This window comes from Klebsiella oxytoca (assembly GCF_009707385.1).
Lineage (GTDB): Bacteria > Pseudomonadota > Gammaproteobacteria > Enterobacterales > Enterobacteriaceae > Klebsiella > Klebsiella oxytoca_C.
This window is the reverse complement of the sequence record NZ_CP046115.1, coordinates 3,504,445-3,619,787: the sequence shown is the minus strand read 5'-3', so window position 1 is coordinate 3,619,787 and position 115,343 is coordinate 3,504,445. Positions and strand designations below refer to the sequence as shown.

Genomic DNA, 115,343 nt, shown 5'->3' with positions numbered 1-115,343 from the left:
CCGATCATCGGACCGATGTGTTTAAGGACCCGGTGGACATTGCGTTCCGCTACGGCGACAACGATGACGCTTCGTTTATTTCCCTGCCGGTGGCGCCGGAGAACCGTCGGGTCTTGGTGGCTTCTCCCGCCTGGATAGCGGAACATGGCGAACCGCAGACGCTGGAAGATTTATCCCGGCACAATGCGCTAATTTACCTGCTGCGCGGCAGGGCGTTCGATCGCTGGCCGCTGAGCCTTGAGGGTAAAGTGCATTACGCGCAGGTTTCCGGCCCTGTTGTCAGCGATGATGCTGAGGTGATTCGCCGTCTGGCTGTTGCCGGGGAGGGGATTGCGTTCAAGTCTGAGCTTGATGTCGGCGATGATCTTCGCGAAGGCAGGCTGCAGATACTGTTGCCGCAGTATCAGGGAGATGTGGTGCCGCTGAATATGATTTGTCCGCACCGCAAACAGCTTTCGCCTGCGGTGCGGCTGCTGTATGAGGCGGTGAAAGAAGCGTGCGAAGCGGTCAGTTCACGGATGGCGCTGCGCTGAGCAGGTTTGCTAGCCCAGGGAATACCCCTGCTCGCGCTGCGCTTAGCAGGGCTACGGATTCAGTCCGGTAGCCCGGCTAAGGCGTTTACGCCGCGAGCCGGGACTTTCCCGACACGACTCTTAATGTTTCACCAGCGTGGCAAAGTAGTACACCAGCGGAATCGCAAGGATCCACAGGCCGATGGGGATTTCCCGCCACTTCCCGGCAATGGTCTTAATGACCACATAAAACAGCAGGCCACCTGCGATCCCGGTACCGAAGCTGTTGGCAATCAGGGTAATCATTACCATCATCAGCACCGGCAGGCCGTCGGTAAAGTTTGCCAGATCCACTTTGCGCAGGCCGCTGAACATGTTCAGGCCAATCAGGATCAGCGCAGGCGCGGTAGCTTCTTTTGGAATCATCAGCGCTATCGGAGTAAACAGCAGCATCAGGAGGAACATCACCGCCGCCGACAGCGCGGTTAACCCGGTTTTTCCGCCAGCCTCCGCTGCCGCCGAAGATTCAATCAGCGCGGTTGCCGCAGGGATACCCAGCCAGGGGCCAACGGCTGCGGCGATCGAGTCGACCATAAACGGACGATTGATATGCGGCATATTGCCTTCTTCATCCAGCAGGCCCGCTTCGCCGCCCACCGCCAGGGTAGTCCCCATGGTGGAAAAGAACTCTGAAGCGAAGAACACAAACAGGAACGGCAGAAAGGCGATATTCAGCGCGCCCAGCATGTCTATCTGCCCCAGCACCGGCGTCAGCGAATGCGGCATATCGATAAAGCTACCCGGCAGCTTAGTGACTCCCATTGGAATACCAACCAGGGTGGCAAAGAGAATAGCCCACAGAATCGAACCGGGGATTTTTCTTGCCTGCAGGGCAATTGCCAGAAACAGCCCGCAGAGCGCCACCAGCGCTCCTGGAGAGAGAAAATCGCCGAGCATCAGGGCGTTGGTTTTGGCGTTAGCCAATACCAGACCGGCGTTACGGAAGCCCAGCACCGCGACAAACAGCCCGATGGACGCCGTCAGCCCGAGCTTGATGGACTGCGGAACCGAACGGGTAACCACTTCGCGCAGGCCGAATTTGGTCAGCAGGAAAAACAGAATCCCCGACCAGCAGGCGATACCCAGGCCCACCTGCCAGCCAATGCCTTCGCTACCCGCCAGCGTCACGCCAACCAGCACCGAGCCGCCAATGCCGGGGCCGACGATAAACGGCAGGTTAGCGTAAAACGCCATCAGCAGCGTGCCGCCGACGAATACCAGAATTGTGCCGGTGGTTGCCGCGCCTTTATCCATCCCGCCAACCGCCAGCAGACCGGGGATAACCACCAGCAGATAGGCGGCGGCGAGAAAGCCGGTAACGCCCGCGAGGCATTCGGTGCGCAGCGTGCTGCCGCGGGAATACAAGGCAAAACGGCGCTCCAGCCAGCTTCCCTGCGCGGATGAGTTAAGGGTATTGTCGGCCATGCTCAGGCTCCCTGATGTTTATTGTTGTGTTCTGTGTGTTCTGTGTGTTCCGGGATTTCCCGGCAGTCTATCAGCGGCTCGACTATCTGGCGGGTGCTGCCATCGGTCAAACCTAAATCAGTCAAATGCGGACCGGCGTTACAGGCGAGGCAGGTGCCTTCGATCGCCTTAAATACGCGATACGGCGGCTCCCAGTCGGCGACTTCCGCGCTCAGGTCGCGAAGCTGACGAAACTGTCTGGCCAGCTCCGGGGCGGGTAGGTCGGAGAGCATTCCGGCAATCGGCATCGCCACATGAGCGAGAATTTTTCCCTGTTGGGATAACGCCATGCCGCCGCCGGAATCGAGCAGTCGGTTCGCCGCCAGCGCCATATCTTCGGCATCGCGGCCGAGCACCACCAGGTTATGAGAATCGTGAGAGTAGCTGGTGGCAATCGCGCCGCGCAGTTCACCCCAGCCCTCTAACAGCGCAATTTGCGGCTTAGCTTCGTGGCGACCGTGGCGATGCTTAACCCAAATCAGGCTGAATCCGTCCGGAACCTGTACTTTGCCATCGCGAACCTGTACTTCGACTTCGCCCCATTGGGTAAAGCGCGCGCCGCGAATATGCCGCAGGCGGGCGAGGCCGTGGCGAATAGCGCCGACGCGAAGGATAAAATCATCGGGGCTAAGCCGACCCATCTGTAGGGTATCGCGCGGCGGGATAACGCCCGTCGCTGCCGGAACAGGCTGAAGCAGCGTACCGTCGCGGGCAATCAGTTTCCCGGCGACGAAGACTTCCCGCGCGTTGAGCTTTTCTAATGAGTCGAAAACCACCAGATCGGCGCGACGTCCGGCGGCAATCAGCCCCAGATCGTTTCGCTGCAGGCGGATCGCCGCGTTCAGGGTAGCGAAGCGCAGTACGTCGGTTGCCGGCAGCCCGTGCTCAATCAGCTGGTTGAGCAGGGCGATAATGCCGCCTTTTTCCAGCAGCATATCTGGCGGCACATCGTCGGTGCAGACGGTGATTTGCGAGGAGAGATGCGGCAGCGTTTTCAGGGCGTTAACGATATCCGGCAGCAGATAAGGATGCGAGCCGCGAATTTCGATCGTCAGTCCGGCGCGCAGTTTTTCCAGCGCATCCTCCGCCGAAGTGAGTTCGTGATCGGAGGTGACCCCGGCGGCAAGATAGGCCTGCAGATCCGCGCCGCTTAAACCGCGCGCATGGCCTTCAATCAGCTTGCCGCTGTCCAGACCGGCCTGGATGATCTCCTGCATCCGCTCGCTACCGTGCAACACGCCATGCATGTCCATCACTTCGGCGACGCCGCAGACTTCCGGCCAGGCCAGCATGGTTGCCATCTCCGCGCCGGCGAAATCCGCGCCGGACATCTCCAGCCCCGGCGTTGAGGGCACGCTTGAGGGAGCGGCTACCATCACCTGGAGAGGCAGGTTGCGGCTGGCGGCGACGGCGTAGCGGACGCCTTCAACGCCCAGCACGTTGGCCAGTTCGTGCGGGTCCCAGAACACCGCCGTGGTGCCCTGAGCCAGCACGATTTCGGCATAGCGTTCAGGCGGCAGGTGCGAGCTTTCAAGATGCACGTGAGTATCCATCAGCCCGGGTGACAGGAAACAGCCCGCCAGCGAGCGGCGTTCATGGGCATCGGAGCGGCTGCCGCGCGGGTGCACGCTGGCGATCGTTTCGCCGACGATGCCGACATCGGCCGCGCGGATTTCTCCGGTAGCCATATCGACAATCTGCGCGTCGGTTAATAATAAATCGAACGGGGATTCACCGCGTGCGGCCTGAACGGCGCGACGGCGGGTTTCAGCACTGCTGGACATAACAACTCCGGCACAAGGATAATGTGGATACTCTAGGGGCAGTGCAAACGTTTGCCCAGATGAATAAATTTATCGCCCGATAACCTCGGGTTATTCTGCAAGCTGACCGTTGATGAAAACATGATGACCGAACCCTGGCAGCGTCTGCCCGCACTCTCTCTGAAGCAGATTCAGTATTTTGTGACCCTGGCCCAGCTGCGTCACTTTACCGATACCGCAAATCGACTGGCTATTAGTCAGCCGGCGCTTAGCAGCGCGCTGCGGCAAATCGAGACGGTGCTGGGCGGCAAGCTGGTCAACCGCACCGCCTCGGCGGTCACTTTAACCGAGCTGGGAGCAGCTATTTTGCCCCATGCCCAACGGGTGTTGAGCGTGGCGCAGCTGGCGTTTCAGGATATGCAGCAGATAGTTGAGGCTGGCGGCGATGGTACGGTGCGTATCGGTCTGGTGCCCTCGGTGAGCTCGTTGCTGTTTCCGCTGCTGCCGCAAACGCTGGCCCAGGCTTTTCCGCGCCTGAGGGTGGAGTTTCACGATCAGACTAACGATGCTCTGTTTTGCGAGCTGCAGTCGGGAAAGATAGATTTCGCCGTTGGCGCAATTGATAACTCATTGCCCCCGGAGCTGCAGGTTTATCCTTTGCGCGAAGATCCGTTTGTCGCGGTGCTGCACTGCGACGATCCGCTGGCCGGACAGCCGCATCTGCCGTGGAAGCTGCTGGCGGGGCGCGATATTGCGGTGTTCTCGAAAGGCAACATTCAGCGTCTGGTTGGTGCGCTGGCGGAGAGCCATCGTCTTACGCTCAAGACGCGTTATCAGGTCGACTATATTGAAACGCTTTACGGCCTGGTGCGCTCCCGACTGGCGGTGGCAATTCTGCCTGAGCTTTATACCACCCATCTTCAGGATCCGGCATTGAAGATTGCGCAGCTTCAGCAGCCCGCGCTGACGCGAACCGTGGCGCTGATGCGCGGACCGCAGCCATTGCCGCCGCTGATCGAAGCGTGTTTTGCGTTATTGTTGGGCGCGCTGCGGGAAGTGAATCTGTAGAAGCCGTTGCTATCGCTGCTTGTTTTGGTGAAATGGAAGAGAGATAGCGGATTACTTTATAGTGTTCTTTAAAATCAAAAGGTTATGGATTTTTAATATAATCGTTTTGTTGCCAGGATATCGGTAGATTGTTTTGTGTGAGTAAAAATTTTATAAAACAAAAGGATATGATTAGGGTGTTCCCCGCGTGAGCGGGGATAAACCGGTCGATGCGCATGTTCTGGATAGTTATTTCCAGTGTTCCCCGCGTGAGCGGGGATAAACCGAGTACCGGGCGAACTTAGAAACCTATGCAGAAGTGTTCCCCGCGTGAGCGGGGATAAACCGCGCTCAGATCTGGAAACGTTCGTATTCCAGGAGTGTTCCCCGCGTGAGCGGGGATAAACCGATTCAAAACTGCAGGCACGGTTAGCCCACGGCGTGTTCCCCGCGTGAGCGGGGATAAACCGGTCCCCGATTCGATCAGATTAGCGCTGTATCCGTGTTCCCCGCGCGAGCGGGGATAAACCGCGTTTCTGGATATGCTCGCCTGGTCTGAAGACGTGTTCCCCGCGTAAGCGGGGAGAACCTAATAAAGTCGCGCGGCTGCGGGTCCTGATAACGTTGCCGTGTTCACCCGTGAGCACATCCGTGGGCAGCGCGGCGATAAAGCCTTTATAGGCGTTGCTAAAGTTGATGTTATCGGAGAGGCGAAGCTGTTTGTACAGCCCGGCGTTTGCCCGTCTGGCTGCCGCTGCGGCTTCTGTGGGGCGGTTCTGGCCCTGCGGGTCAGAGGGTGAGTCGAGAATATTTCCGCCTGAGTTAAACGCCTGGCATGAATCGCCGCAGGCTTGTAGAACCGCGCCGGGCCGGCTTGCGTTGTCCGGCGACTTACCGTAACCTGCCCGCTGAGAACGTTTTTATCTCTCAATGACTCGGGGTGCCCTTCCTTGTGAAGGCTGAGAAAAACCCGTACCACCTGATCTGGATAATGCCAGCGTAGGGAAGTCAGAGACCGCAGGGTCGTCGCTTCTTCATCGCCTGGCGGGAGCAAACGATGTCTGACCTGCTGAACCCCGCGCATATTGCCCATCTGCGGCACCTTTTTCACCGCCATTCTCCCCTTGTTCACTGCATGACGAACGACGTGGTGCAGACCTTTACCGCGAACGTGCTGCTAGCGCTTGGCGCATCGCCGGCGATGGTTATCGATGCGGACGAAGCCAAACAGTTTGCCGCCGTGGCCGATGCGCTGCTGATTAACGTTGGCACGCTGACCGTCGAACGGGCGGCGGCGATGCGTGCGGCTGTGCAAAGCGCTCAAGAGGCGGGCAAACCGTGGGCGCTGGACCCGGTGGCGATCGGCGCGTTGTCTTTACGTACAGAATTTTGCCGGGAGCTGCTGGCGCTACAGCCCGCCGCTATTCGCGGTAATGCCTCGGAAATTATGGCCCTTGCCGGGATGAGCGGCGGCGGACGCGGCGTCGATACCACTGATACCGCCGTTGCAGCGCTGCCCGCAGCGCAGGCGCTGGCCCGCCAGCTAAACACCGTCGTGGCGGTAACCGGCGAGGTCGACTACGTCACCGACGGTCAGCGGACGCGCATGGTGACCGGCGGCGACCTGCTGATGACCCGCGTGGTTGGCACCGGATGCGCGCTGTCGGCGGTGGTTGCCGCCGCTGCGGCGATGCCCGGCGATCGGCTGGAAAACATCGCCGCGGCCTGCGGTCTGATGAAGCTCGCGGGAGGAAAAGCGGCGCAGCGGGGCGGTCCGGGCAGTTTTATTCCCGCCTTTCTTGATGCGCTTTATGCGGGAGGCGATCTGTGAAACGAATTAATGCGTTAACTATCGCCGGTACCGACCCGAGCGGCGGCGCGGGGATCCAGGCGGATCTCAAAACCTTCTCGGCGCTGGGCGCTTACGGCTGCTCGGTCATCACCGCGCTGGTGGCGCAAAATACCCGTGGCGTGCAGTCGGTTTACCGCATTGAGCCCGATTTTGTCGCCGCGCAGCTCGATTCGGTATTCAGCGATGTGCGCATTGATACCACTAAAATTGGCATGCTGGCGGAAACCGATATTGTCGAGGCGGTAGCGGAGCGGCTGGCGCGTTATCAGATTAAAAACGTAGTTCTGGATACCGTGATGCTGGCAAAAAGCGGTGACCCGCTGCTATCCGTTTCGGCGATACAAACGCTGCGTCAGCGCCTGTTGCCGCAGGTGTCGCTGATTACTCCAAATCTGCCCGAAGCGGCGGCGCTGCTGGATGCACCGCATGCCAGAACGGAACAGGAGATGCTGGAGCAGGGCAGAGCGCTGCTGGGAATGGGCTGCGGAGCGGTATTAATGAAAGGCGGCCATCTCGATGATGCGGAAAGCCCGGACTGGCTTTTTACCCGCGAAGAGGAGCTGCGCTTTACCGCGCCGAGGGTGCAGACCAAAAATACTCATGGTACCGGTTGTACGCTGTCGGCGGCGCTGGCGGCCCTGCGTCCGCGCTACGATGGCTGGGGACAAACCGTAGCGGAAGCCAAAGGCTGGCTGTCGGCAGCGCTGGCGCAGGCGGATTCGCTGGAGGTGGGGCACGGTATCGGCCCGGTCCATCATTTCCACGCCTGGTGGTAAACGGCACGACAACGTGTCAGCAGACTATGCTGAAAAAATAGCCCCCCGGCTGGAAAATCTGCTGAGTCGGTACCAGGCTTAACCTGCCCAAAATAATTGGGTTGGGAAAACGCATGCCGGTTTCGGCCGGCACTTACGGGAGATAGCTATGACTGATATTACGCAGTTGCTTGGCAAAGATGCCGACACGCTTTTACAGCACCGCTGTATGACTATTCCAGCCGACCAGCTCTATTTGCCGGGATCGGACTACGTCGATCGAGTGATGGTGGATAACAATCGTCCACCGGCGGTGCTGCGTAATATGCAAACCCTGTATAACACCGGGCGTCTGGCGGGAACCGGATATCTGTCCATTCTGCCGGTCGACCAGGGCGTAGAACATTCCGCCGGCGCCTCTTTTGCCGCCAACCCGCTGTACTTTGACCCGAAAAATATCGTTGAGCTGGCTATTGAAGCCGGTTGTAACTGCGTGGCCTCTACCTATGGCGTACTGGCCTCGGTATCTCGCCGCTATGCGCACCGCATCCCCTTCCTGGTCAAGCTGAACCACAACGAAACGCTGAGCTATCCGACCGAATACGATCAGACGCTGTACGCCAGCGTTGAGCAGGCGTTCAATATGGGCGCCGTGGCGGTAGGGGCGACGATCTATTTCGGGTCCGAACAGTCCCGTCGTCAGATTGAAGAAATTTCCGCCGCTTTTGAACGCGCGCACGAGCTTGGTCTGGTGACCGTGCTGTGGGCCTATCTGCGTAATCCGGCGTTTAAGAAAGATGGCGTCGATTATCATGTTTCCGCTGACTTAACCGGTCAGGCCAACCACCTGGCGGCGACCATTGGCGCGGATATCGTGAAGCAGAAAATGGCGGAAAATAACGGCGGCTATAAAGCGGTGAATTTCGGCTATACCGATGACCGGGTTTACAGCAAATTGACCAGCGATAACCCGATTGATCTGGTGCGCTATCAGCTGGCCAACTGCTATATGGGTCGTGCCGGGCTGATTAACTCCGGCGGTGCGGCGGGCGGCGAAACCGATCTGTCCGACGCCGTACGTACGGCTGTTATCAATAAACGCGCGGGCGGCATGGGGCTGATTCTGGGCCGTAAGGCGTTTAAAAAATCGATGGCCGACGGCGTGAAGCTGATTAACGCCGTACAGGATGTTTATCTGGACGGCAAAGTCACTATCGCATAACGCAAAAAATCCGGGCATAAGAGCCCGGATTGTCCTTTTTCACACCCCGGACTCCGGGTTTTTTTAAGACTCTGCCACGTTGGCGGTGAGCGGTTCTGCGTCCTGAGCGGTTGTAAAACCTGGCTGTTCGACGCGGATAAGCGGGCACAGGAAGAAGGCCAGAATATACAGGGCGGTATAGGCAATCACCACGCCGATGGTGCTGAAATAGGGCAGCAGTACCACCGCAATAGCAGGGGCGAGGAAGTTTGATAGTCCCGCCGACAGGTTATAGACCGAAATCGCCGCGCCTTTATGGTTCGGTTCCAGCGCCGGGAATACCGCCGCCATTGGCACGAACGCGGCGACGAATATACCCAATGCAATAGCCGGTACCAGCGCCATGGCAAAGTTATGGCCGAAGTGCTGCGGCAGGTAATAGAACGCCAGGCTGGAGAGCGCCATACCGATGCAGCCGAACCAGCGAATCACCTTCATCCAGCCCATTTTCTCCGCCACGATCCCCCAGAAAACGTTAGAAAAGATGGTGGTGAAGAAGAATGCCGCCCAGACCTGTAGCCATTCCGACGTGGTAAAACCGAGTTCATCAACGAACATCATCGGCATAATTACCGCAAAACCAAACAGCGACAGGGTATTAATAATACGTACGATGCTGGAAAACAGGATGCTGCGGTTGGTATAGATAAGCGTCACCGCGCGACCCAGCTCGGAGAATTTTTCGCGGGTGGTGAGATTCTGCATATGGCGCGGCGTTTCGGTATTACGCATCGACACCAGCGCAATGATGCCGCCGGTGGCGCAGAAGACCAGCGCCAGCCACAGGGTACCCATTTCGCCAATGTGCGGAATGGTGAAGCTCGGAATATAGCTGCCGAACACGCCGATGCCCACTGAGTAGACCGCCCAGAACCAGCCCAGCGCAGAGCTGGAGCTGTCGCTGCGGACGTTGTGGATAATGGCGACGATAAACGAGTAGAGGAACAGCGGGTAGGCCAGGCCGCGGATACCGTAAAACAGCAGGATCAGCGCATAGTTCGCACGACCGAGGCCGAAGACGAGGAACAGCACGTGGAACACGCACCACAGCACGAAGCCGATCATCATGGTTTTACGTGGAGTGATGATTTCTGCTACCACGCCGGAGACCCACGCCGACAGCGCGGCGGCCAGGCCGTAGAGGGTGAAGGCAAATGAAGCCTGCGCCGGGGTGAACCCCAGTTCTTTGATGTAGTGCGACAGAAAAGCCAGCTCAAAGCCGTCGCCGGTCATAAACACGGCGATGGCGACGTATCCCCAGATAAGATTTAGCGGTAAACCGAACCACTGTTTGTTATTAATGGACATGTTGACCTCGATTTCAGAGTGCAGATGAATGCCTCCGCTGCACAGCAGCGGAGCATTATTGTTATTAAAATAAAGAGGTATGTTATTCGCGAATCAGCCTGCCGGCCTGTTGTAGCGCCTTGTAGGCCTCATACCTGCGCTGATGTAGCGGGCTAAACGCAGTCTCGCTGTGATAGGTGGTATCCACCTTAGTGAACTGCTTCATGGCCTCCGGCAGCGAGGCGGCGACTTTGCCCGCAACGGCGCCAAGGATGGCAGAGCCTAACAGCACAGGTTCGCTGCTGGCGGTGCTAACTACCGTAACGCCGCAGGCATCGGCCAGCAGTTGGCGCACCAGCGGATGCTGTCCCGCACCGCCGCTGATGACGATATTTTCACTCTCAATCCCGCAGGCGCGCTGGGCGTCAAGGATCTGCCGCAGGCCGTAGCCAATACCGCATAATCCGGCGACGTACAGCGCGGTCAGATTATCAAGATCCCGTTCCATCCCCAGTCCGGCAATCAGCGCCTTAGCGTGTGGGTCGGCAAGCGGCGCGCGGTTACCGAGAAACTCGGGCACGACGTGCAGACCGGCGGCCAGCGTTACCGCCTCGGAAGGAGAAGCAACCTGCGCCAGCACGCGATCCGCCAGCCATACCGGCAGGGGAAGCCCTGCGGCCTTCGCCTGTTCCCGAGCCTCCGCCGCTGCCGGATGGAAGCTCAGCAGCTGGTCGATAGCCGCACCGGCGGCGCTTTGCCCGCCTTCATTCAGCCAGTAGCCCGGCACCATCGCCGAATAGTAAGGCCCCCAGACGCCGGGTACGAAAACCGCCTCCTGAGTGGTGGTCATGGTGCAGGAAGAGGTGCCGAAGACGTAGGCCATATTGTTGACCGCGCCGTTAAGTACGCCGACGGTGCCAATGCCGCCCGCGTGGGCATCAATCATACCGACCGCTACCGGCGTACCGACCGGCAGGCCCATTTCAGCCGCCGCCGCCGCACAAAGACCGTCTCCGCATGGCGTTCCCGGATCGACAATTCGCTGGCCGATGCGGACAAAATCTTCCTCCGCCAGCTCTTCAAGGCCAATCTGGCGGAAATACCCGGCATCCCAGCGTTTTTCATGTGCCAGATAGGTCCATTTACAGGTCACGGTGCACACCGAGCGGGCTAAATCGCCGGTTGAGCGCCAGGTGAGATAATCAGCGAGATCGAAGAAATGATGCGCCTGCTGATAGATGTGCGGGCGATTTTCCTTTAACCACAGAATTTTCGGCGTCTCCATTTCCGGAGAAATTTTACCGCCGACGTATTGCAGTACCGGGTGGCCCGTAGCGTTGATCTTTTCCGCCTGTCCGGTCGCACGATGATCCATCCAGACAATAATATTGCGATCCGGGTCTTCCGAAGGCCCCACCGCCAGCGGCGCGTTGTTTTCGCCAACCACGACCAGCGAGCAGGTGGCATCGAAGCCGATACCGGCAATCGACGACGGCTCAACGCTGGCGTTAGCCACCGCCGTTTTAATGCAGTAGCACACCGCCTGCCAGATCTCGCGGCTCGATTGTTCAACCACGCTTCCGGCGCTGCGGAAAAGGGTGATCTCACGGGTAGCATGGGCGAGGAGCTCGCCTTGCAGATTGAATACACCCGCGCGAACGCTGCCCGAACCGACATCTACCCCAATAATGTTTTGATTATCGCTTTGCATAAAATTCTCTCCAGCTGTCTGGTTGAGCGGTCAGAGATCTACGCTGTTAGGCAGGATAACAATGTCGCGTACGGTGACGTTTTTCGAACGCGTCACCATAAACAGCACCGACTCGGCGACTTCAATCGGCTGCATCAGGCTGCCGTTGGCCAGCGCTTCGTCCATTTTGGCTTTCGGCCAGTCGTCCAGCAGAGCGGTAACCACCGGGCCAGGCAGGACGGCACCCACGCGTACGCCGTACTGCGAAACCTGGCGGCGGGTGGTATGAACAAACGCCTGGACGGCAAATTTCGACGCGGTATAGATGGGCTCCCAGATAACCGGCACCACGCCTGCGATAGAGCTGGTGAAAATAATATCCCCGGATTTTTGCGCGATCAGATGCGGCAGGACGCTGCGCACGCAGCGGAAGGCGGCGTTGGTGTTGAGATGCAGTACGCGGTCCCAGACGTCCGGGTCGCCTTCGGCCACCGGTCCGCCGATGTAGGCACCGGCGTTAGCGTGGAAAATATCGAGACGTCCGGTAAGGTTCAAAATACCTTGCAGAATGTTATCAACCTGGTCCGCCTGCATCAGATCGACCTGCAGGGCGAAGGCGTTTTCGCCGAGTTCGGCGACGATTTTGTTGAGCTTTTCGCCTTCGCGGTCGATAAGCACCACTTTTGCGCCAGCCCCCAGCAGGGTTTTCGCGCACTCGAGGCCGATCCCGGATGCCGCGCCGGTGATCGCGGCGACTTTGCCGTTAAGGGAAGTATTCATAGAGGAGACAGAGTGGTTCATTTTATAATCCTTTGCAGAGTCTGGTTGAAACTATCGAACGCGAGGGCATCACGTTCGGGGCTATGGACTAAAATCGTGTAATATGTTGAATATCAGCATCATTTATTCAGGCTTGCTGGAATGTTAACGCTGTATGCGCTAATGCTTCGTGGCGTGAAATGGATGCTCAATCGATGAAGCTCATGTTGCTCCAGCTTCATCGATTGAGCAAGTGGGGAAATTAACAGCGAAATGAATTTGTGACGCAAGTTGGAAAAATGAAGAAAATAACGATTTACGACCTGGCTGAATTATCCGGCGTTTCGGCGAGCGCGGTGAGCGCCATTCTTAACGGCAACTGGAAAAAGCGCCGCATCAGCGCAAAGCTTGCCGAAAAGGTAACGCGGATTGCCGAAGAGCAGGGATATGCAATCAACCGCCAGGCCAGCATGCTGCGCAGTAAAAAATCGCACGTCATTGGCATGATTGTCCCCAAATACGATAACCGCTATTTTGGCTCGGTTGCCGAGCGCTTTGAGGAGATGGCCCGCGAGCGGGGCCTGCTGCCGATTATCACCTGTACACGCCGTAGCCCGGAGCTGGAAATTGAAGCGGTAAAGGCAATGCTCTCCTGGCAGGTCGACTGGGTGGTGGCTACCGGCGCCACCAACCCGGACAAAATTACCGCCTTATGCCAGCAGGCGGGGGTTCCGGTAGTCAATCTCGACCTGCCGGGTTCTATTGCGCCATCGGTGATTTCGGATAACTACGGCGGCGCGAAGGCGCTGACCCTGAAGATCCTCGCGAATAGCGCCGGGCGCCGGGGGAAGCTGGCACCGCTGACTTTTATCGGCGGGCGCAGCAGCGACCATAACACCGCCGAACGTTTACGCGGCTTTCACGATGCCCACCGTGAACAAGGGCTGAGCGTACCGCAGGAAAACATCCTGGCCCCCGGTTATTCGAAAGGTAAAGTGGAAGCCTGTCTGCAGGAGCGCTTTGGCACCGCGCAGACCCAGCTACAGGGGGTATTTGTTAATTCGACAATCTCGCTGGAAGGGGTGGTGAGGTGGCTATCGCAGGCGGGACTCACCGGCAGCGAGCAGCCGCCGATGGGCTGCTTTGACTGGGACCCGTTTGTCTATCTACTGGGACACGATATCGACATGGTCCAGCAGGACGTTCCGGCAATGCTGGAAGCGGTGTTTCAGATTATCGATTCCGGCGATGCCAGCCCGCAGCGGATTGAAATCCCGCCGCTGTTGATGAGCAGCCGCTGATCCGCGTTCTGGCTTTTGGCGTTAACGCGTCAGCAGCCAGCGGGCGGTGTGTTCATCGGTGACCAGACCGTTGATCCAGCCGCCCTTAAGCGCCGCCAGAATCGCCGGGCGTTTGTATTCTCCGCACGCTACCGCGATACGCGGACACGCGTTCTGGCGAATGTCGTAGCTGGTGATCATTCGGTTGATTTCGCTATCAACCACGCCGCCTTCGGCATCGATAAAGCGCCCCATGATCTCGCCGATGCCGCCGCGGGCGGTTAGCTCATCCATCTGCGCCTGATTAATAAAGCCATCTTTGAAGATAGGGCTTTGCGTGCCTAATGGCCCAATGCCGACAAAAATAACGTCCGCCCGGCGGGCGACGGCGGAGACGCTGCGGAACAGTCGGCTGGTACACCACATGTTGTGCTCATCCTGGGTCTGCGCGTAGCGCGGCGCGGGCCACTGATAGTACTTTGCTTTGATTTTGCTGGTCAGCAACAGCGGGACATCATCGTAATAGTTACACTGACCGTCGGCGTCCATGGCGCTGATCAGCGCCACGCAGCGGGTATTCAGGCTATCGAAGTCGATGCGCTGCAGCGCTTTTTTCAGGGTCAGACCGGAGCCCAGACCGATGATTTTCTCGTTATCATCCTGCAGATAGCGGGCCATCAGCTGATAGCAGCCGAACGATACGCTATCGAGGGTGCTTTCATCGCTAAAGGCGGGCACGATATTGCATTCGATAAGCTGATATTTTTCCTGCAACAACTGCGCATAATCGAGGCAGTTCGCCACCGGATGATGCAAACTTATCGACACAATCCCTTCTTCTTTTGCGGCGGCGATCAGCCGCTGCACCACGGGCCGCGACGTACCGAGCTGGCTGGCGATTTCGCTCTGATTCTGCCCGGCGATGTAGTACATCCACGCGGCGCGGACCTTCTGATCCATACGGATATCATCTTCTTTGCTCATGGTTTCCTGCCCTAAGTTGCTGGCCGTGGCGAGAGTTTCGCACGGCGAATACCCGCATTCTGGCGGTGGCCGGTAAAACTGGCAAGCTTTTGCTCTTTATTGGTCATTTGTAATTTAATTGGGTAATTGTTCTTTTGTGATCTATGGCTCTTAATTGGGTCAAATGATCAATTACAGTGTGACCATCAATTCAAGGAGAGCAGAACATGAACAATCAATTCACATGGCTTCACATTGGTCTGGGTTCTTTTCATCGCGCGCATCAGGCGTGGTATCTGCATCGTCTGATTGCTTCCGGAGATCGGCGCTGGCACATCGCGGCGGGGAATATCCGTAACGACGCCGAGCAGGTGGTGCAGGCGCTGGCGGCGCAGGGTGGGCGCTACGTACTGGAAACCGTCAGCCCGGAAGGGGAGCGCGAATATGAAGAAATTACCTCTATCCAGAAACTGCTGCCGTGGCAGGCGGGGCTGCAGCCGCTGATTAACGAAGGGGCAAACCCGCAGACCAAAGTTATCGCTTTCACCGTAACGGAAGGGGGTTACTACCTGAATACCAGCCATAAGCTGGAAACCAGTAACCCCGATTTGCAGGCCGACCTGCAAGGAGAGTGCAAAACCATTTACGGCACCATCGCGCGAATTCTGGAAAAACGCATGGCGGACAACGCAGGGCCGCTGACCCTGCTGAACTGCGATAACGTGCGGCATAACGGCGAGCGCTTCCACGACGGTATGGTTGAGTTCCTGCAGCTAACCGGCAAACAGGCGGTGATTGACTGGATGGCCGCCAATACCACCTGTCCGAACACCATGGTGGACCGCATCACTCCGCGTCCGGCGGCCGATCTGCCGGCACGTATCAAAGCGCAAACCGGCATTGATGATAAAGCGCCGGTGATGGGTGAGACCTTTATCCAGTGGGTGGTGGAAAATAAGTTCCGCGACGAACGGCCGAATCTGGAAGCGGTTGGCGTGGAGATGGTTGAGTCGGTTATCCCTTATGAAGAGGCCAAAATCCGCATCCTGAACTCTTCGCATAGCTGCATTGCGTGGGCGGGGACGTTAATTGGCCAGCAGTATATTCATGAAAGTACGCTGACCGATTTTATCTACGCCATTGCCGACCGCTACGTTACGGAAGACGTTATTCCGTGCCTCGGCGATAACGGCATTGATCTGCCGACCTATCGCGACGTGGTGCTCAAGCGCTTTACCAACCCGTATATCCAGGACACCAACCAGCGCGTTGCCGCCGATGGTTTCTCAAAGATTCCGGCAATGATCGCGCCAACCCTGCAGGAGTGCTACCAGCGCGGCGTCCGCCCGCAAGCGACCGCCATGCTGCCCGCGCTGTTCTTCGTCTTTATGGAGCAGTGGCACAAGGGAACCCTGCCGTATCAGTATCAGGACGGCATCCTCGACGCTCAGGCGGTACATGAAATGTTTGAATCCAGCGATCCGGTGGCGCTTTACGCCCGCGATAAAGCCCTGTTTGGCACACTTGCCGACAACGCTGACTTCCTGGCGCTGATGCGCGAGAAGGTCGCCGCAGTTTACGCGCTGATTAAATAAGAGGTGGCTATGTATCTGGGTATCGATCTCGGCACATCGGAAGTAAAAGCGCTGGTCATTGATGAGAACAATGAGGTTATCGCCAGCCATAGCGCGCCGCTCAGTATTCAGCGGCCCCATCCGCACTGGTCAGAACAATCACCGCAATCGTGGTGGGAGGCGACGGAGTATCTGATGACCACGCTGCGGGAAAAATGCGCGCAGCACTGGCCGGCAATCAAAGCCATTGGCCTTTCCGGGCAGATGCACGGCGCGGTTCTGCTGGATGCGGCCGGGGAGGTGATTCGTCCGGCAATCCTGTGGAATGACACCCGCTGCGCCGGGGAGTGCGACGAGCTGGAGGATATGGCGCCGGAGCTGCATCAGGTGGCAGGAAATCTGGCGATGCCGGGCTTTACCGCACCGAAGCTGCTGTGGGTGCGCCGTCACGAGCCGCAAAACTTTCAGCGCACCGCTACGGTGCTGCTGCCGAAGGATTATCTGCGCTACCGGATGACCGGGAAGAAAGTCTCCGATATGTCGGATGCCGCCGGAACGCTGTGGCTGGACGTGGCGAAGCGCGACTGGTCTGATTCGCTGCTGGATAAATGCGGTCTGTCGCGCAGCCATATGCCGTCGCTGGTTGAGGGCTGCGAAGTTTCCGCAACGCTCGATCCGCAGGTGGCCGAGCGCTGGGGGCTTAACGCTTCGGTGGTAGTCGCCGGCGGCGGTGGTGATAACGCGGTCAGCGCTATCGGCGTCGGCGCGGTCTCGCCGGGGGATGCGTTTATTTCGCTCGGTACCTCCGGCGTGCTGTTTGTGGTGACCGACGCCTATCGTCCGGCTCCGCAGTCGGCGGTGCACGCGTTTTGCCACGTGCTGCCAAATCTGTGGCATCAGATGAGCGTGATGCTCAGCGCCGCCAGCTGTTTACAGTGGTTCTGCCGCCTGACCGGCACTACCGAAGTGGCGCTGCTGGAGGAGATTGCTGAGCTTAGCGAGGAAGAGAAAGCCCATGCGCCGTTTTTCTTGCCCTATCTCTCCGGTGAACGTACCCCGCATAACGATCCTGACGCGCGCGGTATGTTCTGGGGAATGACCCACTCCAGCCTGCGCGCTCAGCTCGGCTATGCGGTACTGGAAGGGGTGAGCTTCGGTATCAACGATGGCCTGCGGGTATTGAAAGAGACCGGCACGCAGATCGAGCAATGCTCGCTGGTTGGCGGCGGCGCCCGCAGTCCGTTCTGGGCGCAGCTGCTGGCCGATATTCTCGACATGCCGGTGGTGACCCACAAAGGCGGAGAGACGGGCGGCGCGCTGGGCGCGGCGCGGCTGGCCTGCCTGGCGGCAGGTAAACCGGTTGCGGCAGTGTGTGAAAAACCGGAGGTATGGCAGACCTGGCGCGCGGATCCGCTACGCCATCAAACCCTGATGCAACGCTACGCGCAGTTTAATGCCTTGTATTTAAACGATCTGAACTATCGGCAGCATTAATTTTAATAACGATAGCCGCTTCGATGAAAACCGCGGAGCGGCCACCCTGTACCCTGAAAACGAGGTCATTATGTCCATCAATAATAAACAGTGGCTCGGTTTACCCCTGAACCTGCTCTGGGGATACATCGCCATCGCCGTGTTTATGACCGGCGACGGTTTTGAACTGGCGTTTCTGTCGCACTATATCAAAGAGCTGGGGTTCTCTCCGGCGCAGGCGTCGTTTGCCTTCACCCTGTACGGTCTGGCCGCCGCGCTGTCGGCATGGATTTCGGGCGTGGTGGCGGAAATTATTACTCCGCTTAAAACCATGATGATCGGCTTCGTACTGTGGTGTGTGTTCCACGTGCTGTTCCTTGTCTTCGGCCTCGGCCATGCCAACTATGCGCTGATCTTAATTTTCTACGGTATCCGCGGCTTCGCGTATCCGCTGTTCCTCTACTCGTTTATCGTCGCCATTATCCACAACGTGAAAAGCGATAACGCCAGCTCCGCGCTGGGCTGGTTCTGGGCGGTTTACTCAGTGGGTATCGGCGTGTTCGGCAGCTATATTCCGAGCTTCACCATCCCGCACATTGGTGAAATGGGTACCCTGTGGCTGGCGCTGGCTTTCTGCGTGACCGGCGGTATTATTGCGCTGGCCTCTCTGCGTCATATTCAAACTCCACGCCATATGCAGAATCTCACCACCCGTGAAAAATTCTCCGAGCTGGGACGCGCGGCGACGCTGCTCTACAGCAATCGCAATATTCTGCTGTCGAGCATGGTAAGGATTATCAATACCCTGTCGCTGTTTGGTTTTGCGGTAATCATGCCGATGATGTTTGTCGATGAGCTGGGCTTTACCACGTCGGAATGGCTACAGGTGTGGGCGGTCTTCTTCTTCACCACCATTTTCTCTAACGTGCTGTGGGGCATTTTGGGCGAGAAACTGGGCTGGATGAAGGTCGTGCGCTGGTTCGGCTGCATCGGTATGGCGCTCTCCAGCCTGGCGTTTTACTACATTCCTCAGCATTTCGGCCATAACTTTGCCATGGCGCTTATCCCGGCGATTGCATTGGGTATTTTTGTTGCCGCGTTCGTTCCGCTGGCGGCCGTTTTCCCGGCGCTGGAGCCGAAGCATAAAGGTGCGGCGATTTCGGTCTATAACCTGTCGGCGGGGATGTCGAACTTTCTTGCGCCGGCGATTGCGGTGATTTTGCTACCGTTCTTCAGCACCATCGGCGTGGTCATCGCCTATACCGCGCTGTACGTGGCGGCCTTTTTCCTCTGCGCGTATATCCGCGTTGAGCAGCCGGGGTTTAGCCACACGGAAACGCCCGCCAACGAGCAGGTTGAGTTCTCTTAAGGTGATGCGGCTGGTATGGATGATGCATGCCAGCCTTAATGAGGTGGATGATGAGTATTCAGGCAGTTATTTTTGACATGGATGGCGTAATTATTGACTCCGAAACCCTGTGGCGGCAGGCGCAAATCGCAGCTCTTGCGCAGTGGGGAGCTACGGTGAGCGTCGATGAGTGTGAAGCCCTGACCAAAGGCAAACGCCTCGATGAAATAGCCCGAACCTGGCGTCACTATTGCCGGCTCGATCTTGCTCCGCAGAGTCTGGAAGACGCCATATTACAGCGCATCACCGGCCTGATTACCGCTCAAGGTGAACCGATGCGCGGCGTACATGAGGCGTTAGGCTATTTTCGTCATGCAGGCTATAAGATTGCCCTTGCCACTTCATCGTCCCACCAGGTTATCTCCGCCGTACTGAATAAGCTCTCGCTTTGGCACTACTTTGACGTTATCTCCAGCGCGGATGACGAGGCGCATGGCAAGCCGCATCCGGCAGTGTATTTGACGACGTTACGTAAGCTGCGTCTCGACGCCAGCCAGTGCCTGGTTATTGAGGACAGTTACAACGGTTTTAGCGCGGCGCAGGCGGCGGGTATTCCCACGATGGTTATTGCCGAAGATAGCCAGAATGGGCGCTTTCAGGCTGCTGCGGGACGCTATCGGACTCTGCCTGAACTGCTGGAAGCCCTCTCTGCCGAGGCCGAAGCGGTCGAATAAGTCACTATTTCGTGGGCGCAGGAAATTCTGGGATGTACACGGTCGGTTAATCTCTTCTCTGCGCCCACGCTCCTTTTTTCACCATCCCGATACTGCTTTCAGGAGCCATGCTGCTCTTGCTATCTGCTCCAGCTTCCCACCCTAAGCTTTCTCAGCGTGGGGTGAGGCGAGATCCCGAGTTGCCCCCATCTTTATCGCGTATCCATTATCGGAAAAGGCGCTTTTTTTATATAAGATATTGAAATGAAATGTATTTATAGTTAGAAATATCGTCTATTAATGTAAAAGTGGTGTTTGGGTCTAATATGAAAATATGTGTTGTGTTTATTGTTTTAACTGAAAGTATAATCCATTCTTATCATTTAAATTGATATAATCGACTGTTTTTTAGTTGATTTTCGACGTAATCAATTTTATAAACTCGCTTAAACCTTGCTAATCGCAAGGAAAAATGGTGTCTCAAACCTCCAGTTCCTGTCAGTAATAGAGTAAACTCGCCTGCGAATAATCCTAAGATGCTGTCGACTTTATAGAGGATTTTCATATCCATTGTATGGTACCCATGCCGCTAATCTACATGATTACTATTCTCAGGAAACAGGATGGAAAAAATATATTCGATTAATGGAACTATTGCATTTATCCCCCAACGTAACGTTTTAATCCTTATTGCAAATGATACGAAGAGTGTTTCGTTAAATATACCGGCAAGCCGTTGTTTATTGCTACTTATTCAGCAAGATGGCAATACTGTACCCCGAGATACGTTTTTTCAGGAAGTGTGGATAAAGCATGGCTCTCAGGTTACCAGCAATGGTTTTTACCAGAATATTTCCTTATTGCGCCGGGCTTTTAAGGAGCTGGGCGTTGAGGAAGATATTGTTGTTACGGTACCGAGAGTTGGCGTCAGGTTAAATGCAGCATTGACGGTCACAGAGGCACCTTCAGCTGCGGAAGAAAAAACGTCGGTTGCCGAGTCTGCGACCGCTGTGCCCGCCGTGGTCGCTACGGGGAGTGTGCCGGCAAAAAAGTGGTTAAGGCCGCGATGCCCTCTTCTCTGGGGGCTTGCGGTTATACTGAGCTGTCTGGTTGGCGGAATTGTTGCATGGCAAGCAGAATTCGACTCTTATTTGCAAACTTATTCTCCAATTAACGCTAAATTTTCGCAACAATGTCATTTCTTTGTCAATAATGATGTGGTTGATCATGCTCGTCATGTAAGTTTTATTAAGCGCAATAACATTGAATGTGGAGAATACTCGTGGATTTATTTGACGCTTTATCCTGGGCAAGCCCGAGTCTCCGTGATTAGCTGCCTTCAGCAATTTAGTCAATGGCGTGATAATCAATGCCTCACCAAATATTACATAAAGGAGGCACCCAATGCGCCGGTTTGAAATTAAATGGATAATCGCTATCGTATTTATCGGCGTATTAACTGCGGCAGTAATAAAGTCCCGGCAGTACTGGCAGCGCAATCATTTTCAGTGCAGCGGGGAGATGCGCCTGCTGAACGCAGGTTTCCAGGGCGATCTTTCATTCAGCTACATATTTGATGGCAATCGCGGGCTGGTGATTGTGCGGGGGGAGATCACGCCGCCGCGGGGGGAACCCTTCACCATCAACCAAAATGTCTGGTTTAGCTTTACCCGTGATGGTCAGAACTACTTCCTGCGCTCGGAAACCGTCTCTGCCAGCATTGGTGAGACAGAGCAGGAGGGCTATGTAAAAAGCATCCTGCCGAAGTTTTTCCTTCAGCCGCAGGTGCCGTTTTATCTTAATATTCAGCGGCTCAACGAACATACCCGGCTGTTGTATACCAGCCGGGCACCGTCTTTATTTTGCGAAGCTTAATCAGCGCAATAGCGGGCAGTCGGGCGGAAGCCGGCAGCGCAGAGCGGCCGGTAAGAGCTCCATCCGGAAGGTTTTGCCGGTTAGCGGTTCTCCGTCGAGGTTAAAGGTCATCTCGTGGGGAGCGGTTATCTCAAACCACGATGAGACACCGTCGATAATGTTCGGCGAGTTTTCCGGATTGGCGAGCGTGCTGAACAGCGCAGGAATCAGCTCTTCGCCGGTGAAAATGCGCAGATGCAGCAAACCGTCATTAATTAACGCCTCCGGGCACAGCTGTTGGCCGCCCCCGGCCTGACGTCCGTTGCCGATTCCAATGACCAGCGCATCTCCCTGCCAGTGAAAGTTCTCGCCGCGGATTTCGCAGCGGTCCGGCTTGAGCGTATCCATACGCATCAGGCCGTGGATCAAATATGAGACGCCGCCGAGCGCGGCCTTCAGTTTTTCCGGCGTTTCGGTGGTAATTCGGGTACCGAAACCGCCGGTAGCCATATTAATAAAACCGGTCTTATCATTAACTCGCGCAATATCTATCGCCACGTCGCGGCCAACGATGGCCAGCTTCAGCGCGCTGGCTAAATCTTGCGGGATTCCGACGCTGGTCGCGAAGTCGTTTGCCGTGCCCAGCGGTAAAATCCCCAGCGCCATTTTGCCGTCGCGCTCGACCAGCGCCGTAGCCACTTCATTAATGGTGCCATCGCCGCCGCCGGCAATCACCGTTTCAACGTTCAGCGCCATGGCTTCATCGATAAACCGAGCGGCATCGCCCTTTTCCCAGGTGACGCGGACGTGAATAGCGATACCTTCGTCGCGTAGCAGTTTAACCGCCTCTCGTAGCTGCGGTTCATTGGCGCCTTTGCCATTAAGAATCAGTAAGCTGGCTGGAAACGTGGACATTATCAGGGGGACCTTTATTGCACAATGATGCATAAAGTGTACCGCATGAAGAAAGTAAAGGCCGGGAGATAGATAAAAAATAAGCCCGCGTAAGGGAGATTACGCAGGCTAAGGAGGTGGTTCCTGGTACAGCTAGCATTTATGGGTTATGTTTTTCAGCGAAATGGATGATATCTGCTTTGAACGAAACGGTATGTGATCCGTTTCTAATATCTTTACATTGTGAAAAAATAACCCAAATTAACTAGTTACTATGCGGGTTTCTGGTCGTCTGACCAGTAAAATTACGCATTAGCAGAGCATACTGCAGCCCCATATCCTCCGGGACAGGCAACCATACTGTGTGACCGTCTCCCGGCGCGACTGGCATGATTTCGCCTTTGCCGTTTTCCATATGTTCGAGGATGAAGTTAACGTTGCCCTGTGGGGTCATCAGTTCGAGGCTGTCGCCGACGGAGAATTTGTTCTTCACCGCTACCGCGGCCAGCTGGCCATTGCGCTCGCCGGTAAATTCGCCGACGAACTGCTGGCGTTCAGAGACGGAGTAGCCGTGCTCGTAGTTCTGGTAGTCATCGTGCGTATGGCGACGCAGAAATCCTTCGGTGTAGCCGCGGTGCGCGAGGTTTTCCAGGGTATCCAGCAGGGTGGCGTCGAACGGTTTGCCTGCGGCCGCATCGTCAATGGCCTTACGGTAGACCTGCGCGGTTCGCGCACAGTAGTAGTGGGATTTAGTGCGGCCTTCGATTTTCAGCGAGTGAACGCCCATGTGGGTCAGACGCTCAACGTGGGCAACGGCGCGCAGATCCTTTGAGTTCATGATATAGGTGCCGTGCTCGTCTTCGAAAGCGGTCATGTATTCGCCCGGACGTTTGGCTTCTTCAATCATAAATACCTGGTCAGTCGGCGCGCCGATACCCAGCGTCGGTTCCACGTTCTGCACCGGGATCGGCTCGTGTTTATGCACAATATTGCCGACGTCATCTTCTTTGCCTTCCTGGACGTTGTACTCCCAGCGGCAGGCGTTGGTGCAGGTACCCTGGTTCGGGTCGCGCTTGTTGATATAGCCTGAGAGCAGGCAGCGGCCGGAGTAGGCCATGCACAGCGCGCCGTGAACGAAAATTTCGATCTCCATTTCCGGCACCTGGCTGCGAATTTCGGCGATTTCATCCAGCGACAGCTCGCGGGAGAGAATGACGCGGGTCAGCCCCATTTGCTGCCAGAATTTAACCGTAGCCCAGTTCACGGCGTTTGCCTGCACCGACAGGTGAATATCCATATGCGGGAAGTGTTCGCGCACCAGCATGATTAAACCCGGATCGGACATGATTAAGGCGTCCGGGCCCATTTCCACCACCGGCTTCAGATCGCGAATAAAGGTTTTCAGCTTGGCGTTATGCGGGGCGATGTTGACCACGACATAAAACTTTTTACCCAACGCGTGGGCTTCGTTGATGCCGAGCTGCAGATTTTCGTGATTGAATTCGTTGTTACGCACGCGCAGTGAATAGCGAGGCTGGCCCGCATATACGGCATCGGCGCCATAAGCGAAAGCGTAACGCATATTTTTCAGCGTTCCCGCCGGGGAGAGGAGTTCCGGTTTAAACATGATTTTCTCGTTCTGATGACAGGTCAGATTCGCCGCACCCGGTGCGACGAGTTGGGGAGTGCCCCCACATTAAGGGCGGGCATTGTAGCGCTGTGGAAGAGGGGAGTAAACCGTCCGGCTTAATCAACGCGCAGATAGCGCCCGTCGGCGTTGACGTTCATGCCAAAACCGCAGTTCGCAGGCGTATCGGTTTCCGCCTCGATGGCTTCAGAGGAGAACGCCAGCGAGATATCGCAGTGAATATAGTCTCCTTCCCGAAGCGCCACGACGGCGTTATTGTTTGCCAGCGTGATCGCTTCAGAGAACTCCCCCATGTTGGGGCCAGCGTAAAGCCCCATCAGGCCGAAATAATAGCCCTGGAAATCAACCTGATACCGCGATGGCTTCGGCAGCTCTTTAACGATAAGTACGTTCCACGAGGCGCGTCCGGCATAGCGCCAGTACTCTCCCGCGGCTGAAGCAGGCAGCGGCATGGCGGCAAGCTTATCTTTGATAAGTCCGAGATTGTAAACCGACTTACTGTCGTTTGGCCTTATCATCAGCCAGGCGCGGGCTTTGCGCCATTCACCTTCACGTATCCAGGTTAACGCCACGTTGTTGTAGGCCGTGGCGATGGCGCTGTCGTCAAGGGCACAGCTTTCGCTCCATGCGGCCTGCTGTTCAAAAGCAGCGCGCGCTTTGGCGTAGTTTTTCGCTTTATAGAACTGCTCGCCCTGGCTGGCCCAGGTTGAGATTTTTGCGCAATCAGCTTCGATTTGCTGTTCCGTAATTTCTGCTCTGGCGGTGGCGCAGAGCAGAAGCAAAGAGTAAAGAGGTAAATATTTTGTTTGTATTTTCATTTCATTACACCATTGAGTTGACCTGACCCGGCAGTTCTGAATCCGGGATGCGGACGGTATACCAGGCGAAACGAAAGCGTTTCCAGAAACGGGAAAAATGCAGGTGGTCCAGGCAGTCGATAACGATTTCATTATCCGGATAAAGCGTTAAGGCAAAGTGCGCCCAGCGTGCGCTTAACTTCATGTTAAACAGTAATTTATCGTGTTTATTACCGTGCAGGCGTGACAGCGTTACCATTGCTTGTAGCGTGCCTTTATTGGCTTCTTGTTGCACCAGCGCCAGATGCTTATGCGCTAGCGTGATATCCGTTACTTCAAAAATATTCAGCAGGAACAAGCCCCAGGCCTCTTCATGGCCAAACTCATGCGCCAGCCAGAGATTGTCGAGCATCTCTTTTTCGTAAGCAGAGCGTTTTTCGGCACTGGCTTCTTGTCTGCTCAGGCGCTGGTGGCAGATAGCGATGTCGAAATGAATATTTTGCAGGTCATTTTCATATTCGGTATAGCCCCCGTTATCTCTTAGTCTGTACGGGGTACTCGCGCGCAGCGCTAGCTGCTGGTGCAAAATCTCTGCTGCGCGTTGAAAATACCCTAACGCGATGGCGGGATCGTAAGGCAGCAGGCCGTCGTCATTTTTATAGTTGGATTCAACCCCCAATTGATTAAGCGCGCTGGGGATGTTTCTCTGCGCGCCCAGCTCCGCCAGCGGCAGGAGATATTCTGGATGCCCGAGCCAGTGGAAATCCTTAATCGCTGCACCCCAGTCGTGGTTACAGCTCAGAGTTGCAACGCTATCCAGCCAGGCTTTTCCCTGGAACTCATCCTTTTCAAAACCCAGTATCCCCGCGTACTGGAAGTAGCCGCGATAAATTTTTGGCACGCAATACTCCGTTTGCTGCGCATTCTGACAGAGGAAATTATAAATCCACCAGGTGTCGGGGAAATCGCGCAGCGCGAACTTTATCGTGTAAGCGGTGTAGTAATTGTTGAGCTTAACCTTTTCCATAATCGAGCGCTGAAGGGTTCGCCAGAGCGCGTCGTTGTCCTCCAGATCGCTATAGCAAACCCGCAGCCACTCCAGCGCGTAAAGACGAGATGCCCGGGTATGCGCCCGCTGTGCAATCTCTTCGGCTTTAGCGATCATACGTTCACGTTCAGTGGGTGAGTTAACCTCTTTGATACCCACATCGCGGTAATCATCCCACCAGATTAATAGTTCCAGGTATTCACGCTCTGCGGCGGAAAGATAATCGCATACCGGTGATGCCAGAAACTCACGGATCTCCTCATGCGATCCCCTCCAGCGCGGCATACGAAACGGAATATATTCATCCAGCACATAAAATGCTGTCGGGAAAATAGCCAGGCAGGCGGTGAGCCAGTATGTTTGCCCGGCATCGTTATCGCACTCCGGTAATCCTGCCGGGCGCGGCAGATTTGGGCAAACCGCATCAGTAAACGACAGCCCGGAATATGCCATCAGCGCCTCTACCTCCTGCGGTGAGTGGCGATGATATTCAGCCAGCTCCTCCATCAGCGGTTGTCCGGCGATCTCTGCTCCCGAGAGGAACTCAACCAGCCAGTTTGGCTGGCCGAATACCTTTGAGTTGGTGCTGGTCAACGCGGCAGCCATCCACTGGCGCGGGTCGCAGTCGATAGCATTCAGCGTGGCAATCACCATCCGCTCGTTGCAAGCGGCGGCGCAGATCCACATTGCGCGGGTGGTTTCTCGCGCCCAGCCATAGCTGCGGTAGAGCCACGCGCGGTGGTTCCAGTACTGGGCTTCGGCGAGCCAGGCATGAGTTGAGCGGGGACGGGCGCGCTGCCAGCTTTTGATGAGAGCTAACCCTTCAGGCCCGGCCTCAACCAGCGTGTCCATATCGTAAAAATGGTTGCACATCTGCGTCCAGGCGAAAAAATAGCGCTTTTCCGCTTCGCGGCTGGTAAAGCTCTCCGTCAACGCCTGGTTGTAACGTTCGTCCAGCTCGTCATAGCGGGCTTTGCGCAGCAGGCCGGCAATATCGGCGATATACCACTCGCGTTGCCCGTCATTGAGGGGGGACTTGTGGTTACACATCTCACGCATGGCGTTGAGCAGTTGGTCATCCTGTTCCATAAAGAGTCCTTTTAAATCGGGTCGAAAATTTTAAATTCTTTCCATGGCAGCTTTCGCCAGCGGCTAAAGGGGGCTTGCAAATAGTGGGTGACTTCCTGCAAATCACGTCCGGCGACGGTTGCAGGTGTATCGTGCAGTGTTAGCCATATCCGGCGAGCGCGGACATAAGCGGTGGCGTAATCTTCCCAGGAATCAAAGCAGTCCTGAGCGCGTTGGGCATTAAGTAACAGCACCAGCCAGGCCTCGTTTTCATCACACCAGCCGAGCCCGGCGATACAGCGGGTAAGGAATGCGGTGCGCATGCAGTCGAACGCCAGCGCATCGCGGACCTGACCCTCGACCGCCAGATGGTGGTAAAAAGTGCGCGGCGAGTTACCTATGCCCGCAGGCCACCGACGCAACATTTCGCTAATTTGCTGGCGTAACGCCGCATCGTTAAGATTTTCCTGCAAGCCCAGTTCTTTTCTCACCTGTTGTGCCAGATAGCGGCGTTTGTCATCGTCGAACTTAAATACCAGCTCAACGCCTTTGGTCGATAGCCCGTTACGCCGGGAAAGGATATCGGCTAACGCCAGCGCCCATTGCCTGCGTCGGGTATCGCGCCGCAGGTCCTTCAGGCGATCTTTTTCTTTTTCCCCGGCAATGCGGGCGGCAACCAGCGGTTTATTTTTTTGTAATTACGCCAGCCGAGGAGGAAGGCACCGATGAAGAGAGTTATCCAGAACATGACAGGCTCTCCGCGTCATCGGGAAGGTAGCGTGTGGTTTGCAGCGTCAGGCTCTCAATTTCAAATGGCTTAGTGCTGGTATTTTTGCCAGCCAGCGTCGGGTGCCACTCATGCTGCGGGAACAGCATTTCCGCCGCCGTCGCTACGTTGGGGTCGATAACCTGAAGATAGCGTAGCGCGTCAGGAGCGCTGTGCAGTAGCAGCCACTGTAATGCGACCGGGGGAGTAGGAAAGTGCTCCATTAAATGAAAATTGTCATGCAGGACGTTGAGCAGAAAATTGAAATCATGAATATCGGTAATAAATTTCCAGCCCGCAAATTCTGGAGTTTCCTCATAAACAATACCCATACCTTCGCAGTCTGCATGGCGCTCTGGGCATGGCTGAAGATGGCGTAACAGGGCTAAAACGTCGGGAGCATATTTCTTGATGGGGTGTCGGTTCTGCTTGCCCTTAATATGTTCAATGCTCAGAACGCCATTATTAACCACCAGACTTATCGTGACGTGAGGAATATGATTGTTGTCGCGCAGGCTAAACAGGCGCATTTTCCCTTGCTCAATTTGCCGGGCGTAGTAATCGCCATAGCCGCCTGTAAGCGCGCCTTGATTGTCGAATTGCCCGACGCAGTGTTGCATATGCCAGGATTCATAGGCCATTTCGCTGCGCAGGTCTGGATGGGCAGCATCGAGTTCAACCAGTACACCGTTATTGACCGCCATCACCGGCTTTAGCACATCGCTGTTGGAAGGATACCAGCCTCGATCGCGCAGACGCTGCATTTTCAGATGCTCCGCCTCGCGCATCTCCAGTACGGTAAAAAAGTTGATGCGCTGTAGTTTGCTTCCCAGCCGCGTTCCTTCCTGACGAGAGAGAAATTCGAGGATATCTCTTTCGGCTGCCAGCAATTGCGGATGCTGGGGGTTGAGGTAGTAAAAGCGCTCATCGCCGCCCAGTTTTGGCGTTAGCCAGGCGGGAATTTCCATATGGTCACCAAAATACACAGCGTAATCAGAAACTGAGCGCACGGGGTAAACATGGGTAAAGTCCCCGATAACCCAACGGTAAAAATGGTTGCTTAACCAGCGCTGGATATTTTCGTTATCACCACGTTGTTGGCTACGGGAAACAATCGACGACTTGATATTTGGTGCGTTTATTATATTTCGGGGTTTGTATTTTTTATCAATATCGCTCATGGCATTCCTTGCGCAGTTGAGTCTTGGGCCGCTTGTCGGTGAATATATCATGATGAGCAGCGGTTGCTGATGGTGGTTCCTGGTATGGTGAGATTCTCAGATTATGAGGCGTGGGATGAGGAGATTTCCCGGGTCGCGGTGTAAACGCCTTACCCGGCTACTGGCTCAGGGACTTCTCCCGGAGGCGATGCTGCGCATCTGTCCGGGCTACCTGTCCGCACGCAGCGGTGAACCTGTAGCCCGGCTAAGCGCAGCGCGAGCTGGTGAAATGTCGGGCTGGCGGCTAACTACGCCAGACGGCAGGCGTCGGCCTCCCAGCGATAGCCTACGCCGTACACCGCGCGGATAAACGACTGCTCGGCGTCAAGCGACTCCAGCTTACGGCGCAGATTTTTGATATGGCTATCAATTGTCCGGTCGGTCACCACCCGGTAATCATCGTACAGATGATTCAGCAGCTGCTCGCGTGAAAAGACTTTACCCGGCTCCTGGGAGAGGGTTTTCAGCAGGCGGAACTCGGCGGGGGTCAGGTCCAGCAGCTTGTCGCGCCAGGAGGCCTGGAATCGGCCTTCGTCGACAATCAGCGGGCTTTCCGCATCCAGCGCCTGCAGATCGCGCTGCGGCTTGCAGCGGCGAAGAATAGTTTTCACCCGGGCCACCACTTCACGCGGGCTGTAGGGTTTACAGATATAGTCATCGGCGCCGATTTCTAATCCCAGAAGGCGGTCGATCTCTTCGATTTTCGCGGTCACCATGACCACCGGCACTTCGGAAAAACGGCGGATTTCACGGCATAGGGTGAGCCCGTCGGTACCGGGGAGCATTAAATCCAGCAGAATTAGATGCGGTGGCGTCTGGCGAACGTACGGCAGAACCCGATCGCCGTGATTAATCAGCGTCGGCGCATAGCCCGCCGCCTGAAGATAGTCGATCAGCAGTTGGCCCAGCTTGGGTTCATCTTCCACGATAAGAATACGTGGTGTGTTTTCATCAATGGGTAATTCAGTCATACGTCCCTCGATAAATTACGTTCCAGAGGTAGTGCTACTTTAATGCTAACCCCGCCTAAAGGCGAATGGCCTGCACGTAAAGTGCCGCAGTGGGCCGCGACAATGTTAAGGCAGATAGCCAGCCCTAAACCCGAACCGCCGCTGGCACGATTGCGCGATCCTTCGGTGCGGTAAAAGCGCTCGACCAGCCGCTCCAGCTGTTCATCAGTGACGCCAGGAGCGCTATCGGCAAAATCAAGAACCAGCATTTCGCCGCTTTGGCTGGCGCTAATCTGCAGTTTGCCGCCGCTATCGGTATAACGCAGGCTGTTTTCCAGCAGGTTATTGAAAAGCTGCATCAGGCGGTCCCGGTCGCCGAAAATCGTCGCGTTTTCCGGCAGTGAAACGCCAATCGACAGGCCGCGGCTGGCGAAGCGTTCGCGAAACGCGCCGGCGGCGACTTCCAGCAGGTTGATGATATCCACCGGAGTTTTCTGGTAGGAGAGCGCACCCTCATCGGACATGGATAGCTGGTGCAAATCATCGACCAGCTTGGTCAGGGTCGCGACTTCCGCTTGTAAGGAAGCGATCGAATCCGGGGTGAATTTCCTGATCCCATCCTGAATCGCCTCCAGCTCGCCGCGCAGCACCGCCAGCGGCGTGCGCAGTTCATGGGAGATATCGGCCATCAGGTCCTGGCGCATTTTCTGGTTGCGTTCAAGCGTGCTGGCTAACTGATTAAAATCTTTTGCCAGGCGTCCCAGTTCATCGCTGCTGGTGGCGGTGACGCGGGTAGTAAAATCCCCGGCCGCCAGACGGTGGGTGCCTTCCACCAGCCGTTTGACCGGCGCGAGCAGGCCGCGCGCCAGCGGGAAAGTCGCCAGCGCCGCCAGCAGCGTGGCAAGGGCGACAATCAGCCAGCTGGTGCGTTTCTGCTGGCGGTCGAAGTTGATATCGGTGTTGCGCGTCAGGCGCTCGACCGGCGAGGCTATTACTGCGCCCACCTCCACCCCGTTGACCATAATGCTGCGTCGGGTGCCGTCTTTTGGCACGCGCTCGCGCGGGCCCACCAGCACGCGCCCTTTTTGATCGACCACCCAGAACATGGTACGCCAGCCGTGCGGAGGAATATCCGGACCGGGTCCGCGATCGCCGCGTGGGCCGTTAAGCGGTCGGTCAGGCGCGGCATTCGGCGGCATCTCTTCGGGGCCTCCCCGCGGTTCATCCCTCTGACCGGGCTTCATCTCCCGGCCGTGCGGCGAGCGATCGTCGTTATCGCGTTCAAACGTTTTGAGCAGCTGGAAAATAAAGCGGTCGTTATTACGCAGGAACGTCCAGCTGCCGTGCTGAGCGTACTGCTCGCTCAGGGCATCGCCGAGCATGGTCAGCCGCTGTTCATTGCCGCGCTTGATATAGTCGATAAACCCGCGTTCAAAGCTGATACGCACCGCCCAGTGCATGCTAATTAACAGCACGATGCAGGTAGCGAGAATCGCGATAAACAGCTTACCGGTAATGCCGGGGCGCCAGAACTTCAAGATTCACTCCTTTTACGGCGACGAATCACGGTATTGGTCGTGGTATCGTCGGGGACGCGGGAAAAAATGAGCGCAGGCAGCGCGATAACCACCGCCATGCTTAAGTAGGTATAGAGAAAGACCTGATGTGTGGTCGCCGCATCGGCGCCGATATGCAGCTGGCCGTAGAGACCCAGCAGCATTCCGGCGACGGTAACGCCGATACTCATCGCGAGCTGCATGACCATCGACAGCAGGCTGTTGCCGCTGCTAGCCTGGTCATCGGGCAGATCTTTCAGGGTAAGCGTATTCATTGACGAAAAGCGGCTGGCGTTGATCATCCCCTGCATGAACAGCACCACCGGCAGCAGCCAGTACCAGCCGGCAAGAGCTACCGCCATAAACAGCAGGCTGACCAGCGCCAGGCCAATAGTCGAGGCGACCAGCACCCGGCGATAGCCGAAGCGGTTGACGACCTGGACTACGATACGCTTCATCCCCATACTGCCAAGCACCATCGGGATCATCATCAGACCGGCGTGGAACGGCGTAAAGCCGAGGCCAATCTGCAAAAAAACCGGGGTCATAAACGGCAGCATGCCGCTGCCGATGCGTCCGGCAAAGCTGCCGCCCAGCCCCAGCGAGAAGGTACGGTTGCTGAACAGCTTCAGGCTGAACAGCGCGTTGCGGTTGCCGCGCGCGTGCCATAGGTAGAACAGCATTGACCCCACGCCGACGGCCGTCAGAGCCAGTGGGGAGATACCGAGCCCTTCTTTACCGTCAAGCGCGAGGGTCAGCGTCGCCATACCGGCAGCCAGCAGAATAAAGCCGAAGATATCAAAGCGCCGGGTTTGCAGAGTGTAGTTAGGCATCAGGCACAGCGTGGCGATCGCCCCGACGATGCCGACCGGAATATTAATCAGGAAGATCCAGTGCCAGGAGGCGTACTCCACCAGCATCCCGCCGAGCGCCGGGCCGAGCAGCGGACCCACCTGGCCGGGCAGGGTGACGAAGGTCATCGCCGCCATATACTGGCTGCGCGGGACGATTTTCATCACCGTCAGACGCCCGACTGGCACCATCATCGCGCCGCCCACCCCCTGCAGCACGCGGGCGAGTATTAGCCGATCGAGCGTCGCGGCCTGGGCGCAGAACAGGGAGCCGGCGGTAAATAAAACGATGGCGCTGAAAAAGATATTGCGTACTCCAACGCGGTCCGCCAGCCAGCCGCTGGCGGGCAGCATGACCGCCACCGTCAGCACATAGGAGACGATAACCATGTGCATATGCAGCGGGCTCTCCCCGAGGCTTTGCGCCATTGAGGGGAGGGCGGTGTTGACTATAGTGGTATCCAGCGTCTGCATAAAGAAGCCAAAGGCCACTATCCATAGCTGCCAGCGCACGCTGGAAGGAAGGTCTGTCATGTTATTCGCTTACCGGTTGGTGGACTTTTCGCGAAAAACGCAGCCGCAGACGGTCAAAGAACAGATAGACCACCGGCGTGGTGTACAGGGTTAACAGCTGACTCATCACCAGACCGCCGACAATCGTAATCCCCAGCGGCTGGCGCAGCTCGGAGCCATCGCCGCCAGAGATAACCAGCGGCAGCGCGCCGAACAGCGCCGCCAGCGTGGTCATCATTATCGGGCGGAAACGCAGCAGGCAGGCCTGGAAGATAGCTTCTTCCGGGGACAGGTTGCCGTTGCGCTGCGCTTCAAGGGCGAAATCGACCATCATGATGGCGTTTTTCTTCACGATGCCAATTAATAGCATAATCCCGATGAGCGCGATTAGGCTGAACGGGGCATCGAAAAGCTCCAGCGCCAGCAGCGCGCCGACGCCGGCGGAAGGAATAGTCGACAGAATGGTCAGCGGATGAACGTAGCTCTCATAAAGGATCCCCAGCACGATATAGACCGTGGCGATGGCCGCCAGAATCAGGATCACCTGGGAATTCATCGTTTCCTGGAATACCTGCGCGGTACCGGCGAAAGAGCCGCGCACGCTGGACGGTACGCCAAGCTGAGTCATCGCCCGATTAATAGCGTCGCTGGCTTCTGACAGCGACTTGCCGGTGGGCAGGTTAAACGAGACGGTCGAGGCTGCCGACAGGCCCTGGTGGTTCACCGACAGCGGAGCGTTAGCCGGCTGCCATTTGGCGAAGTACGACAGCGGAATGGGCTTATCTTCGCTGTTGATCACAAACATCTTGTCCAGGGCGCTGACGTCCTGGGTATAGACCGGGTCAACCTGCATCACCACTTTATACTGGTTCAGCGGCTGGTAGATGGTTGAGACCTGACGCTGGCCGAAGGCGTTGTTCAGCAGATTGTTGGCATCCTGCACGCTGATGCCGAGCCGCGACATGGTATCGCGATCGTAGATCAGGTCCATTTCCGCGCCGTTATTCTGGCTGTCAGAGTTCACGTCCGCCAGCTCCGGCAGCGATGCCAGCGTTTTGCGGATTTTCGGTTCCCATTCCCGCAGCGCCGCGAGGTCGTCCGACAGCAGCGTGTACTGATAGCTGGCGTTGGCCTGGCGGCCGCCGACGCGGATATCCTGCACCGCCATCAGGAACAGGTTGGCTCCCGGCTCCTTCACCAGTTTCTTACGCAGGCGGTCGATAATTTGCTGCGCCGTTTCATGGCGTTCATCGCGAGACTTCAGGGTGATAAACATCATCCCGCTGTTGACCCGCGAGCCGCCGGTAAAACCGGTGACGTTGTCCACCGCCGGATCTTCACGAATGATCTTCATAAAGTCCTGCAGCTTGCCGCGCATCGCCTGGAAAGAAATGCTCTGGTCGGCCTGAATACCGCCCATCAGCACCCCGGTATCCTGCTCGGGGAAGAAGGTTTTTGGAATCGAGATATAGAGCCAGACGCTCAGCGCGATGGTGCCGAGCAGCACCAGGCCGGTCAGGCGGCTGTGCTTCAGCACCCACTTCAGCGATTTCCCGTAGCCGCCCTGAATCGCTATCAGCAGGCGGCCAAAACCGCGCTTGCGCGTCGGCTCGTTGGGCTTGTCGCTTTTCAGCAGCCAGCCGCACATCATCGGCGTCAGGGTCAACGATACCGCCAGCGAAATACCGATCGCTACCGATAGCGTGACGGCAAATTCGCGCAGCAGCCTCCCCGGCAGACCGTCCATCAGCAGTAGCGGCAGGAAGACCGCCACCAGCGACAGGCTCATCGACAGCACCGTAAAGCCGACCTCCCGGCTTCCCTGCAGCGCCGCCTGCAGCGGCTTCATGCCAGCCTCAAGATGGCGGGAAATATTCTCCAGCACCACGATGGCGTCATCGACCACGAAGCCGGTGGCGATGGTCAGCGCCATTAGCGACAGGTTGTTAAGGCTAAAGCCGCACAGGTACATTGCCGCGAAGGTACCAATCAGCGATACCGGAACGGCCACCGCCGGGATCAGCGTCGCGCGTCCTGAGCGCAGGAACAGGAAAACCACGAGGATCACCAGCGCCACCGAAATCACCAGCGTCTGCTCAACTTCTTCCAGAGACGCGCGGATGGTTGGCGAGCGATCCTGAGCGATTTGCAGGTCGATGGACGCCGGGATGGTGCGCTGGAGATCCGGCAGGCGGGCGCGAATGCTGTCCACCGTCTCAATGATATTGGCTTCCGGCAGCTTGCGGATCATCAGCAAAATGGCCGGTTTGGCGTTGGTCATCCCGGCGTTGCGCACGTCCTGCACCGAGTCGGTGACTTTGGCGACGTCGCCCAGACGCACCGCTGCGCCGTTGTTGTAGTGGACGATAAGCGGCTGATATTCGGCAGCGGTTTTTAGTTCGTCGTTGGTCTCAACCTGCCAGCGTTGGCTTTGGTCTTCCAGCGCCCCCTGCGGTTTCCGCACGTTGGCGCTGCTGATGGCGGTTCGCACCGCGTCCAGCGACACGCCCTGGTTAAACAGCGCCTGCGGGTTCAGGTCGACGCGCACTGCGGGCAACGAGCTGCCGCCGACGGAAACGTCGCCGACGCCGTCAATCTGGGCAATGGTCTGCGCCAGCTGAGTGGAGGCGAAGTCGTACAGCTCACCCTGGGAGTAAGTATCCGACGTGAGGGTGAGGATCATGATCGGCGCGTCGGACGGGTTAGCTTTGCGATAGGTTGGGCGGCTCGGCATACCGCTCGGCAGCAGGCTTTGCGCGGCGTTAATCGCCGCCTGCACGTCGCGCGCCGCGCCGTTGATATCGCGGTCAAAGTTAAACTCAAGAATGATTCGCGTACTGCCCAGCGAGCTGGAGGAGGTCATCTCATTGACCCCGGCAATCCGCCCCAGCGAACGTTCCAGCGGCGTCGCTACCGAAGAGGCCATGGTTTCCGGCGACGCGCCGGGCAGCGAGGCGCTGATCATGATGACCGGAAAATCCACCTGCGGCAGCGGCGCAACCGGCAGCAGGCGGAAGCCAAGGACGCCGCACAGGGTAATCGCGAGCGATATCAGTATCGTCGCCACCGGACGGTAAATGAAGAGGGCGAAAAACTTCACTTACGCCTCCTCCTCATGCCGCGGGAATCGGCTTTTCATATACAGCGACAGACGGTCAAACAGCAGATAGATAACCGGAGTCGTGAACAGGGTCAGCACCTGGCTTAGCATCAGGCCGCCGACCATGCCAATCCCCAGCGGACGACGCAGCTCCGCGCCGACGCCGGTACTGAGCATCAGCGGCAGCGCGCCGAACAGCGCCGCCAGCGTGGTCATCAGGATCGGGCGAAAACGCAGCAGGCAGGCCTGATAAATCGCCTCGCGCGGCGGCATACCCTGCTCGCGTTCGGCGGCCAGCGCGAAGTCGATCATCATGATGGCGTTTTTCTTGACGATGCCGATAAGCAGGATGATGCCGATAATGGCGATAACGTCCAGTTCGCTCCCGGCCAGCCACAGCGCCAGCAGCGCGCCGACGCCCGCCGTTGGCAGAGTAGAGAGAATGGTGATCGGATGAATAAAGCTTTCATACAGCACGCCGAGGACGATATACATCGCTACCACCGCGGCCACCACCAGCCAGACGGTACTGCCGAGCGCCGACTGGAAGGCCAGCGAGCTGCCCTGGAACTGGGTGCGGATATCGCTCGGGAACTCCAGCGCCTGCTCGGCGCCCAATATGGCTTCGACCGCATCGCCCAACGAATAGTTACCCGGCACGTTAAACGAGATGGTAGCGACCGGGAACTGATCGAGGTGGTTAATCGACAGCGGGGTAAAGCGCTGCTCGACTTTAGCAATCGCGGTGAGCGGAACGATCCCGCCGTCGCTGCTGGTCAGGCGGATATTATCCAGCGCCGCCAGCCCCGGCGTGGCCTGGGTATCATGCTCCAGCACCACCCGGTACTGATTCGCCTGGGTATAGATAGTGGAAATCAGACGCTGCCCGAAGGCGTTGTACAGCGCGTTATCAATGTCGGACATGCTGATACCGAGACGGCTGGCGCTATCGCGATCAACGTTGATGTACGCCGCCAGGCCCTTATCCTGCCAGTCGCTGCTGACGTCGGAGAGCTGCGGCAGCGCCTGCAGCCGGTCCAGCAGCTGCGGTACCCAGGTGCTCAGCGCATCCAGCGAGTTGGCCTGCAGGGTAAACTGATACTGGGTACGGCTGACGGTGGTGTCAATGGTCAGATCCTGAGTCGGCTGGAGATAGAGTTCAATGCCGGGAATACTGCTCACCGCGTTTTGCAGGCGGGCGATCACCGTCTGTACGCGATCGTCGCGCTCGTCCAGCGGCTTAAGGTTGATCTGCAGGCGAGCGCTGTTCAGCGCCGGGTTGGTCCCGTCGACGCCGACGTAGGAGGTCAGGCTTTCTACGGCCGGATCCTTGAGTATCGCCGTTGATACCTGCTGCTGGCGCTCGGCCATGCTGGCGAACGACGCCGACTGCGGCGCCTGTAGCGTGCCCTGAATAATGCCGTTGTCCTGAATCGGGAAGAAGCCTTTTGGAATAAACACCCACAGCATAATCGACAGTACCAGGGTGCTGATGGCCACGCCCAGCGTCAGCCACGGATGGTTCAACACCCGGCTCAGCCAGCGGCCATAGACGGCGATCACCCGCTCAAAGAAACGCTCGCTGGCGCGCGAGAAGCGGTTCTGCTTGCGCAGCGACTCGTGGCTCAGCATGCGGGCGCACATCATCGGCGTCAGAGTCAGCGACACCACCGCGGAAATCAGGATCGCCACCGCGAGGGTAATGGCGAACTCGCGGAACAGGCGGCCCACGATATCGCCCATAAACAGCAGCGGGATCAGCACTGCAATCAGCGAGAAGGTCAATGAGATAATGGTAAAGCCAATCTCTCCGGCCCCTTTCAGGGCGGCGGCCAGCGGCTTTTCGCCTTTCTCGATGTAGCGCGAGATGTTTTCAATCACTACGATGGCGTCATCGACCACAAAGCCGGTGGCGATGGTCAGGGCCATCAGCGTCAGGTTGTTAATAGAGAAATCGAGAAACACCATCACCGCAAAGGTGCCGACCAGAGATAGCGGTACGGCGATGCCGGGAATAATGGTCGCCGGGACGTTGCGCAGAAACACGTAGATAATCATCACCACCAGGGCGATGGCCAGCATCAGCTCAAACTGAGTATCGCTGACCGAGGCGCGGATATTGGTGGTGCGGTCGGAAAGCACCTGCACTTTGACCGATTTCGGCAGGCTGTCGGTCAGCTGCGGCAGCATCTCGCGGATGCTATCAGCGGTGGCGATGATATTGGCTCCCGGCTGGCGCTGAACGTTCATCACGATCGCCTGCTGCTTGTTGGCCCATGCCCCAAGCCAGCTGTTTTCCGCGCCTTGTTCAACGGTGGCGACGTCGCCGAGGCGAATCGGCGCGCCGTTCTGATATGCGATAATCAGGCGGCGGTAATCCTCTGCCGACTGCATCTGATCGTTGGCGGAGAGCGTGATCGCCCGCGATGGGCCGTCCAGGCTACCCTTCGCCGAGTTAACGTTGGCACTGGTAATGGCGGTGCGGATCGTTTCGCTGGTCAGACCGAGGGCGGCGATCGCCTGGGCGTTGAGCTTAACGCGTACGGCCGGGCGCTGACCGCCCGCCAGGGTGACCAGTCCAACGCCGGAAACCTGAGAGATTTTCTGCGCCACGCGGGTTTCCACCATATCCTCGACCTGAGTCATAGGAACCGCAGAAGAGGTGACCGCGAGGGTCATAATCGGCGGATCGGCGGGGTTAACTTTGCTGTAAACCGGCGGATTAGGCAGATCCGAGGGCAGCAGGTTAGTCGCGGCGTTAATGGCTGCCTGTACTTCCTGCTCGGCAACGTCCAGCGGCAGCGTAAGCTGGAACTGGAGCGTGACTACCGACGCGCCGCCTGAGCTCTGGGAGGACATCTGCTTGAGGCCGGACATCTGGCCAAACTGCCGCTCCAGAGGAGCTGTGATGGAGGAAGTCATAACGTCCGGGCTGGCGCCGGGATAGAGCGTCACCACCTGAATCGTCGGGTAGTCCACTTCCGGCAGCGCCGAAACCGGTAAGAAACGGTAGCCGATAATACCGGCCAGCATAATGGCCACCATTAACAGCGTCGTCGCCACCGGGCGCAGGATAAACAGACGGGAAGGGCCACCCGTACTGCTCGGCGGTAGAACTTGCATCAGGAGCGCGCTCCTTTATTTCCGTATTCGCGGCTGGTGGCTTTCGCCGGTTCGGCGGCGGTGGTCGCATCGTGGGGTTCTACCACTTCAACCTTCGCGCCCTCGGTCAGGCGGTCGATCCCGTCGGTCACCACGCGGTCTCCGGCGGAAAGCCCGGCGTCAATCACGACTTTCAGGCTGTCCTGAATACCCGGCGTGACGGTATGCTTGCTGACTTTGTTCTCGTCGTTCAGTACCCAGACGAAATGCCCCTCATTGCCCATTTGCAGAGCAGCTGTTGGGATCACCACCGCGTTTTGTTCGGTATCGACCAGCATACGAGCGTTGACGAACTGATTCGGGAACAGCGCGTCGTCCTGGTTATTAAAGCGTGCTTTCAGCTTGATGGTACCGGTGGTGGCATCAATCTGGTTATCAAGGCTCAGTAGAGAACCCTCGCTGATTTTCTGCTTGTTAGTGCGATCCCAGGCTTCGACGACCAGGTTTTTTCCGGCCTTTTGCGCCTGGACGACCGTGGCGATTTGGTTTTCCGGTAGCGTAAAGACCAGGTCAATGGGATGAGTTTGCGTCAGCACCACAATTCCGCCGGTATCGCCGCTGGAGATCTGGTTGCCAATATCGACCTGTTTTAGGCCAACCCGGCCATCGATCGGCGCGGTGATACGGCTCCAGTTCAGCTGCAGCTGGGCGCTGGCGACCGCAGCTTCATCGGCTTTAATAGTTCCCTGGATTTCGCTGACCAGAGATTGCTGGGTATCCAGCTCCTGACGTGAAACCAGATTAGTTTTCACCAGCTGCTGGTAGCGTGCCAGATCGCGGCGGGCGTTAGCGAGAGTCGCCCGATCTTTCGCCAGCTGACCCTGGGCCTGGGCGAGGGCGACTTTAAACTGGCTGGGGTCGATTTCGGCGAGCAGATCGCCGGTTTTCACCTGCTGACCTTCGGTGAAATGGATGGCTAAAAGCTGGCCGTCGACGCGGCTGCGGACGGTAACGGTGTTTGCCGCTGTAACCGTACCGAGACCGGAAAGATAGCGGGGAACCGATTCGCTGGTCGCCGTTGCCGCCTGCACCGGCGCAAGGGCTGCGCCAAAACGACCTCCGCGGCCACCGCCTGGCCCCTGTTTGCCCGGGCCTGCCGCCGTTGCTGACGGCGTATTAGCCGCTTCGCGGTCCTGCCAAAACCAGTAGGCGGAGCCTGCGACGATCGCCACCACCAGAACGGCTGCCCAACGACTTTTATTGCTACCTTTCATTAATTTGTTATCTCATCCTGAAACGTTTCACGGAATGATACTAGTTTAGTCAGCCTACGCCGCTTAAAAATGGAGGAATTATGAAAAGACTGTCCAGATATGTCTGGAAAAAACGCTTTTCGTTGAGCTGGTTACGGTGAACATTTACGCTTATCGATTTTCAGTCATCAAGCCGGCGAACGCCAATGGGGTAAAGAGAGGACGATTGCGGTGCTGTCAATAAACGAAGGTTGAGTACCAAAAGCCGGGCCCAGGCTGGTTGAAGCCTGATGATTGAGTGCCCTGTTTAACGGGGTATGCTCTGCAGAGAAAAAAAGCCCCTAACAGGCACGCAAGGGGCAATGTGACGAAGTAACAGCTTCCTCGATACACACGTTTTTTCTTATTGACTGAAAATACGCCACACTATTTTTATATCAAGGAACAGAACAATGTTACCTGCAGCCGGTAACACCAGAGTAGATGTTTTTCATCTTACTGATATTTTTCGGAATCGTATCCCTTACAAGCCGTCAAAATCCTAATGTTGCTGTTTATCACGCGATTGTTGAGAAACGCTATCGGCAGGTTTATCTGCGCTCTTGTAACAAATTAATAAACCGGAAAGAGTCATCGCCGTTATTAAGGCGGTATGTTGCCATGATTTTATTTTTATACCAGGTGGCGGTCCTGTGGGAAATTTCTCGAAAAAGGAAATGTCAATTTCCGCACGTTGGTAACGGTTGTGGCTGTGCGGGATAATTACCGAGCCGTTATTTTTGCGATTTTTTATGCTGGTCATCTACAGATAGATTCCTCGGGGGAAATCCCGGCGAAATATCTTTATCCAAAAATGAGTCTTCTTATCCGCGGACCGCGGTCGGTTTTGCGGTCATTATCAACGCCAGCATCTTTCGTCACGTCGGCGTCGGCCCAAACCGCAGGTAGGGGGAGTGGCTGGATGAAGTAAACATAAGAATCTTTCCGGCAGACAGGAAAGATTATCGTGGGCAAAGCGCATTTGGCAGGGAAAGTACCCTATATCATTGCTATCTCGCGCTATTTTTATCGGTAATTATCCACGTTCAGCCAACGTAAAACCGCTAATAATAGCGCTGTTTTGTGAATGTTTTGGTTATTCATATCAAAGAATCGCCGGACGACTCTGGTTATGTTGGCCATTGCGCCTGGTAACACCTCCAGGTTAATTATTCATTGGTTGTGGAAGGGGACCTGACAGGATGACGACGAAATCGCTAACGCTTTCTTTGGATGAACAGCAGTCAATTCCTTTGAGTACGGTCTCGGGGACGCTGGGCTACGTCGGCATGGATATTCGTCCGCTGGCATCCACAGGGCTATGCAGCTTTGACCCTGGTTTTAGCAATACCGCCGGCTGTACTTCAGCCATTTCTTATATTGATACTGAAAAAAGCATTCTGCTGCACCGCGGTTATCCGGTTGATCAGCTGGCTCGGCAGTGTGATTTCCTTGAGGTCGCGTGGATTCTACTGCGCGGCGATGCGCCTGATGAAGCCAGCTATCAGACCTTCAAAAACACCATTACTCGTCATAGCCTGGTGCATGAGCAGATTGCCCGCATGTGCAGCAGTTTCCGTCGTGACTCTCATCCGATGGCCTTAATGTGTGCACTGGTCGGCACGCTGGCGGCGTTTTATCACGATGTACTGGATGTTGAAAATCCTGAGCACCGCGCGCTGGCCGCCACCCGTCTGCTGTCAAAAATGCCAACGCTTGCGGCGATGAGCTATAAGTTTTCTATTGAGCAACCGGCGCAGTATCCCCGTAACGATCTTTCGTATGCGGGGAATTTCCTGCATATGCTGTTTGCTATTCCAGCGGAACAATTTCAGCTGAACCCGGTGATTGAGCAGGCGATGAACCAGATTCTGGTGCTTCACGCCGACCACGGTCAGTGCGCATCGACCACGACCGTCCGGGCGGCAGGCTCCTCCGGGGCGAATCTCTTTGCCTGCGTCGCCGCGGGGCTGGCTTCACTGTGGGGGCCAACCCACGGCGGAGCCAACGAAGCCAGTATGCGGATGCTGGAAGAGATTAAGACCGTTGACCAAATCCCGGCTTTCCTGAGCAAAGCGAAACGCGATCCGCAGGCGTTCCGTCGGCTTGGATTCGGCAATTCTCGCTATCGTAATCTTGACCCTAGAGCCGCCATTTTGCGCGAGACCTGCCATCGCGTACTAAAGGAGCTGGGAATGTCCGACATGCTGCTTCAGGTGGCGATGGCTCTGGAAGAGATGGCGCTGACCGACCCGTACTTTGTTGAGAATGGTCTGTCGCCAAGCGTTGATTTCTATACCGCCGTGATCCTCAAAGCGATGGGGCTACCCTCCTCGATGTTTGTGGTGATTACCGCCGTAGGCAGAACGCTTGGCTGGGTGGCGCACTGGAATGAAATGCACGAGGCACCGCTGAATATTTATCGTCCACGGCAGATTTATACCGGTGAAGAGCGCCGGGATTACGTTTCGCGCCGCGAAGTGAGATGAGAGATAGCTTGTTGCCACAGGATTTAACCCGGCTCGCGCTGCGCTAAGCCGGGCTACAAATTCCCTGTGCGCCGATAATCCCGGATAAGGCGCCTGCGCCGCAATCCGGGATTTTAGGGGCGGATTAACGAAACACCACTTGCGCCCAGCGGTTACTGAGCCAAAATCGTCGTCACAGCGGCGAGCGGGCGCTGCCGTCGGGCTACAAATTCCGAGTGTTCCGGTAGCCCGGATAAGGCGCCTGCGCCGCAATCCGGGATTTTAGGAGCGGATTAACGAAACACAACTTGCGCCCAGTGGGCCAGCCCGGCGGTTACCGAGCCAAAATCATCGTCACAGCGGCGAGCGGGCGCTGCCGTCGGGCTACAAATTCCGAGTATTCCGGTAGCCCGGATAAGGCGCCTGCGCCGCAATCCGGGATTTTAGGGGTGATTAACGAAACACTACTTGCGCCCAGCGGGCCAGCCCGGCGGTTACCGAGCCAAAATCATCGCCACCAGCAATCGGAATCCCCGGCAGATGGTCTGTCAGCGCTTTTTTAATCAGCGGCGAGCGGGCGCTGCCGCCGGTCAGGTAAATGACATCAGGTCGGACATTGCTGTTATCCAGCGCCAGCTGAACCTGCTCCATTATGCGGGCCAACGGCTGATCCAGCGCGGCTTCCAGCCCCTGCTGACTAATGGCTGTCGCCAGCCCGTCGCTAATAAACGGCAGTGCGGCGGTAACGCTCTCCTGCGCGGAAAGAGCGATTTTACTCTCTTCAGCGCTCCGCACCAGACGATAACTCAGCCGCTGACGCCAGACCTTTAACAGCAGAGCCACTTTCTCGCTATCACGCGCGCTGCGCAGTAATTCGTTAAGCAGTCGACCGTTAGCGGCGCTGTAAAAATCGGTTTGCGCGGGGACGTCGTTAATCGCCACGGCATTCCACCACGGCAGAATTGGCAGCGCGATACCTTTTTCGGTATCGCCGCCCATGCCCAGCAGCGGCATCAGGCATTTAAAGGCAAGAGCGATATCCAAATCGTTACCGCCGACTCGACAACCGCTGTGGCCGAGCAGGCTTTGCTGGCGATCGGTTTTTTCTCGCCACTGCGGCCCCATCAACAGCAGTGAACAGTCGGTGGTACCGCCACCGATATCGACCACCAGCACGCGTTTTTCTTCACTCAGGGTCGCTTCGAAATCCAGACCGGCAGCGACTGGTTCAAACTGAAACACGACGTCGCGGAAGCCCGCACGCTTTGCGGCACGTTCGAGAATGCCCTGCGCCTGGACGTTGGCATCATCGCCGCCCAGTCCCTGGAAGTTAATCGGCCGACCGATAACCGCCTGGTCGATGGTTTCCGGCAGCTGGGTTTGCGCCTGGAGTTTGATATGCAGCATCATGGCGCAGACTAAATCTTCAAACAGCGCAACCTGCTGAGGTTTAAGTCCATTAGCGCCGAGGAATGATTTCGGCGACTTCACGAAGTAGACTTCTTGCGGATCTTCAACGTACTGATGCAGCGAAGCGAGACCAAACTGCACGCTGTTGCTGAGCACGTCGATATCTTCCTCGCGATTGAAGCTAATAGCACGACGCAGCAGCGCCTGGTTTTCATCACCGTCAGGCGGGACATTATGATGGCGGTAGAGCCACTCGCTGACCGCTTCGCGGGTAGGTGCGCAAAGCATAGACGGCAGTAGTGAACTGCCGTTTTCCAGCGTCAACAGCTGCGGCGTATTGTCGCGCATCACCGCCACCGAACAGTTAGCGGTACCGTAGTCAAAACCAATAAACATAGCCTGCAAAATCCCCATGCCGGTGAAGAAGGGGGGCGACTTTAGCGGATTGACGGCAGTGCGACAACTGGAATTTAAAAGCAAGGCACGTCCGGCGCGGAGCCGCTATGATTGAAGCGCTAAAAAAGGAGAAATGATGACGCTGCTACCCTGGCATTCCCCCTACGACTGGCAATGGATATTTAATTTTCTCGTCGCTCGTGCGGTACAAGGTATTGAAACCTTTAGCAACGGCAGCTACAGCCGCAGCTTTGCGCTGAATGGCCACGCGGGGCTGATTACGGTCACGCCGGATGACGCCGCTCAGGGCATGCAGGTGACGCTTTCCGCCGGGCTGCAGCCTGTCGCGGATGAGTGTCTGGCGCGGGTAGCGAGATTATTTGATTTATCCTGCGACCCGCAGCAGATAGCCCTGACGCTGGGTGACCTTGCGCGATCAAGACCGGGGCTTCGTCTGCCGGGCTCCCTCGACGCGTTTGAGCAAGCGGTGCGCGCGGTGTTAGGTCAGCTGGTGAGCGTGGCCATGGCGGCAAAGCTTACCGGCAAAGTAGTGGCGGCCTTCGGGAAGCCGTTGGCCGACGTTCCGGGCTTTTATGTGTTTCCAGGTGCGCAACGGCTGGCGCAGGCAGATCCGCTGGCGCTGAAAGCGCTGGGCATGCCGCTACGCCGGGCGGAGGCGCTGATTCATCTGGCGCAGGCGGCTATCAGCGGCGAGCTGCCCCTCGCGGCGCCGGATAATATTCAGGCTGGTATAAAGCAGCTGCAGACTCTGCCCGGCATTGGCCGCTGGACGGCGAACTATTTCGCGCTGCGCGGCTGGCAGGCGCCGGATATCTTCCTGGCGGATGACTATCTGATTAAGCAGCGTTTCCCAGGCATGACGCCGGCGCGTATTGCGCGCTATGCCGACCGCTGGCAACCCTGGCGATCGTACGCTTTATTGCATATATGGTATACAGAAGGGTGGTTGCCGGAGGAGGAATAGGCCCGAGAGGCGCTTAGCACTAGTATCGACGCGCTGAAATCCCTATAATTGCGGCGTTTGGCGGTCAACCGCCACCCTTCCTACATTCCCAGGTTAATCAGGTCGCAAAAATTTATGACTGATACGTCTCATCAGTGCGTCATTATAGGCATCGCCGGCGCATCGGCTTCGGGCAAAAGCCTTATCGCCAGTACGCTTTACCGTGAATTACGTGAACAGGTCGGCGATGAACATATCGGCGTTATTCCGGAAGACAGTTATTACAAGGATCAAGGTCACCTGTCGATGGAAGAGCGTGTAAAAACCAACTATGACCACCCGAGCTCTATGGATCATAGTTTGCTGTATCAGCATTTGCAGATGCTGAGAAGCGGCCAGCCGATAGAGCTGCCGGTGTATAGCTATGTTGAGCACACCCGCATGCCGGAAACCATCCATATTGAACCGAAAAAAGTGATCATTCTTGAAGGGATCCTGCTGCTGACCGATGCCCGCCTGCGTAGCGAACTTAGCTTTTCTATTTTTGTCGACACCCCGCTTGATATCTGCCTGATGCGCCGCATCAAACGCGACGTTAATGAGCGCGGGCGTTCGATGGATTCAGTGATGGCGCAGTATCAGAAAACGGTGCGCCCGATGTTCCTGCAGTTTATCGACCCTTCCAAACAGTATGCCGATATTATTGTGCCTCGCGGCGGTAAGAACCGAATCGCCATCGATATTCTGAAGGCCAAAATCAGTCAGTTCTTTGAATAACACGAACGAATTGTGTAACGTGCAAAGAGAAGCCAATTTGCCCTTATTCCCGGAAGGCGTAGGGGCGCAATGCCTTAAAGGAGAACTTTCATGCGTCTGTGCGACCGAGATATAGAAGCCTGGTTGGATGAAGGACGGCTGGCCATTAATCCGCGCCCGCCCATTGAGCGCATTAATGGCGCGACGGTCGATGTTCGGTTGGGGAATAAGTTTCGGACATTCCGCGGGCACACTGCGGGCTTTATTGACCTGAGCGGGCCTAAGGCGGAAGTCAGCGCGGCGCTGGATCGCGTGATGAGCGAAGAGATTGTCCTGCCGGATGGTGAAGCGTTCTTCCTGCATCCGGGTGAGTTAGCGCTGGCGGTGACCTTTGAATCGGTCACCCTGCCGCCGGACCTGGTCGGTTGGCTCGACGGACGCTCATCGCTGGCGCGTCTGGGCTTGATGGTACACGTCACCGCACACCGTATCGATCCGGGCTGGTCCGGCTGTATCGTACTGGAGTTCTATAATTCAGGTAAGCTGCCGCTGGCGCTGCGTCCAGGGATGCTTATCGGCGCGTTAAGTTTTGAGCCTTTATCCGGGCCGGCCATGCGTCCGTATAATCGTCGCGAAGACGCGAAATATCGCGACCAGCAGGGCGCGGTAGCGAGTCGAATCGACAAGGATTGATAATTTTAGCGGTTTGCTGAGGATGCCATGAGACGAATTCTGACCACGCTGATGATCTTACTGGCGGTTGTTATCGCCGGTCTTACCGCGCTGGTATTGCTGGTCAACCCGAACGATTTTCGCGCCTATATGGTTAAAGAGGTAGCGAGTCGTAGCGGCTATCAGCTCGAACTCGATGGCCCGCTGCGCTGGCACGTCTGGCCGCAGCTCAGCATTCTGTCTGGTCGTATGACCCTGACTGCGCCGGGCGCTGAGGAACCGGTGATTCGCGCGGATAATATGCGTCTTGATGTCGGGCTGGTGCCGCTGCTCTCCCATCAGCTGCAGGTCAAGCAGGTGATGTTGAAAGGGGCGGTTATCCAGCTGACATCAAAAACCGAAGCCGTGCGTAGCCAGAATGCGCCGGTTGTCCCGCACGATAATACGTTACCTAAGGTGCCGGAAGATCGCGGCTGGTCATATGATGTCGAAAAGCTGCAGATTGCCGATAGCGTGCTTTTTTTCCAGCACGAAGATGGCGAACAGGTTACGGTGCGTGATATTCGTCTGCAGATGGAACAGGACGACAGCCACCGTGCGACGGTCGACTTTTCTGGACGGGTGAATCGCGATCAACGGGATTTAGCGCTCTCGTTTTCCGCGCTGGTGCAGGGCGGTGATTATCCTCACTCTTTAAAGGCGGACTTTTCACAACTGAACTGGCAGCTTCGCGGGGCGGAACTCCCCCCGGAAGGGATCAGCGGCCAGGGCAGCATGCAGGCCAGCTGGCTTGAGGATGGCAAAAAGCTCAGTTTTGAAAAGCTGAATTTAATGGCGAACGGCAGCAGCATTGCCGGTAGCGGTAGCGTCGTACTGGGCGCGCAGCCCAACTGGACGCTAAATCTTCAGGCGGGCACGCTAAACCTCGATAGCCTGCTTTCGCATAGTTCTGCGTCTACCAGTAATGGCGATAACCAGCAAAATTCTCCCAGGCAGCTACGGCCGGTCATTGCGAATAATGACATTCAGCAAGACTACACCTCATTGCGCGGTTTTAACGCTCGGGTGACTCTGACCGCTGACCAGCTACAGTGGCGGGGTATGAATTTTACTCAGGTCAAAAGCGATATCAGCAATCAGCAGGGTCTGCTGACGGTCAATCAGATGCAGGGTAATCTGGACGGTGGACAGCTGTCGCTGCCCGGCTCGCTGGACGCGCGTGGCGAGGTACCGTTCGCCTCGTTTCAGCCTGCACTCGACAAGGTTGAGATTAGTTCAATTCTGAAAGCGTTTGATTATTCGATAAATCTCACCGGCAAGCTATCGCTGACCGGCGAATTCTCCGGGGCAAAGATTGATGCCGACGATTTCCGCCGCAGCTGGCAGGGTCGGGCGCAAATCCAGATGACGGATACGCGTACCGAAGGGCTTAACTTTCAGCAGCTAGTACAGCAGGCCGTAGAGCGCAGCACCAATGTACAGGCGCAGGAAAACTACGACAATGCGACCAGGCTGGACTCTTTTAATACCGAGCTGGGGTTGGATAATGGGCTGGTTACCCTGAAAAGTATGCAGGGGCAATCTGAACTGATGGCATTGACCGGTCAGGGTCAACTTAACTTGCAGAAAGAAGACTGCGATATGCGCTTCAACGTGCGGGTTCTGGGCGGCTGGAAGGGTGAGAGCAGACTCATTGACCGTCTCAAACAGACCGCGATCCCTCTGCGTATTTATGGCAACTGGCAGACGCTGAGCTACAGCCTGCAGGTTGACCAGATACTGCGTAAACAGCTACAGGATGAAGCTAAAAAGCGGCTTAGCGAATGGGCAGAGCGTAACAAAAATACCCAGGACGGAAAGGATGTGAAGAAGCTGCTTGATAAGCTGTGAGTCTGGCAGCGGTCGCAGAGCGATTAAGGATCCGCGTCAAAGTCAGGGTTGAAACCAAATCATTGGCAGTAAACAGGCATGTCTGCGACAGTCAGGACACCGAAAGCCCAGGCCGGGTAAGGCGCCAGCCAGCACCCGGCATAAGTCTGGGTACCATATCAAACCATCAGCAGCCTTATGAAATAGCCCGGCGGTACTTTACTTGCGTGAGACTGCAAAAGCTGATGGCCCTTCAGCCGCTGCCACCCGGTAAAACCTCAGCGGCCTATCAACTGCCGCTTTGTACCTCTCATCTGGATTTTAAACTTCACATATGAAGGCGCTAAACTTCATAGTCCAGTTCATCTTCTGTGTGCGCCGGCGGCACAATTAATACTTTTTGTACCCGATGGCTTTCCACCTGTAACGTACGCAGCACATAGCCATCAACTTTCACCTCTTCACCTACCTGCGGAACATGCTGCAGATACTCCATCAGCAGGCCGGCAACCGTATGGTATTCACGCTTCTCATCCAGCGGGAGAGGGACGTACTGAACTAAATCTTCCAACGGCATGTGGCCATTAACCGTCCAGCCACCATCGCTTTCTTTATGAATATCGTGACGTGCGTCGATCTCTTCCACTTCATTAGGCAGATTACCGGCGATGGTTTCCATCACGTCGCTGAGTGTCACTACCCCCTCTACGGAACCAAACTCATCGACCACGAAGGCGAAGTGGGTTCTGGCTTTGCGGAACTGCTCCAGCGCAGGAAGCAGCGGCAGCGTTTCCGGGAACACCAGCGGCTGGCGAATCAGGACTTTCAGGTTGAGCGGTTCATGGCGTAGTGATTGTTGAAGAAGATCGATTACATGTACGACGCCAAGCATATCTTCGTCATTATTACCGCCGGTAACCACCAGGCGAGTGTGCTGATTTTTGTCGAGTAAGGCACGGATCTCCCCTTCCGGGGCGCTGAGGTCAATATGCTCAATATCATGACGCGAGGTCATTATGCTGCTGACGGTGCGCTGATTGAGATTCAGCACCCGCTCGATCATGCGCCTTTCCTGTGGGTTAAACAGCGGGCTCTCACCGTCATCTGCGACCAGTGAAGCGGTCTCGCTATCCAGTTCGCTATTATCTTTCTGACCGCTCAACAGATTCATCACAGCTTCAGTCGTTCTCTGGCGCAGCGTGAGGTTGGCAGAAAGAAAGCGGTGACGGTTAAATATTGCCAGCTGATTGAAGGACTCTATCATTATTGAGAAGCCGATAGCGGCATACAGATAGCCTTTAGGAATGGGGAAGCCAAACCCTTCGGCAATCAGGCTAAAGCCAATCATCAGCAGGAAGCTCAGACAGAGAATCACTATTGTTGGATGGCTGTTAACAAAGCGGGTCAGAACTTTACTGGCCATCAGCATCAGGCTAATAGCGATAATCACCGCAGCCATCATCACTGCCAGATGGTCAACCATGCCGACAGCGGTAATCACCGAATCAAGGGAGAAGATTGCATCAAGCATGACGATTTGTGCGACAACGCCCCAGAACTTTGCGCCTTTACGCTGGGTCGGGTTATCGCTGTCTTTCCCTTCCAGCCGTTCATTGAGCTCAACAGTGGCTTTAAAGAGCAGAAATAACCCACCAAACAGCATGATCAGATCGCGGGCGCTAAAGCTCAGATCGTGCCAGGTAAACAGCGGCTTGGTCAGAGTGACCATCCAGGAGATAGAGGCCAACAGCAGCAGACGCATTACCATTGCCAACAGCAGACCGGTGACGCGCGCACGGTCTCGCTGAGCGGGAGGAAGTTTTTCTGCGAGAATTGCGATAAAGACAAGGTTATCAATACCGAGTACCAGCTCAATAACGATAAGAGTTATGAGTCCGGCCCAGATAGAGGGGTCGGCAATCCATTCCATATTCAGTTAAAACCTTACAACCTGAGCGTGCCATGTAACGATCATGGATAAGCTATAGATAAAATGCAATATTTTTGCTTTGGACAGCCTGTGGTCTATAGCAATATGCGCAACCATAATGATCGGTTATGCAGGATATCAGCCTTTACTAGCCTGAATTGATGGGATTTTACTTATGTGTAGTTGTACGTATTTTAATCGATTTACGCGGCAGGTACCTGCTTGATTTTATGCTAAATATGGGTATAAACGGGTCTGGCAGGTACGAAGGCAGGAAAAATAACGCAGAATTCTGGTAAGAATCGAGTTAATCAATAGATTTGATGCATATAACAATGTATTGAAGATATTTGGGTTTTTATACTGCCTTATTCGTTTTTTATCAGTGGAAAGGTTTTTTAGTTATTGCTTACCTGGCGTTAAATGTGGTTTTTGGGAATTTTATCAATATGGATGACTATTGGTGTTGGTCATAAGGGCTTTAAATTCTGTCGCAGTGATCACAACTAAGGCTGAAAATCAACTTTGAGGGGTATTTAGCTGTAATTTAGTCGAATTTGTACGTTAAATAATTTTATTCTCAATATAACCGATTTTTTGGACTGAATTTCTATTTTTTAGCAGTCACTTGCTCTGTATCAACTCTTGTTGAAAGATAACCGGCTATCAAGTGTTAAGAGATGGCCATCCTTGCTGTATCATTAAGTTCCAATTAAATGGATAGCTGAGATAAGTTATTGTAAACGTTGGTCTGATTAATTGAATGAAAGCGTATGAGAATTTTCTTAAATTCTTCTGTTGATATGTAAACTTACGTGTATTCTTAAATTTTAGGTGTAATTTCAGAATTTGACGGACACTATAGCAGGCGGCAACAGTGTATCATCATGGATAAATGCCAGTGATACATGCAATCTGACAGGAACAAAAGATTTATAACCATACGGGTGGATATGAAAATGGTAAGTTTGAAAGCGGTTATACCGGTAGCAGGATTAGGAATGCATATGTTGCCCGCCACCAAGGCCATTCCTAAAGAGATGCTGCCAATCGTCGACAAACCTATGGTGCAATACATTGTCGATGAAATTGTAGCTGCTGGCATTAAGGAGATCGTACTGGTCACTCATTCTTCTAAGAATGCGGTGGAAAACCATTTCGATACCTCTTACGAACTGGAAGCATTGTTAGAACAGCGTGTAAAACGTCAGCTTCTGGCGGAGGTTCAGGCCATCTGCCCGCCCGGAGTAACTATTATGAACGTGCGTCAGGGGCAGCAACTGGGATTAGGTCACTCCATTCTTTGCGCCCGGCCGTTGATTGGTGATAATCCGTTTGTCGTGGTGCTTCCTGATATCATACTGGACGACGCTAGCGCCGATCCTTTGCGTTATAACCTCGCCGCTATGGTGGCGCGTTTTAATGAAACTGGTCGTAGCCAGGTTCTGGCAAAACGTATGGAAGGCGATCTCTCAGAGTATTCGGTTATCCAGACCAAAGACCCGCTGGAATCGGCAGGACAAGTCGCTCGAATCGTTGAGTTCATCGAAAAACCGGATGAGCCGCAGACGCTGGATTCCGATCTGATGGCGGTGGGGCGTTATGTGCTATCGGCTGACATTTGGCCGGAGCTGGAACGTACCGAGCCAGGTGCCTGGGGGCGTATACAGTTAACGGACGCCATCGCCGAACTGGCGAAAAAACAGTCTGTTGATGCAATGTTAATGACCGGCGACAGCTATGATTGCGGTAAAAAAATGGGCTATATGCAGGCCTTTGTTAACTACGGGCTGCGTAACCATAAAGAAGGGGCAAAATTCCGCGAGAGTATTAAGAAACTATTAGCATAATTTTAGTTGCGGAATTTATAGCCTGCAAAAGTGAACGGTTTGAATAATCAGTTACGGAAAGAATTACGTTGAAACCGTTCACTATTATAGACGTCGTGTGTACTGACATATTAATTTATTTAAAATTCAAGTAGTTACCTGTTTTTTTGTGTCATTGATTGTTACTGGACAGGTTCGGAGACTTCTGCTGGCAGGGCTGGCTGCAAAATGTTTGAATAGCTGGATTAGCAAACTTTAACCTTTATCGAGAATCACTTGCCAGGATTTTTCTAAAGCGGGTAAGCCTTAGCCAGGTGGTAACATAAAAATAAAACTTGACTGAGATCATGTTTGCGCATTAAACAACAGTCACTCATGCATAAGAATGTGAAGTTGCTGACTATGTATACCCATAACATCGCTGCGGTAAAGATGGAACAGATTAGAGAGCTCGTTAAAGGATGAAAGGTAAATGAACTGGCAGGTTGTCACTTTTTTTGGCGATAGCACCGTGCTGTTACCCAGTGCGGCAGTGTTATTTATCGTGCTTGTTCTGCGCAAGGATTCAAAGCAATTAGCCTGGCAATGGGCGCTGCTGTTTGGGATCATTGGTGCGATTGTTTGCGCATCAAAACTGGCGTTTATGGGTTGGGGCTATGGTTTCCGCGAATTGGATTTTACTGGCTTCAGTGGACATACCGCATTATCTGCTGTTTTTTGGCCAATTCTCTTATGGCTACTGTGCGCACGAGCTACCTCTGTTGTTCGATTTGCGTCAGTCTCACTTGGTTATGTATTAGCCGGAGTAGTGGGTTATTCACGATTGATGATTCACGCCCATTCAACCTCCGAAGTTATCGCTGGTTTACTTCTTGGCGCTGTTGGCAGCATCTTGTTCCTCGCGTTTCAATCCCGGGTTAGTGGTAATTATAAAGCACAGTTATCATGGGAAGGTTTAGCGAGCATGGTGATTATTCCTGCTCTTCTGCTAAACACCGGCGCTAAGGCACCCACACAATCTCTCCTGAGCGAGATTGCGGTGACGCTGGGGCCACTGGAAAAACCTTTTACCAGGGCCGATCTGCATAAGCGGTTCTACTGACTAAGATGAAGCAGGGACAGGTAGTGTTTGTAGCCAGATTCATGCGGTATTCATACTTGAAGCAATGTGAAGGACGATGCGAGGTTGTCGGCAATTGAGCTATTTCATATTCATGTAATAAATTTATAATGCGCTATTCTGCACAATAATTAACATACTGATAATTACCCAGGATGTATCCTAAATAATTTTAAAGCTATAGATGGAAATTATTAACGATAACAATGTACTGAATAATTCTTCTTGCTATTAATTTTTGTAGTTGACTAATCGTTATTAATTTGAAAGTGAAAAAAAATACATCTATCTTGCTAAAAAACCATTAAAATCAGTGTGTTGTGAGGGGTGGGGTGTTTTGCTTAAATGTTTTTTTACGTGGTAACCTGCAGCTAATAACATTAGTCGCTATGTGTTAAACATTTAGAATAGCATAGCTAATAATTCAAGATTGTACTCCCAATTGAGGTCAGAATCTCGTAAAATCGTTGCCGCGAAATTGATTGCTTTGATGGATAAATCACCGATTCACTCAAATTGGTGATTGAGTTTACATGGATGGAAAGAAGTACAGTGCATTGGTAGCTGTTAAGCCAGGGGCGGTAGCGTACCTGGTGGTTGGGTTTTCTGCATATCACATCTCATTTCATGCGACCGAAATTCCTAAAGTGTCCTTCATGCAGGTGATTATCTTCGCATCCTGTATATACTAGCGGGTTTGTTAGTCAATCAGAGAAAGTCTTCTCTATAAGACTGGCAAAAGAAAACTGCTGGTAGAATGCGCGATGAAATAGCCTTCAATAACAATTTCGCATACATTGTGTACTACAGGTAGTGCATTAGTTGAAAGCGGCGATAGCATGTCACGTTTTCATGCGCAAGCAACTTGTAGATAGAATATACAAAATGTTGGCGTCAGATGGCGCTGCATCTATCAGTGTCCCTTTACCGCGCTAGCTAGCTGAACGGGGCTTAAAATGGATCTTGTACAATGATAAAAATTGCGCGAATCGCACTCACATTAGGGCTGCTAACTTCTGCCTGCTCGCTTGCCTATGCCTCCGGGTTGGTAATGAATGATAACGAACTGCGAAACGATCTGGCGTGGCTCTCTGACCGCGGCGTTATCCATCTCAGCCTGTCAACCTGGCCACTGAGTCAGGAGGAGATTAATCGGGCACTGAAGAAAGCAAAGCCATCTTACTCTTCAGAACAGGTTGTTCTGGCGAGAATCAACCAGCGTCTTGATTCATTAAAAGCTGATTTCCGTGTGAGCGGTTATACCTCAACGGATAAGCCGGGCACCCCGCAGGGATTTGGTCAGAATCAGCCAGCTGATAGCTCTTTATCATTAGCTTTTAATAATAGCGGCGAGTGGTGGGATGTTCATCTGCAGGGGAACGTTGAGGGTGACGAGCGTATCAGTAATGGTTCACGGTTTAATGCAAATGGCGCTTATGGTGCTGTGAAATTCTGGAACCAATGGCTCTCTTTTGGCCAGATGCCACAGTGGTGGGGGCCGGGATATGAGGGAAGCTTGATTCGCGGTGACGCCGCTCGCCCAATGACTGGCGTTTTGATGCAGCGTGCCGAGCAGGCCGCACCTGAGACCTGGTGGCTGCGTTGGATTGGCCCGTGGCAGTATCAGGTTTCAGCTAGTCAGATGAATCAGTATACCGTCGTACCGCATACCAAGATTATCGGTGGTCGTCTGACGTTTACACCCTTCCAGTCACTTGAGCTTGGTGCATCGCGTATTATGCAGTGGGGAGGGGAGGGGAGACCTGAATCGTTTAGTAGTTTTTGGGATGGCGTTACAGGTAAAGATAATACCGGTACAGCGAATGAACCGGGCAACCAGCTTGCTGGCTTTGATTTCAAATTTAAGTTAGAGCCTACGCTAGGCTGGCCGATTAGTTTTTATGGGCAAATGATTGGTGAAGACGAATCTGGTTATCTACCTTCAGCTAATATGTTCCTTGGAGGGGTCGAGGGGCACCATGGCTGGGGTAAGAATGCTATTAACTGGTATCTTGAGGGTCATGATACTCGTACGAATATGAACCGCACAGGGTATAGTTATTGGCACCATATCTACACTGAGGGTTATTATCAGCAAGGAAACTCTTTGGGCGATGCAATGGGGGGAGATGGCCAATTGTTTGCAGGTAAAGTTGAACTGGTCACTGAAGATAACCAACGTTGGAGTGCGCGCTTGGCTTACGTAAAGGTAAACCCAGAAAACCAGTCAATAAATAGAGCTTTCCCGCATTCAGATACCCTAAAAGGGATCCAGCTGGGTTGGAGTGGTGATGTATATAAATCAGTCCGTTTAAGTACTTCACTATGGTACACCGATGCTCGTGACAGCGATAGTGACGATGTTGGTGTCAGCGCTGGGATTGAAATACCATTTAATTTATAACCTCGGATGCTGCGATTTCATAAAATCAGCAGACCAGTAAGTGACTGTTGATTATTATTCTAGCCATCAAGAGGGCTGGAAAATGCGCGTAGTTTGGGAATTAGAAACTTTTGGTTTACTGATGATGTGACATTATGAAGAAAAAAATTGTTAAAATTTCGGCATTGGCAATAGCAATAGGATTCTTATCTGGTTGTACTATCATGCCTGGTCAGGGGCTAAATAGCCTTCGTAAGAATGTAGTTGAATTACCTGATAGCGATTACGATCTGGATAAATTGGTTAATGTATATCCTATGACACCAGGATTAATCGATCAACTTCGTCCAGAAACTGTGCTTGCTCGCCCCAACCCGCAATTGGATAATTTGCTTCGTAGTTATGAATATCGTATTGGGGTAGGTGATGTACTTATGGTTACCGTATGGGATCACCCTGAACTGACTACTCCGGCAGGGCAGTACCGGAGCGCAAGTGATACTGGCAATTGGGTCAACTCTGATGGCACAATTTTCTATCCGTATATAGGAAGAGTGCAAGTTGCAGGTAAAACGCTTAGTCAAATACGTCAAGATATTGCTGGTCGTTTGACCACATATATAGAAAGTCCGCAGGTAGATGTCAGTGTCGCAGCATTCAGATCTCAGAAAACGTATGTTACAGGCGAAGTGATAAAGTCTGGGCAACAACCTATTACGAACATTCCGCTTACTGTTATGGATGCAATTAATGCTGCTGGTGGACTTGCACCTGATGCTGACTGGCGAAATGTGGTATTAACCCATAATGGAAAAGATACAAAAATATCATTATATGCATTGATGCAGAAAGGCGATTTGACACAGAATCATCTTCTTTATCCTGGGGATATTCTCTTTGTTCCAAGAAATGATGACTTGAAAATTTTTGTGATGGGAGAGGTGAGTAAACAAACAACCATGAAAATGGATAGAAGTGGTATGACCTTGGCAGAAGCGATAGGAAACGCGGAAGGCATATCGCAGGCATTTAGTGATGCAACCGGTGTGTTTGTAATTCGCCAATTAAAAGGTGACAAGAATGGGAAAATTGCCAATATTTACCAGCTAAATGCACAGGATGCTTCAGCTATGGTATTAGGAACAGAATTCCAGTTGCAACCTTATGATATTGTCTATGTAACGACCGCTCCACTGGTTCGTTGGAATCGTGTTATTTCTCAACTTGTACCGACCATTACTGGGGTTCATGATATGACGGAAACGGCAAAATTTATTAAGGATTGGCCATAAAATGTTTGATTCAATTTTAGTCGTTTGTACCGGGAATATATGTCGCTCTCCAATAGGAGAGCGGATATTACAGCAAATTTTCCCTTCTAAACATGTCTCATCAGCAGGCACGTTTGCATTAGTTGGAAAAAAAGCTGATAGTTCTGCAGAATTAATTGCAAGTAAATATGGTATATCTCTAGATGGTCATCAGGGTCGGCAGTTTACATCAACGATTGGCCATAAATATGATTTAATTCTCGTAATGGAAAAATCTCACCTCGAGTATATAAGTGATAAGGCTCCGGAGGTAAGAGGTAAAACAATGTTATTGGGACATTGGTTAAATAGAAAAGAAATTCCTGATCCATATAGGAAAAGTGATGAAGCCTTTGAGCTAGTATATAAGTTGATCGATGATTCTTGTAAGTTGTGGGGGGAGAAAATTAGATAATAAGTAAATTATAACATGCTGGATGTTTGGCAGCACATATAATTTCACGAGATTCCCGCAATTTAAGAGTTAGAGGTGACAATGATAAATGATATTAATAAAAATGATAGAACAACAAACGAAGACGATGCAATTCAGTTAGGTACTATCATAGGGCATTTGATTGACCATAAAAAGTTAATTCTATCATCGATGGCAATATTTGCTTTAATCGGTGGCCTATACTCATGGGTGGCAACACCTATATATAAGGCTGATGCTTTAATTCAGGTAGAGCAGAATACTGGGAATTCGATTCTTACAAACTTATCGAGCATTCTTCCGGATAATCAGCCCGCATCAGCTCCTGAAATAGAGTTACTGAAATCGAGAATGGTCTTGGGGGGGGCGGTCGAAGAGTTAAATCTTGATATAGAAGTTAAACCTAAATATTTTCCTATTATAGGGCGATTATACAATAAATTGACAGATAATCAGATACCTAATTTACCGATCCTTTCATTTAATGTACCATCAAAATACTATGGAGATGAGTTCGAATTAGAAGCACTTTCGACCAAGGAATATGAGTTATCTTTAGATGGCAATAAACTCTTTACTGCAAAAGTTGGTGAAAGAAAAGAAGTGAATGGAATATCAATATATGTTTCTGACACCATTTTAACGCAGGGTAACTCATATACAATAAAAAAAATAGCTGAAATAACAGCAATAAGTAATCTCCTTGAACAACTAAATATCTCCGAAAAAGGTAAAGATACAGGTATTATCTCCTTGAGTATTAATGGTGCTGATTCTACAAAAATAAGGAATATTTTATCGGTTATTAGTAGGATTTACTTAAGTCAAAATATTGAGCGCAAATCAGCTGAGGCTGCAAAAAGTTTAGATTTTTTAGATAAGCAACTTCCGGAAATTAGAACCGCCTTAGATGAATCTGAAAATAAACTAAATTTATATAGACAACAGAAAGATTCAGTTGATCTATCTTTGGAGGCTAAATCGGTCTTGGATACAGTTGTACAATTGGATTCACAGTTAAATGAATTAACATTCCGTGAGGCTGAAATATCAAAGCTGTATACAAAAGAGCATCCTTCATATAAGGCACTTTTAGAAAAAAGAAGAACGTTAGAAGATGAGAAAAAGAGATTAAGCGGAAAAATTACGGCATTGCCGCAGACACAACAACAAATTTTAAAGTTAACAAGAGATGTTCAAGTTAACCAAGAAATCTACATGCAACTTTTAAATAAAAAACAAGAGTTAAGTATATCAAAAGCAAGTACTGTCGGAAATATACGAATAATCGATTCAGCAGTAACTAATCCAGAACCAATAGCACCGCAAAGTATTTTAATTATTCTAATGATGACGATATTTGGTGCTGTTGTTTCAGTTATTTATATAATCATACATACTATCTTGCATAAGGGTATACAGAGTGCGGAGCAATTAGAAGAGGCAGGGATGAATGTTTATGCCTCAGTTCCATTGTCAGAGATGCAATATGATAAAACAAATAAAAATGGGAGAATAAAAGCAAAACGTGGAATCCTCTCTGAGGATAATCCTGCAGATATTACCGTTGAAGCCATCCGCAGCTTGAGAACAAGTTTACATTTTGCAACGATGGAAGCTATAAATAATATAATTATGATTTCAGGTCCTAATCCAGGTATCGGTAAAAGTTTTATTAGTGCAAATTTGGCTGCAGTTATTGCGCAGGCGAATTTAAGAGTACTCCTTATTGATGCGGATATGAGAAGAGGGGAGTTACATAAAGATTTTTCAATCGAGATGAAATATGGCTTATCAGACTTGCTGGCTAATTCTGTTGAATATGATAAAGCTATAATTAAAAATAAGATTGCAAATCTTGATTTCTTGCCGCGAGGCCAGGTACCACCGAATCCATCTGAATTATTGATGAGGAAACAGTTCAGCGATTTATTGGGCTGGGCAAGTAGTAATTATGATTTGGTAATTATAGATACTCCACCTGTTTTTGCTGTTACAGATCCAGTCATTATTGGAAAGCATGCTGGAACAAGCTTTTTAGTAGCATTATTTGAAGGAAATACAGTCAAAGAAGTAGATGCAGCTAAACGGCGTTTCGATAATAATGGCATTAATATTAATGGCATAATACTTAATGGAGTTGTCAAGCGGGCAACAAATAAATATGGGAATTATGCTTATTATCAGTACTCTTATAATAGTGATAAAAAATAAGTAGAGATTTGACTATGAACAAAGGAATTTATAATGTATAAACGAATCCTTAAGATGCTTATGTCTCAGGGTTTCGGCCTTTTAATGAATATTATTGAAAAGCTGTTAATGGTTCCTTTGTTCATTCATGCTTGGGGATTGGTAAAATTCGGTGAATGGATTCTTGTCAGAACAATACCGAATATTCTGCTAACAAGCGATATCGGCATATCTTCACATACCGGAAACGAGGTTAACACTTATTCAGAAAGGAAAGATTACTCCCAAGTAGCTAAGACCATATATCTTTCAATTATAATGATGGTAATCATACTAGTCATTTTAATGATTATCGGTGTATTGCAATTCTTAATTGATACAAGAGCATTATTTGGTGTATCGTTGATTTCGAAAGGGCAATTTTCATTAGCAGTTTTTTTAATGATTATCCATGCATCCTTAATACTAATTTCACAACTTATTTGTGGAATTGGTAGGGTGAAGGATAACTATACCTTCTATGCCTTAATGGCGCAAATTGCTAGATTTTTAGAAATAACAAGTGTATCTGTTTCACTGTTTATGTTTCGAGCTGATATCATAGTCGTTTCATTATGTTATGTATTAACGCGCATACTAATAAACAGTATAATGATGTTTGTTCTTACGAGAGAGCTTAGAAGTATAAATTGTCTGGGGTCATATAAAGGCATAGCCTTAAATGAATATGTATCCTTTATAAAAAAAAGTGTCTCATATGCTTCTGTCTCTATAACACAAACAATATTTATGCAAGGTAGTTCAATTATAGTAGCGAATTTATTCGGTCCTGCCATGTTGGCAATTATTACAATTTCAAGGAATGTGTCTCGATTTTTAGTGATGTTTTCATCATTGTTATCCAAGAGTATATGGACTGAACTCACAAAATTATGGGCCAAGGGTGAGGTTGCTAAATTTAAAAAAATATTTAATAAATTTGCGATAATTAATAGCATCATTATTACATCTGGCTTATTATTGATGGTTCTATTTTATCCTTGGCTACTAAAATGGTTTAATATAAATTCAAACATTGTGCCGAATACTTTTTGGGTTTTTTTAGCGGTAGCACTACATTCTTTTCTTTTAGCGATTAGCTATTATTCTAATATTGCTTTAATCGCTTCATCTAATCATGTTGGATATGCAAAATTAATAACAGTATTATCTTTAGTTTCATTAATGCTTTTTGTTTTTATTTCTTATTTTATGCGTGAGATAGTAATTGCATATTTAATATCATTTTGTAGTGTAGAGTTTTTAACAATAATAATGATTCATTTTATTTTTATGAAAAAATTGGATAATAGGTAAATAAATGATATTTTTATATAGGCCGCAAACTCAGTATGAGAACCTTGGGGATGCTTTGATTGCTAAAAATTTGTTAAATATATTATCAAATTATGGGCAGATATATATCGATGATAAAAACGTCCCAAGTAATTACATGGATATAATTAAAAATCAAGCCTGCATTGGGCATGAAGAATACAAATGCCATTTTGCCTTTTTGCCTTTTAAACTTAGACTCAAGGGTAACCCTGTTTGTTTTGTTTTTAAACCGGGGCATTTTTTTGGTGATACAAATTCATTAGGTGGCTGGAAACGTATTTTAATAATGACTACTTATCTAACATTGTTAAAGTTAGGTGGAATTAAATTCATAAGAACAGGTGTGTCGATTGGGCCACTAAAATCAGGTTATATGTTTTATGAGCGCTTCCTAAACAGGGTAGTTAGTTTTACAGGCGTTAGAGAAAACAAAAGCATAAAGTATCTTTCAGAGAATGGTATTAATTTAAATGTAAAAAAAGTCAAAGATCTTGCTTTTTGGTCTTTAAAAAAAGAGCAGTTAAAACTTAATGAAAAACAAAAATATATAGCTTACTCATTTAGAAGTTTTGATCCAAGTATTGATGCCAAAATGGCTAGACGAATTGCTACAATATTAGTGAATATTCATAATAAATCTAAACGAAATGGGGTTGATTGTAAAATTATCTCGGTTACTCAAGTTCAAAGAGATGCCAAATTTAATAGCGAGATAAAAAAGGAGATTATTAATATAAATCCAAGTATTGAGATTGATGATTATTATTACGATATTAGTAAAGAAAGCTATTGCAAATTAAAAGAGATCTATAGCAAAACAAATATAATTTTTTCAAATCGTTTACATGCTTTGCTGTATGCGTTTGAATCGGGGGTGTACCCCGTTGCCATGGGTAATGCGGAGCAAAATTTCAAGGTTAAATATGTTCTTGAAGATACGTTATTAGAAGATAACTTTATTGATATTACAGGAATAAATTTTTCTGACGAAGACATAACTAATGATATAGTTAAATCGCGAGATAGAAATCAATTAAAGGATATAAATTATAATACGACAAAAATAACTGATTTTATTATGGTGGAATAATGACAATAGAATGGTTGCTTACATTTACATCAACTTTGTTTATAGTATTCCTATATGTATTTATTATTAAATCCTTATTATCAGCGAACAGTAACTTATTTTTGTTAGGGAGTTGTTTCGGCGTCTTGTTTTTTTATGTAACACCTCTGATAATATTGTCATTAACTGGGAAATTCGAAAAAGGTATATTTCTTTCTGTTGCTGATCTTAAGGATATTGATATTACACAAGATGTAGTTCCTGTATTATTAATGCATGGATTACTAGTGGTTTTGGGTTTTACTATATATCTAATAGGAATGCTAACAAGAAGTTCATCACAAATAAGAAATGAAATCTATAATAAAAGTGATAAAAAAAGGATCGTTAATCTAATTATTGTACTGGGAGTGTTTTATATTTTATTCGTAATAAGAGACCTTGTTTCAAATGACATTTTTTCAGGAGATGCACACTGGTATGAAAGTAGGCACGATTCAATGTCTGTTGAAAATGGGTCAATTGTTAATGTTATTTTTACCTATCTGAGAAATAATAGTAGACTGGTTTTTTTTGCTGCTCTAATTTATGGGTGGTATAAGCGGATTTATAAAAATGACTATATATTTCTAATGATATATTTAACCTCCATTGGTATTGATATATATGTAAGTGGAAATCGTTTTATTTTAGCTGCTACCGGGATATTGATAGCATATATTTTAATTGTCAAAAAAAAATACATGTTCATAGTTATCTGTTCTTTTTTAGCATATCCTATCGCTTGGCTCGGAACTGTATTTATGAGTGTCCGAGGCGTAATGTATTCACAAGCTTCTAGCTTAGGCGAGCTTATTACTCTTTTTAAAGAGAAAGGCACTGAGGCAAATGATCAATTTATTTTTGTACTTATAAATATGGTGGAAGGAATTAATTTTAATACATATGTATCATTATATTATAATGCACCTAAAAAAATACCGTTTCTTTTAGGGGAAACATTCATTACACCTCTGGTTTTCTGGATACCACGTAGCTTATGGGAAAATAAACCACCAAGGGTTGGACAGATTATTGGAGAAGCTTATGTCGGAAATCCGGACTTAAGCTTAGTTGCGACCTTTCTGGGCGAATCTTGGCTGAACTTTGGCTATGTCTCATTCCTTGTAATACCTGTATTATTTTTTATCGCTTATAAATTCATAAATGCAGCAGTGAAGCACATGGAACCTGGTATACGCACTTTCATATTATTTTTGCTTGGGTTCACTTTAATGCGTGCATCATACGGATCTGTTTTTGTTGATGTGTTTGTTATGTCTATCTATATTTCATTGGTCTTGTTAATACTTTATAAAAAAATATCTTTCTTTGGACGAATGGTTAATTTTAAATGATTTTAGATGTAGCGTAATAATTAACGAGGGAAATATGCTATTTATACAACCACATTTGACAAAATATAGATTGGAATTTTTTAAAGATTTGTCGCTATTACTGCAAAAAAATTATAATCATCAGTTTAAGGTTATATGTGGGCAAGCTCCAGAAAGTTTTGGAGTTATTGAAGGTGTTCCATTTAAGGTAGAGATAGTTAAAGTTAAGTCATTATCAATATTTAGTTATTTTGTGGGCGCTTTTTCTCAACTTAAAAAAGAAAAAGATATCATTATACATTTCGGGGATTTTAAATATTTTACTCTTTATCAATCAATATACATGAAATTTTCGGGGGGGGGGGCCTTATATTTACATGGTCAAGGTGGTTATAAAAGAACAGGTTTGGCAAGTAAATTGTTGTACAATCTAACATTATGTCTTACAGATGGATATATTTGCTATAATGAATTTTGTTCGAATGAGTTAAAGAAAAAAACTTATCGGTTTTTGCATAATAAAATACATCATATTGACAATAGTTTATATGTGGAACCCGTGTCTGAAAAAGACATTGTCATGAATGAAAAAGAGAATTCCGTTGTTTTTATTGGTAGGGTGCGAGAAAGAAGTGGTCTTGAGCTCTTGCTTGAAGCTGGTAAAATTGTTTCAAGACACGTTCCTGATTTTAAAATTCACATAATAGGAGGGGGGGAGTATATTAATGCATTAAAAAGCAGATATAGTGAGGCCATATTTCATGGAGAATTATTCTCTCAAGAAGAAATAAGGAAGGTTTGTAGGAAAAGTAGGGCTGGTATATATGGGGGAGACGCTGGGCTTTCTGTTGTGCATTATATGTCGTTAGGTCTTCCTGTAGTCATTCATAGTGATTTACATAGACACATGGGGCCCGAACCGGCATATATAATTGACGGTTATAACGGACTTCTGTTTGAACGAGATAATATTAGAAGTATTGCTGAAAAAATATTGATTCTATGCAGAGAAAACAGTCTTGTTGAACAATTATCTAGAAAATCACTCGAGACTTTTACAAATTTATCTCGACCAAGCATGGCTGAAAAGTTAATAGATATTGTTAGGAAAGATTTGTAATGATTTTTTTAATTAATCTACCTCCACCTTTACATGGAATGTCATTTATTAATGCAAAATTACTAAAATTGGCTAATGATAAAGGATTAAACGTTTGTGTTGTCAATACAACCCCATCAAAAGAAATTAAAGTAAACATATTGCGTAAGTTTGTGAAACATTCTTATATATTCATTAGCTTTGTAAGGACCCTCATAAGAGTTAAAGAAGATAAAATATTATATAGGCCGATTAACGGTGGGAAGGGACAGCTAATAGACGTTGCTTATATGTTAATGGCTAATTTCTTTAAATATAAAATTTATATACATCATCATTCATATAATTATTTAAATAAAAAAAGTAAAATATTTACAGTTCTTTCAATACTGTTGAGAAGTAACACAACGCATATTGTTTTGAGTGTGGATATGCAAAAGAAACTGAATGAAATATATAATATCAAAGAGAATGAAATAATAGTGTTGTCTAATATTGGGTTTATTGAAGATGGTCCTTCAGTTAATAATAAAAAAAATATTGAGGTTGAAAGAATTGTTATTAGTTATATGGCAAATGTTACAGTTGAAAAGGGGATTGATATTTTCATTAAAACGTGCAAGTTAATCGATAAGCATAACCCCGGTGAATATGAATATAGAATAGCAGGGCCAATTAGTGACGTTAACACTCAGATATTGGTTGATGAATTTATTTCATCTTGTATAAATGCATTTTATGTTGGTCCTGTTTATGGAGAAGAAAAAGAAAAATTTCTTAGTACAAGTGATATTTTCTATTTTCCTTCGAAGTATAAAAATGAAGCAGAACCTTTAGTTTTGTATGAGGCAGCTTCCTGCGGATGTTTAGTTATTGGGAGTCAGGTTGGTTCAATGCGAGCGGCTATAGCTCATATTTGTGGTGAGAGCTTTCCATTGACAATTGATTCCGATGAAGTCGCTATTAATAATTTCGTATTACAGGTTTTTTATTTTATAACTTCTATGAGAAGAGATGATATTTATGCAAGGAAAGAATTGTCAAAGCAAAGTTTTAACCAGAGTCGGCTCTTGAATTTAGATAGAATTGATAATTTGCTTGATCAATTAAAGCAGTAAATTTACAGTCGAGGCTATATGAGGCGCAGAGAATTTATTTTGGGTTTGCCTTTAATTATATATTCATCGAAAGAAATGCTTGCAAACGGTGAAAAAAACATACTTGGCGCGTCTCCGAAATATGATAGCTGCGGTTATCGTCAATATACTCATGCTGAAAATGAAGCATTGCTTACTAATTATTGTAATAAATATAATATCTTATTTGAAGATGTGAATAGATTATCGAATGTTGTAAAACTGTGCATCTTGGATGATGTAGTTGATGGCGATTCTTTAATTATGGAGAAAATAGCTGAAGCAACATCATCATCATCTTGTTTGTATATTTATGGTGGAGGCACGTTAAGTGTGTCATCTGAAATTGAAACGCAAGTTTCGATTATAGGGGATGGTAAGACAAGGCTTAAACAAAAAGAAGAAAATATGTCCTTATTAGTGATTACAAAATCCGGTGTTACCATTCAAAACATTATTATTATCCCATCTAATAAAGTTAAAAGTATTAAAAAAGCAGGTGTGGAAATTAGAGAGGTTGAGCTTTGCAAATTATTAAACCTAAAGATTCAATATGTAGGAGAGGATAATACGGAAGGGAATGGTATTACTATAAATCAAGGTGATAGAAACGTTGTTTGTAATTGTTCTTTTACTGGTGCGAATTTAGCAGATAACATATTCCATAACCAAGGTGGTAATGATATATCTGTTTATGGAGCATCATCTAGGAATATTGTTGCTTTAAATTATTCAGTAGGGCGAAATATACGAGGAATCTTTCAGTTAAATGATCTTCTCGGTAAAAATTGCGATGAGAATATTTACATTGCTAATTACACTGATGGTGCTTTAGGGTACGGTCATTTATGTTATGAGAAACGACATGATGAAAATACAACTATGAGAGGTACTAAGTTTTTAAGAGGTGTGATTAAGAATATTTCCGGATCTGTAAGAATCCCTAACGGGAAATACAAGGGTAAGAAAATATTTGGCATGGGGGTTTATAATCAAGCTGGAAAGGATACCTACATTGAAGATTATTTTATCGATAGTGTATGTAGTGATTCTCAGCTTATTGAATTGCTACCGATTGCTGCTATAGGTTCCACTATCGATACCGTGACAATAAAAAATAATACTATCATTAATTCAGGTTTTTCAGGTATAAAAGTCTCAACTTTTACTAAAGATAGTCATAACAAACTCACTATTATTAATAATGATATAAAAAATATAAAAAAGGACGGTGTTGTTGTTTTAAATTGTATGGATATTCTCGTGAACAATTTGAAAATAGTGAACTGTAATTATTCCCTCAGGTTAAATAACATAAAGTCTAATGCAGGGCTAGTTTCTTTATCAATGATAGAATCTAGTAAGAATAAAGGTATATCTATTAATAATATATCTAAGGTGCGTATTTCTAATTTTAGTTCAACTGATGATGCTTTTTTTCTTATAGCAAATAATGTAAATGATATTGTTATTGAAAATGGTGTAGTTGCTAATAGCAAGGAAATGGCATTTTATATATCTAAAACTTGCGATAATATAATGATAAATTCCATATCAATAGTAAATTCAAAAATCGGCTTAAATATACCAAAGTGGTCATTACTTAGTAATGTCAATTTTAAAAACAATATTAATAATTTAAAATGATGGTCAAATTAATTATTTACAGGAAATCTTATGTTTGATCTTTCAAAATTTTCCGTTCCCAAAGGTTTTCGTGGCAGAAGCGTGATTGTTGTCCAGTTGTGGTGGTTTGTAGATTTTTTCTTTTTTAGAATGTCTCCACAAATTTTTTACAAATGGCGAGTTCTTATATTAAGAATTTTTGGAGCAAAAATTGGTAAAAATGTTATTATTAGACCCTCAGCTAAGATAACTTATCCTTGGAAATTAACAATAGGCGATAATAGTTGGGTAGGAGATGATGTTGTTTTATACTCCTTAGGTGAAATTATCATAGGAAACAACACCATTATTTCTCAACGCTGTTACATATGCACAGGCAGTCATGATTATAACACCTTAGATTTTAAAATAATCAAAAGCCCTATTGTTGTCGGTAGTTCATCTTGGTTAGCAACAGATGTTTTTGTTGCACCTGGAGTTAAAATTGGAGACAATTGTATAATAGGAGCAAGAAGCTCAGTATTTAATGATATTCCGTCAAATTCTGTTTGTTTAGGTAGTCCTGCAATTAAAGTTCGCGATAAAATATAATTTTAAGGAGATAGTTAATATGTCTAAGGTAGCGTTAATCACTGGTATAACTGGGCAGGATGGTTCTTACCTTGCAGAATTCCTTTTAGAGAAAGGATATGAAGTTCATGGTATTAAAAGACGATCATCTTCTTTTAATACTGAGCGAGTAGATCATATATATCAAGATCCACATTCTTCAAATCCTAAATTTCATTTGCACTATGGTGATTTATCAGATACATCCAACTTGACACGGCTGATCTCTGAGATTCAGCCTGATGAGGTTTATAATTTGGGGGCAATGAGCCATGTTGCCGTATCTTTTGAATCACCAGAATATACTGCTGATGTAGATGCAATTGGGACGCTTCGCCTATTAGAAGCAATTCGTTTTCTGGGACTTGAGAAAAAGACTCGGTTCTATCAAGCATCTACTTCTGAACTTTATGGCTTGGTCCAGGAAATACCGCAAAAAGAAACTACCCCATTTTATCCTCGTTCACCTTATGCGGTAGCAAAACTATATGCTTATTGGATTACTGTAAACTACCGTGAGTCTTATGGAATGTATGCTTGTAATGGTATTTTATTTAACCACGAGTCTCCTCGCCGTGGTGAAACTTTTGTGACGAGAAAAATTACTCGTGGACTCGCAAATATCGTGCAAGGTTTAGAGAAATGTCTGTACCTTGGTAACATGGATTCATTGCGTGATTGGGGGCATGCTAAAGATTATGTTAAAATGCAATGGTTGATGCTTCAACAAGAGCAACCGGAAGATTATGTTATTGCAACAGGTGTCCAATACTCGGTACGTCAATTTGTAGATTTCGCTGCATCTGAATTAGGTATCAAATTACGCTTTGAGGGCCATGGTGTTGATGAGGTCGGAATTGTTGAAAGTATCTCTGGTGAAGATGCACCTGCTGTAAGTGTTGGCGATGTAATAGTTGCCGTAGATCCACGGTATTTCCGTCCTGCTGAAGTTGAAACTTTACTTGGGGATCCCACAAAAGCAAATGACAAATTAGGCTGGAAACCTGAAACAACTCTTCAAGAGATGGTAGTTGAAATGGTTAGAAAGGATCTTGAGGCAGCTAAAAAACATTCTCTCCTGAAATCACATGGTTATGAGGTTTCAATTTCTCTGGAGTAATGAAATGACAATCAAAAAAAGAGTTTTTGTTGCTGGCCATAATGGAATGGTAGGTTCAGCTATAGTAAGACAATTACAAAACAGAGAAGATATTGAGCTCGTAGTGTGTTCACGGCAGGAGCTTAACCTGCTTGATGCCCAATCAGTAAACAAGTTTTTCTTAACTGAACATATTGATGAAATATATTTAGCTGCTGCTAAAGTTGGTGGGATAGTGGCAAATGATAAATATCCTGCGGATTTTATATATGAAAACATTGTCATTGAGGCAAATGTTATTCATGCCGCTAATGTTAATGATGTTAATAAAATCATGTTTTTAGGGTCATCATGTATTTATCCCAAATTCGCCAAACAGCCGATTAGTGAGGCCGAATTATTACAGGGTACCCTGGAATCTACGAATGAACCTTATGCTATAGCCAAAATTGCGGGTATCAAGCTTTGCGAATCCTATAATAGACAATATAAACGAGATTATCGTTCTGTAATGCCTACTAATTTATATGGGGAAAATGATAATTTTCACCCTAGTAACTCACATGTAATACCTGCATTGCTACGCCGTTTTCATGATGCAAAATTAGAGCATCATCCACAAGTTGTAGTTTGGGGAAGTGGAACACCCATGCGCGAATTTCTGCATGTTGATGATATGGCATCTGCATCTATTTATGTCATGGAACTTGACAAAGCTTTTTGGCAGAACAACACGCAGCCAATGCTATCGCATATTAATATCGGTACTGGTGTTGATTGTACTATCCGGGAATTAGCAGAAACAATTGCAAAAGTTGTTGGTTACCGAGGTGAGGTGGTTTTTGATTCAACCAAACCTGACGGCACCCCCAGAAAGTTATTGGATGTTTCCAGATTGGACAGTTTAGGCTGGAAGTATCAGATTAAGCTTGAGGAAGGCTTGGAACGGACTTATGAATGGTTTTTAAAGCATCAGGATAGCTTTCGAGGTTAATATGTTTTTAGATGATAATGCATTTAAAAATGTAATAAAGAACACACCGCTTATTTCAATCGATTTGGTTATCCAAAATGAAAAAAATGAGTATTTAGTTGGTAAAAGAAACAACCGCCCCGCAAGGGGCTTTTGGTTTGTTCCAGGCGGTCGCGTACAAAAAGATGAGTCATTAGATAATGGTTTTTGCAGATTGACACAGAATGAAGTTGGTATTATGAGAGGGCGAAGTGAAAGCACCTTACTCGGTATCTTTGAGCATTTTTATGATGATAACTTTTTCGGTAGTGAATTTAGTACGCACTATATTGTATTAGCTTATAAGCTATCTTTTATTTCTAAAGATTTAGTGTTTCCGCATGACCAACATAATGAATATCAATGGATGAGCGTGGATGAAATACTTACTAATAATTTAGTCCATTTTAATACTAAAGCTTATTTTATGGATGCTTCCTAGGATTTTTAAGTATGAAATTACTTGTGTATGGTATCAATTATCAGCCTGAATTAACTGGTATTGGTAAGTACAGTGGTGAAATGGTTAGGTGGTTTGTTGATAATGGTCTCGATGTTAGAGTCATTACAGCCCCACCATACTACCCAGAATGGGTGGTTGCTAAAAATTATTCAGGACGGAGATATTCTAAAGAGCAAAATCCAGAGATAATCTATAGATGCCCTCTCTATGTTCCCAACAAACCATCAACGTTAAAACGATTATTGCACCTGTCCAGTTTTGCATTAAGTTCTCTATTTCCACTTTTAATGCAGTCTCGCTGGAAGCCTGACTATATTATTTGTGTTGTTCCAACCTTATTTTGTGTTCCTGGTGCAATGCTCTTGCGAAAGCTTACACATGCGAAGGTAATAATACATATACAAGATTATGAAGTTGATGCTATGCTTGGTCTGGGAATGGCTAAAAAAGGAATGTTTGCAGCATTTGCTAAAAAATTCGAAAAATGGTGTCTGACTTCTGCTGATAAAGTTTCAACTATCTCTAAAATGATGCTTCGTAATGCATCAAATAAAGGTGTTTCTCAAAATAATCTAATACTTTTCCCGAACTGGTCTGAACTTGAAAGGTTTCAAAATGTAAGTAGTGAACAATCAGATAGGTTGAAAGAAGAGTTAGGCATACCTAAGGATAAAAAAGTTATTCTTTACTCAGGGAATATTGGTGAAAAACAAGGTCTGGAATTAGTTCTCAGCGCCGCGCAGGAAATGGCAACGAAGAATTGTATTTTTCTTTTTGTCGGCCAAGGTGGCGGTAAAGAAAATTTAGAAAAAATGAGCGCGAACTTGAATAATGTCATATTCAGGCCTTTGCAACCTTATGAGCTCCTGCCAGCATTATTAAATCTTGCGGATTGTCATCTTGTTGTTCAAAAGAAAGGTGCTGCTGACGCTGTTCTTCCTTCTAAGCTAACTAATATTCTTGCTGTCGGTGGTAATGCTGTTATTACTGCAGAAGAAAATACTGAACTTGGTCAGTTGTGTAAAAATAATTTGGGCATCGCAGTGTGTGTCGAGCCAGAATCTGTGGGTGCCTTAGTTACTGGGATTGAAAAATGCTTACTGATGCCAGCTTATAATAATGTTGCAATTCAATATGCCAATTCAACACTTAATATGAATAATGTCCTTTCAAAATTTATAACAGATATACAAAGTTAAAATACGAATTTAATACTTAACATGGAAACTATCGTAAGTTGCTTTTGGTGGAATGGATTCCTTTTATTAAGAACATCAAAATCACTGGTTAAATCTATATTTGCTTTTATCTAAAGCAGAGTTTAAATATTCCTTCTTTTTTTATTATTTATAATAATCATTTTATAAAGTTTATTGTCGCGCGTATTTTCATTTATTGGTTTTTTTACAAAGTGCTTATTGGTATAAGAATTCTAGATTAAAGGAAGAAACTACTTTTAATCTTGTAAAGTTCAGGATTTCTTGTGCAAATTATTATTTCATAAGATTCAATTTTAAGGAAATCTTCATGGCAACCTTGTATCATCGGACTCGCTCAAATGCGAATGCTTCTTTGATCTCAATGGCTCAACGCTTCTCAGATGTAGTCATAATTTTTTTAGGATTATATTTGGTATGTGTTATTAACTCAATCTCATTTGAATACCAGCATGCTCTGACGTCCTTATTATCTTTGGTTATTTTCCAGATGATCGGCGGTATAACTGATTTCTATCGTTCTTGGCGTGGTGTTGCTTTTTCTACTGAATATACTTTGATTCTAAAAAATTGGACCCTGAGCTTATTAATTACTCTTGGTTTTTTGTCTTTAGATTCATCAATTGATACCCGTTTCTTCTTTTTTATTGAATGGTACTTGTTAGTTGATGTTGGTTTTTTTATCTGTCGTTTAGTTATTAGGTTGCTCTCTGGTTTACTCAGGAGGTTTGGCTATAACACTAGGAGAGTTGCTGTTGTCGGTTCGTTGCCAGCAGGTATTAATTTGTTAAAAAGTTTTATCGAAGAACCTTGGCTAGGCTTTGTTGTTAAAGGTGTTTATGATAATATAAAACTGGACAGTGCTGAATATGACAATGTACCCTATGCAGGAAACATAGATAAACTTATTCAGGAAGCGCGTGAAGGGAAAATCGATCGTATTTATATTGCGATGAGTATGCGCGATGAACCCAAAATTAAGGATGTCGTTAGACAATTAACTGATACTACTTGTTCTGTATTATTAATTCCTGATGTTTTTACTTTTAATATTCTTCAGTCACGTACGGAAGAAATCAATGGTGTACCGGTTGTTCCTTTGTTTGATTCGCCATTGAACGGCATTAATATGGTGTTCAAACGTTTGGAGGATATAATCGTATCATTTTTTATTCTTATTTTGATATCCCCTATTCTTCTTATTATTGCTATCGCTGTTAAAACTACTTCGAGAGGTCCTGTTATTTTTCGACAGGTACGTTATGGGATGGACGGAAAACCAATTAAAGTCTGGAAATTTCGCTCAATGACGGTGATGGAAAATGATGAAAATGTTATTCAGGCCACGAAGAACGATGTTCGAGTCACTAAAGTAGGCAAGTTTTTACGAAGTACTTCCTTGGATGAATTACCACAGTTCTTTAATGTTCTTTTTGGTCAAATGTCTGTTGTAGGCCCAAGACCTCATGCTGTTTCACATAATGAACAATATCGTTCTTTAATTCAAGGGTATATGTTACGGCATAAAGTCAAACCGGGTATCACAGGGCTAGCTCAAATCAATGGTTGGCGTGGTGAGACAGATACTTTAGAGAAAATGGAAAAGAGAATTGAATACGATCTTCTGTATATTCGAGGGTGGAGTATTTGGCTAGATTTAAAAATTATTTTTCTGACGGTGTTTAAAGGCTTTATCAATAAATCAGCCTATTAAATTGAATCTGTATTTCTTGTGGTTTTATTTTCATGTTATTTATTTCTCATTTTTTGTCCACAATCCATTTTACTCTATGCTCTCTGTCTGCTTTGCGCTAACATAATTCTCACATTTAAGCTGCGAACAGTCGCAGTGAACACACCTGACAGGAGTATGTAATGTCCAAGCAACAGATCGGGGTTGTCGGTATGGCAGTGATGGGGCGTAACCTTGCGCTCAACATCGAGAGCCGTGGTTACACCGTCTCCGTTTTCAACCGCTCCCGTGAAAAGACCGAAGAAGTGATTGCCGAGAATCCGGGCAAGAAACTGGTCCCTCATTATACAGTGCAAGAGTTTGTTGAATCGCTCGAAACTCCGCGCCGTATCCTGTTAATGGTGAAGGCGGGTGCAGGCACTGACAGTGCCATCGACTCTCTGAAGCCTTACCTGGACAAGGGTGACATCATCATTGATGGTGGTAATACCTTCTTCCAGGATACTATTCGTCGTAATCGCGAACTTTCCGCAGAAGGCTTTAACTTCATTGGTACCGGGGTATCCGGAGGTGAAGAGGGGGCGCTTAAAGGCCCTTCTATCATGCCTGGCGGTCAGAAAGAAGCTTACGAGCTTGTTGCTCCAATTCTTAAGCAGATTGCAGCAGTTGCCGAAGATGGTGAGCCGTGCGTAACCTACATCGGTGCTGATGGGGCTGGTCATTATGTCAAAATGGTTCACAACGGTATTGAATACGGCGATATGCAGCTGATTGCTGAAGCCTACGCTTTACTGAAAGGCGGCCTGGCGCTTTCTAATGAAGAGCTTGCGCAAACTTTCACTGAATGGAATGAAGGTGAACTGAGCAGCTATCTGATTGACATCACTAAGGACATCTTTACCAAAAAGGATGAAGAGGGTAAATACCTGGTCGATGTGATCCTTGATGAAGCAGCAAACAAAGGTACCGGTAAATGGACCAGTCAGAGTTCTCTGGACCTTGGCGAACCACTATCGCTTATCACTGAGTCAGTCTTTGCTCGCTATATCTCGTCCCTGAAAGACCAGCGCGTTGCTGCTTCTAAAGTCCTCACCGGGCCGCAAGCAAAGACTGCAGGCGATAAAGTTGAGTTCATTGAGAAAGTTCGTCGCGCGCTCTATCTGGGCAAAATCGTCTCTTACGCACAAGGTTTCTCTCAGCTCCGTGCTGCATCTGATGAATACCAATGGGATCTGAACTACGGCGAGATTGCTAAAATCTTCCGTGCAGGCTGCATCATCCGTGCTCAGTTCCTGCAAAAGATCACTGATGCCTATGAGCAGAATGCTGGTATTGCCAACCTGCTGCTGGCACCTTACTTCAAGCAGATCGCCGATGACTATCAGCAAGCGTTGCGCGATGTCGTTGCATATGCAGTGCAGAATGGTATTCCGGTTCCTACCTTCTCTGCGGCTATTGCCTACTACGATAGCTATCGTTCCGCTGTTCTGCCTGCTAACCTGATTCAGGCTCAGCGCGATTATTTCGGGGCTCACACTTATAAACGAACAGATAAAGAAGGTGTGTTCCATACAGAGTGGCTTGATTAATTAACTATTAAAAACAGCCTGGTTAAACCAGGTTGTTTTTAAATTAGATAACACTAAATCTAATTTTACTGCTTACTAGAAAATAGTATATTCTTATACAATCCAACCTGTTTTAATTTTTCTTTTTTGCAATTTTAACTGAATTTGCAAAAAAGTAGTTATTACTTTCATAACCTCATATTTAATAGTTTATTAAGGATTTTATCATGTTACTTCCTGTGATTATGGCGGGGGGCACAGGTAGCCGCCTGTGGCCTATGTCCCGTGAGCTCTATCCAAAACAGTTTCTGCGACTGTACGGGCAGAACTCCATGTTGCAGGAAACCATCTCGCGCCTCTCCGGTCTGGATACCCATGAACCTATGGTTATCTGCAATGAAGAGCACCGGTTTCTGGTGGCGGAACAGTTAAGACAACTCAATAAACTGTCGAAAAATATCATCCTTGAGCCGGTGGGGCGTAACACCGCGCCGGCTATTGCCCTCGCAGCACTGCAGGCCACGCAGAATGGCGACGACCCGCTGATGCTGGTGCTGGCAGCGGACCATATCATTAACAATCAGCAGGTCTTCCACGATGCCATCCGGGTAGCGGAACAGTATGCACAGGCTGACCATCTGGTGACGTTCGGTATCGTCCCGAACACTCCGGAAACCGGCTACGGCTATATCCAGCGCGGCAAGGCGCTAGGGGAAGGGGAGCACACCCCTTATCAGGTCGCCCGCTTTGTCGAGAAGCCAGACCTTGCGCGTGCGCAGGCCTATCTGGCCTCAGGGGAATATTACTGGAACAGCGGCATGTTCATGTTCCGGGCGAAAAAGTATCTCTCCGAACTGGCAAAATTCCGCCCGGATATTCTCGAAGTCTGCACGGCTGCGGTCCGCGTGGCCGACAGCGGCAGCGACTTTATCAGCATCACGCATGAGGTGTTCAGCACCTGTCCGGATGAATCCGTGGACTATGCGGTGATGGAAAAGACCGCTGATGCGGTGGTAGTGGGGCTGGACGCAGACTGGAGCGATGTCGGCTCCTGGTCAGCCCTGTGGGACGTCAGCCCGAAAGATGAGCTGGGTAACGTGCTGACCGGCGATGCCTGGGTGCACAACAGCCAGAACTGCTACATCAACAGTGATGAAAAGTTAGTGGCGGCCATCGGCGTTGAGGACCTGGTGATCGTTAGCACCAAGGATGCGGTGCTGGTGATGAATAAAAACCGCGCCCAGGACGTGAAAAAGGTCGTGGAGTTCCTGAAGAACAACCAGCGCAGCGAATACAAACGACACCGTGAAATCTATCGTCCGTGGGGACGCAGCGATGTAGTGGTACAGACGCCGCGATTCAACGTTAACCGTATCACTGTCAAGCCAGGCGGGGCATTCTCCATGCAGATGCACCACCACCGCGCCGAGCACTGGGTGATCCTCGCGGGCACGGGGCAGATAACGGTGAACGGCAAGCAGTTCCTGCTGACTGAAAATCAGTCGACCTTTATTCCCATCGGTGCCGAACACTGCCTCGAAAACCCGGGACGTATACCGCTGGAAGTGCTGGAGATCCAGTCCGGTTCCTATCTGGGCGAAGACGATATTATCCGTATTAAAGACCAGTATGGTCGTTGCTGATTTGTATTTAAGGATTAAATAGATGGCAAAATTAAGTTGTTTTAAAGCTTATGATATTCGCGGTGAACTGGGCGAAGAGTTAAACGAAGATATTGCCTACCGTATCGGACGCGCCTATGGCGAATTTCTGAAGCCAGAAACGATTGTGGTGGGGGGCGATGTCCGTCTGACCAGCGAGTCCCTGAAGCTGGCGCTGGCCCAGGGCCTGATAGATGCGGGAACGGACGTGCTCGATATCGGTCTGAGCGGAACCGAAGAGATTTATTTTGCCACCTTCCATCTGGGCGTGGATGGCGGGATTGAGGTGACGGCCAGCCATAACCCGATGAACTATAACGGCATGAAGCTGGTGCGTGAAAATGCGAAGCCCATCAGCGGCGATACCGGGCTGCGCGATATACAGCGTCTGGCGGAAGAGAATCAGTTTGCGCCGGTGGATGCGTCCCGTCGCGGCACCCTGCGCCAGATATCGATCCTGCAGGCGTACGTGGACCACCTGATGGGCTACGTAAACCTGGCCAGCTTCACCCGTCCGCTGAAGCTGGTGGTCAACTCTGGCAACGGCGCCGCCGGGCATGTGATTGATGAAGTGGAGAAACGTTTTGTGGCAGCAGGCGTGCCGGTGACGTTTGTTAAGGTGCATCACCAGCCGGACGGCAACTTCCCGAACGGTATCCCGAACCCATTGCTGCCGGAGTGCCGTCAGGACACCACGGATGCGGTGCGCAAGCACGGTGCGGACATGGGCATTGCATTTGACGGCGACTTCGACCGCTGCTTTATGTTTGATAACGATGGCGGGTTTATCGAAGGCTATTATATTGTGGGTCTGCTGGCGGAAGCGTTCCTGCAGAAGCAGCCGGGAGCGAAAATTATCCACGACCCGCGTCTGACGTGGAACACGGTGGATATGGTGACGCGCAGCGGCGGAACGCCGGTGATGTCGAAGACCGGGCATGCGTTCATTAAAGAGCGGATGCGTCAGGAAGATGCGATTTACGGCGGGGAAATGAGCGCACACCACTACTTCCGCGACTTCGCCTACTGCGACAGCGGGATGATCCCGTGGCTGCTGGTGGCGGAGCTGCTGTGCCTGAAGAACAGCCCGCTGAAGGCGCTGGTGGCGGACCGTCAGGCGGCGTTCCCGGCATCCGGGGAAATCAACCGCAAGCTGGAGAATGCGGCGGCGGCGATTGCACGTATCCGTGAACGCTATGAACCGGATGCCGCCAACGTGGACACCACCGACGGCATCAGTATTGAATATTCGGAGTGGCGTTTTAACCTGCGCAGCTCGAACACCGAGCCGGTAGTGCGTCTCAACGTCGAGTCAAAAGCAGATAATGAATTAATGAACGCTAAGACAGAAGAAATTTTAGCTTTACTTAAATAGAACTTATCCTGCTCAGAGCCATAGGGAAGAGGAGGGAATTATACTCCACCTTATGGCTCTTCCTTGACTTCCCAACTTTCTGAGAGTAAAACCGCCACAAGTGTTGATTACCAGGGTGGCTAGTATGCCGCCGTCCAGTTAACTGATTAAAGTGTGATTGAATGAAAATTACTATTTCCGGTACCGGTTATGTTGGTTTGTCGAACGGCATCCTGATTGCGCAAAACCACGAGGTGGTCGCGCTGGATATCGTGCAATCAAAAGTTGATATGATTAACCGAAAGATTTCTCCAATAGTAGATAAGGAGATCCAGGAATATCTGGCGGAAAAATCTCTGAATTTTCGTGCGACAACTGACAAGCATGATGCCTATCGTAATGCAGATTATGTCATTATCGCCACGCCGACCGACTACGATCCGAAAACAAACTACTTCAATACCTCGACCGTTGAAGCCGTTATTCGGGACGTCACCGAAATAAATCCTGATGCGGTAATGATTATAAAGTCAACGATTCCCGTTGGTTTTACACGCGATATTAAAGAGCGTCTGGGGATTGATAATGTTATTTTCTCTCCAGAGTTTCTACGCGAAGGTCGTGCGCTTTATGACAATCTGCACCCGTCTCGTATTGTCATCGGTGAGCGCTCAGAACGCGCAGAGCGTTTCGCTAACCTCCTGAAAGAAGGAGCGATTAAGCAGGATATTCCGACGCTTTTTACCGACTCTACAGAAGCTGAAGCAATTAAGTTATTTGCCAACACCTATCTGGCGCTGCGCGTGGCTTATTTCAACGAACTGGATAGCTACGCTGAGAGCCAGGGGCTAAACAGCAAGCAAATTATCGAAGGCGTGTGCCTCGATCCGCGTATTGGTAATCACTATAACAATCCATCATTTGGCTACGGCGGTTACTGTCTGCCGAAAGATACCAAGCAGCTGCTGGCGAACTATGAATCTGTACCGAATAACATTATTGGTGCCATCGTTGATGCTAACCGCACGCGTAAAGATTTCGTTGCCGACTCTATCCTGGCGCGTAAGCCTAAGGTCGTTGGGATCTATCGCTTGATCATGAAGAGTGGCTCTGATAACTTCCGCGCTTCCTCAATTCAGGGGATCATGAAGCGTATCAAGGCCAAAGGTATCCCGGTTATTATTTACGAACCGGTCATGCAGGAAGATGAATTCTTCAATTCTCGCGTGGTTCGCGATTTTGAAGCGTTCAAACAAGAAGCTGATGTGATTGTCTCAAATCGTATGGCTGAAGAGCTAGCTGACGTTGCTGACAAAGTGTATACCCGCGATTTATTTGGTAGTGACTAATCTGACCTCTGGCCGGTAGTTTTAGTTGTCGGCCAGAATCTTTCATCTGTTATCTCTTCCCGAAAGTTGTTCAATTATTCGCTTGGCTAATCCTACTGTTCCTCCTCCTTCGGTAAATACCAATAAAATGTGATGTCGCTTAGATTCTATAATTGCAAAACTTGTCCCAGTCATTGACGTCGGATATGTTAAGTATACCTTGTGAAGAGCTACCGTCACTGAGATGTAGATGCTGGAGATAAGCGCCGGAAGGTATAACAAAAGCCTGCGATAAGGCTTTTGTTGTTTCTGTGACTCGGATATTAAAGCACACTACTCATGTTATGGAGGAAATATCCCAGATAATATTGATATGGAGGAACTGAGACTGGTGATTTCGTAGAAAATTATTTTAAGATAACAAGCCTAAGAGGCTGTTCATTATAAAAAGAATATTAATGCTAATCGCGTACATTACCTTTTGTAGCCACAAGATAAACACTATCAAAAGTCACAGAGTCTTTTATAATAATAAAAAATAAAATCAATGAATTAGCAGTTCGGCTGGAATTTTATTTTTGAGAATATCGAATAACATTTCTCTATATAAAAAGCCGCAAGCGAATCCCACTGCGGCTAAATATCAGACTCAATGCCTCACGCGATTATGCTTTGTAATACGCTTTATACCAGTCAACGAAATTCTTTACACCCTGCCTGACCGTCGTCTGCGGTCTGAATCCTACCATATCATACAGCGGCTTAGTATCTGCGCTAGTCTCCAGTACATCACCGGGCTGAATTGGCATCATATTCTTCTCAGCGACCATTCCCAGAGCTTCTTCGAGTGCGGTAATGTAATCCATCAGTTCAACCGGTGAGCTATTACCGATATTATAAACGCGGTATGGGGCTGAACTGTCTGCTGGGGATCCTGTTTCAACAGTCCATTCAGGATTAGGCTGTGGGATAATATCCTGCATACGTACGATCGCCTCAACGATATCGTCGATATAAGTGAAGTCGCGCTTCATCTTGCCGTAGTTATAAACATCAATACTCTTTCCTTCCAGCATGGCCTTCGTGAACTTAAACAGCGCCATATCAGGCCGTCCCCAGGGTCCATAGACGGTGAAGAACCTTAATCCGGTAGTTGGAATACCGTAAAGGTGAGAGTAGGTATGCGCCATCAGTTCATTCGCTTTCTTCGTTGCGGCGTAGAGGGAAACCGGATGGTCGACTGAATCGTCGGTTGAAAACGGCATCTTGCGGTTTAAGCCATAAACTGAACTCGAGGAAGCATAGAGCAGATGCTCAACTTTACTGTGTCTGCAGCCTTCGAGAATGTTCAGATAGCCAATCAGATTCGAATCAGCATAAGCGAATGGATTTTCCAGCGAGTAGCGAACGCCAGCCTGGGCAGCAAGATGGATCACCCGGGTAAACTTTTCTTCGGCAAAAAGTCGGGCAATACCTTCACGATCGGCCAGATCGATTTTATGAAAACTGAACAGGGGGGATTGCAGTAAATCCAGACGGGCCTGCTTGAGATTGACATCGTAGTAGTCGTTCATATTGTCGAGGCCAACAACCTGATGGCCCGCGTCCATAAGGCGCCTGCATGTATGAAAACCGATGAATCCTGCGGCTCCAGTCACTAAAAACTTCATACTTATCCTCCGGGTTCACTATGCCCCGCTACAAATAATACCGATTTTACACTGGCTGGTCGCATGGATCACCTGATTTACCATTATTGTTTGCTGGAACTTCTGGATGTTAGTAATGAGGGCATAAAGCAATTAACTTACAATCGGCATAAGCATATTGCAAAATTTATGTACTGTTGAAGAGTTAATGATGAACTTAAAAAATTTTTAGGGGGGTAATATAGAGAATAGCATTTGAATACTGGTCAAAAATTTAACAATAAAATTTCATTGTTAATCTTAGAGGATTTGGAGTGATAATTAATATTTAAATCGGGATTAAGCTGCAAGGATTTTTATAATATGAAAAGAACTCATTTCTTCTGCAATTAGATAGAGTGGGTGGTTATATTTTGTAGACAGGAGTGGAGATTGCTTCTGTAAAAAAACGGGCATCTATTGATGCCCTAAATCTGAGGTAAATTAATATTTGCGATAGAATTTTCTTTTGTAAAAAATAGCTAGATCGATAGTTAGCGCTAAAATTTTTTTATTTAACCAAGACAAGTTATCTCTGTTACGTATACCATCACTCCATTGGTTCGCTTTAATAAAGTCAATCAATTTTCTCCTGTGATTATTATTCCATAAAGCACTCATAATCTCGCAAGTAGATGGAACATGATTTTTCTTAACGTAACCACCTAGACCAAATGTTTCGTTATGATTTAAGTTATTAAAGGCGTCTGTTAGCGATTTATTACTCCCACTGATCAGTACATCCCAAACGTCCAAGGCGTAGCCACGTACAACATCATGAGTTAGGCCATAACTTAAAACAGCAGAAGAGAAGGACTCCATACCGGCCAGGATCCCTTCCTGGAAGGTTTTTGTAAAGCTATGCCATGAACTGTTTTCGTCATCGTTAACACTTCGAATAGCGACGAATTCTCCATTTTCCTCACCATAGCCTGTAACGCTACCTGAAGGAGAGTTAGTAATCATTTCGATAGGTGCGACCGAATCAAGAAAATGAGGGTACTCAAGTTGACGATTCAGATCCGGTCCAAAAGCAACTTTAGATGTATTTGATGGCTGCTCGTTGAGGAACTTCTGCATACCAAGATACACACCGGAAAAGTGAATATTAGGGTATAGAAGGGCTATATTATCATGGATGGTACCACGCCAGCCTACATCAACAACGCATATACGAGTGTTGACATCATCGCTTAATCCCTTTGTCTTAAAATAGCTTTTTAAAAGTGTTCGTTGCTTTATCACATGTCGCCAGAGCTGCTCCTTAAAAGCAGGATCAGCAAAGAGTTCCTGAATACGACTATCCAGCCACGGATACTGGATCTGTTCATCTGCCGGAATACCATATTTGTCAATAAGTCGCTGGAATTCTATAAGATCAACGTTCAATGTTTTAAACAAAGAGCTAATTGATTGTGTACTATATAAATTCCAAACACGCATCATTTCTTTTAAACTGATATTTTGCAATGATGGCGCAAAGGTCGCTAGTCTGCTGACTTCTAAAATATCAATTTCTGGGATTTCAATCTCACTAATATTAGCTTTTAGATTTTTAATTAAAATATCCATTGCCTTAATGAAAAACTCGCCCTCACGAGTGAAAAAGAGTATTCTTTCACTCTTCGATATAATTGCTTGCTCAAGGATCTTAAGGCAAAACCCAGCAATTAATGGAGTTGTCTTTAAACCTAACTGGAAATCTAATGGTAAATCCTCAGATTCTATATATTCTTTAAGTATATTATTGGTAATGATCTCTATAAGTTCATCATTTTTATTCCAAAGAAACTCTTTCTGCTCACGTAACTGGTGTTGTTGGGGCGGAAGGTAGCGTATGCTTGTTATGCCTTTCGATGCAGGCATTTGTACATCAGACCATTCATTATCGCCAATATGAACCCAGTCAATCGGGGATAACTGATATTTGTCCTTAACAATATCAAAGAGTCGACCGCTTCGCTTATTAAAACGTTCATCAATAGACGAAATCCCATCTGATACAACAGATGTATCCACGCCCGCGTGAATAAGTAAATCTTTTAAATCAGCTGAAGAGGTATAGAAATCTGAAAGGAAAAGCGTAATGTCAGAGGGATACTGCGTAAGAAAGTCTTTGATACCTGGATCCAGATAAATGTGTTTCTTCTCTTGCTCAATCTCCCAGGTATATAGTTCATGTGATATTGCTGCGATATCATACTGCTCGGCAGATATATAGTTTTCTACCCATTGCAGCATCACATCCTGGATAAGATATTCATCATCATAGCCAAGATCTTTGTTTTTCTGGCCAATATTACGTTCTGTTTCAACTCTCTTAGTAAAAAGCTGGTCAACGGAGTCAATATTATGAAGAGTATAATATTTAAGGAAGAAATAATATGCTGTTGAGCGTTTTATGAAATCTGGATGGCAGTCACGACGTAGGACAGTATCCCATACATCGACAGTTTTGAGTTTAAATTTATTCATCTGGATTAATTCTTCAACTTAAAATAAAGAGCGCTCAAAGGCGTGCGTACAAATAATGGTAGACGTAGGGCTATTCTCTTTAGAAGACTCTGACGTGAAAAGGCTAATGTATTGGCGATATCAGGCCTGGCAAGGGGCGCTTCAAATGCGGGTTTATTGTATGAGCGAGAAATAGCTTCTACTATAGATGGTTGCTCATTCATCACACAATTGAATGCTTTATGAAAACCTTCTGTTTCTGTTTCCAGAGTGCGGCCATTCATAAATGTTTGACCCGCAGCACTCATACTGGCAGACAAATCAGAATCATTAAGAATTTTCATAATGCCAGCGGCAAGACTTTCAGGAGTCTGTTTACATAACAGCATTGCCTCATCATTAAAATCATAAAGATTATTTTCTCGCCAAACTTCAACAACGGGCAGACCTGCATTCATCATCTCAAAAGGAATACGAGAAGGATTTGAGGCACTAATACAGAGTCCTACTGAACATTTATTATATAATTCGTTGCATTTAGTTAAATCTAATAATCCAAGATGTTCATGCTCGAACCAGAGATTATCATTGATCGATGAACCATAAAGATAGATTTTTACATCAGGCATGCAATGTTTGACTATGCCCAATGCTTCGATACCAATACGTGAACAGCGTCGCGGTTTGTCAGGCTGATAGATAAAGCAAACAGCTTTCTCTTTTTGAATAGTTGGAATACGCTTGTAGATATTATGATTCGCACCAAATTCAAAGTGATGACTTTCTACATCAAAACCGTTTTTTAGTTTATGTCGTAGCCAGCGACCTATTGTGATTGGTTTAAGGCCATAACAGTATGAATTTTCAGCCATCAGATAAGCATCTCCGACAGGATTGAAGTAAGCTTCAAAATCCTGAACAAAGTATAAACGCTTACAATCAAATGGCAGAGCGGCTACGAATGGTGCAGAATACCAAATGGTTGCTACCGCAGCATCACAAGGTTGAGCATTATTCCAATCATAAACAACTTCTTTAAATTTTAGCCCAAAAAGTTTGTGAATGACTTCAGCACCGCTTATTTTTCCACTTTTATCTTCGAGATAAATAGTACAAGTATGACCCATTTTTTCAAGGTAGGAGGCATGTTGCAGTATTGTGCGATGGCCACCAGAGCCTTCAATGAGTTGAGGAATAAACCAAGAAATTTTAGCCATTATAACCTTTGATAATAAAATTATTTTATATTTAATATGCGTAGTAGTTGCCTGATTAAAGGCTTACTGTTGATCTTACGCAGAATTGAATTAGCTCGTTCTAGATCTGCAGATAGCTGGTTAATACGTAGATCCTTTTCATTGTTCAATACAACTATTATTGCATTTTTATCTTGTAATTCATTAAGTTTCTTTTCTTTAGAGGACGACTCATCATTTAAATTATCAATTTTTTGATTTTTTTGATTAATAATATTATCACTTTTTTCGAGCAATTCTTTTTGCTGAACGATCATCCGGTCACGTTCATCAATTAAATTCTTTTGAGATAGAATAGTTTCGTCTCTTTCATCAATCAAGCGCTGTTGGTCATAAATTGTTTTGTCTCGTTCATCAATCAAGCACTGTTGGTCATGAATCGTTTTGTCTCGCTCATCGATCATTTGAGACATATTGTTAATTGCTCTCATTCGTTCATGAAGCAAAGCTGACCAGGTATTATTGTTATCAATATTGGCGAGATTATACTTTCTTCCGGGTATCGCATTTTTGATGTTGACCAGTTTTATGAGCCAGTCAAGAATATCATGATATATATAGAGTACAAAATTAAATGGTTGAGATATTTTTCCCACCAACTCCTCGGGGCGTTGATAAAGGAGTTGTATACCTCTTTTAATTCCTCTATCAATGATAATCTCGGCACAAGATATTTTATTTAAAGAAATTAATATAACTGATTGAAGATATAGACTTTGCAATATCTTAGTGCCAATAGAAGGGCTAAAATTATTTATACAGGAATTAGCGGCATGAGAAAAATGTATTAACGCATTAATTTTATCATTATTTTTGTTACAAATTAGGCCCAGTAAGGTCGATAAAGATATGAACCAACGGTACTGATGCGGTGAAGGATGAACCGTTTGTGATATTCTTGAACAAAAGTTAGATATTTTATCAACAATGTTATCAGAATTATCGCCGCTGCTCAGCAATTGATATCCTAATACCGCCAACGCCGCCGCATAGTCGGGGCTTTCAGGAGCACTTTGCTCTAAAACCTGGTAACTATACTGCCTAAGATGATAAGCAGACCTGTTTCTGAATGGAAATTCAACGATGCCACGAATAAGCCATGGATTATCATAATCTCTGGCAAAAGCTAAAAGATTTTTCGGCGGATGTGAATAGCTATAAATTGTTTCCTGGTATGAAAAATCCGTTTTTGCTGAGGGATTTTTCATAAAGACACATAGTTCAGGTGAGTTAGTTATTTGTTCTCCCTGATGTATTTGAGTCTTTAAATAGTGATGTTCATAAAATAAATAAGCTTCAGGTTGTAAGTCATAGCTTCCTGTTGTGTTAATAATATTTTGGTCAGGATGAAAAAAAACGCACCTACCAGCAGGTAATAAGCTTGAGGTAATATGAATCAAAGGATCAATTAGTTCATTATCTGCATATTTATCAATTATGATAAAATGAAAGCTATTCTTATTTATTCTAATGCTTTCAATATCGCTCAGTGTACAGAATTGAATTTCAGATGCTTTGGTATGATCTGAAATTATTCGTGTAAGGCTAGCGTTCAGTTTTATATTCTTGCAGATAAGAAGAACTCTATCCCCTGGACGTATATAGGGAAAGGTATTTACGATATTTTTTTCAGAAATGGAAGTTTCATGCGTATATTTATTTGAACGTTCCTGATACTGTTGACTATAATTCAATACAACCCTTAGAGTTTGATCGTTCTGGAATGATTCGTCATAACCTGGGTTGAGTACATAAAATACAGTATCCAGCGAATAACCTAGATGGCTCGATATGTCAATAAAATCCTGGTAAAATTTGCTGTTACCTTTTTCTATAAAGATATTAATAACAATTTTATTTACCTGGAGACCTGCGGAAATTCTGACAATGTTGACATAATCGTCAAAACTCTTGTGATTATCATTTGTCAGAAGGATATTAACTTTACTATGATCAATAATATCTTCGAACCGTATTAGATCTGCGTAGTTATGTACCTTATAACCTTTTTCTGCAATCAGGCCCTCAGTTTTCTCAGGGTAATTATGCAATAAATATACTCCAGGCCCGAGATAATCAGTGATAGAAATATCATTCATCAACTTACCACTCTGCAGTCATTTTTAGATCAAGTATGCCACCAAAGAAATATTCATCACGCAAGACGTTTACGTGAAAGAAAGCCGCTTCATCACGCCAGTGTAGAATGCGTTGCGAAAAATAATTTGGTGTCCCCTCATAGGATATCGCGGCCTGTATTTCATATAGATTTGTACCCAGCGTGCAATCAAATTCCATATCAACATAAAATCGTTCTCCTGCTTTAAACTCCCGTTCCCAGAACTGAGGGTCTTTAAGTTGATGAAAACGAACGTACATATCCTGATTTAAGGTACCCCATGAATAAATTTTAACACCTTCTTTATTACGGATACGAATACCAACATTAATATGGTTAACATCTTTATTAACCTTGCAATTAACACGAATCCTGATTTTATCACCTGGATTAAATGCATTGCTGCGTTCACCAGAAGCTGTAAATAACTCAACATTTTCAACCTCTGCTTCGCCCTCGCCAAACGATAGTTTATCAGTACGAGAAGGGGTCAATTCCTCAGTTGATAAGTTTTCTGCATAAATTGTAGTTTCTGCAGTCGCTGGTGTTACAGGATTTTTATTAGTTTCGCGGGTAGCGTCTGCATGAGCAGCAACTTCTACTGCTAATTGCGAAAAATATTTACTCTCTTCTTGATGTAACAAGCGGCGATATTCAAGCAACACTTCTGATGACAAACCAGTACTTAACTGTGTCCCTCTATCGAGAAGAATAGCTCTATTCGTTAAGGTACGCACGGACTCTTGATCATGAGAAACAAATAGTAGCGTTACACCATTACTGGTTAATTTTTCAATTTGCTGGAAACAACGTTTTTGAAAAAGGGCATCTCCTACAGCAAGTGCTTCATCTACGATGAGAATGTCTGGTTCCAGTTGTACCTGTACGGCAAATGCAAGGCGTACCATCATTCCGCTGGAATAGGTTTTTACCGGCTGCTCGAGGTGTGTTCCAATATCGGCAAAACCAGCGATAGCATCAAATTTTGCATCTATTTCCGCACGAGATAATCCCAGAACGGCACCGTTGAGATAAATATTTTCTCTTCCGGTAAATTCTGGATTAAAACCTGAGCCTAGCTCAAGGAGAGCCGCTATTCTTCCCTTGGTTTGAATAGTTCCAGTTGTCGGAGTTAGCGTACCGGTGATTAGCTGTAGTAAGGTACTTTTTCCAGAACCATTGCGCCCAATAATTCCTGCTGATTCACCTTTATTGATCGTAAAATTGATATTGTTTAAAGCCCAGAACTCATTGTAATAGCGTTGTACTGGTTTCCCGAGTATACCCTGGAGTTTTGGTAAGAAAAATTGCTTTAGCCTATCTCTGGGGTTTTGGTAAATATTATAGCATTTGCTAATGTTGCTTACACTAATTGCAATGTTATCAGATGACATCGGCAAATCCTTTTTTCGTTTTCTGGAAAAATAAAAAACCTGATGCGCAGATGACTAAACCAATAAGCATATTAATTGCCAGCATGGTCCAGTTGGGCTCATTTCCCCAATAAACAACTTTTCTCGCCTCTTCAATCATAAATGCCAATGGGTTTAACATTACAATTTTTTGGAAAACTACAGGAAGTGCTGATAATGGGTAAAAAACAGGAGATAAAAACATTAATATTGTCACGATGATACTAATGGTTTGGGGAACATCCCGGACAAAAACACCGAGTGAAGCCAGAATCCAGCTTAATCCAAGTATAGAAAGCATCAGTGGAATAGTAATAACAGGGAGTAACAGAACAGTAAAATGGAGCTGATGCTTGAAGACCAGTATTGCGATAAATAATACAATAAGGCTAATGCTGGCATGAAATAAAGCTGCCAAAAGATTTACTATAGGTAATATCTCAATAGGAAAGACAACTTTTTTGACAAAGTTGACATTTGAGGTAATTAGACTGGTTGATCTATTTATACATTCGGCAAATAAATTAAATATAATTAGACCAGTAAATAAAATAATTGCAAAATCGGCATGTCCTGCATCTGGGCTACTTCCCCAGCGAGATTTAAATATTACTGAAAATACGAAAGTATAGACTGTCAACATCAAAATGGGGTTGAAAAGTGACCATGCCAGACCAAGAAAGGAGCCTTTATAGCGCCCCATTACATCTCTTTTAGACATTTGCCAGATCAACTCTCGTTTCTGGATAATTATTTTAGATATATTTACTATCGTTCCAATCATTATATTTACCGCTTCGTTGTATTTAGCATTTTATTGTAAACATATAACGTTTTTTCTATGACAATTTCTTTGCTGAATCTCTCTTTCACTATTTCAGCTGAACGTAAACCAAATTTTTTTCTTATTTCAATGTTATCTCTAAGATATTCTATTTTCTCAGCGATTTCGCTAGCGTTATGGGTTTTTAGAACACATCCGTTGAAATTATCTTTAATAATAGCTTTACAACCAGGAACATTGCCAACAATACAACTCCGGCCCATGGCACATGCTTCAATTATTATTCTCGGTACTCCCTCGGAGTATTTTGTCGGTAAAATAACGATATGGCTATTTCTGATTAAATCCTGAATATCGTTTCTTCGGCCTAACCATACAATTTTTCCTTGACGTTCCCATTCCTGTATTTGAGCTAGTTCAATTCTGTCTGGATCTTTTTCATCGAGAATACCTGCGACGTATAATATTGTGTTAACCTCATTTTTTTTTAGTTTATCAATAGCCTCTACTACTTCACCGAGTCCCTTTGACCACAGTAAACGGCTAGCAAATAAAACCGAGAAGTTATTGTTGAACGGTTCTGGTTGATAACTAAAACGAAACCTATCTACGCCTGCACCTTCAATGATATGTATATTTTTTTTGTCAAATTTTATATGTTTACTCAATTCAGCACAATCAGCATTGTGCTCAAAAATTACTTGCGCTGGACTTTTAGCAGACAGTAAAAAATTGTATATTGATAGTACTGAGTTAAAAATAAGTTTATTTGGCCACCCTCTCTTACTGACAAATAATCTCCCTAATCCTACAAAACTAACTACAAAAGGAATTCCTGCGAGTCGGGCATACAGTCCGCCAAAAAGAATTGGTTTTATTGTAATAAGATGAATGAGGTCAGGATTAATTTTTTTACAAATTTTTCTAAAAGCAGTAAATATTAAAATATTTTTAAACAGATTTTTAGAAAATCTATTGAGTTCAATATTCCAACATTTTATACCTTTTTGTTCTAAGCCATTTTGGATGGCACTGTCAGCAAAGTTACTCACGAGATGAACTTCATAACCCTTGCTTATCGCCGCTTCTGATCTGTCTAACCAATGCAACTCAAAATACCATGCTGCATTGACGAAATACACTATCCTCATACCATTCCTCAACAACCCGTGAGATGGTCAATCACGGCTTACTACATGTAGGCACGCTACCGCCCTTGGCTCTGGCTACCAAAGGGCGAAACTCGTGTTTTGTCATGAGTATTGACAGTTAAGCCAAAAGGCCGTCGCTATCACCCAATATCTGGTGAGGGAATACCAGCATACACCTCAAAGTCCACAGGTTTCCAAACTCCTGTGATTCGGTTTAAAACCAGGCTAATACGAAATACATTTCAGGTAGCTTATTTTTTGCATTTTGAAAGCATAAATTTTTACGCTTTTCATGCCTACTGGATGATTCTTATTGCCAGCTGATTTATTCATAATAAAGTGTATTGAAAAAAAATAATATTTATCAACTAGATGCGCTTTTTTACACATCTCTAACATATCTTAACATTTTGTGCTCAAATTGAATTTTTTGAATGGGACTCTGAAAACCATGAATTTTTATGCATTTTTGATTAAACCTATTACTGCCTTGTATAAACGAAGGTGGGGGATTTTTTACGTGCTAGAATCTTAACCACAATATTCCTCTTACCGTACGTCGGGTTTAACTTCACCGTAAACGCTATAACAACTCATAATCATCATCTTCGCGTAAGGTGTCTTTGTTTTATAGATTTCATGGATTTGTGGTTCCCCCTGTGCCGCTGTGATTATATTCCTTTGTATGAACATTTCCAGTCTGCTGCGTGTTGTGAGGCGCTTTTTCTTGGACGTAAGTTACTTTAACTATTGCTATTTAGGATATCTTTTCTAGCATGAAAGAAAATGTATTTGGTATCAATCTTATATAGTCAACTGTCAGGGAGGGATGGGTTTTATAACCACAGCAAATGAATGACTTTTCTGGAGGGGGGAGGTTTAGTTAGCCCTCGTAAGTGAGGAAACCTGGTAACTCTATGATAGGGCGGTACGTTAGTTATACTGAGGCCCATGTTACTGGGCCCTGTAGCGTTAAAAGGCTAGTGTCTTGCTCTCAAGTTTTCAACTACTTCCGTTAAATTCAGCCCCTGGTCCTGCAGCAGCACCAGCAGGTGATAGATCAAATCCGACGCTTCATTCTTCAGCTCAAACTGGTCATGCACCGTCGCGGCCAGCGCGGTCTCAACGCCTTCTTCTCCCACCTTCTGCGCAATGCGCTTGGTGCCGCTAGCGTACAGCTTCGCGGTATAAGAGCTCTCCGGGTCAGCGTGCTTGCGTTCCGCCAGCAGTTGCTCCAGCTGATACAAGAACAGCCACTGGTGGCCGGTTTCGCCGAAGCAGCTCGATGTGCCTTTATGGCAGGTAGGGCCAATCGGATTGACTAGCGCCAGCAGGGTATCATTATCGCAATCCGGGGTGATACTCACCACGTTGAGGAAATTGCCCGACGTTTCTCCCTTGGTCCATAGACGCTGTTTGGTGCGGGAATAAAAGGTCACCTTGCCGGTTTCTTCGGTTTTCGCCAGCGCATCCTGGTTCATATAGCCCAGCATCAGCACTTCTCCGGAAACGGCGTGCTGCACGATGACCGGCATCAGTCCATCGGTTTTTTGCCAATCCAGCTGTTCACTTAACATACCCTAATCTCCACGCCCTGTGCTGCCAGGTACGTTTTCAGTTCACCAATATTGATAATTTGCTTGTGGAACACCGAGGCGGCCAGCGCGCCGTCGACGTTCGCGTCGCGGAAGGCTTCCAGGAAGTGTTCCATGGTCCCCGCGCCGCCGGATGCAATCAGCGGCACGTGGCACACGGCGCGCACCTTGCTTAATTGCTCAAGATCGTAGCCGTTACGCACGCCGTCCTGGTTCATCATGTTAAGGACGATTTCCCCGGCTCCGCGCTTCTGCACTTCCTGCACCCAGTCCAGCGTTTCCCACTGCGTCACCCGCGTGCGGCTCTCATCACCGGTATACTGGTTGACGTGATACTTACCGCTCCCGGCGTCAAACCAGGTATCAATGCCTACCACAATGCACTGCACCCCGAACCGATCGGCCAGGCGAGTAATCAGCGTCGGGTCCGCCAGGGCAGGGGAGTTAATGGAGATTTTATCCGCACCGAAAGAGAGAATCTGCGCCGCATCTTCCAGCGACTTAATGCCACCGGCGACGCAGAACGGAATGTCGATCACTTCCGCGACTCGCGACACCCAGCTTTTGTCCACCACGCGGCCATCGCTGGAGGCGGTGATATCGTAGAACACCAGCTCATCCGCGCCTTCGTCGGCATAGCGTTTTGCCAGCGGGACGATATCACCGATGATTTCGTGATTACGGAACTGCACGCCTTTCACTACCTGGCCGTCGCGAACGTCGAGACAGGGAATTATCCGTTTTGCCAGCATTGAATGGCCTCCGTTACGTTAAATTTACCTTCCAGCAAGGCGCGACCGACAATTACTCCACGTACTCCGGTACCGCGCAGCGCGGCGATATCATTGAGATCGCCAATGCCGCCGGAGGACTGAAACGCGACCTGCGGATAGCGGGCGCAGACTTCTTCATACAGTGAAACGTTAGACCCTGCGAGAGTCCCGTCACGGGAAATATCGGTGCACAGCACGTGCTGCAGGCCGACGGATTGATAGCTCTCCACCAGCTCTTCCAGCGTGACGCCGGAATTTTCCTGCCAGCCGCTGACCGCTACCTGTTTGTTGCCGTCTGCGTCAATGCGCACGTCGAGCGCCAGCACCAGATGCTGCGGACCAAACCGCTTAAACCAGCCTTTCACCACTTCCGGCGACTTCACCGCCGTCGAACCCACCACCACGCGCGCCACGCCCGCGTCAAGCAGGGCGGCCACGTCTTCTTCCGTCCGCACGCCGCCGCCAACCTGCACCGGTACGTTCACGCCGGCAACCAGCGTTTTCAGCAGTGGGATCTGACGCTTCGCCGGATCTTTAGCCCCGGTCAGATCGACCAGATGCAGCACTTCAGCCCCTTGCGCGGCATAGGATTGCAGACGCGGCAGCGGATCGTTACCGTAGTTGCGCTGCTGAGCGTAATCGCCCTGGTGGAGACGGACGACCGTGCCGTCAATTAAATCTAAAGCAGGAATGATCATCACATCTCCAGGAAGTTTTTCAGCAGCTGCGCCCCGGCGCTGCCGGAGCGTTCAGGGTGGAACTGGACGCCAAAGAAGTTATCTTTCTGCACCGCTGCGGTGAAGGCCTCGCCGTAGCTGCACTGAGCGATGGTGTTAACGTTGACCGGCATCGCGTAGCTGTGGACGAAGTAAAAATACGCCCCGTCTTCAATACCGCGAAACAGACGATCGCCCGCTTTAGCATAGACCCGGTTCCAGCCCATATGCGGCAGCGGCAGGCCGTGGTCGGCCATTTTCGGCACGTCCTGGTCGATAATGCCCAGTAAATCAACGCCGTTATTCTCTGCGCTGCGTTTTCCCAGCAGCTGCATGCCGAGACAAATGCCCAGCACCGGCTGGGTACAGGCTTTAATCAGCTCGATTAAATCGCGCTCGCGCAGCTGGTCCATTGCCGCCTGGGCCGTCCCTACGCCCGGCAGAAACAGCTTATCGGCGCGCAGCACCACATCCGGGTCGCGGCTGACCTGCGGCTCGTAGCCGTGGCGGCTCACCGCGGATTTAACCGAATTGAGGTTGGCGCAGCCGGTATCGAGGATCACCACGTTCATCACAGTACCCCTTTCGAAGACGGCAGCGTGTCGCCCTGGACGCGAATCGCCTGGCGCAGCGTACGGCCAAAAGCCTTGAACAGGCTCTCAACGCGGTGGTGGTCGTTCTTACCCTTGGTTTTCAGGTGCAGAGTGACCGCCATGGTGTAGGAGAGCGAACGGAAGAAGTGTTCGACCATCTCGGTGCTGAGGTCGCCGACGCGCTGATAGGTAAAGTCGGCTTTATATTCGAGATGCGGACGACCGGAGATATCCAGCGCGCAGCGGGCCAGACATTCATCCATCGGCAGCACAAAGCCGAAACGGCCAATACCGCGCTTGTCGCCGAGCGCCAGCTTCAGCGCTTCGCCCAGCGCCAGACCGGTATCTTCCACGGTGTGGTGATCGTCGATATACAGGTCGCCGCCGACGTTGACCTCAAGACGGAAGCCGCCGTGGGTAGCGATTTGGTCAAGCATATGATCGAAGAAGCCAACGCCGGTGGAGATTTTGCTACCGCCTTCGCGGTCCAGCCAGACCTTCACATCAACCTGGGTTTCTTTGGTGATGCGCTCAACGTGCGCGTAGCGGTCACGGCGGGTCAGCTGTTCGCAAATGGTCGGCCAGTCCAGCTTTTCACGGTCATAGCGCAGGCCGGTAATGCCCATATTATCCGCCAGCTGGATGTCGGTCGCGCGGTCACCAATCACGTAGCTGTGGGCGGTATCCATCACCCCTTGCTCCAGCCACGGCAGCACCAGCCTGGTTTTCGGCTTGCGGCAGTCGCAGTTATCCGTCGGCATATGCGGGCAAATCAGCACCTCGTCAAAGTTGACGCCCTGCGAGGAGAAAATCTGCATCATCAGGTTGTGCGGACCGTCAAACTCGTCCTGCGGCAGGCTGGAGGTTCCCAGACCGTCCTGATTGGTGATCATCACCAGCCTGTAGCCTTCCTGCTGCAGCTTCAGCAGGGCCGGGATCACCTGCGGCTCAAAGGCCAGCTTATCGAAGCGGTCTACCTGAAAATCAACCGGTGGCTCGGAAATCAGCGTACCGTCACGGTCAATAAAGAGAAACTTCTGGGTCATACATTCTCCGCAGTCAAAGCGTCAATGACGCGCTGGCTCTCTGCGCGGGTACCGATAGTGATACGCAAACAGCCGCTTAATGAAGGTTGTTTATTCTGGTCACGCAAGATAATGCCCTGATCCCACAAAGATTTAAACACCGCGCTGGAGGCGGTGATTCGCGCCAGAACGTAGTTGGTCTCGGAATCGAATACTTCTTCAACGCAGGCAATGCTGCGCAGTTGGTTCACCAGATAATCGCGCTCGTCGAGGATCTGCGCCACGCGGGCGCGCATGGCGGCAATCCCTTCCGCGCTCAGCGCCTGGGTGGCGATATCGGCAACCGGGGTAGAAAGCGGGTAAGGGGCGATAACCTTCAGCAACACGTTAATCACCTCGGCGTTGGCGAGGGTAAAACCGCAGCGCAGTCCGGCCAGCGCGAACGCTTTGGACAGGGTACGCAAAACCACCAGGTGCGGATATTCGTTCAGCCAGGCTGCCAGCGTCGCCTGCGGACAGAACTCAATATAGGCTTCATCCGCCACTACGATGGCTTTACCGCGCGCCATTTCCAGCAGAGAACGGAAATCTTTCGGGTTGATGATCTGTCCGGTGGGGTTATTCGGGCTGCAGACGAAAACCACTTTAACGCTGTCAAGATTGGCGGCGATACCAGGTAGGTCCAGCTGCCAGTCGGCAAGCGTTGGCACCGTGCGGCAGGTTACGCCGATGGTCTCGGCGCTGACGCTGTACATACCATAGGTTGGCGGGCAGTAAAGCACTGCATCCTGACCCGGTTCGCAAAAAGCGCGGATCAGCAGTTCGATGCCTTCATCGGCGCCGCGGCTGACCAGCACCTGCTCCGGTTTGACTCCGGCATACTGCGCATAGCGTTCAATGACCGCTTTCGGCTGCGGTTCCGGATAGCGGTTCAGCGTATGCTCGGTCAGCTGGAACTCTACTGCCGTCGGGAATTCGTTAGCGTTCAGCCAGACATCGCCTTTGCCGCCCAGACGGCGAGCAGACTGATACGGCGTCAGCGCGCGGACGTTGGCGCGGGCTAAATCTTCGATGCTCATGCTTGCTCCTTAAGGGCTGCGACGCGCAGCGTAACGGCGTTTTTATGGGCGTCCAGGCGCTCGGCGGCGGCCAGAATCTCAATCGTTGAGGCGAGGGCGGCAAAACCTTCGCGCGACAGCTCCTGCACGGTCATGCGTTTCTGGAAATCCGCCAGGCCGAGGCTGGAGCAGGTCGCGGTGTAGCCGTAGGTCGGCAGCACGTGGTTGGTTCCGGAGGCGTAATCGCCTGCGGATTCCGGCGACCAGTCGCCGAGGAACACCGAACCGGCGCTGGTGATGCCATCGACCAGCTCGCGGGCGTTACGGGTCTGGATAATCAGGTGCTCCGGACCGTACTGGTTGGAAATTTCTACGCACTGGGCGATATCGCGGGCGACGATAATCCGGCTGGCGGAGAGCGCTTCGCGCGCCGTTTCCGCACGCGGCAGCGCGGACAGCTGGCGCTCAACGGCTTCGGCGACGCGGTTTGCCATATCGCTATCCGGCGTCAGCAGGATCACCTGAGAATCCGGTCCGTGCTCCGCCTGGGAGAGCAGGTCAGAGGCGACGAAATCCGGGGTAGCGCCGCTATCGGCAATCACCAGCACTTCCGAGGGCCCGGCGGGCATATCAATCGCCGCGCCGTCCAGGCGCTGGCTGACCTGGCGCTTGGCTTCTGTCACGAAGGCGTTGCCAGGGCCAAAGATTTTATCGACTTTTGTTACCGATTCGGTGCCGAACGCCAGGGCGGCAATCGCCTGTGCGCCGCCGACGTTAAAGATATTGCGCACGCCGCACAGCTGAGCGGCGTAGAGGATTTCATCGGCAATCGGCGGCGGCGAGCACAGTACTACCTGCCGGCAGCCCGCGATGCGCGCCGGCGTAGCGAGCATCAGTACCGTAGAGAAGAGCGGCGCAGAGCCGCCGGGAATATATAAACCAACGGAGGCGATAGGGCGGGTCACCTGCTGGCAGCGCACGCCCGGCAGGGTTTCCACATCTACGGCCTGCAGCCGCTGCGCGTTGTGAAAGGTTTCGATATTTTTAACCGCTACGGCCATCGCCTGCTTGAGCTCATCGCTCAGGCGCGCGCCGGCGGCGGCAATCTCTTCGTCAGTGACTTTGAGCGTCCTGACGTCGGTTTTGTCGAACTTCGCGCTGTACTCGCGCAGGGCCGCATCGCCGTTATTTTTCACATTATTGAGGATCTCCGCCACCGTCTTGCTGATGCTATCGGAGGCGGAAATTGCCGGGCGCATTAATAGTTGTTGCTGTTGTTCTGCGCTACAGCCGTTCCAGTCGATGATTGTGTTGAAGCTCATGGTCGTTTCCCCTGTTTGTCCCGTAACCGAACCGCCGGATTACTCCATCATCTTTTCAATTGGCAGCACCAGAATGGAGCTGGCGCCCAGCGCTTTCAGTTTTTCCATCGTTTCCCAGAACAGGGTTTCGCTACTTACCATATGCATCGCCACGCGCTGCTTGTCGCCAGCCAGCGGCAGAATGGTCGGACGCTCGGCGCCCGGCAGCAGTGCAATGACCTCTTCCAGACGCTCGGTCGGCGCGTGCATCATGATGTATTTCGATTCGCGGGCCTGAATCACGCCCTGAATACGGGTCAGCAGGCGGTCAATGAGCTGCTGTTTGGCTTCAGCCATCTCGCCGTCGCGCTGAATCAGGCAGGCTTTGGAGCGAAACATGACTTCAACTTCGCGCAGACCGTTCGCTTCAAGGGTTGCGCCGGTGGAGACCAGGTCGCAAATCGCATCGGCCAGACCAGCGCGCGGGGCAACTTCAACCGAGCCGTTCAGCAGGCAGGATTTGAACGAAATGCCTTTTTGGTCAAGGTAACGCTTCAGCAGGTGCGGGTAGGAAGTGGCGATACGCTTGCCGTCCAGCGCCGCCGGGCCGTCCCAGATTTCATCCGCCGGAGTCGCCAGCGACAGGCGGCAGCCGCCGAAGTCGAGCCGGCGCAGGGTGAAGTAGCGAGGATCTTCGCCCTGAGCGCGGCGGCTCAGCAGCTCTTCTTCCAGCACGTTTTCGCCGATAATCCCCAAATCGACCACGCCATCCATGATAAGGCCCGGAATATCGTCATCACGCACGCGCAGAATATCAATGGGCATATTCTCCGCCATCGCAATCAGGCGCTGAGTGTGTAAATTCACTTTGATGCCGCAGCGGCTGAGTAATTCGCGTGAATCTTCACTTAAACGCCCTGATTTCTGAATAGCTATGCGTAAACGGCTGTTGTCTAACATTCTTATTTTCCTCTGTAACCCTGTATGAATCTGTCCGAATCTGGTCCAAAAAAAAGCCCCCGGAAGTGAATCTTCCGGGGGCTCTCTTTGCGTTCATGCACCACTGGAAGATCCAAACGTCTTCCAGCACACATCGCCTGAAAGACTAGTCAGGATGATGGTGATGGTGGTGGTTTTTAAATTGAACGCTGTTCATAAAATTCTCTGTGAATGACTATGCATTTGATGTCTTTTAACCTAAACCACTTTACTCGCATAAAGCAAGGGCTTTTTTCTATCATTAATTCATTTCATATTGACCGAAGAAATTGTCAGTTGCCGCCTGCTGGCGTAGCCTTAAGCCAGCACAGCGAAAAGTCAGGAGCAAGGGGATGAAAAAGGTCGCAATTGTGGGTTTAGGATGGCTGGGTATGCCACTTGCGCTGTCGTTGATGTCGCGTGGATGGCAGGTGACCGGCAGTAAGACCACGCAAGATGGCGTGGAGGCGGCGCGGATGTGCGGTCTTGACACCTACCCGCTTCGTCTGGAGCCGCAGCTGGTCTGCGACGCAGAGGATCTGGATGCATTAATGAACGTCGACGCGCTGGTTATTACTTTACCGGCCCGGCGGACCGGCCCGGGAGAGGATTTTTACCTGCAGGCGGTTCAGGAAATCGTCGATACCGCGCTGGCGCATCACGTGCCGCGTATCATATTTACCAGCTCAACGTCCGTTTATGGTAACGCCAGCGGTACGCTGAAAGAGAGCTCGCCGCGCAACCCGCAAACCGCCAGTGGACGAGTACTGAAAGAGCTGGAGGACTGGCTGCATCATCTTCCGGGTACCTCGGTAGATATTCTACGCCTTGCCGGGCTGGTGGGGCCGTCCCGTCATCCGGGACGCTTCTTTGCCGGAAAATCCGCCCCGGATGGCCAGCATGGCGTCAATCTGGTGCATCTTCAGGATGTGATTGCCGCAATTGAGCTGTTATTGCAGGCTCCGAAGGGCGGACACATCTATAATATATGTGCGCCTGAGCATCCCGCGCGCGGCGTCTTTTACCCGCTAATGGCTCGTGAACTTGGGCTGCCTGTGCCCGTGTTCTCAGAAAATCCGGAGAACGGTAGCGGCAAGATTATTGATGGCAACCGTATTTGCAACGAACTGGGGTTTGAATACCAATACCCCGACCCGCTGGTGATGCCGATGGAGTAATCCGCCAGCGGTGAATCGCGTACCGAAAGGGGGGGCGATGAAACCACTGCTGGATGTGCTCGTCATTCTTGATGCCCTCGATAAAGAGGGCAGTTTTGCCGCCGCCTCGGCAAAGCTCTATAAAACGCCGTCGGCGCTAAGCTATACCATTCATAAGCTGGAAAGCGATCTCAATATTCAACTTCTTGACCGCAGCGGCCACCGGGCGCGCTTTACCCGTACCGGGCAAATGCTGCTGGAAAAGGGGCGCGACGTGCTGCATACCGCCCGTGAGCTGGAAAAACAGGCCGTTAAGCTGCATCAGGGTTGGGAAAATGTACTGATCCTGAACGTTGATAGCACTTTTCCGTTCTATTTGCTGCCTCCGCTGATTGCGGCGTTTTATCAACGGCATCAGGCCACCCGACTCGAATTCCGCCAGGATACTGTTTATGGAAACTGGCAGGCGCTGGTGGAAGGACGAACGGACTTTATGCTCGGCGTACTGAGCGACCCTCCGGCCTTAAGCGGTTACGGTTTTATTCTTCTGGGAGAGCTGGCGAAGGTGTTTGTTGTTGCGCCACAGCATCCGCTTGCGCAAAGTACTGAACCGCTGGGCTGGCGGACTTTACGGCGTCATCGTGTGGTTATGACCGGTGGCCCGTGGTTATTGGCTGAGCACCAGGACAGCCTGATAGTAGATGATGTTCCAAACCAGCTGATGTTGCTTTGCGCCGGTCTGGGGTGGGGCTATCTACCGCTATTTCAGGCGCAGCCGTTCTTAGCGCGCGGTGAGTTAAAGAGACTGACAACCACCGTACCCGAACCGGTAAATCGCGCATGGATTGGCTGGAAAGAAGAGGTTTGCGGACAGGCGGTAGAGTGGTGGCGAAACGAGATATTAGCAAATAGTGCTATCCATCAGGTCTATCATACTAAAATAGTATGAATATTAAGCTGTTAGAGAAATGCTGTGATTATTAAGCCTTGCGACATCTTGTCATCGTGCCAGTAGTTGTTGCAAAATACGCGTCCTGAAAATCAGAAACTGGCCGACGCTTTTTTAAAGTGTCGGTTATTTTTTTGGTTGAAAGACACATCATTCAATACCAAGAGGCCGGGCTTCGTACCGGATAGATATTTACTAAAAACCGACAGTGTTTGTCGCTGAGGAATACAAAGAAATGGGGCAATTTTTTGCTTACGCGCTGGCGTTCACCGTAAAAGGGGATAACTATGTCGCATAACGCTACTCCAAAAACCTCTCGCGTGGAATTACGTAAAACGCTTACGTTAATTCCGGTTGTTATGATGGGCCTGGCCTATATGCAGCCGATGACGCTGTTCGATACGTTTGGTATCGTCTCTGGATTGACTGATGGTCATGTTGCGACGGCCTACGCCTTCGCGCTGATCGCCATTCTTTTCACGGCACTGAGCTACGGTAAACTGGTTCGCCGTTTCCCGTCGGCGGGTTCCGCCTATACCTACGCGCAGAAATCTATTAGCCCGGCCGTTGGCTTTATGGTTGGCTGGTCATCGCTGCTGGACTACCTGTTCATGCCGATGATCAACATTCTGCTGGCGAAAATTTACTTTGAAGCGCTGGTTCCTTCAATGCCATCGTGGATCTTCGTTGTCGCGCTGGTGGCCTTTATGACCATCTCTAACCTGCGCAGCATCAAGACCGTGGCGAACTTCAACACCCTGATCGTTATCCTGCAGATGGGTATTGTAGCGGTGATTGTTGGCCTGATTATCTATGGCGTTATGCACGGCGAAGGTGCCGGCACGCTGACCAGCACCCGTCCGTTCTGGTCTGAAGGCGCGCACGTGGTGCCGATGATTACCGGCGCGACTATCCTGTGCTTCTCGTTCCTCGGCTTTGATGGTATCTCTTCGCTGTCTGAAGAGACCAAAGACGCAGAGCGCGTGATTCCGAAGGCGATTTTCCTGACTGCCCTGATTGGCGGCCTGATCTTTATCGGCGCTTCCTACTTCCTGCAGCTGTATTTCCCGGACATCTCGCGCTTTAAAGATCCGGACGCATCGCAGCCTGAAATCATGCTGTACGTGGCGGGTAAAACCTTCCAGTGGGGCGTGCTGATTTTCTCCAGCGTTACCGTACTGGCATCCGGCATGGCCGCACATGCGGGCGTTTCCCGTCTGATGTACGTGATGGGCCGCGATGGCGTATTCCCGACCCGTTTCTTCGGCTACGTTCATCCGAAATGGCGTACTCCGGCATGGAACGTACTGCTGGTTGGCGCGATTGCTCTGCTGGCGATTAAATTCGACCTCGTCACGGCAACGGCGCTGATTAACTTCGGTGCGCTGGTGGCGTTCACCTTCGTTAACCTGTCGGTGATCTCCCAGTTCTGGATCCGTGAAAAACGCAACAAGACGCTGAAAGACCACATCAACTACCTGATTCTGCCGGTATGCGGCGCGCTGACCGTTGGCGCGCTGTGGATTAACCTGGAAGAGAGCTCAATGGTTCTCGGCCTGATCTGGGGCGGTATTGGTCTGGTGTACTTGGCCTGCGTGACCAAAAGCTTCCGCAACCCGGTACCGCAGTACGAAGACGTTGCCTAATCACACTGAGTGATAAAAAAGCCGGAGGGAAACCTCCGGCTTTTTTGTATCTGGGGGATGTCGGTCTTCCCGGCTCGCGCTACGCTAAGCCGGGCTACAGGTTCACCGCTGCCCACGGTCTGGCGGCCCGGGTAAGGCGTGTACGCCGCAACCCGGGATTCCCACGCACGAGTTCCTGTGGTTTTGGCGGCCGGCAGCCCGAACAGATGCGCAGCATCACCTCCGGGAGATTCGGCAGAAATGTGGACGATTTACTTCTCTTGCTGCATCACCTTAAGCAGCGTATCCAGCAGGCCGGGAAAGCGCGCGTTCAAATCCTCCCGGCGCAGCGAAATCAAATTCTCCCGGCCCTGCGGCCGCTGCCAGATAACGCCGCTGTCGCGCAGAACGCGCCAGTGGTGGGTCATGGTCGACTTCGCTACATCTTCATGACGCAGGGCGTTACAGCTCTGTTCGCTGCCGTCGGCAAGGATGCGAATAATCTCTAGCCGTAGCGGGTTACCGAGGGCGAAAAGCACGTTTTCAAGGCGAATTTGTTCACGTTCGGGGTGATTGGCGATCATAATATTCCTGTATCGACGGTTGCGCAGATCTACGGGCAGCCGCCCGTATCGGCTGGCTGGCCGGTAATATACCCAAACTGCTTTTCTAAAGCCACGCGCGCTGTCGCAGCCTCACCAATAGCAACGATAGTAAAAATAGTTCGAATATACTCGTACAGTTGTACTATGATAGATGCCGTTATATCAACAGCGGCTCATTCCGGCCGTTTACTGACAGTCAAAATGACTAAGGACGCATCATGCCCCGACCCATTCCCCTCGAACGTTATCGCAACATCGGTATCTCCGCGCATATCGATGCCGGCAAAACCACCACCACCGAGCGCATCCTGTTTTACACCGGGATGAGCCATAAGCTGGGGGAAGTACACGATGGCGCGGCAACCACCGACTGGATGGCGCAGGAGCAGGAACGCGGGATAACCATTACGTCTGCGGCGGTGAGCTGCTTCTGGCCCGGCATGGACCACAGCTTCGAGCCGCATCGGATTAACATCATCGACACGCCCGGGCACGTGGATTTCACCATTGAGGTGGAACGATCCATGCGCGTACTGGACGGCGCGGTCATGGTGTACGACTCCGTCGGCGGGGTACAGCCGCAGTCGGAAACCGTCTGGCGTCAGGCGAATAAATACCACGTTCCGCGGCTGGCCTTTGTGAACAAGATGGACCGCCCCGGCGCGGATTATTTCCGCGTCGTGCAGATGATGGTCGATCGGCTGAAGGCTAATCCGGTCCCAATTGTTATTCCTGTCGGCGCCGAAGAGCACTTCACCGGCGTGGTGGATCTCATTAAGATGCGCGCCATCTTGTGGGATGACGCTACCCAGGGGATGACCTTCAGCTATGGCCCGGTGCCTGACGAGCTTCTGGATACCGCCAGACTGTGGCGAGAGAAGATGGTCTCGGCGGCGGCGGAAGCCAGCGAAGCACTCATGGACAAGTACCTCGAAACCGGTGATTTAAGCGAGGCGGAAATCGTTGCCGGGCTGCGCCAGCGCACCGTGAAGGGGGAAATCCAGGCGGTACTGTGCGGCAGTGCGTTTAAAAACAAAGGCGTGCAGCGGATGCTCGATGCGGTTGTCGAGCTGATGCCGTCACCGCTCGATATTCCGGCGATTCAGGGTGTGGATGACAAAGAGCAGCCTGCTGAACGTCACCCGAGCGACGATGAGCCGTTCTCGGCGCTGGCCTTCAAGCTGATGACCGATCCCTACGTCGGACAGCTGACCTTTATCCGCGTCTATTCCGGGACGTTAAAAAAAGGCGATGCGGTGTGGAACCCGGTAAAAGGTAAGAAAGAGCGCATCGGACGCATCGTGCTGATGCAGGCCAACGATCGCCATGAAGTGGATGAACTGCATGCCGGGGATATTGCCGCCTGCGTCGGCCTGAAGGATGTCACCACCGGCGACACGCTGTGCGATCCGGATGCGGTGATTACTCTTGAACGGATGGAGTTTCCGGAGCCGGTGATTTCGCTGGCGATAGAACCGAAAACCAAAGCCGATCAGGAGAAAATGGGCATCGCCCTGCAGCGTCTGGCGGCGGAAGATCCGTCGTTTCGTCTGCATACTGACGAGGAGTCCGGGCAGACGATCATTTCCGGGATGGGCGAGCTGCATCTGGAGATTATCGTCGACCGCATGAAGCGTGAGTTTGGCGTCGAGGCGAATATCGGCCGTCCGCAGGTGACTTATCGCGAAACGATCCGCAAGACGGTCAAAGAGGTGGAAGGCAAGTTTGTTCGCCAGTCCGGCGGTAAAGGGCAATACGGTCACGTGGTGCTGACCCTTGAGCCGCTGGAGCCGGGAAGCGGTTTTGTTTTTGAAGACGCGACCAAAGGCGGCGTGGTGCCGCGCGAGTACATCCCTTCAGTAGAAAAAGGGCTGCGCGAAGCGATGGGCACTGGCGTGCTGGCGGGGTATCCGGTGGTGGATATTAAGGCGATCCTGACGTTTGGTTCGTATCACGACGTTGACTCCTCGGAGATGGCTTTCCGCATGGCGGCGATATTCGGCTTCAAGGAAGGGGCGCGCAGAGCGGATCCGGTGATCCTTGAACCGGTGATGCATGTGGAGGTGGAAACGCCGGAAGAGTACGCCGGTAACATCATGGGCGATCTCTCTTCCCGCCGCGGGATGGTGCAGGGGATGGAAGAGCGGTTCGGCAGCCAGATTATCCGCGCCGACGTGCCGCTGGCCGAAATGTTTGGCTATTCCACCACGCTGCGTTCGATGTCTCAGGGCCGGGCGACCTACAGTATGGAGTTTCACCACTACGCGGAAGCCCCGCGCAACGTGGCGGAGGCGATTATCGCCAGCCGCGCTAAAGGCTAAACAACGTTCCCGGGTCGCGACGCGATGCGCGTTAGCCGGGCTACCGGTCCTGTCACCGTTTGTAGCCCGGCTAAGGCGTTAGCCGCAACCCGGGATTTTCTATCAATCAAACAATCTCCTGCGCGTACTGCCACAGCGCCTTCAATTGCGCCAGCTTCTCTTTATCGTCTGCATACTGCTGATACAGCATCTGCAGCTCGTCGGCGTAAGCCTGCAAAAACTCCGGCGTAAACACCTGACGACGATGCTCCAGCCAGCGCTGCTGCTCGGCTTCATCGAGCGTACCGGGGAAATTGCGTGCCCGATAGTTGAATAGCAGGCGCTCAATGCGCGTATCGGCGAAGGTGATATCCAGCGCCGGCAGGTTGCGCGGATCGGTTTCAAGTACGATTTTCATCGCCGCGCGGTCGGCATCGCTGAAAAAGCCGTTATAAAGCTGCGTATCAACGTTATCGGATGGCACAAAAGGCTCCGCTTCGGCAAAAATCGCCACCACTTTCTCACGCACCTGTGGATTGGCCCGCAGCAGTTGAGCGTTATCCAGACAGCGCTGAATATTGATACCCAGCCGGTCAGCATCCTGCGGACGCAGGGTATTTTGCTGCGCCAGCACCGGACATTTATTGAGATGGACCAGTTTAATCGGCACCGCAGCGAGCTCGCCCTGCTCGCTTTTCGGCGTATACAACCGCTCGCGCAGGGTGTCGGCATCCAGCTCCAGCAGGGGAGCCATATCTCCGGCCAGGTCAGCCATGATCACCGCGTTACGGTTGTCCGGATGCCACGCCAGAGGAGCCACCAGGCTGGTGTTGCCGCGCGCCGCGCCGAACATGCCGGAGACATGCACCAGCGGCTTGATTTGCGGTACGTCGATCAGCGTCGCCAGCTTGCGCTTGTTGCGGTGGGCGTAAAGATAGTCAAAAAGACGCGGCTGCTGGGTTTTGACCAGCTTCGCCATCGCGATAGTGGCGTAAACGTCGGCCATTGCATCGTGGGCATTGCTGTGTTCAATGCCGTTGGCGACGGTCAGATGCTCAAGGCGGAAGCTGGGTAAACCATCGTCATTTTCCGGCCAGTTGATCCCTTCCGGGCGTAGCGCATAGCAGGCGCGCATGACGTCCAGCAGATCCCAACGGGAATTGTCGTGCTGCCAGCTCCAGGCGTAGGGATCGTAAAAATTGCGGTAGAAGATATTGCGCGTCACTTCGTCATCGAAGCGCACGTTGTTGTAGCCAACGATGCAGGTTTTCGGCACCGTGAACAGATCGTGAACGCGGCGGGCAAAGGCGGCTTCGTGGTCGCCTTTAGCGTTCGCCTCCTGCGGCGTTATCCCGGTGACCATCACCGCCTGCGGCTGCGGCAGATAGTCATCCGCCAGCCTGCAGTAAAACACTTCAGGCTCGCCGACGATATTGAGGTCTTCATCGGTACGGATGGCGGCAAACTGCGACGGTCGGTCGAGTGAAGGGCTGGTGCCAAAGGTTTCATAATCGTGAAACAAAAATCCGGGCTGGTTGGCGCTATCTTGCATAATCTGTTTATTATTCCTGGTGGCGAGCAGCCCACATGGTAAACGATTTGCCGGGTCATCAGAAGGGTATCGGTCTGGCTCATCCCCGGCGGTGTCATATTTTCTTGCAATTAAACCCTGATCTTAAACGAGAAGTTCCGTAAAAAGGACGGCGAATCTGTCAATTTAGAGGATATGCCGTTGAAAGGCCGTTTGTTTATTGCTGTATCTTTGCTCGCTACGAGCGTTTCCGGCGCATTTGCCGCCAATGATTTTCCCGTCAACGTGACGCCTCCTTCTATTCAGGCCGCTTCCTGGGTACTGATGGATTACACCACCGGTCAGATCCTCACCGCCGGTAACGAGCATCAGCAGCGTAATCCCGCCAGTCTGACTAAGCTGATGACCGGCTACGTGGTTGACCGCGCTATCGACAGCCACCGCATCACCTTTGACGACATCGTTACCGTGGGCAAAGACGCCTGGGCGCAGGGTAACCCGGTGTTTAAGGGGTCTTCGCTGATGTTTCTTAAGCCCGGCGACCGGGTCAGCGTCCGCGATTTAAGCCGCGGGCTGATCGTTGACTCCGGCAACGATGCCTGCGTGGCGCTGGCGGATTACGTCGCCGGCGGCCAGCCGCAGTTTGTCGCGCTGATGAATAGCTACGTAGAAAAATTGCATTTGCAGGATACTCATTTTGAAACCGTTCACGGCCTGGACGCGCCGGGACAGCACAGCTCGGCCTACGACCTTGCCGTGCTCTCGCGGGCGATTATTCACGGCGAGCCGGACGTTTACCATATGTACAGCCAGAAGAGCCTCACCTGGAACGGCATTACCCAGCAGAACCGCAACGGCCTGCTGTGGGATAAAACTATGAACGTTGATGGTCTGAAAACCGGCCATACCTCCGGCGCCGGATTTAACCTGATTGCCTCCGCTGTGGACGGTCAGCGTCGACTCATTGCGGTGGTCATGGGAGCCGACAGTCCGAAAGGGCGTGAACAACAGGCCGCAAAGCTGCTGCACTGGGGCCAGCAAAACTTTGATACCGTGCAGGTCCTGCAGGACGGCAAGCAGGTTGGCGTTGAGCGTATCTGGTATGGCGATAAAGAGCAGATTAAGCTGGGTACCGATCAGGACTTCTGGCTGGCGCTACCGAAATCGGAAGTCTCGCGTATCAAAGCAAAATATGTGCTGGACAATAAAGTGCTGGAAGCACCGATTGCCGCCCATCAGCGAGTCGGGGAAATCTCTCTTTATGAGGGGGATAAAGTCGTGGCCCACTGGCCGCTGGTGGCCCTCGAAAGCGTTGGCAAGGGCGGCATGCTGTCGCGCTTTAGTGATTATCTGCATCAAAAACTGTAACTTTTCCGCCGCTCCACCCGGAGCGGCATCTCGTAGCTATCTGATTGTTATGGCACTTCGGTTTGCACTTCGTTTAGTTTCAATCCATTACCTTACCCGGTCACCCTTCAGGAAATAACCTGGCGTTTCTGCGCCAAAACGGAGCTGGGAAGATGAAATATTTTGCGCGTCGTGCGCTTTCTCTGGGACTTTTTGCCGTTTTTAGCACCTCTTGCTTCGCCTCTGGTCTCGTCCTGGCCGATAACGAATTTCGCAATGATTTAGCCTGGTTATCCGATCGTGGAACTCTCTCATTAAGCTTGTCGACCTGGCCCCTGAGCGAGGAGGAGATTAACCGTGCGCTGGCCAATGCACGTCCAACAACATCAGCAGAGAGAGTGGTGCTGAGCAGGGTGAATCAACGATTACGATCGTTAAAAGCCGATGTGCGTATGACGGGCTACAGTTCAACCGATAAACCGGGAACGCCGCAGGGTTTCGCCCAGTCTTATCCCGCTGACCAGTCGCTTTCTGTTGCGCTGAACAACAGCGGTGAATGGTGGGATCTGCACCTGCAGGGTAACGTTGAAGGGGATAAACGCATCGGCAACGGCTCCAGCGTGAACGCCAACGGCGCATACGGCGCGGTAAAACTGTGGAACCAATGGCTGGCATTTGGACAAATTCCGCAATGGTGGGGGCCGGGTTATGAGGGTAGTCTGATTCGCTCCGATGCCGCGCGACCGCTGACCGGTTTTCTGCTGCAGCGTGCCGAGCAGAGCGCGCCGGAAACCTCATGGTTGAGCTGGATCGGCCCGTGGCAGTATCAGCTTTCCGCCAGCCAGATAAACCAGTATACCGCCGTGCCGCATACAAAAATTTTTGGCGGTCGACTGACGTTTTCGCCGCTAACCTCGCTGGAGCTGGGGGCCTCGCGCGTCATGCAGTGGGGAGGTGAGGGGCGTCCTTCATCGTTTAGCAGCTTCTGGGATGCGATGACCGGCAATGATAACACCGGCGAATCGGCCGACGATCCCGGTAACCAGCTGGCGGGTTTTGATTTCAAATTGAAGCTGGCGCCAACCCTGGGCTGGCCGGTGAGCATCTACGGCCAGGTAATCGGCGAGGATGAGGCCGGATATTTACCCTCGGCGCACCTCTATCTTGGCGGCGTGGAAGGGCACCATCAGTGGAACAGCAATGCGCTTAACTGGTATCTGGAAGCGCATGATACCCGCTCGAATATGGGGCGTACCAATTACATCTATTCCCACTTTATCTACAAAGATGGTTACTACCAGCAGGGTTATCCGCTGGGCGATGCGATGGGGGGAGATGGGCGTCTGTATGCCGGTAAGGTCGAGCTGGTTACCGAAGAGAATCAGCGCTGGAGCGCGCGTCTGGTCTACGCCGAAGTCAATCCGAAGAACCAGCGAATCAATAAAGCCTTCCCGCACGCTGATACGCTTAAAGGAGTACAGCTGGGATGGAGCGGCGATGTTATGCCAACGGTACGCCTGAATACCTCCGTGTGGTACACCGATGCAAACCACAGCGCCAGCGACGATCTTGGGGCCAGTATCGGCGTTGAGCTGCCGTTCAGTTTATAAACGGATGGTGGCGTTTTTTTAATCTTCTTGCCGCGCGGATTTGTGAATTGCCGCACATACTATGGGAGATAGTACTGTTAGATTTTATGTATATATATACAGTATTTTATCAACAGTGGAGGCAGCATGGACTATAGCGTTAAATCGGTAGGCAAGAAGAAAATTGCCGGGTTTCATCTGGTCGGTCCCTGGGAGCACACGGTAAAACAGGGTTTTGAACAGCTGATGATGTGGGTTGATAACAGCCAGGTTCCGGCGCAGGAATGGGTCGCCGTTTACTACGACAATCCTGATGAAGTGCCGGCGGAACAGCTGCGCTGCGATACCGCCGTCACGGTGGCGGAAGACTACGTGATCCCTGCTAATAGCGAAGGGGTGATGATGACCGAAATCGCCGGTGGGGATTATGCTATTGCTCGAGCCAGAGTTGAAAACTTTGACTTTGCGACGCCGTGGTATCAGTTCTTCGAGAGCCTGATGCAAAGCAAAGAGCATCAGATGGCGATGAAACCCTGTTTTGAAGTTTATCTTAACGATGGTAACCAGGACGGCTACTGGGACATTGATATGTATATCGCGGTCGAACCTCTGGTTAAGTAAAATATTATCCCTTAAGTTGACAAGGTTTCTTACATTCGCGTGATGCTTGCGGCGAAAAAGTAGTTACAATTGGCCTTTTCGGTGTGTCGGAGTTGGTTGTGCGCGCGGATAAATCACTTAAGCCATTTGAAATTCGGCTCTATCGCCATTACCGCATCGTTCATGGCGTGCGAATAGCCCTGGCCTTCGTGCTTACCTTTGTGCTGGTGCGCTTACTCAACGTTCCCGAAGGGACCTGGCCTCTCATTACCCTGGTGGTGGTGATGGGGCCAATCTCTTTTTGGGGAAACGTCGTGCCGCGTGCGTTTCAGCGTATCGGTGGCACGATCCTCGGTTCGGCGCTCGGGCTGGTCGCGCTTAAGCTGGAGCTTATCTCTCTGCCCATCATGCTACTGTGGTGCGCGGCGGCGATGTTCCTCTGCGGCTGGCTGGCGTTGGGTAAAAAACCTTATCAGGCTCTGCTGATCGGCATTACGCTGGCGGTGGTTGTCGGCGCGCCGCCGGGAGATATGAACACCGCGCTGTGGCGAAGCGGCGATGTTATCTTTGGTTCCCTGCTGGCGATGCTGTTCACTGGCATCTGGCCGCAGCGGGCTTTTTTGCACTGGCGCATCCAGATGGCCAGCTACGTTACCGCCTTCAACAGGCTTTATCAGGCGGGGTTCTCGCCGAACCTTGTTGAGCGTCCGCGCCTCGAGAAGCACCTGCAAAAGGCGCTTAACGACGTAGTGAAAATGCGCGGATTAATCACCCCGGCTAGCAAAGAGACGCATATCCAGAAATCCATCTTTGAGGCGATCCAGACCGTCAGCCGTAATCTGGTGTGCATGCTTGAGCTACAAATTAATGCCTACTGGGCATCGCGTCCCGGACATTTTGTAATGCTTAATGCCCAAACGCTGCGCGAAACCCAGCACATGACCCAGCAGACGTTGCTAACTATTGCGCACGCCTTGTATGAGGGCAACCCGCAGCCCATTCTTGCTAATAATGAAAAGCTGAACGAAATTGTGGCCGAGCTGCGCCTGCTTATCAAAGAGCAGCAGGACGAAAATTTCTCCGAAACGCCGATCCATGGTTATGTCTGGTTAACCATCGAGTTGGCGCGCCAGCTTGAGCTGTTGTCGCATTTGATCTGCCGGGCATTGCGTAAATAAAGACCAGATACGCGTCGTTTTCCTATCGCTTGCTTCGATTCAGCAGCGTTTAGGGTTATGATGAAGGCAAAGGAAAAAACATTGTCATCAGCGGCTGCTAACAGTTATGTTAGCCCTATGTAGCAGTCGCTTTAGCGAATCCGAATCTCAAATATTAGGGGTGTAAAAATGGAAACAACTAAGCCTTCTTTCCAGGACGTACTGGAGTTTGTTCGCCTGTACCGTCGTAAGAACAAACTGCAGCGTGAAATTCAGGACGTTGAGAAAAAGATCCGTGATAACCAGAAGCGCGTACTGCTGCTGGACAACCTGAGCGACTACATCAAGCCAGGCATGAGCGTTGAAGCTATTCAGGGCATCATTGCCAGTATGAAGAGCGATTATGAAGATCGCGTTGACGATTACATCATCAAAAACGCCGAGATCTCTAAAGAACGTCGCGATATCTCTAAAAAGCTGAAAGCGATGGGCGAAGCGAAAGTAGACGATAAATCTGCCGAGTAATCTCCGCATCAGCGCTCCGGCGGCTCTTGCTGCCGGGGCCGCTCTTTTCTCCCCGCATCATCTCGTTAATCCTTAGCAAAACAGTCTCCGCAACGCTGAATCTTTCCCGAGGAATTTGATATACTTCCGCGGTATACATAGTGATATCGGAAGGGTTTATCTCATGCTGTCCCTGCAACAGGTGCCACCGCGATGATACTGACTACCGGCGACGCGCTAAACGGCCAACGCCGTCATACCGAATCTTTACTCAACTCTTTCGTTTCGGCGATTTATCTCGCTACCTCACGGATTTCCGACAACCAAATCGCCGCTCGCATTCAACACCATCGTGATACCCGGCTCGCCCACTGGCGGCTTGAAGAACGCTGCTTCACTTTCGCCGCGTAACGCTACGCGCAAAGATCCGGTTACGGTCGGTGCGATTGTGAATCGTCGCTGACCGCGGGGTTTATCGACAGGAGTCATCTTTACAATGATTAAGTCTTTTTTTGCCGCACTATCTTTTATTAGCCGTCTGCCGGTACCCGCGCGTTTATCTCAGGGGCTGGAAATCGAACAATATCAACGGAGTATCATCACTTTTCCTTTTGTCGGCCTGCTGCTGGGAGCGATTGCCGGCGCTGTCGTGATGCTGCTTCAGCCGTGGTGCGGCGGCCCGCTTGCCGCGCTGCTTGGCGTGCTGGCGCTGGCGTTGTTGACCGGTGGTTTCCATCTTGATGGGCTGGCGGATACCTGTGATGGTATTTTCTCCGCCCGCCGCCGTGAGCGAATGCTGGAGATTATGCGCGACAGTCGGCTTGGCACCCACGGCGGGCTGGCGCTGATTTTCGTGCTGATCGCCAAAGTGCTGGTGGTCAGCGAGGTGGCGCTGCGCGGTACGTCGGCGCTGGCCGCGCTGGCCGGGGCCTGTGCGGTGGGGCGCGGGATGGCGGTACTGCTGATGTACCGTCAGCGCTACGCCCGCGAAGAGGGGCTGGGCAATCTGTTTATCGGTAAAATCTCGCTGCAACAGACGCTGATCGCCATGGGGATCGCTCTGGCGCTGGCGACAGTGCTGCTCGGAGTTAACGGTCTGCGCGCGGCGCTTATCACGCTGGTGCTGGTCTGGGTGCTGGGTCAGGCGCTGAAGCGTACTCTGGGTGGGCAAACCGGCGACACCTTAGGCGCGGCGATTGAGCTCGGTGAAGTCATATTTTTGCTGGCCCTGCTGTAAGATTTGCTTTCTTCCCGGCTCGCGCTGCGCTTAGCCGGGCTACAAGTCCATCGCTGTCTGCGGGCCGGTAATCCGGACAGGCGTAGCGCGCTGCCTACGGGGGATGTGTTGAGGTGACGGATCGGCGTGACTTCTCCCCGGCTCGCGCTGCGCTGAGCCGGGCTACAAGTCCACCGCTGTCTGCGGGCCGGTAATCCGGACAGGCGTAGCGCGCTGCCTACGGGGGATGTGTTGAGGTGACGGATCGGCGTGACTTCTCCCCGGCTCGCGCTGCGCTGAGCCGGGCTACAAGTCACCGCTGTCTGCGGGCCGGTAGCCCGGATAAGGCGCATCGCGCCGCCTCCGGGACATTTTCCAGCAGATACAACTAGAGCGCTTGTTGCCATACGCTTTGCGGCAGCAGATAAACGTCAGCCGGTGCCAGCATACCGTCGGTGACGATATGCTGGATGCCGCTGGCCATCACCGCCAGGGTAACGTCAAAGGCGTTCAGGCTATCGCCAAAACCGGCCGTCAGGTTGAGCATCGAACCATTCGCCATCAGATAGACGGTTTTATCACCCATTTGATACGAGTTGATATACGGCATAACCTCTTCATGACTGAACTGACGCAGGTATTCACAGTCAATCTCTTCCGCCACATGGCCGACGTTGAGGATAAATACTCCGTCCTTAGCTTTATCCAGCGCCCGGTTATTGACGACTTTTTTACCGCCGGTTGCCGTGGCAACCACGTCCGCAGAGGCAATAGCGTCCTGTAATTCAACGACGTGCCAGCCATCGTAGGCCGCCTGTAATCTCCGGGCCGGGTCGATCTCCGCAACCATCACCTGGCCGCCGAAGGCTTTAGCCGCCGCCGCTACGCCCTGGCCGACCAGACCGTAGCCGATGACCAGCACTTTTTTCTCATGCAGGGTAAGGTGGGTTGTCTGGAAGAAGGTGTGCCAGGCGGTCAGGCCGACCATATGACGGTTGTGCAGACCTTCTTTAACCGGTAAATCATCCCAGTTAAAAATCGGATAGCCGGGACGAATATCGCCGAGGCGGCTAACGCCTGAACCAGTCGCTTCAAGTCCGGCGACGATGTTGCCGAATTCGCCGCGCTGGTGCAGCAGAGTGGTAATATCCGCGCCCATTTCGCAAAGATGCGTCGGCTGCCAGGCAATCGCTTTTTCCCACGATTGCTGCCAGTCGGCATCGCTCATATCGCGCCAGGCGCAGGCTTCCGCACCGCGTTCCACCAGCCAGGCGACGACATCATCCTGCACCGTTGTTGGGTTACAGGTGGTGAGGAAAACCTTTGCGCCTTTTTCCAGAATCCCCTGCACCAGCGGGATCATTTTCATATCAAGATGCATACAGCAGGCCAGACGGACGTGGCTGAGGTCGGGCAGAGCGGCGACCTGACGCAGCGTGCGCGGCATATTCTGGCTGGCCCATGCGACTTCTTTCTCTAAGTTGGTCTTGTTATTCAATGTCGTTAACCTTCAATCCATAGAATGCTGATACCCAGATGTGCTGGCGATTTTAACGTACAGCGCGCGTTTTTTATATTCACAAAATGAATGCCGAAAAGACATGCTAAAGCTGTGGTTGTTAAAATAAGGTTAAAAAAAGAAAATAAGACATAAGTTCTTGTTATGACGTAAGCGAGAAGCACAATGTTAAGCGTTTTCCCCGGATCGCTCTTTTCACGGATCCGCATTTTCCTCGGCCGCCTTAAACCTCACGCCTTGCCGGTCGCCAGAAAACATATTGTTCTGGCATCCATTGGCGCCGGGACGGGGCTGGCGGTAACCAGTATGTTCAGCCACTGGCTATTAGGTGAGGTCAATATCTGGTTTATCGCGCCGATGGGGGCGTCGGCGGTGCTGCTGTTTGGCGTGCCAAGCAGTCCGCTGGCCCAGCCGTGGTCGATAGTCGGCGGTAATGTGCTATCGGCGCTGATTGGCGT

General features: G+C 50.2%; 91 protein-coding genes, 1 pseudogene, 1 CRISPR repeat array, 1 riboswitch and 1 other annotated feature (2 of these 95 only partly in view). Of the genes and pseudogenes, 52 read left to right on the top strand and 40 right to left on the bottom strand.

Annotation, left to right across the window (positions count from 1 at the left end; all coding sequences use genetic code 11):
- Nucleotides 1-533: the 3' portion of a LysR family transcriptional regulator gene (locus GJ746_RS16840; protein WP_154682759.1), read on the top strand. The gene continues 382 nt to the left of window position 1, outside the view; 533 of the gene's 915 nt are visible here — the last part of the coding sequence; the start codon falls outside the window, past its left edge; its stop codon occupies nt 531-533.
- A gap of 120 nt (nt 534-653) precedes the next feature.
- On the opposite strand, the gene GJ746_RS16835 is transcribed toward GJ746_RS16840, so the two are convergent.
- Both GJ746_RS16835 and GJ746_RS16830 read right to left on the bottom strand, forming a co-directional pair.
- Nucleotides 654-1,997: an NCS2 family permease gene (locus GJ746_RS16835; RefSeq protein ID WP_154681226.1), complete on the bottom strand. Its 1,344-nt coding sequence runs from the start codon at nt 1,995-1,997 to the stop codon at nt 654-656.
- A gap of 2 nt (nt 1,998-1,999) precedes the next feature.
- Nucleotides 2,000-3,820 (bottom strand): adenine deaminase, encoded by a 1,821-nt coding sequence (locus tag GJ746_RS16830; protein ID WP_154681225.1) that lies wholly within the window; start codon nt 3,818-3,820, stop codon nt 2,000-2,002.
- A gap of 120 nt (nt 3,821-3,940) precedes the next feature.
- Between GJ746_RS16830 and GJ746_RS16825 the strand changes: the two genes are divergently transcribed.
- The 4 genes from GJ746_RS16825 to fbaB all read left to right on the top strand — a co-directional run bounded on the left by GJ746_RS16825 (nt 3,941) and on the right by fbaB (nt 8,675).
- A complete protein-coding gene (locus tag GJ746_RS16825) occupies nt 3,941-4,867 on the top strand; it encodes a LysR family transcriptional regulator (protein ID WP_195908748.1) in 927 nt (308 codons plus the stop codon).
- Nucleotides 4,868-5,043: 176 nt separating this feature from the next.
- Nucleotides 5,044-5,438: a CRISPR direct-repeat array (repeat unit 29 nt; unit sequence GTGTTCCCCGCGTGAGCGGGGATAAACCG).
- A 334-nt stretch (nt 5,439-5,772) separates the two neighbouring features.
- Nucleotides 5,773-5,869: riboswitch (TPP riboswitch) on the top strand.
- 34 nt (nt 5,870-5,903) lie between these two features.
- Complete coding sequence (thiM, locus tag GJ746_RS16820) at nt 5,904-6,677, top strand: hydroxyethylthiazole kinase (protein ID WP_154681224.1); 774 nt, start codon at nt 5,904-5,906, stop codon at nt 6,675-6,677.
- A complete protein-coding gene (gene thiD, locus GJ746_RS16815; protein ID WP_154681223.1) occupies nt 6,674-7,474 on the top strand; it encodes a bifunctional hydroxymethylpyrimidine kinase/phosphomethylpyrimidine kinase in 801 nt (266 codons plus the stop codon). The genes thiM and thiD overlap by 4 nt, the downstream gene beginning before the upstream one ends.
- A gap of 148 nt (nt 7,475-7,622) precedes the next feature.
- Nucleotides 7,623-8,675, top strand: coding sequence for a class I fructose-bisphosphate aldolase (fbaB, locus tag GJ746_RS16810; RefSeq protein ID WP_154681222.1), 1,053 nt, complete (start codon nt 7,623-7,625; stop codon nt 8,673-8,675).
- Nucleotides 8,676-8,738: 63 nt separating this feature from the next.
- On the opposite strand, the gene GJ746_RS16805 is transcribed toward fbaB, so the two are convergent.
- The 3 genes from GJ746_RS16805 to GJ746_RS16795 form a co-directional block, all read right to left on the bottom strand.
- Entirely contained in the window at nt 8,739-10,022 is a 1,284-nt protein-coding gene (locus tag GJ746_RS16805) for an RbtT/DalT/CsbX family MFS transporter (protein WP_154681221.1), read from the bottom strand.
- 82 nt (nt 10,023-10,104) lie between these two features.
- Nucleotides 10,105-11,712: an FGGY-family carbohydrate kinase gene (locus GJ746_RS16800; RefSeq protein WP_154681220.1), complete on the bottom strand. Its 1,608-nt coding sequence runs from the start codon at nt 11,710-11,712 to the stop codon at nt 10,105-10,107.
- Between the two features lie 30 nt (nt 11,713-11,742).
- Nucleotides 11,743-12,492 (bottom strand): SDR family oxidoreductase, encoded by a 750-nt coding sequence (locus tag GJ746_RS16795; protein WP_195908747.1) that lies wholly within the window; start codon nt 12,490-12,492, stop codon nt 11,743-11,745.
- Between the two features lie 257 nt (nt 12,493-12,749).
- Between GJ746_RS16795 and GJ746_RS16790 the strand changes: the two genes are divergently transcribed.
- Entirely contained in the window at nt 12,750-13,751 is a 1,002-nt protein-coding gene (locus tag GJ746_RS16790; RefSeq protein ID WP_154681219.1) for a substrate-binding domain-containing protein, read from the top strand.
- Between the two features lie 21 nt (nt 13,752-13,772).
- Here the strand turns inward: GJ746_RS16790 and GJ746_RS16785 are convergent, their stop codons facing one another.
- A complete protein-coding gene (locus tag GJ746_RS16785; protein WP_154681218.1) occupies nt 13,773-14,714 on the bottom strand; it encodes a sugar-binding transcriptional regulator in 942 nt (313 codons plus the stop codon).
- A gap of 206 nt (nt 14,715-14,920) precedes the next feature.
- Between GJ746_RS16785 and dalD the strand changes: the two genes are divergently transcribed.
- The 6 genes from dalD (at nt 14,921) to GJ746_RS16755 (ending at nt 21,676) form a co-directional block, all read left to right on the top strand.
- A complete protein-coding gene (gene dalD, locus GJ746_RS16780) occupies nt 14,921-16,288 on the top strand; it encodes a D-arabinitol 4-dehydrogenase (protein ID WP_154681217.1) in 1,368 nt (455 codons plus the stop codon).
- Nucleotides 16,289-16,297: 9 nt separating this feature from the next.
- Nucleotides 16,298-17,761, top strand: a complete 1,464-nt coding sequence (xylB, locus tag GJ746_RS16775; protein ID WP_154681216.1) for a xylulokinase — start codon at nt 16,298-16,300, stop codon at nt 17,759-17,761.
- A gap of 70 nt (nt 17,762-17,831) precedes the next feature.
- Complete coding sequence (dalT, locus tag GJ746_RS16770; protein ID WP_154681215.1) at nt 17,832-19,109, top strand: D-arabinitol transporter; 1,278 nt, start codon at nt 17,832-17,834, stop codon at nt 19,107-19,109.
- 50 nt (nt 19,110-19,159) lie between these two features.
- Nucleotides 19,160-19,822 carry an HAD family hydrolase gene (locus GJ746_RS16765; protein WP_154682756.1) on the top strand — a complete coding sequence of 221 codons (663 nt, stop codon included), beginning with the start codon at nt 19,160-19,162 and terminating at the stop codon, nt 19,820-19,822.
- 602 nt (nt 19,823-20,424) lie between these two features.
- A complete protein-coding gene (locus tag GJ746_RS16760) occupies nt 20,425-21,219 on the top strand; it encodes a winged helix-turn-helix domain-containing protein (protein WP_154681214.1) in 795 nt (264 codons plus the stop codon).
- Nucleotides 21,206-21,676, top strand: a complete 471-nt coding sequence (locus tag GJ746_RS16755; RefSeq protein ID WP_154681213.1) for a hypothetical protein — start codon at nt 21,206-21,208, stop codon at nt 21,674-21,676. The genes GJ746_RS16760 and GJ746_RS16755 overlap by 14 nt, the downstream gene beginning before the upstream one ends.
- On the opposite strand, the gene yegS is transcribed toward GJ746_RS16755, so the two are convergent.
- The 13 genes and pseudogenes from yegS to GJ746_RS16690 all read right to left on the bottom strand — a co-directional run bounded on the left by yegS (nt 21,677) and on the right by GJ746_RS16690 (nt 41,223).
- The gene (yegS, locus tag GJ746_RS16750; RefSeq protein WP_154681212.1) at nt 21,677-22,570 is read right to left on the bottom strand and encodes a lipid kinase YegS; all 894 of its coding nucleotides are present in this window, start codon (nt 22,568-22,570) and stop codon (nt 21,677-21,679) included.
- Between the two features lie 244 nt (nt 22,571-22,814).
- A complete protein-coding gene (yegQ, locus tag GJ746_RS16745) occupies nt 22,815-24,176 on the bottom strand; it encodes a tRNA 5-hydroxyuridine modification protein YegQ (protein WP_154681211.1) in 1,362 nt (453 codons plus the stop codon).
- A gap of 119 nt (nt 24,177-24,295) precedes the next feature.
- Nucleotides 24,296-25,015, bottom strand: coding sequence for a tetratricopeptide repeat protein (locus tag GJ746_RS16740; RefSeq protein ID WP_154681210.1), 720 nt, complete (start codon nt 25,013-25,015; stop codon nt 24,296-24,298).
- A gap of 4 nt (nt 25,016-25,019) precedes the next feature.
- The gene (locus GJ746_RS16735) at nt 25,020-27,131 is read right to left on the bottom strand and encodes a DUF4034 domain-containing protein (protein WP_154681209.1); all 2,112 of its coding nucleotides are present in this window, start codon (nt 27,129-27,131) and stop codon (nt 25,020-25,022) included.
- A gap of 11 nt (nt 27,132-27,142) precedes the next feature.
- Nucleotides 27,143-27,858: pseudogene (locus GJ746_RS16730) on the bottom strand (DUF1266 domain-containing protein).
- A complete protein-coding gene (locus tag GJ746_RS16725; protein WP_154681207.1) occupies nt 27,846-29,057 on the bottom strand; it encodes a cytoplasmic protein in 1,212 nt (403 codons plus the stop codon). Before GJ746_RS16725 ends, GJ746_RS16730 begins: the two are co-directional and overlap by 13 nt.
- Nucleotides 29,058-29,344: 287 nt before the next feature.
- On the bottom strand, nt 29,345-30,067 hold the full coding sequence (gene baeR / locus GJ746_RS16720; protein ID WP_154681206.1) for a two-component system response regulator BaeR: 723 nt from the start codon (nt 30,065-30,067) through the stop codon (nt 29,345-29,347).
- On the bottom strand, nt 30,064-31,584 hold the full coding sequence (gene baeS / locus GJ746_RS16715) for a two-component system sensor histidine kinase BaeS (RefSeq protein ID WP_154681205.1): 1,521 nt from the start codon (nt 31,582-31,584) through the stop codon (nt 30,064-30,066). The genes baeR and baeS overlap by 4 nt, the downstream gene beginning before the upstream one ends.
- Nucleotides 31,581-32,987: an MFS transporter gene (locus GJ746_RS16710; RefSeq protein WP_154681204.1), complete on the bottom strand. Its 1,407-nt coding sequence runs from the start codon at nt 32,985-32,987 to the stop codon at nt 31,581-31,583. Before GJ746_RS16710 ends, baeS begins: the two co-directional genes overlap by 4 nt.
- Nucleotide 32,988: 1 nt before the next feature.
- Nucleotides 32,989-36,066, bottom strand: coding sequence for a multidrug efflux RND transporter permease subunit MdtC (mdtC, locus tag GJ746_RS16705; protein WP_154681203.1), 3,078 nt, complete (start codon nt 36,064-36,066; stop codon nt 32,989-32,991).
- The gene (locus GJ746_RS16700) at nt 36,067-39,189 is read right to left on the bottom strand and encodes an MdtB/MuxB family multidrug efflux RND transporter permease subunit (protein ID WP_154681202.1); all 3,123 of its coding nucleotides are present in this window, start codon (nt 39,187-39,189) and stop codon (nt 36,067-36,069) included.
- Nucleotides 39,189-40,442, bottom strand: coding sequence for an MdtA/MuxA family multidrug efflux RND transporter periplasmic adaptor subunit (locus tag GJ746_RS16695; RefSeq protein ID WP_154681201.1), 1,254 nt, complete (start codon nt 40,440-40,442; stop codon nt 39,189-39,191). Before GJ746_RS16695 ends, GJ746_RS16700 begins: the two co-directional genes overlap by 1 nt.
- Nucleotides 40,443-40,962: 520 nt before the next feature.
- On the bottom strand, nt 40,963-41,223 hold the full coding sequence (locus GJ746_RS16690; RefSeq protein ID WP_154681200.1) for a hypothetical protein: 261 nt from the start codon (nt 41,221-41,223) through the stop codon (nt 40,963-40,965).
- A 439-nt stretch (nt 41,224-41,662) separates the two neighbouring features.
- Here GJ746_RS16690 and GJ746_RS16685 point away from each other — a divergent pair, with 439 nt between their 5' ends.
- Nucleotides 41,663-42,949, top strand: coding sequence for a citrate synthase (locus GJ746_RS16685; protein ID WP_154681199.1), 1,287 nt, complete (start codon nt 41,663-41,665; stop codon nt 42,947-42,949).
- A 432-nt stretch (nt 42,950-43,381) separates the two neighbouring features.
- Here the strand turns inward: GJ746_RS16685 and yegD are convergent, their stop codons facing one another.
- A complete protein-coding gene (yegD, locus tag GJ746_RS16680; RefSeq protein WP_154681198.1) occupies nt 43,382-44,734 on the bottom strand; it encodes a molecular chaperone in 1,353 nt (450 codons plus the stop codon).
- Nucleotides 44,735-44,870: 136 nt separating this feature from the next.
- Between yegD and alkA the strand changes: the two genes are divergently transcribed.
- The 4 genes from alkA to asmA all read left to right on the top strand — a co-directional run bounded on the left by alkA (nt 44,871) and on the right by asmA (nt 49,016).
- Nucleotides 44,871-45,719 carry a DNA-3-methyladenine glycosylase 2 gene (alkA, locus tag GJ746_RS16675; RefSeq protein WP_154682755.1) on the top strand — a complete coding sequence of 283 codons (849 nt, stop codon included), beginning with the start codon at nt 44,871-44,873 and terminating at the stop codon, nt 45,717-45,719.
- 114 nt (nt 45,720-45,833) lie between these two features.
- Complete coding sequence (gene udk, locus GJ746_RS16670) at nt 45,834-46,475, top strand: uridine kinase (protein ID WP_154681197.1); 642 nt, start codon at nt 45,834-45,836, stop codon at nt 46,473-46,475.
- Nucleotides 46,476-46,565: 90 nt separating this feature from the next.
- Nucleotides 46,566-47,147 (top strand): dCTP deaminase, encoded by a 582-nt coding sequence (dcd, locus tag GJ746_RS16665; RefSeq protein ID WP_154681196.1) that lies wholly within the window; start codon nt 46,566-46,568, stop codon nt 47,145-47,147.
- Nucleotides 47,148-47,174: 27 nt separating this feature from the next.
- Nucleotides 47,175-49,016 (top strand): outer membrane assembly protein AsmA, encoded by a 1,842-nt coding sequence (gene asmA / locus GJ746_RS16660; protein WP_154681195.1) that lies wholly within the window; start codon nt 47,175-47,177, stop codon nt 49,014-49,016.
- 322 nt (nt 49,017-49,338) lie between these two features.
- Here the strand turns inward: asmA and GJ746_RS16655 are convergent, their stop codons facing one another.
- Nucleotides 49,339-50,925, bottom strand: a complete 1,587-nt coding sequence (locus GJ746_RS16655; protein ID WP_154681194.1) for a TerC family protein — start codon at nt 50,923-50,925, stop codon at nt 49,339-49,341.
- 953 nt (nt 50,926-51,878) lie between these two features.
- Between GJ746_RS16655 and galF the strand changes: the two genes are divergently transcribed.
- The 22 genes from galF (at nt 51,879) to ugd (ending at nt 79,904) form a co-directional block, all read left to right on the top strand.
- Nucleotides 51,879-52,775 (top strand): UTP--glucose-1-phosphate uridylyltransferase GalF, encoded by an 897-nt coding sequence (galF, locus tag GJ746_RS16650; RefSeq protein WP_195908746.1) that lies wholly within the window; start codon nt 51,879-51,881, stop codon nt 52,773-52,775.
- A 451-nt stretch (nt 52,776-53,226) separates the two neighbouring features.
- Nucleotides 53,227-53,856 (top strand): phosphatase PAP2 family protein, encoded by a 630-nt coding sequence (locus GJ746_RS16645; RefSeq protein ID WP_154681192.1) that lies wholly within the window; start codon nt 53,227-53,229, stop codon nt 53,854-53,856.
- A gap of 988 nt (nt 53,857-54,844) precedes the next feature.
- Nucleotides 54,845-56,278 carry a capsule assembly Wzi family protein gene (locus GJ746_RS16640; protein ID WP_154681191.1) on the top strand — a complete coding sequence of 478 codons (1,434 nt, stop codon included), beginning with the start codon at nt 54,845-54,847 and terminating at the stop codon, nt 56,276-56,278.
- 134 nt (nt 56,279-56,412) lie between these two features.
- Complete coding sequence (locus GJ746_RS16635) at nt 56,413-57,549, top strand: polysaccharide export protein (protein ID WP_154681190.1); 1,137 nt, start codon at nt 56,413-56,415, stop codon at nt 57,547-57,549.
- Between the two features lies 1 nt (nt 57,550).
- Nucleotides 57,551-57,982 carry a protein tyrosine phosphatase gene (locus tag GJ746_RS16630; RefSeq protein WP_154681189.1) on the top strand — a complete coding sequence of 144 codons (432 nt, stop codon included), beginning with the start codon at nt 57,551-57,553 and terminating at the stop codon, nt 57,980-57,982.
- Nucleotides 57,983-58,063: 81 nt separating this feature from the next.
- Nucleotides 58,064-60,217, top strand: a complete 2,154-nt coding sequence (locus tag GJ746_RS16625; protein WP_154681188.1) for a polysaccharide biosynthesis tyrosine autokinase — start codon at nt 58,064-58,066, stop codon at nt 60,215-60,217.
- Nucleotides 60,218-60,250: 33 nt separating this feature from the next.
- Entirely contained in the window at nt 60,251-61,552 is a 1,302-nt protein-coding gene (locus GJ746_RS16620; RefSeq protein ID WP_154681187.1) for a transporter, read from the top strand.
- A gap of 4 nt (nt 61,553-61,556) precedes the next feature.
- On the top strand, nt 61,557-62,663 hold the full coding sequence (locus tag GJ746_RS16615; protein WP_154681186.1) for a polysaccharide pyruvyl transferase family protein: 1,107 nt from the start codon (nt 61,557-61,559) through the stop codon (nt 62,661-62,663).
- On the top strand, nt 62,663-64,039 hold the full coding sequence (locus GJ746_RS16610; RefSeq protein WP_154681185.1) for an O-antigen polymerase: 1,377 nt from the start codon (nt 62,663-62,665) through the stop codon (nt 64,037-64,039). The genes GJ746_RS16615 and GJ746_RS16610 overlap by 1 nt, the downstream gene beginning before the upstream one ends.
- A gap of 34 nt (nt 64,040-64,073) precedes the next feature.
- Complete coding sequence (locus GJ746_RS16605) at nt 64,074-65,138, top strand: glycosyltransferase family 4 protein (protein WP_154681184.1); 1,065 nt, start codon at nt 64,074-64,076, stop codon at nt 65,136-65,138.
- Nucleotides 65,138-66,235: a glycosyltransferase family 4 protein gene (locus tag GJ746_RS16600; protein WP_154681183.1), complete on the top strand. Its 1,098-nt coding sequence runs from the start codon at nt 65,138-65,140 to the stop codon at nt 66,233-66,235. The genes GJ746_RS16605 and GJ746_RS16600 overlap by 1 nt, the downstream gene beginning before the upstream one ends.
- 18 nt (nt 66,236-66,253) lie before the next feature.
- Complete coding sequence (locus GJ746_RS16595) at nt 66,254-67,900, top strand: right-handed parallel beta-helix repeat-containing protein (protein WP_154681182.1); 1,647 nt, start codon at nt 66,254-66,256, stop codon at nt 67,898-67,900.
- 30 nt (nt 67,901-67,930) lie between these two features.
- Complete coding sequence (locus GJ746_RS16590) at nt 67,931-68,470, top strand: putative colanic acid biosynthesis acetyltransferase (RefSeq protein WP_154681181.1); 540 nt, start codon at nt 67,931-67,933, stop codon at nt 68,468-68,470.
- 19 nt (nt 68,471-68,489) lie between these two features.
- Entirely contained in the window at nt 68,490-69,608 is a 1,119-nt protein-coding gene (gmd, locus tag GJ746_RS16585) for a GDP-mannose 4,6-dehydratase (RefSeq protein WP_154681180.1), read from the top strand.
- A 4-nt stretch (nt 69,609-69,612) separates the two neighbouring features.
- Nucleotides 69,613-70,581, top strand: a complete 969-nt coding sequence (fcl, locus tag GJ746_RS16580) for a GDP-L-fucose synthase (protein ID WP_154681179.1) — start codon at nt 69,613-69,615, stop codon at nt 70,579-70,581.
- 1 nt (nt 70,582) lies between these two features.
- Nucleotides 70,583-71,041, top strand: coding sequence for a GDP-mannose mannosyl hydrolase (locus GJ746_RS16575; RefSeq protein ID WP_154681178.1), 459 nt, complete (start codon nt 70,583-70,585; stop codon nt 71,039-71,041).
- Nucleotides 71,042-71,052: 11 nt separating this feature from the next.
- The gene (locus GJ746_RS16570; protein ID WP_154681177.1) at nt 71,053-72,261 is read left to right on the top strand and encodes a glycosyltransferase WbuB; all 1,209 of its coding nucleotides are present in this window, start codon (nt 71,053-71,055) and stop codon (nt 72,259-72,261) included.
- Between the two features lie 328 nt (nt 72,262-72,589).
- The gene (wcaJ, locus tag GJ746_RS16565) at nt 72,590-73,993 is read left to right on the top strand and encodes an undecaprenyl-phosphate glucose phosphotransferase (protein WP_154681176.1); all 1,404 of its coding nucleotides are present in this window, start codon (nt 72,590-72,592) and stop codon (nt 73,991-73,993) included.
- Between the two features lie 161 nt (nt 73,994-74,154).
- Nucleotides 74,155-75,561, top strand: a complete 1,407-nt coding sequence (gene gndA, locus GJ746_RS16560) for an NADP-dependent phosphogluconate dehydrogenase (RefSeq protein WP_154681175.1) — start codon at nt 74,155-74,157, stop codon at nt 75,559-75,561.
- Between the two features lie 206 nt (nt 75,562-75,767).
- On the top strand, nt 75,768-77,183 hold the full coding sequence (locus tag GJ746_RS16555) for a mannose-1-phosphate guanylyltransferase/mannose-6-phosphate isomerase (protein WP_154681174.1): 1,416 nt from the start codon (nt 75,768-75,770) through the stop codon (nt 77,181-77,183).
- Nucleotides 77,184-77,205: 22 nt separating this feature from the next.
- Nucleotides 77,206-78,576: an O9 family phosphomannomutase RfbK gene (gene rfbK / locus GJ746_RS16550; RefSeq protein ID WP_154681173.1), complete on the top strand. Its 1,371-nt coding sequence runs from the start codon at nt 77,206-77,208 to the stop codon at nt 78,574-78,576.
- Nucleotides 78,577-78,737: 161 nt separating this feature from the next.
- The gene (ugd, locus tag GJ746_RS16545) at nt 78,738-79,904 is read left to right on the top strand and encodes a UDP-glucose 6-dehydrogenase (protein WP_154681172.1); all 1,167 of its coding nucleotides are present in this window, start codon (nt 78,738-78,740) and stop codon (nt 79,902-79,904) included.
- A 644-nt stretch (nt 79,905-80,548) separates the two neighbouring features.
- On the opposite strand, the gene GJ746_RS16540 is transcribed toward ugd, so the two are convergent.
- The 16 genes from GJ746_RS16540 to hisL form a co-directional block, all read right to left on the bottom strand.
- Nucleotides 80,549-81,553, bottom strand: coding sequence for an NAD-dependent epimerase (locus GJ746_RS16540; RefSeq protein WP_154681171.1), 1,005 nt, complete (start codon nt 81,551-81,553; stop codon nt 80,549-80,551).
- Nucleotides 81,554-82,015: 462 nt separating this feature from the next.
- On the bottom strand, nt 82,016-84,046 hold the full coding sequence (locus GJ746_RS16535; RefSeq protein WP_154681170.1) for a hypothetical protein: 2,031 nt from the start codon (nt 84,044-84,046) through the stop codon (nt 82,016-82,018).
- A 5-nt stretch (nt 84,047-84,051) separates the two neighbouring features.
- A complete protein-coding gene (locus GJ746_RS16530; protein ID WP_154681169.1) occupies nt 84,052-85,242 on the bottom strand; it encodes a glycosyl transferase family 1 in 1,191 nt (396 codons plus the stop codon).
- Between the two features lie 20 nt (nt 85,243-85,262).
- Nucleotides 85,263-87,380 (bottom strand): hypothetical protein, encoded by a 2,118-nt coding sequence (locus GJ746_RS16525; protein ID WP_154681168.1) that lies wholly within the window; start codon nt 87,378-87,380, stop codon nt 85,263-85,265.
- A 4-nt stretch (nt 87,381-87,384) separates the two neighbouring features.
- Nucleotides 87,385-88,794 carry an ABC transporter ATP-binding protein gene (locus GJ746_RS16520; RefSeq protein ID WP_154681167.1) on the bottom strand — a complete coding sequence of 470 codons (1,410 nt, stop codon included), beginning with the start codon at nt 88,792-88,794 and terminating at the stop codon, nt 87,385-87,387.
- Nucleotides 88,784-89,596 carry an ABC transporter permease gene (locus tag GJ746_RS16515; RefSeq protein ID WP_154681166.1) on the bottom strand — a complete coding sequence of 271 codons (813 nt, stop codon included), beginning with the start codon at nt 89,594-89,596 and terminating at the stop codon, nt 88,784-88,786. The genes GJ746_RS16520 and GJ746_RS16515 overlap by 11 nt, the downstream gene beginning before the upstream one ends.
- Before the next feature lie 5 nt (nt 89,597-89,601).
- On the bottom strand, nt 89,602-90,747 hold the full coding sequence (locus tag GJ746_RS16510; RefSeq protein WP_154681165.1) for a glycosyltransferase family 4 protein: 1,146 nt from the start codon (nt 90,745-90,747) through the stop codon (nt 89,602-89,604).
- A 980-nt stretch (nt 90,748-91,727) separates the two neighbouring features.
- Entirely contained in the window at nt 91,728-92,324 is a 597-nt protein-coding gene (gene hisIE, locus GJ746_RS16505; RefSeq protein WP_154681164.1) for a bifunctional phosphoribosyl-AMP cyclohydrolase/phosphoribosyl-ATP diphosphatase HisIE, read from the bottom strand.
- Nucleotides 92,318-93,094: an imidazole glycerol phosphate synthase subunit HisF gene (gene hisF / locus GJ746_RS16500; RefSeq protein WP_154681163.1), complete on the bottom strand. Its 777-nt coding sequence runs from the start codon at nt 93,092-93,094 to the stop codon at nt 92,318-92,320. The genes hisIE and hisF overlap by 7 nt, the downstream gene beginning before the upstream one ends.
- Entirely contained in the window at nt 93,076-93,813 is a 738-nt protein-coding gene (hisA, locus tag GJ746_RS16495; RefSeq protein WP_154681162.1) for a 1-(5-phosphoribosyl)-5-[(5-phosphoribosylamino)methylideneamino]imidazole-4-carboxamide isomerase, read from the bottom strand. Before hisA ends, hisF begins: the two co-directional genes overlap by 19 nt.
- Nucleotides 93,813-94,403, bottom strand: coding sequence for an imidazole glycerol phosphate synthase subunit HisH (hisH, locus tag GJ746_RS16490; RefSeq protein WP_154681161.1), 591 nt, complete (start codon nt 94,401-94,403; stop codon nt 93,813-93,815). Before hisH ends, hisA begins: the two co-directional genes overlap by 1 nt.
- Entirely contained in the window at nt 94,403-95,470 is a 1,068-nt protein-coding gene (gene hisB / locus GJ746_RS16485; RefSeq protein WP_154681160.1) for a bifunctional histidinol-phosphatase/imidazoleglycerol-phosphate dehydratase HisB, read from the bottom strand. The genes hisH and hisB overlap by 1 nt, the downstream gene beginning before the upstream one ends.
- Nucleotides 95,467-96,528 (bottom strand): histidinol-phosphate transaminase, encoded by a 1,062-nt coding sequence (gene hisC / locus GJ746_RS16480; RefSeq protein WP_154681159.1) that lies wholly within the window; start codon nt 96,526-96,528, stop codon nt 95,467-95,469. Before hisC ends, hisB begins: the two co-directional genes overlap by 4 nt.
- Nucleotides 96,525-97,829, bottom strand: coding sequence for a histidinol dehydrogenase (hisD, locus tag GJ746_RS16475; protein WP_154681158.1), 1,305 nt, complete (start codon nt 97,827-97,829; stop codon nt 96,525-96,527). Before hisD ends, hisC begins: the two co-directional genes overlap by 4 nt.
- A 39-nt stretch (nt 97,830-97,868) precedes the next feature.
- Nucleotides 97,869-98,768 carry an ATP phosphoribosyltransferase gene (hisG, locus tag GJ746_RS16470; protein WP_154681157.1) on the bottom strand — a complete coding sequence of 300 codons (900 nt, stop codon included), beginning with the start codon at nt 98,766-98,768 and terminating at the stop codon, nt 97,869-97,871.
- 47 nt (nt 98,769-98,815) lie between these two features.
- Nucleotides 98,816-98,938, bottom strand: a sequence feature (His leader region).
- Nucleotides 98,914-98,964: a his operon leader peptide gene (gene hisL, locus GJ746_RS16465; RefSeq protein WP_009654477.1), complete on the bottom strand. Its 51-nt coding sequence runs from the start codon at nt 98,962-98,964 to the stop codon at nt 98,914-98,916. Its footprint overlaps the feature before it by 25 nt.
- A gap of 175 nt (nt 98,965-99,139) precedes the next feature.
- Between hisL and GJ746_RS16460 the strand changes: the two genes are divergently transcribed.
- From GJ746_RS16460 to GJ746_RS16445, 4 genes are all read left to right on the top strand, one after another.
- Nucleotides 99,140-99,964 carry an SDR family oxidoreductase gene (locus GJ746_RS16460; RefSeq protein ID WP_154681156.1) on the top strand — a complete coding sequence of 275 codons (825 nt, stop codon included), beginning with the start codon at nt 99,140-99,142 and terminating at the stop codon, nt 99,962-99,964.
- A 37-nt stretch (nt 99,965-100,001) separates the two neighbouring features.
- Complete coding sequence (locus tag GJ746_RS16455) at nt 100,002-100,892, top strand: LysR family transcriptional regulator (RefSeq protein ID WP_154681155.1); 891 nt, start codon at nt 100,002-100,004, stop codon at nt 100,890-100,892.
- A gap of 235 nt (nt 100,893-101,127) precedes the next feature.
- The gene (gene yoeI / locus GJ746_RS25650; protein WP_096335043.1) at nt 101,128-101,190 is read left to right on the top strand and encodes a membrane protein YoeI; all 63 of its coding nucleotides are present in this window, start codon (nt 101,128-101,130) and stop codon (nt 101,188-101,190) included.
- Nucleotides 101,180-102,538, top strand: coding sequence for an APC family permease (locus tag GJ746_RS16445; RefSeq protein ID WP_195908745.1), 1,359 nt, complete (start codon nt 101,180-101,182; stop codon nt 102,536-102,538). The genes yoeI and GJ746_RS16445 overlap by 11 nt, the downstream gene beginning before the upstream one ends.
- A gap of 251 nt (nt 102,539-102,789) precedes the next feature.
- Here GJ746_RS16445 and GJ746_RS16440 read toward each other — a convergent pair whose 3' ends face one another.
- A complete protein-coding gene (locus GJ746_RS16440; RefSeq protein WP_154681152.1) occupies nt 102,790-103,101 on the bottom strand; it encodes an ArsR/SmtB family transcription factor in 312 nt (103 codons plus the stop codon).
- Between the two features lie 239 nt (nt 103,102-103,340).
- Here GJ746_RS16440 and fusA point away from each other — a divergent pair, with 239 nt between their 5' ends.
- Entirely contained in the window at nt 103,341-105,443 is a 2,103-nt protein-coding gene (gene fusA / locus GJ746_RS16435) for an elongation factor G (protein ID WP_154681151.1), read from the top strand.
- A 106-nt stretch (nt 105,444-105,549) separates the two neighbouring features.
- Here the strand turns inward: fusA and sbcB are convergent, their stop codons facing one another.
- Entirely contained in the window at nt 105,550-106,974 is a 1,425-nt protein-coding gene (gene sbcB / locus GJ746_RS16430) for an exodeoxyribonuclease I (RefSeq protein ID WP_154681150.1), read from the bottom strand.
- 180 nt (nt 106,975-107,154) lie between these two features.
- Here sbcB and dacD point away from each other — a divergent pair, with 180 nt between their 5' ends.
- The 7 genes from dacD to cobS all read left to right on the top strand — a co-directional run bounded on the left by dacD (nt 107,155) and on the right by cobS (nt 113,387).
- On the top strand, nt 107,155-108,321 hold the full coding sequence (gene dacD / locus GJ746_RS16425; RefSeq protein WP_195908744.1) for a serine-type D-Ala-D-Ala carboxypeptidase DacD: 1,167 nt from the start codon (nt 107,155-107,157) through the stop codon (nt 108,319-108,321).
- A gap of 152 nt (nt 108,322-108,473) precedes the next feature.
- On the top strand, nt 108,474-109,910 hold the full coding sequence (locus tag GJ746_RS16420; RefSeq protein ID WP_154681148.1) for a capsule assembly Wzi family protein: 1,437 nt from the start codon (nt 108,474-108,476) through the stop codon (nt 109,908-109,910).
- Nucleotides 109,911-110,036: 126 nt separating this feature from the next.
- Nucleotides 110,037-110,510, top strand: a complete 474-nt coding sequence (gene sbmC, locus GJ746_RS16415; RefSeq protein WP_154681147.1) for a DNA gyrase inhibitor SbmC — start codon at nt 110,037-110,039, stop codon at nt 110,508-110,510.
- Nucleotides 110,511-110,608: 98 nt separating this feature from the next.
- Nucleotides 110,609-111,667, top strand: coding sequence for an FUSC family protein (locus GJ746_RS16410; RefSeq protein ID WP_154681146.1), 1,059 nt, complete (start codon nt 110,609-110,611; stop codon nt 111,665-111,667).
- Between the two features lie 168 nt (nt 111,668-111,835).
- The gene (locus GJ746_RS16405) at nt 111,836-112,171 is read left to right on the top strand and encodes a DUF496 family protein (protein WP_154681145.1); all 336 of its coding nucleotides are present in this window, start codon (nt 111,836-111,838) and stop codon (nt 112,169-112,171) included.
- 192 nt (nt 112,172-112,363) lie between these two features.
- On the top strand, nt 112,364-112,561 hold the full coding sequence (locus GJ746_RS16400; protein WP_154681144.1) for a bifunctional adenosylcobinamide kinase/adenosylcobinamide-phosphate guanylyltransferase: 198 nt from the start codon (nt 112,364-112,366) through the stop codon (nt 112,559-112,561).
- 85 nt (nt 112,562-112,646) lie between these two features.
- Complete coding sequence (gene cobS / locus GJ746_RS16395) at nt 112,647-113,387, top strand: adenosylcobinamide-GDP ribazoletransferase (RefSeq protein WP_154681143.1); 741 nt, start codon at nt 112,647-112,649, stop codon at nt 113,385-113,387.
- Nucleotides 113,388-113,754: 367 nt separating this feature from the next.
- Here the strand turns inward: cobS and GJ746_RS16390 are convergent, their stop codons facing one another.
- The gene (locus tag GJ746_RS16390; RefSeq protein ID WP_154681142.1) at nt 113,755-114,864 is read right to left on the bottom strand and encodes an adenosylhomocysteinase; all 1,110 of its coding nucleotides are present in this window, start codon (nt 114,862-114,864) and stop codon (nt 113,755-113,757) included.
- Between the two features lie 186 nt (nt 114,865-115,050).
- Between GJ746_RS16390 and GJ746_RS16385 the strand changes: the two genes are divergently transcribed.
- A protein-coding gene (locus tag GJ746_RS16385; protein ID WP_154681141.1) for an HPP family protein crosses the window boundary here: on the top strand, nt 115,051-115,343 show its 5' portion. Its footprint extends 439 nt past the window's final position; only the first 293 of its 732 coding nucleotides appear in the window; it begins with the start codon at nt 115,051-115,053; its stop codon lies off the right edge, out of view.

Coding starts and splice junctions, on each gene's coding strand:
- GJ746_RS16835 (WP_154681226.1), bottom strand. CDS start 1,997: ATGGCCGACAATACCCTTAACTCATCCGCGCAGGGAAGCTGGCTGGAG.
- GJ746_RS16830 (WP_154681225.1), bottom strand. CDS start 3,820: ATGTCCAGCAGTGCTGAAACCCGCCGTCGCGCCGTTCAGGCCGCACGC.
- GJ746_RS16825 (WP_195908748.1), top strand. CDS start 3,941: ATGATGACCGAACCCTGGCAGCGTCTGCCCGCACTCTCTCTGAAGCAG.
- thiM (WP_154681224.1), top strand. CDS start 5,904: ATGTCTGACCTGCTGAACCCCGCGCATATTGCCCATCTGCGGCACCTT.
- fbaB (WP_154681222.1), top strand. CDS start 7,623: ATGACTGATATTACGCAGTTGCTTGGCAAAGATGCCGACACGCTTTTA.
- GJ746_RS16805 (WP_154681221.1), bottom strand. CDS start 10,022: ATGTCCATTAATAACAAACAGTGGTTCGGTTTACCGCTAAATCTTATC.
- GJ746_RS16800 (WP_154681220.1), bottom strand. CDS start 11,712: ATGCAAAGCGATAATCAAAACATTATTGGGGTAGATGTCGGTTCGGGC.
- GJ746_RS16795 (WP_195908747.1), bottom strand. CDS start 12,492: ATGAACCACTCTGTCTCCTCTATGAATACTTCCCTTAACGGCAAAGTC.
- GJ746_RS16790 (WP_154681219.1), top strand. CDS start 12,750: ATGAAGAAAATAACGATTTACGACCTGGCTGAATTATCCGGCGTTTCG.
- GJ746_RS16785 (WP_154681218.1), bottom strand. CDS start 14,714: ATGAGCAAAGAAGATGATATCCGTATGGATCAGAAGGTCCGCGCCGCG.
- dalD (WP_154681217.1), top strand. CDS start 14,921: ATGAACAATCAATTCACATGGCTTCACATTGGTCTGGGTTCTTTTCAT.
- xylB (WP_154681216.1), top strand. CDS start 16,298: ATGTATCTGGGTATCGATCTCGGCACATCGGAAGTAAAAGCGCTGGTC.
- dalT (WP_154681215.1), top strand. CDS start 17,832: ATGTCCATCAATAATAAACAGTGGCTCGGTTTACCCCTGAACCTGCTC.
- GJ746_RS16765 (WP_154682756.1), top strand. CDS start 19,160: ATGAGTATTCAGGCAGTTATTTTTGACATGGATGGCGTAATTATTGAC.
- GJ746_RS16760 (WP_154681214.1), top strand. CDS start 20,425: ATGGAAAAAATATATTCGATTAATGGAACTATTGCATTTATCCCCCAA.
- GJ746_RS16755 (WP_154681213.1), top strand. CDS start 21,206: ATGCGCCGGTTTGAAATTAAATGGATAATCGCTATCGTATTTATCGGC.
- yegS (WP_154681212.1), bottom strand. CDS start 22,570: ATGTCCACGTTTCCAGCCAGCTTACTGATTCTTAATGGCAAAGGCGCC.
- yegQ (WP_154681211.1), bottom strand. CDS start 24,176: ATGTTTAAACCGGAACTCCTCTCCCCGGCGGGAACGCTGAAAAATATG.
- GJ746_RS16740 (WP_154681210.1), bottom strand. CDS start 25,015: ATGAAAATACAAACAAAATATTTACCTCTTTACTCTTTGCTTCTGCTC.
- GJ746_RS16735 (WP_154681209.1), bottom strand. CDS start 27,131: ATGGAACAGGATGACCAACTGCTCAACGCCATGCGTGAGATGTGTAAC.
- GJ746_RS16725 (WP_154681207.1), bottom strand. CDS start 29,057: ATGAGCGATATTGATAAAAAATACAAACCCCGAAATATAATAAACGCA.
- baeR (WP_154681206.1), bottom strand. CDS start 30,067: ATGACTGAATTACCCATTGATGAAAACACACCACGTATTCTTATCGTG.
- GJ746_RS16710 (WP_154681204.1), bottom strand. CDS start 32,987: ATGACAGACCTTCCTTCCAGCGTGCGCTGGCAGCTATGGATAGTGGCC.
- GJ746_RS16700 (WP_154681202.1), bottom strand. CDS start 39,189: ATGCAAGTTCTACCGCCGAGCAGTACGGGTGGCCCTTCCCGTCTGTTT.
- GJ746_RS16695 (WP_154681201.1), bottom strand. CDS start 40,442: ATGAAAGGTAGCAATAAAAGTCGTTGGGCAGCCGTTCTGGTGGTGGCG.
- GJ746_RS16690 (WP_154681200.1), bottom strand. CDS start 41,223: ATGACCAGCATAAAAAATCGCAAAAATAACGGCTCGGTAATTATCCCG.
- GJ746_RS16685 (WP_154681199.1), top strand. CDS start 41,663: ATGACGACGAAATCGCTAACGCTTTCTTTGGATGAACAGCAGTCAATT.
- yegD (WP_154681198.1), bottom strand. CDS start 44,734: ATGTTTATTGGTTTTGACTACGGTACCGCTAACTGTTCGGTGGCGGTG.
- alkA (WP_154682755.1), top strand. CDS start 44,871: ATGACGCTGCTACCCTGGCATTCCCCCTACGACTGGCAATGGATATTT.
- udk (WP_154681197.1), top strand. CDS start 45,834: ATGACTGATACGTCTCATCAGTGCGTCATTATAGGCATCGCCGGCGCA.
- dcd (WP_154681196.1), top strand. CDS start 46,566: ATGCGTCTGTGCGACCGAGATATAGAAGCCTGGTTGGATGAAGGACGG.
- asmA (WP_154681195.1), top strand. CDS start 47,175: ATGAGACGAATTCTGACCACGCTGATGATCTTACTGGCGGTTGTTATC.
- GJ746_RS16655 (WP_154681194.1), bottom strand. CDS start 50,925: ATGGAATGGATTGCCGACCCCTCTATCTGGGCCGGACTCATAACTCTT.
- galF (WP_195908746.1), top strand. CDS start 51,879: ATGAAAATGGTAAGTTTGAAAGCGGTTATACCGGTAGCAGGATTAGGA.
- GJ746_RS16645 (WP_154681192.1), top strand. CDS start 53,227: ATGAACTGGCAGGTTGTCACTTTTTTTGGCGATAGCACCGTGCTGTTA.
- GJ746_RS16640 (WP_154681191.1), top strand. CDS start 54,845: ATGATAAAAATTGCGCGAATCGCACTCACATTAGGGCTGCTAACTTCT.
- GJ746_RS16635 (WP_154681190.1), top strand. CDS start 56,413: ATGAAGAAAAAAATTGTTAAAATTTCGGCATTGGCAATAGCAATAGGA.
- GJ746_RS16630 (WP_154681189.1), top strand. CDS start 57,551: ATGTTTGATTCAATTTTAGTCGTTTGTACCGGGAATATATGTCGCTCT.
- GJ746_RS16625 (WP_154681188.1), top strand. CDS start 58,064: ATGATAAATGATATTAATAAAAATGATAGAACAACAAACGAAGACGAT.
- GJ746_RS16620 (WP_154681187.1), top strand. CDS start 60,251: ATGTATAAACGAATCCTTAAGATGCTTATGTCTCAGGGTTTCGGCCTT.
- GJ746_RS16615 (WP_154681186.1), top strand. CDS start 61,557: ATGATATTTTTATATAGGCCGCAAACTCAGTATGAGAACCTTGGGGAT.
- GJ746_RS16610 (WP_154681185.1), top strand. CDS start 62,663: ATGACAATAGAATGGTTGCTTACATTTACATCAACTTTGTTTATAGTA.
- GJ746_RS16605 (WP_154681184.1), top strand. CDS start 64,074: ATGCTATTTATACAACCACATTTGACAAAATATAGATTGGAATTTTTT.
- GJ746_RS16600 (WP_154681183.1), top strand. CDS start 65,138: ATGATTTTTTTAATTAATCTACCTCCACCTTTACATGGAATGTCATTT.
- GJ746_RS16595 (WP_154681182.1), top strand. CDS start 66,254: ATGAGGCGCAGAGAATTTATTTTGGGTTTGCCTTTAATTATATATTCA.
- GJ746_RS16590 (WP_154681181.1), top strand. CDS start 67,931: ATGTTTGATCTTTCAAAATTTTCCGTTCCCAAAGGTTTTCGTGGCAGA.
- gmd (WP_154681180.1), top strand. CDS start 68,490: ATGTCTAAGGTAGCGTTAATCACTGGTATAACTGGGCAGGATGGTTCT.
- fcl (WP_154681179.1), top strand. CDS start 69,613: ATGACAATCAAAAAAAGAGTTTTTGTTGCTGGCCATAATGGAATGGTA.
- GJ746_RS16575 (WP_154681178.1), top strand. CDS start 70,583: ATGTTTTTAGATGATAATGCATTTAAAAATGTAATAAAGAACACACCG.
- GJ746_RS16570 (WP_154681177.1), top strand. CDS start 71,053: ATGAAATTACTTGTGTATGGTATCAATTATCAGCCTGAATTAACTGGT.
- wcaJ (WP_154681176.1), top strand. CDS start 72,590: ATGGCAACCTTGTATCATCGGACTCGCTCAAATGCGAATGCTTCTTTG.
- gndA (WP_154681175.1), top strand. CDS start 74,155: ATGTCCAAGCAACAGATCGGGGTTGTCGGTATGGCAGTGATGGGGCGT.
- GJ746_RS16555 (WP_154681174.1), top strand. CDS start 75,768: ATGTTACTTCCTGTGATTATGGCGGGGGGCACAGGTAGCCGCCTGTGG.
- rfbK (WP_154681173.1), top strand. CDS start 77,206: ATGGCAAAATTAAGTTGTTTTAAAGCTTATGATATTCGCGGTGAACTG.
- ugd (WP_154681172.1), top strand. CDS start 78,738: ATGAAAATTACTATTTCCGGTACCGGTTATGTTGGTTTGTCGAACGGC.
- GJ746_RS16540 (WP_154681171.1), bottom strand. CDS start 81,553: ATGAAGTTTTTAGTGACTGGAGCCGCAGGATTCATCGGTTTTCATACA.
- GJ746_RS16535 (WP_154681170.1), bottom strand. CDS start 84,046: ATGAATAAATTTAAACTCAAAACTGTCGATGTATGGGATACTGTCCTA.
- GJ746_RS16530 (WP_154681169.1), bottom strand. CDS start 85,242: ATGGCTAAAATTTCTTGGTTTATTCCTCAACTCATTGAAGGCTCTGGT.
- GJ746_RS16525 (WP_154681168.1), bottom strand. CDS start 87,380: ATGAATGATATTTCTATCACTGATTATCTCGGGCCTGGAGTATATTTA.
- GJ746_RS16520 (WP_154681167.1), bottom strand. CDS start 88,794: ATGTCATCTGATAACATTGCAATTAGTGTAAGCAACATTAGCAAATGC.
- GJ746_RS16515 (WP_154681166.1), bottom strand. CDS start 89,596: ATGATTGGAACGATAGTAAATATATCTAAAATAATTATCCAGAAACGA.
- GJ746_RS16510 (WP_154681165.1), bottom strand. CDS start 90,747: ATGAGGATAGTGTATTTCGTCAATGCAGCATGGTATTTTGAGTTGCAT.
- hisIE (WP_154681164.1), bottom strand. CDS start 92,324: ATGTTAAGTGAACAGCTGGATTGGCAAAAAACCGATGGACTGATGCCG.
- hisF (WP_154681163.1), bottom strand. CDS start 93,094: ATGCTGGCAAAACGGATAATTCCCTGTCTCGACGTTCGCGACGGCCAG.
- hisA (WP_154681162.1), bottom strand. CDS start 93,813: ATGATCATTCCTGCTTTAGATTTAATTGACGGCACGGTCGTCCGTCTC.
- hisH (WP_154681161.1), bottom strand. CDS start 94,403: ATGAACGTGGTGATCCTCGATACCGGCTGCGCCAACCTCAATTCGGTT.
- hisB (WP_154681160.1), bottom strand. CDS start 95,470: ATGACCCAGAAGTTTCTCTTTATTGACCGTGACGGTACGCTGATTTCC.
- hisC (WP_154681159.1), bottom strand. CDS start 96,528: ATGAGCATCGAAGATTTAGCCCGCGCCAACGTCCGCGCGCTGACGCCG.
- hisD (WP_154681158.1), bottom strand. CDS start 97,829: ATGAGCTTCAACACAATCATCGACTGGAACGGCTGTAGCGCAGAACAA.
- hisG (WP_154681157.1), bottom strand. CDS start 98,768: ATGTTAGACAACAGCCGTTTACGCATAGCTATTCAGAAATCAGGGCGT.
- GJ746_RS16460 (WP_154681156.1), top strand. CDS start 99,140: ATGAAAAAGGTCGCAATTGTGGGTTTAGGATGGCTGGGTATGCCACTT.
- GJ746_RS16455 (WP_154681155.1), top strand. CDS start 100,002: ATGAAACCACTGCTGGATGTGCTCGTCATTCTTGATGCCCTCGATAAA.
- GJ746_RS16445 (WP_195908745.1), top strand. CDS start 101,180: ATGTCGCATAACGCTACTCCAAAAACCTCTCGCGTGGAATTACGTAAA.
- GJ746_RS16440 (WP_154681152.1), bottom strand. CDS start 103,101: ATGATCGCCAATCACCCCGAACGTGAACAAATTCGCCTTGAAAACGTG.
- fusA (WP_154681151.1), top strand. CDS start 103,341: ATGCCCCGACCCATTCCCCTCGAACGTTATCGCAACATCGGTATCTCC.
- sbcB (WP_154681150.1), bottom strand. CDS start 106,974: ATGCAAGATAGCGCCAACCAGCCCGGATTTTTGTTTCACGATTATGAA.
- GJ746_RS16420 (WP_154681148.1), top strand. CDS start 108,474: ATGAAATATTTTGCGCGTCGTGCGCTTTCTCTGGGACTTTTTGCCGTT.
- sbmC (WP_154681147.1), top strand. CDS start 110,037: ATGGACTATAGCGTTAAATCGGTAGGCAAGAAGAAAATTGCCGGGTTT.
- GJ746_RS16405 (WP_154681145.1), top strand. CDS start 111,836: ATGGAAACAACTAAGCCTTCTTTCCAGGACGTACTGGAGTTTGTTCGC.
- GJ746_RS16400 (WP_154681144.1), top strand. CDS start 112,364: ATGATACTGACTACCGGCGACGCGCTAAACGGCCAACGCCGTCATACC.
- cobS (WP_154681143.1), top strand. CDS start 112,647: ATGATTAAGTCTTTTTTTGCCGCACTATCTTTTATTAGCCGTCTGCCG.